Below are 113,549 nucleotides of genomic sequence, written 5' to 3'. Positions count from 1 at the left end.
GGCCCCCGGTGAACGCGCCGCCTGGGACCGCCCGTCATGGGTCGTATACCTGTGGGCCGTGTGCGAGCTGTTGTTCGTCACAAACCCCTGGCAGATCAGTTCGAGCCTCCGCGTTCGAGTTCTGCGCGCATTTGGTGCCGAGATCGGTTCTGGAGTCGTTTTCCGCCCTCGCACCCGCGTCAAGTTCCCGTGGAAGCTCCATATTGGAGATCGCTCCTGGATCGGCGAGGGCGTGTGGTTTCATAATCAGGACCATATTTATGTCGGTCACGACGTTGTCATCTCCCAAGAGACTTTCGTGACGACAGGCAGCCACGCTCATCGCCGGGATATGGCACTCGTCACCCGACCCGTACGCATCGGTGACGGGGCGTGGGTAACCTCGCGATGCATGATTCTTGGTGGGGTCAACATCGGCCAATCGGCACTCGTGACCCCACTCACTGTCGTCGCAGAGAACGTACCTAGTGGTGCGATCTTCTCTGCAGGCGTGCCGAAAGTCACCGGACAGAGATTTAAACAAACTAGTGAGGACGGTGGTGCGTCTTGATTCGGCGTCTACTTGCGGCGATATACCGGCGCGCTCGCCCTGTTGACTACGCGCGCTCCATCGGAGTCACGGTTGGTGACGACTGCAGATTGATTGACGTCTCTTTCAGCACCGAACCATACCTAGTGTCGCTCGGAGACCACGTGAGCGCGACGAAGACCAGGTTTGAGACACACGACGGAGGAGTCTGGGTACTCCGGGGAGACAACCCCGATCTCGACATAATCAAACCGATCAAAGTCGGTTCGAACGTCTACTTCGGATACGGATGCGTGGTATTACCCGGTGTGACCATCGGTGACAACGTGGTGGTTGGCGCTGGAGCCGTGGTGAGTCGAGACATTCCCTCAAACTGTGTTGCGGTTGGGGTTCCTGCACGCGTTATCCGGTCGATAGAAGAATATTCTGAAAGATCCGTCGCGTCCGGCATTAGTACTAAGAGGCTTGCGCCGCTCGACAAACGTAAGTATCTAGAGGCGCGGTACAAGGACATGAATGAGCAAGGGAACTAGTCCGCTGATGCGCGTTATGTTCTTCATACCTAGCCTTGGAGACGGTGGGGCGCAGAGGCAGTGCATCGCCCTCCTCAATGAACTCCAGCGAAGGCCGGGGATAGATCTGCATTTGATGGTTCTCGCGAGCGGTGCGCATGAATGGCGTCTTGACGCGAGCAATCTCACTATCCACCGTTTCCAAGTAGAGAACTTTGCCAGCGTCTCGGCATTAGTCCACGTTTTTCAGACTGTTCGCCAGGTGCGGCCAAATGTTGTAATGTCGTGGTTGCATCCGGCGGACATTTTGATGGGCATCGTCGCGCGTTTCTTCCCGAAACTGGTTTGGATTCAGGCCGAGCGAGACTCTAAATATCCACCCGGTCTGACATATCGAGTTCGTAAGGTCATTGGCCGAGGCGCAGATCGAATAATCGCCAACTCTGCCCCTGGCGCCACGTATTGGAACAACGCTCGGTACCGAGGCCCAATCGACGTTATACCGAACATCGTCCTCGCCGAATTTCGGAAATATCGAGAAAGGCCGGTACCTGCTCGTATACTAAGCGTCGGTCGACTAGAACCGCAGAAGAATCACGAAGCTACGATACTTGCATGTTCGAGGCTCCTGCCGGAAATGTCGGGTGTCGAGTTGCGCATAGTCGGCGAAGGGTCGAAGCGCGAGGACCTGGTGGCTCTCGCCGACGAAGTTGGGATGAGCGAAAACGTGGCATTCGTCGGCTTTATTGATGATGTCGCGTCAGAATTGGATTCAGCGTCAGTGGTGATTACAATGAGTCGACACGAGGGGCTGCCGAATGTCCTACTGGAGGCTCTTGCGCGGGGTGTCGTCGTTGTGGCTTCCCGAATTCGAGAACACACCGCGGTATTGGGCGAAGAATACCCGTACCTCATCGATCTGGACTCCTCGCCAGACGATGCGGCGGCTATGGTTCGGCGAGCATTGACTGAGCAGGACGCGGCTGCTCATCTTCAGCACGGGATCAACGTAGTTCGCGGGCTGACGCCCGAGAATGTAGGAAGTTCTTACATGAGCAAATTCGAGGAAAGTATCAGCGGGGGTTGAAATGTTGTCAGCAGCCTTAAAGTTGGTTTCGCCCCTCGACAGGTTTAGTCAGGGGCTTTATCGGCGGGCATCTCGTCGAGTTCTGCGGTTATTCGGAGTGACTGTTGTGGGCAATCCGCTCTGGGTGAGCCCGCGCGTCTACTGGGATCGATCGGGTGGAATCACGCTCGGTAACAGATGTGTAATAAGTCATGACGTTCGGCTCTTGACTCACGACTTCAGTCTCGACCGCGTAGCGGAACACTACAGGGGTGAATCGGATCTCGAGCTGGCTCGACGTGCGCCAATCAGGATCGGAGACTATGCATTCATTGGAATGGGCGTGACTCTACTCCCTGGGGTAACGGTAGGCGACGGGTCTATTGTCGGCGCGGGGTCAGTAGTGACCAAAGATGTACCGGCGGGAACGGTCTGTGCAGGCAATCCTGCGAAGATTATTGGCTCTTCGAGTGATTATCTCGCTAAGCGCGAAGCTGATTTCCAGTGGTCGCCGAGACGACGGTGAATTCGACGACAGAGCCCAGGTCTACCTTTCCTATCTGCTTGGCGCACAGAACTGAACCTCTACCGTTCCGGCCTGAGGGCGCCATTCGGCCCGCGGGAACAGATCACTCATGGGTGGCATTGACGTGACTAGTGCCTCGCGCAAGAACCTACTCTCCTACTACGCGAATTTTGCGGTGGTGGCACTCGCCGGCTTGGTGGTAAATCCACTTCTGCTCTCGGCCCTTGGGTCTCAAAACTTCGGGGTTTGGAAGGCAATCCAGCGGTATCTTGATTTGGCATCGGTTGCCGATGGCCGGTCTACACAGGCTCTCAAATGGGTCGTAGCCAACAGAAACCACTTGTCTTCGGACGAGAAGCGGCGTGACATCGGGGCTGCACTCGTTGTGTGGCTTCTCTGGCTTCCGGTTCTTCTCGTCATCGCGGCGGCGGTGACGTTTTTCCTGCCGGCTTTAATTAATGGATTGTCTTCAGAGCAGGTGCCCATCGCGACCGCTGCGGGCGGAGTTCTGATGGCGAGTCTCGTCCTTGGTGGGCTTCTATCCATTCCCGACTCTGTACTCGTAGGAGTGAATCTCGGCTATCGTTCGATGCTGCTGACAACCGTAATCTACGTTATCAGCAACGTCGCAATGATCCTCGCTGCGCTCAATGGTGGCGGTATCGTCGAGCTCGCGATTATTGTTTCAGCTGGGGCAATCCTGAATGGTGCCGGCACCTGGTTCATTGCTCGACAGTCTGTCGCGTGGTGGGGTGTGAAGCGCCCGACACGGCGGGACATCGGCCGTGTAACTGGATTCAGCGCTTGGACGCTGGGCGGCGCAGCCGTGGAGAAGGCGCTGCTCTCAACCGAGCTGGTGCTGATCAGTTTTATGATCGGCGCCTCCGCGGTGACGCAGTACACGTTCACGTCCTACGTTCTGCAATTCGTTCTTGTGATCGCTTTGATCACAGCCAGCGGTTTCATGCCTCAGTTGGGGGCTTTCATCGGCGCCGGCGATGGGGAGCGGGCCAGCGCGCTCGCCAAACAGGTGCGGACTTGGGTGCTCGTAGTTTCCGCCGTTATGTTGGCCGGGGTGCTGGCGTTGAATGGGACCTTCGTGAGTATCTGGGTGGGCGAGGCGCAGTATCAGGGAGATGCAGTGAACCTCGTGCTCGTTGTCCTAGGACTTCAGCTTGCCCTTATACGTCTCGACACCCAGGTGCTCGATGCCGCGCTGCGGATGCGAGCTCGAGTGCTTATCGGCGTCTTGGTCGTCGTCGTTGGCTTCACTGTCGCGGTGGTGGTTTTTCAGATGACAGGCAGCCTGATCTGGAGCTTGTTGAGCGTCTTCGTTGTTCGATTGGTCGCGAGTGTCGCATATCCCAGGTTGGTGGCTGGTGTGATCCCGAAGGCATCCATCCCTAAGCGCACATGGATCTTCGCGGTGCTGCTCCTGTGTGCCTCATGGGGGTTCGGCGTGGCTATCGGAAGAGCAGAAGGCTGGTCGACAGTCGCGTTGGGGTTGACATGGTTTCTGGTAGCGTCCGCCACCACTTGGTTTGGCATGTTTGAAGCGTCGTCGAGGCATCAGCTCGTTGCATGGGCCTCGTCGCGATTCGGAAGGAAGCGCTGACATGCTAAATCCGTCAATGCTAGCCAGTTGGACCGCGCGGGCGCTCGAATTGATCACGTTGGCGATATTTGTTCTAATCTATGTCACGGTGGATCGTGGGATTAGTCCAGTCGTAATAGGAATAAATCTTGCAGTCTTTGTTCTCCTTGCCGTGCGGTGCGTTGTCATTCCCCAGAGGGTGGTCCCGTGGGTGCCGACATACTTCACCGTGGAGACACTGTTCTTCATATTCTACTATTTGATCTTCTATCTTCCCTACCAAGAGTATCTTTTACGGGGGACAGAGCCAGCTGTCAGCAGGTTTGTTCTCAACACGTTTGTTCTGGGATCGAATGAGGCTATTACACTCTCCACGATTGGTGCGATCTGTTTCTCTTTCGGCTACAGGATCGTCGTCCAGCACAGTGCGGTGATGGGCAACCCAGCCGCAGCCAAGACGCGATCCTGGTTTGTGCGCACGGATGACTATTCCGAGGTCTTCAGCGTCCGACTCGGCGGCATCTCGGCTCTGATCTTGGCCGCGCTTGTCGCAATCTATTTGGGCGCTGGGTGGCGGACCGAGGGCGAAGGGCGATACACCGGTTCAACGGATGGTGGGGTGATCGCTGAGGGCATATCTCTTCTGATACTTGTCTTCAGTATTGTGAGCATCGCCGTGTGGGTTTTCACGAAATCGATGAAGTGGCGCGTTCCCTGGACTATGTGGTTTGGGCTCAGTATTGCCATCATCTGGGCGCTCCGGTGGCTCACCCTAGGAGACCGAAACTCCTTTCTCCTGCTTGCAATCGCTCTGGGAGGTGGAGTCTTCACTCTGTGGAAGAGGGCGTCGTTGATCGTATTGTTCGCTAGCCTCGCCGGAGGCCTGCTTCTATACAACTTTGTTGAGATTGCGCGTATGGGCGGGGATCCAGGCGCGGTTGCGGCAAGTAGCCAAAGTGACGAATCTAGCTTTAACATCACAACGATTACTCTACGGGCATCCGTGGTTGCTGTCCCTGAGTCTTATGACTTTGCGTTCGGGACATACAAGATGGTCGGTCTGCTCGGGGTTATTCCCTTGTTGCGGGGACTCTTCGTGACATACTTCGATCCGCCCTACTACACGTCAGCTGAACTTCTGGGTGACGTAATTTTGGGTCCGAACGCGGTTTGGAACACCGGGAGTAACGTCATCTCTGACGCCTACATGGATTTCGGTGTCCCAGGAGTTATAGGGATACTTCTAATCCTGGGTATCTTTGCGGGAAGCATGGCGCGGGGGTTGAATAGGGACCCTCTGAATCCCGTTCGCGCTGTCCTCTATATCTCGACTCTTGCGCTGTTCGCGGAACTGCCTCGCTACTCGGCCGATTTCCCGGTTCGGGCACTCGCTTGGACTGCGCTGCTTCTCCTGGTCGTGCATTTCGTGACCTTGCGACAACTAAGCCACGGGCGGAGACATTCTGAGCGTAGGAACCTCGCGTCAGTCCGAACTGACCGTCACTGATAGATTGCCTCGAGCTGGTCAACTACGTGGCCGATACCCAGCCAAGTGTCAAGTGCGTGGTTCGCAGATTCGACAACGCGGCTACGGTGGAGCGGATCGGCTACCAGCTCGTGAATGGCGGTCGCAATTGTCTCAGGCGTCCCGTCTGTGATGACGGCGGAGTTTTCAGACGCTAGGCGGTCCGCTATAGCGCTGTCATGCGTGGTGACGACTGCGGTGCCTGCCGCCATCGCTTCAAGAACAGTCATCGGGAAGACCTCGCCGTAGCTGGGCAACACATAGACCGCGGCTCTACTCAGGACATCACGGGCGAGGCCTGGTTGGACGGGTCCTCGATAGACGATACTTCGACTCGCTTCGGGGGAGGACAGAGCGTTCTCAAGTTCCGGTAGATCGCCCTCGTCCGGGCCCCATATTTCGAATCTGATTGCATCACCTCGCGCAAGTAGCTCTTTCGCGGCAGAAACGAAGGCCATCACTCTCTTCCGAGGGTGCAGTCGCGCGAGAAAGATCACTAAGTCTTGTTCCCGATTTTTGGTGGACTCGCTGAGCTCCCGGGTGATTCCATTTGTTATTTGCATGAGATTTATGGGACTGCGCGCAACGCTCCTCAGGCCGTTCGACTCCGCATCGCTTAATGATAAGACCGACGCGGCCTGTGACAGGGCTGCGCGTATCACGAGGCGGTCCACTAGTTGAGCCTTCAGTCTCTCGTCCGGCATTATCATGCCGTGCGTTTGCAGTATGAGTCGCCCATGATAGCTGCGAATTGCCCGCATTGCGGAGGTTGAGACAAGGTCCCTGCCCGAATGAATGTGAATCGCGTCGAAGCTGCCAGCATTCGAGCGGACCCACCGCACGAGTCCGGGTGAAACTAGGCCGCTCAAACCAGGTCCAACTTTTGTCGCTCGAAACAGATGCTGTTGGACGCCGGGGATCTCCTGACTTGGTTTACCGTCCCAACCGGCGACTAGGTGTACATCGTGCCCGCGCGCCACCAGCTCACGGCACTGCTGAGTGGCGACGGTTAGCGGACCCCCGAAAGCGCCGTCTGCTGAGACGTACGTGACTACATGCGCGATACGCATTTCATTCCTCCGAGGTTTAGAGCAGAACATCACCGAAAACCGTCGGTGCGAATTTCGTCCGCAAGCCAGATAGGCCTGGTTTTGACGCCTAAGTGATTGACAGGGGAGCCTTCGTGATCAGCTGTGTCGAACCCATTCGAGCTGGCGCTGTAGTCCGTCTTCAATAGAGTGAGTCGGAGTCCACCCTGTCGCGGTTGCGAAGGCATCCGTGCTCCCTCCCGTGCGCTTCACGTCTCCGAGAGCCCTAGCGCTGCGGTTTACTTTGACTGTTGTGCCGGTGAGCGAGGAGATGATGTCGATCACTTCATTGACTGAGACGCTTGAGCCGCCCGCGACGTTGAACACCGAGCCCGGTGGGATGTCGCCTTGTGCGGCGAGGATATTGGCTCTGACGATGTCGCTGATGAAAGTAAAGTCGCGAATTTGGGAACCATCGCCGTACAGCTCTATTGCTTCACCGGCTTCGGCGGCGCGCAAGAACCGCGTAAATGCCATGTCAGGTCTCTGCCGGGGGCCGTAGACCGTGAAGTACCGAAGAGAAACCGTCGATAGGCCGAAATTTTTCGCATAGAGGACACAGAGGTGTTCTGCAGCGAGTTTAGTCACGCCGTAAGGGCTGAGCGGCCTAGGCAGCTCTGATTCCCCAGTTGGGAAATCGGGGGCGTCACCGTAGATCGATGAGGATGATGCGTAGACGAATCGCTTTACGGTCTGAGAGCGTGATGCTGCTTCCAGGAGCACTTGCGTGGTGTTGACGTTCAGTTCGGTATAGATACCAAAGTCTGAACCCCACGACATTCTCACTCCAGGTTGGCCCGCCTGGTGATAGATGACGTCTATGGTGCTGAGCAGTTCGGGAAGATCGAGGTCCCGGACATCGGACTCAATGAAGGTGAATCGGTTCGAATCTAGTCGAGCGAGATTGTCTCGCTTCAAATCCTTGGAGTAGTAGTCGGTGAGCGAGTCGATACCGACGACCTGGTCGCCGCGATCGAGCAGTTCGCGTGCGAGTGAGCTGCCGATAAAGCCGGCTACTCCAGTTATGAGAGCGCGCAATTCTTTCCCTTCGTAGAGCTCGTGGGTCGAGCTGTGAGCTTTGAAGCCCTGTAGCTAGTGTGCGGTTTCGCCGGGCGCCACCGCGGCGCGCGCGGTCTTGGCCATGATCACGAGGTCGCCGAGGAGCGTCCAGTTCTCGACGTATGAAAGGTCAAGTCGAACTGAGTCTTCCCATGAGAGGGACGATCGTCCGCTGACCTGCCATAGGCCTGTAATACCTGGTTTCGCGAGAAAGCGCCGGTGAACGTGGTCAGCATACTGGGCGACTTCGCTAGGCAACGGTGGTCGCGGGCCGACGAGCGACATTGAGCCACCAATTACGTTGAAGAGCTGGGGGAGCTCGTCGAGGCTGAACTTGCGCATGATGCGTCCTACCGGGGTGATGCGCGGGTCGTTCTTCATCTTGAAGAGCACCTCGTTGCCGGCGTCACGTTGCTGGCGTTGCAGCTGCTCGAGTAGGTCTTCCGCGTTGGTCACCATTGATCTGAACTTGATCATGGTGAACTCCTTACCGCGCAGCCCGATGCGGGTCTGGCGGAAGAGCACGGGGCCTTGGCTCGTGAGTCGCACAGTAATGGCGAGGAAAGCGAGTATCGGGCTAATTAGGATAACGCCTATGATCGATGCGCTCAGGTCGAGCATCCGCTTGACGAAGAGCTGACCCTTGGTGAAGCGGGGCGTCTCGACGTGGATGAGGGGAAGCCCCGACACCGGGCGCATGTGGATGCGAGGTCCCGCGATGTCGACGATGCTGGGCGCGAGCACGAGATGCTGCTTGCCGGCCTCGAGGTTCCAGGAGATCTCTTTGACCTTGTCGGGGGGAAGCTCGTCAGTGCTCGTCACTGCGACCGTGTCAGCGCCGGTGGCCTGAATCGCTCGACCGACTGCCGAGACCGAGCCCATGATCGGGATCGTCGTGCCGGCGATTGTCCCCGCCACTTGGCCCGACGGCACGCATGCGCCGACCACCTGGTATCCCGAACCGGGGGAGCGGTGCAGTTCGCGCGCGATCTGTGCCACTGATGATTCCGACCCTACGAGAAGCACTCTCGCGGCGTACTCGCCATTTCGGCGCTTGGCGCCAAGCCATTGCCGCCACAACCAGCGTTCCGCGAGCAAGACGAGAATGCCAACGGGCAGGGCTATGAGGAGAAATCCGCGCGCTACATCGATGCGGAAGAGAAACGCGATGATGGCGATGAACCCGAAGAGCCGGAAACTTGACGTGGCGATGCGCACGTACTCGGTCGACCCACTGCCGATGACTCGATAGCCACGAGAGTCGACGAAGGTCAGCGTGTACATCCAGGCGGCAATGAGGATGACCGAGAATGCCCAATATGAGAACTCATTGATCCGGGAGTCTTGGCGGACGGCTACAGCTACGTTGCCCATGCCGATCCAGGCAATCTGGGCACCGAACACGACCCATGCCAGGACGAGCAGGTCGCTGATCCAGAGCATCCGCGCATAGCGCTTGCGCCAGTTCAGAGTTGGAGCGGCCTGAGTCGGCAGCGGAGGTGCGGAAGGAGAGTGAGCGGTGGGCTCAGCGACGACGTCGCTCAGCTCGTCGGAACGGTTGGAACTCATTTGAATGGCTCGCTGCGACGCCGGTGTCGCGTCGACCCGAAGGTGCGACGTCACAGTTGTGCGATCCCTTTCCCCTGAAGAATCTCCCCGTGGGGGGAACGCTATCACCCGTTTGTGTCGGCCGTATAACACCTGTCGTAACGACGGGTAGCGGAGTGGAGCGGGATGCTCAGGGCACTTGTATGAAGAGCCCGTCGATCAGGTCTTGGAAGTAGGTCGGCTCGACGGCAACCGGTCCTGCGTAGGCATGATCGAACCCCGCTACCGCGTAGAGCAGCAGGGAGACGAAGAGCGCAATCAGCCCGGCCATCAGCAGGTGTATCCGGAGGTTCGTGACTTGGATCAGGCCGATGAGGACGGCGTTCAACACCGCGCCGACCGCGAGCACGATCCACAGCACTCCCGGTAGGGCCAGGCTCGTCAGTGCGACACGCTGCCGCCGCTCGGTGACGAAGTCGTTGAAGACGAAGAGCGTCTGCGCCTGCACGGTCGTCTCGGTCGTCGTCGTCGGCTCGAACGACAGGATCGCGTCTTGGATGATTCCCACCTCCGCATCCGTCGTCTCGGGCACGATCAGTCGCTGCTGCAGGGGCCAGTCGAGTTCGACGACCTTCTTCGTGTAGTCGATCAGCGCGGCCTGTAACTCCGACGACGCCGGCTCGGGAAACTGGTCGGCGCTACGGTACATGGCCGCGATCGACGATGACTCTGACAAGACGGCGTCGTCGACCTCGACGAGGTTGCCGTAGGCGCCGGCAGCGATGAGGCCGAGCGTGACGCCATAGAACACGCCGTAGGCGCCGACGGCGTAGCCGAGCACGCGATCCCACTCGACGTCTTCGCGGGCCATCCGGCGTACCCAGCGTCGAAGCAGCAGCAGGATGCCGAGCGATCCGCCGACGACGACGAGGACGAAGAGCGGCAGTCCGACGGCTATCGGCAGGTCATACAGCCACATGAGTGTTCTCCACGTGAGCAGTTTGGCGGACGGGCGGGATCAGTGACTCACAACACAAGATTGCGGTGTCACTGGTAGACGGGCGCGGCGTCGTCGAAATGCAGCCTTCGTGTCACCCCTAGCCGCCCATATCTCGACAATCACGGTCTCGACTAGCCCGACGATTTGCCCCGGCGAGACCGTGCTGCAGACTGCGCGCCCTTCGTCGGACAGTTACTCCCTCCGGCGACGTATGCACCCGAGCGGTGTCGACGGGCACGTCTGTAGTTACGCTTGTTGAGCCCACAGCCGCGCAGCGACCGAAGTCTTGCAGGTCCACGGGGCAACCATGTTGTTCGGTGGGGGTCACGGGTCCCCGCGACGTACGGCGACATTGCGCTCGCTGCCTAAGCGGGCGGGGGTGCCGTCGGGGCCGGGGTCCGCATGACCTCAGCGCCGCTGGGGTAGGTGTTCTGCCAGCGCGGCAGATAGCAGAATCCCGTTTCCGATCGCGGCCGCTGCCCCAGGCTAATGCCGCTGCCATCCATTGATTCGACGAACTTCGCAGCCAGATATTGGTGCCCCTCGTCGGTCGGGTGAAAGTTGTCGACCCCGATGTAGGAGTACTTCTCATCCGCGAACCAATCCGACGCGGCACCGTCGATGAAATACGCACCGTGCGACTCGGCGATCTCTCGCAGGTCGGCGTCGAGGTCATCAATGCGGGGGGATTGCTGATCGTTGATTTTGATTGTTCCGAGTACGACCACGGGGACACTCGGATCGCGTTCTCGGAGGTATCTCAGAGCCTCGTCCGCGGCCGAAACGATGACGCCGTTGTCGGCTTCCTTCATGTCATTGATGCCGTTCGCGAAAACGATCATTGATGGCCGGACGCTGAGAGCCCAGTCGACCCGGGCTCCGAACGTCCAATCATTCGATCCGCGAGTCCACCCGCTACCGCCCACACCGAAGGTGCACGCCGACCAACCCATCTGACTGGCGGCGACGGAGCTCCAGTTCGCGTCTCCGTTTCCCCCCATGTCGGAACCACCTGTGAAGGAATCGCCGATGAACACCACCGTCGGGTCGACGAGAGGGTCGGATGAGGCGAAGGTCGGGGCCACGTCCGTAGCTTCGGAGGGCGTCACACGCTCTGGGATGTTCACAAAAACGAACACCGCGCACACCGCGAAAATGCCAGCCAACGAGAGAAGCGCCCAGTGCACCAAGCCCCCCGTACTGGCGGTGAGCCAGTTGTCGTTGTGGCGGTGGCTACGTCTTCTCCCCATGCGCCGATGGTATCCAACCCATGCGGGGGTATCTCCGTCTCGGGGGGTGGCAAAGGCCAGCCCGCGGTTACAGCATCAGTGAACTGGTCACCCAATCCACGACATGCTTGCCATTTCCAGCATTTCACGGTGGATTGGGTACGAGCGCCCGCGCACAACACCCGGGCTGATCGTCACCTCTACATCGAGGGAGTGCGCATCAGCTGAGATGCGGCGATCGTTGCACCTGATCGGCTTACAGGGCGTCGCCGGGGCCGATAGTTCGTGCCAAAACGACCCTGCGTTAAGTCGGGTCGGGGCGCCGCCAGGATCCCTGATTCAGTAGTGAGCCCCACCGAGTGTTCCTCTGTCGGATGGCGCGTTGGCTGAGCTGCGTACTGCACCGCATGATTCGGAAGCTGGTCTCGGCGACGCTCACGCCGCTCGGCAAGCAGATTGTCGACTCGCGCCGCGGCACCTTCGACACGGCGATCAAGCGGTAGAGCGGCGCACGCCGGGCGTTTCGACAGGCTCAGCAAACCGAGTAACGGCCGCGGATACGTTTGGGGAACAAGGCCGAGGGCCGGGCGCCGCATCGCGACTCCCGGCCCTCGGCCTTCAGCTCAGAACGCGCCGGTGGTTATCCCCGCTGAACCGTACGGGGGAGTGACGAGAACGTTATTGCCGCCTGGCTCCCACGCGTCGGCAGTGTTGGGGAACCCGGCTTCCTGCCGCTTGATGCACTTCCACTCGATGGTGGTCGACGGCGGCAGTCCCTCGACGACGCCGGTCCACGTCGGGTAGCCGCTGGGGTTGAGCTTCACCGCGCTAGCCGGCGACCAGTTGCCCAGCTGCGGAATGCTGCCGACAACATAGACCGACTGGCCGAAGGTGGTCGTCGCGTTCTCGCACGCGAACGTGGCCCACGAAGCATCCTGACCCAGCGTGAACGAGAACGTCTTCGCGCTGGTCACCGCGCTGCTCGCCGCTTTCGCCACCGCGCGTCCGCCCCCGGCGTTGTACCAACCGCTGGTCGCCGCATCGAAGGCCGCCTTGTTCGCGTGCTGGGTCAGCGCTCCGCCGCCCAGCGTCACCGCCGACGCCTGTGTGCCGTCGGTGACGAGCTCGACGACGGTGGGCCGCGAAAACGGCGCCCCCGTGTAGGTGCCCGAAGAGGCTCCGACCGTCACCGATGCGGTGCTTCCCGAGGTCGCCTGACTGATCTGCGTCGTGCGCACGGCGCCGCTCTCGTAGGCCGTCGTGGCACCGTCGTCTTCGTAGAGGGTGAAGTCGCTGGCGGTGTCATCGGCGTACACGGTTGTGATGAGCTCGTTGTGCACGGTCGTGTCCGCCCGCTTGCCCGTGATGTCTTTCGTCTCGGCGTCGACGAACGCCTTCGGAATGATGGCCCCCGACCGCGCATAGGCAGGGAGGGTGAACACCCCGTTGCGCCACAGCGGAACGTCTTCGATCCACTGACCGGTGCTCGCCATGCGCTCGTTCGTGTGGACGTCGACCCAGTCGCCGGCCGGAAGATAGACGTCGCGCTGCCGCTCGCCTTCTCCGGCGACGATCGCGACGATCAGATCGCGGCCGAGCATCTTCTGATGCCCCATCTCCCGCACGTTGTCGTCGTTCTGGTAGTAGTACACGAGCGGCGGAGCCAGCGGTTCGCCGTACTGGCTGGCCCGGTGAGCGAGCGAGTAGTAGTACGGCGCCAACTCGTACCGGCGCTGCAGGTTCTCGAGGTTGCTGGCCTCGTCGCCGATGGCGTCGGGGCTCGTTTCGAGGCAGTTGCAGAGGTTCTCGGTGTGCGGGCGCAGCGGAGTGTCGAACCACGCGCTGTTCGCGAACCACTGCGTGTATAGCTCGTCTTGATCGCTGTCGAGCATCTCGCGGCGGAAGCCCCCGACATCAGAGCCGTAGTAGTCGATGCCCGACATCGACATGTGCATCTGCGCGTTCTGCTGGGATGCCAGGGCTTTCATGGTCGAACCGATGTCGGCCGACCACATCGCCGTGCCGTGCCGCTGGATGCCGCCGGCCGCGGCGCGCGACAGCAGGAACGGTCGCGCGTCTTCATCGTTGCGCTCGTAGCCGTCGGCGATGCTCTCGGCCCAGAGCAGGTTGTAGGCGTTGTGGTAATCGGCGTGCGCGTTCTTGCCGGGAAGCACGCCCGCGGTCCAGTCGTTCGCGTCGTACATCTCGGGCTCGCCGAGGTCGAGCCAGTGGCCCGTCACGCCCTCGTCGACCAGGTGCTGGCGATGCTCGTCGTGCCACGCGGCTCCCGCCGCCGGCTGGGTCCAGTCGATCATTCCGCCCTTGCCCCACCACGGGTTGCCGGTGAGATACACCGGCGCACATGTGGCGCAGCCCGACCGAACGAGATAGCCGTCGGCGGCCATGTCGGCGTGCTCGGGCAGGTTCTTGCCGATGTACGACTCCTCGATGGGGATGACGCCCACGCCTTCGGCCGACAGCGACGCGATCTTCGAGGCGGGGGAGGGGAACTTGCTGGTGTCCCAGTCGAGGGTTCCCATCCGGGTGTTGTCGGAGTTCGCCGTGACGCCGCCGAACCACTGCACGTCGAGCATCACGCCGTCGACGGGGAAATCGGCCGACCGCAGGCCCGAGATCGTGTTGTCGACCTCGGTCCAGTCGTCATAGCCGAACTCCGACACCCACAGCCCGAACGCCTTCTTGGGCGGCACGGGCGGTGTGCCCGTGAGCTCCATGTAGTCCTGGCGCAGGTCGGGGAGGTCAGGGCCCGACATCACGTACCAGCGCACCTGGTCGCCCCACGTGCGCATCGTCCACGGGTCTCCGGTGAGGTTCCACTCCTGCTTGTAGAGCTGGTCGACGAACAGGCCGTAGTTGGCATTGGCGTCACCGACCGCGAACAGTACGGGGATCTGCGTGTTGCCCACCGGGCCGTTCTCGGCGTCGTAGACCATCGCGTTGCCGTACGTGCCGCCGGGTGTGCGCGTGCGGCCCACCCAGTCGCCGTCGGAGCTCGCACCCGTGAAGAACTGCTGGCCGAGGCCATAGGCGTTCTCCATCGACGACTTCGTGATGTTCAGCCCTTTCCACGCCTGACTGAGGTCGGCGGGGCACGACGTCTGAAGCACCAGCTCGGGCGTGCGGGTGATGTCGGTCGTCGTGACGCAGAGCGTCGTGGGAGCGACCGATACGCGCAGATCGGAGGTCTGGATGACCGAACCGGTGAGCGAGTACACATCGGGTCCGGCGTAGTCGGTCTTGTCGACCTGCGGGGTCGTAAAGAGCGGGTTCGACGTAACCGGAGGGGTTCCGCCGCCGGCGAGCTCGAAGTGCACGAGATCGTCGTCGAGCACTTCGACCACGAGGTAGCTCGACCCGAGGGTGAACTGCGCCCGCTGCACGCCGAGGGGCGCCGCGGTGGCCGGGTCGACGTCGTAGACACCCCCGACGGCGGTGAGGGTCGCGGCCGCGAGTGCGGCTGTGACGATGACAGCGACGCGTCGTCGCAGAGGAACGGTGTGCATGTGTGTGAGTCCTTCGTGAGGTCAGCGTGCGAGCACGAGATTGTCGAGGTTGATGCCGCCGGAGCTGCCACTGCCGTACTCGATGCGCACGGTATGGCGGCCAGGAGACAGGGATGCGGCGATGGACGCTGTCGCCCACTGATCCCACGAGCCGCCGGTCGAGGGCAGCGAGAGCGTGCCGACCACCGTTCCATCGACGCGGACGGTGCGCACCGCCGCCGTGGCCGCGCCGTTGCTGTAGCGGAAGCGCAGCTGGTGCGTGGCGCTCGCGTCGGCCCACACGTCGAACTGCACCGCATCACCGCTGGTGGCGAACCCGTCGACGAACCCGATCCCCGTGTAGCCGGGGTGGTCGGTGTTCGTGCTGACCGCCGTCTGCGTGGCGAACTCCGCCTCGTAGGCCGCCTTGTCGACGCCGTTCAGAACGATCGACCGGGAGGACGTGCTCGCGTCGACCTTCACGTAGGTGAGCTGCTGCGCAGCATCCCAGTACCAGCCGGTGCCGGCCGTCGCCAGGGCGCTCACCGAGCCCACCTCGGTGAGCGCAGACCCGGCCACCGTCACGGTGGAGGGCTTGGTGCCCGACACCTGGTAGGTCGCGGCGGTGGTCAGCGGCGGCGCCGAGACCGACACCGTGCGTGCGACGCGGTCGGACGCGACCGAGATCGTGCGGTGCGCATCGGCCGAATCCTCGAAGTAGTCGTAGCTGCTCAAGGCCGTCGGGTACACGCGGAACGCAAGGTTGTCGTAGACGTCGACATCGTTGCCGATGGTGCCGCCCAGCTCGTACGCGTCGTTCAGGTTGAGCGGGATGACCGCACCGGCCTTGGCGTAGACGGGGATGCCGTCGGTGCCGGCGTAGTACTGCTTCACGCCCGCGCCGGTCGCCCGCCCGCCGTTCCAGAAGTCGTACCACTCGCCCTCGGGTAGGTAGACGTCTTTCACCGTCTGTCCCTGCGTGGTGATCGGTGCCACCAGCAGCTGCGAACCGAACATGTACTGCTGGTCGTAGCCAGCAGCGGCCGCGTCGCCCGGGAACGTGAGGCTCATCGCCCGCATCATCGGCACGCCCGTCGTCGCGCTGTCATCGGCCTCGGTGTAGAGGTAGGGGATGAGGTTCATGCGCACGTTGGCGAACTTCGCGAACGTCGGCACGACCGAGGTGTTGCCGGTGCGGGACTGCACATTCCAGGGCGTTCTCGCCTCGGACGGGCTGGGGTCGGACTTCTCGGAGTGGTACTGCATGATCGGCGAGAACGCGGCCTGCGAGGCCGAGCGCAGGTAGAGCTCTGCCGTGGGGAACGAACCGGTGAACCCGGCGAGATCCCACGCCCAGAACGGCACACCCGACTGCCCGGCGCTCAGCCCGGCACGCACGGCCTCCTGGAAGGCTCCGAACGTGGACGCCTGGTCGCCCGCCCAGAAGATCGACTGGCTCTGTCCGCCCGAGGTGCCCGCGCGGCTGAAGATCGTGCCGTCGCCACCCGTCTGCTGCTGCACGTAGTCGTTGTAGGCGCGGGTGTACTCGTTCGGGTAGGCGTTGTGCATCTCGTCGCCCCGGCGACCGTCGGCCACCTGCAGGTCGCGTCCGAAGAGCGCCTCGCTGCCGTCGGTCTTGAAGCCGTCGACCCCGAGGTCGAGCAGGTACTGGCGCTTGCTCATCCACCAGTCGGTCGCAGCCGCGCTCGTGAAGTCGGGAACGGTGCTGTCACCGAACCACTGCCCGGTGGGGATGCGGTAGGGCTGTCCGGCGCCGTCCTTCACGAGGTAGCCCTGCGACTGCGCGTAGGCCTTGTCGTTGAGGTGCTGCTGCGGCGCAGTCGACGGGTTGGAGGTGAAGTTCTCCTTGAGCACCGGGATCTGCCAGAGAATCACCCGAATGTTCTGGTCGTGCGCGTCGGCGATCATCTGCTCGGGATCGCTCCACGCGCCGCCCGTCGGGAAGGTGAGGTTGTTGTAGTCGAGCGCGCCGGAGCCGGCGGTCGGGGTGTACTGCGCGTCTTTCCAGAGGTAGAAGGTGGCCTCGTCGCTCCACTGCTCGAGCACCAGGGCGCTGTGCGGAATGTCGGAGCTCTCGACCTGTGCGAGCCAAGAGTCGACCTCGGCCTGCGTGTTCCACTCGTTCGCCGAGCCCCAGAGTCCGAAGGCCCACTTGGGTGGCAGCAACGGCCGGCCGGTCTGGGAGGTGTAGTCGTCGAGCATCTCGGTCTGGTTGCCCGTGAAGAACTGGTACGTCAGCGTTGAGTCGAGCGCGCCGCCGGTGTCGACCGTGAAGCCGGCCATGTCGTTGCGGTGCGTTGCGAGGTTGAACATCGCGTATCGGGTGCTGGGCACGTGCACGCCGTAGCCGGCGGAGTTCGCGAAGTAGGGCACAGAGTAGTACGTGCGACGCGTGGCGCCCTGGTCCTGATACTGGTTGTAGACGTAGTTGTGCACGTCGGTGCCGCGGTGGTCGAGCCGGTCGTAGCGCTCGCCGAAGCCCTCGAACCGCTCGCCGGTCGGCGTCAGGTAGTGGTCTTCGATCTTGGTCACGGTCGTGGCGCCGTCACTGGCCCATCCGATGTTGCGGAAGGTGGCGGGGTCGTACTGCCGGGTGATGAGCGTCGTTCCGTCGCCCTTATAGACCGAGAGCCGGTAGGGATTCTTGTCGATGCGCAGAACGAGCTCGGAGGTCGAGATCGTGAGCTGCGATGCGCCGTCGGTCACCGAGTAACCGGACACGCCGCTGAGGTCGAGCCCCGCGCCGTTCGGCGCGATCTGCACGTCGAAACCGTCGAGACGGGGAAAGGCGAAGCGCACCTTCGGGGTGAAGTCACCCGCGCTGTCGCCCGTGACGACGTCGACCGAGGTGCCGTTATCGACGTATGACACCACGTTGGTCACCGTGCTCCACGAGGTCGTGGCGAACGAGAACGGACCGGTGCTGCGCTGGCCGCCGCCGTTCACGTCGGCGTTCACGGTGTACTCGACGACGTCGCCGCGGGCGAAGGTGCCGAGGTCGAGCTTCCAGTAGGTGTTGTTGCCCGAGTTGTAGTCCCACGCGGCACCCTTCGGCGTCTGTGCGACGCCGTTGAGCGACCACGTGACCCAGACCGACTGGCCCGAGGCAATGGGCCACGTCGTGGCGCGCACCGTCACGTTCTCGCCCGCCATCGGATCGCGGGGCGCGCGCTCCGTGGGTTCCGTGGCGTACAGCTCGTCGGCGCCATACGGGTCGTGCCACACCCCGTCGAGTCCGGCGGCCTGGGCGGGTGTCGCGGAGAACAGCGCGATCACCAGCGCCGATGCGACTGCCACCGCCAGGCCGGCGATACGGCGGCGACCGACCGGCCGCGCCTGTCGAGGCGGCAGGTCGCTGCGTCTGCGGGGAGCGCGGACGAGATCAGACATGGAAACCCCTTTGTTCAGGTCTGTATTTAGTGATGAATATGGCCTGAACTTCGGGACGCGTCAAGCTTCGTCTTCGCAACGGATGCGCACGGATGCTGCGGGACCGCATGTCTGCTTGACGTTCGGGCACAATCGCCATACTCTTCATTCAGTCCTGAACAAAGGGGTTCCCTTGGCCCAGTCCACTGCACGCGCTGACGTCATGCGTTCGGCCGTTCTCGCTCACATCGGGGCGAGCGGTCCGACGTCTCGCGCCGACCTCGCCCGCGAGCTCGGCGTCTCGCCCGCGCTCATCACGCAGCACACCCGGCAGCTCATCGCCGACGGCCTGCTCGTCGAGCTCGAGCACAGCCCCTCACAGGGCGGACGCCCCGCACGGCTGCTCGGGCTCGTCGCCGACGCCGGGCGCGCTATCGGGGTGAAGATCGTTGCCGACCACATCACGGCGGTCGAGGTCGGCATCGACGGGGCCGTCGTGCGCTCGGCGACCGAGCCCTTCGACGCCGCCGCGGGCACCGCCGTCACTCGTCTCGGCGAGATGCTGCGGGGCTTCATCGCCGGTGGCGGCGAGGCGCCCCTGCTCGGCATCGGGGTGGGCGTTCCCGGCAACGTCGACGAGCAGGCCGTCGGCACCGTCGACTCCACCCAGCTGGGCTGGCTGCGGGTTCCCCTCGGCGAGGCGCTGCGGCGAGAACTCGACCTGCCCGTGCTCGTGGAGAACAACGTCAATGCGCTGGCGATCGCCGAGGCCCTGCACGGCCAGGCTCGCGGGCACGAGAACGTGCTGGTCATCACGATCGGAACCGGTGTCGGCGCGGGCCTGCTCAGCGACAGCCGCGTGCTGCGCGGTCGTAGCGGCGGCGCGGGCGAGATCGGGCACACCCCCGTCGAGGAAGACGGGCCCCTCTGCCAGTGCGGTGGCCACGGCTGCCTCGAAGCCCTCATCGGGCAGAGCGCGCTCGTCGCTCAGGCGCGTGAGCGCGGCCTCATCTCGGCAGACGCCGGCATCGCCGTGCTGCGCGGTCTCGCCGACGCCGGTGACGAAGCATCTCAGAAGCTCTTCTCTCGCGCGGGTCACCTGCTCGGGCGCGTGCTCGCCGGGGTGGTCAACCTGGTCGACCCCGAGATCGTGATCGTGCTGGGTGAGGGCGTGGAGGCCTGGAGCCACTGGTCGTTCGGGTTCGAACCCGCCTTCCGTGCGGGCCTCATTCCCCGCAACCGGGCCGTGCCTGTCGCGGTCGAGACCTGGCAAGACGACCGGTGGGCGCAGGGCGCGGCATCGCTCGTGCTTTCCACTCCGTTCGACGCGCAGGGGCAGTCGGGGGAGCAGGGGCGCCTCGTGCGCGAGCGCCTGGCTGTCTCACGCACGGCCGCGCCCGACACCGCGGCGAATGACTCCGAGGCGGCGAAGGAATGACGCTGACCTACCGGCCGGTCCCTGCCACCGAGGGCCGCGAGGCGATCGAGAGCCCTCCCGTGCGCCGCCGCCGCAAGAAGGGGCGCTACGCGCTCACAGTGCTCGTGTTCCTGCTGCCGAGCGCGCTGCCGCTCGCGTTCTTCACGATCTACCCGATGTTCGGTGCCCTGTGGACGAGCTTTCACAAGTGGAACCTGCTCGCGCCGATGCAATGGGTCGGCTTCGACAACTACGTCTCGCTCGCGCAAGACCCCACGACCCAGCGGGCGTTCTTCAACACCTTCTACTACCTCGCCGGGTACCTGCCGCTGGTCTACGTCGGCGGGCTCGCCCTCGCCCTCGCACTCAACGCGCGCATCAAGGGCCGCAACATCCTGCGTGGCGTCTACTTCCTGCCCGTCGTCACGAGCTGGATCGTCGTCGCCCTCGTCTGGCGGTGGCTGCTCAACCCCTCGGTCGGCATCGTCAACGCCACGCTCGCCGTCTTCGGCATCGAAGGACCGGGGTGGTGGACCGACCCCGCGTGGGCCATGCCGTCGATCATCATCGCCTCGGCGTGGAAAGACCTCGGCTTCGTCATGATCATCCTGCTCGCGGGTCTGCAGGCGATCCCGCAGGAGATGTACGAGGCGGCGAAGGTCGACGGGGCCGGCGCGTGGCGGCGGTTGTTCAACGTCACCCTCCCACTCCTCTCGCCGTCGACGTTCTTCGTCGTCGTCATCTCGCTCATCAACGGGTTCCAGGTCTTCGACCAGGTGTACGCGATGACCGGAGGCGGACCCGCGGGGGCGAGCACCGTCGTCGTGCAGCAGATCTTCGACCTGACCTTCCGCTACGGCGCCGCGGGCGAAGCATCCGCCCTGTCGTGGATGCTCTTCGTGCTCGTGCTCGGAGTGACCGTGGTGCAGATCATCGGCCAGAAGAGGTGGGTCATCTATGCGTGAGAAGACGCAGCGCATCGCGCTCACCGGCGTGCTCATCATCGGGGCGCTCATCATGTTCTTCCCGTTCCTGTGGACGTTGACGACATCGCTCTCGCCCGGCGCGGGCCTCGACGCGACGCCGCAGCTCATTCCCGAGAACCCCTCGTTCTCGGCCTACCAGACGCTGTTCGCCGAGCTGCCGTTCGCCCGCATCATCGCCAACTCGCTCGGGCTCGCGGTGGTCACCGCGCTGCTGCAGATCGTCACGAGCGCGCTCGCGGCCTACGCGTTCAGCCGTCTGCCCTTCCGCGGGCGCGGCGTCGTCTTCGCGCTGTACCTGGCGACGATGATGATCCCGATTCAGGTGCTGATCGTGCCGCTGTTCGTGCAGATGCGCGACCTCGGCCTCGTCGACACCTACCTGGGCGTGCTGCTGCCGAGCGTCGCCAGCGCGTTCGGGGTGTTCCTGCTGCGCCAGGCGATGAACGCCGTGCCGCGCGAACTCGACGAAGCTGCCACCCTCGACGGCGCCGGGCACTTCCGCATCTTCGGCACCGTGGTGCTGCCCCTCGTCGGCCCGTCGATCGCGACGCTCGCGGTGTTCGCGTTCATGAACAGCTGGAACAGCTTTCTCTGGCCGCTCATCATCCTCCGATCGAGCGAACTGCAGACCCTGCCGCTCGCGCTCGCCGGCCTGCAAGGCCAATACACCACCCAGTGGGACGTGATGATGGCGGGCTCGGTCGTCAGCATCCTGCCCATGCTCGCCATCTATCTGTTCGCTCAGCGCTTCGTCATTCAGGGCGTCGCCTCGAGCGGCATCAAATGACCCGCACCTCACCCGCACCTCACCATCGAAGGAGATAACCCATGGCTCACACAGCTCGCCTGGTCGGAGTCGGCATCGTCGCCGTCGCCGGTCTCGCCCTCGCCGGATGCGCCGGCGGCGGCACGCCGGCCGGTGACGGACCCGTCACCATCACTTATACGAACTTCACCTCGAACGGAGGCAACGAAGAGAACCTGCAGAAGATCGTCGACGCCTTCGAGGCCGAGAACGACAACGTCACCGTCGAGGTCACGACGCTGCCCTACGCCGACTACTTCACGGCGCTGCAGACCGACCTCGCCGGCGGCACGGTGTCAGACGTCTTCGACATCGAGTTCGCCAACTACGCCGCGTACCAGCAGAGCGGTGTGCTCGCGCCGATCGAAGGCGTCGACACCAGCGTCTACCAGTCGACCCTCGCCGACGCGTACGCGACCGACGGCACGCAGTACGCGCTGCCGAGCTCGTTCTCGAACGTCGTGCTGTTCTACAACGCCGACCTCTTCGACGCCGCCGGCATCGAATACCCGACGTCGGAGTGGACGTGGGAAGACGAGCAGGCCGCCGCCGAGAAGCTGACGGATGCTGCGGCCGGCGTCTGGGGCGACTACCAGCCGATCAGCTACAACGAGTTCTACAAGACCGTGGCTCAGGCCGGCGGCGAGTTTCTGAGCGCAGACGGTTCTTCGGTCGAGTTCAACTCGCCCGAGGGCGTTGCTGCCGCGCAGTGGCTCATCGGCAAGAGCGGCACGACGATGCCGACGGCCGAGCAGGGAGCGGGCACCCCCGACTTCGACAGCACGCTGTTCACCGACGGCAAGCTCGGCATGTGGCACACCGGCATCTGGATGTTCGGTACCCTCGCCGACACCGCCTTCACCTGGGACGTCGCCGTCGAGCCCGGAGACACCCAGCACGCGAGCGCCCTGTTCTCCAACGGCGTCGCGATCTCGGCGGGCTCGAAGAACGTCGAGGCGGCCACTGCCTTCGCCGAGTTCCTCACGAGCTCGCAGACGACCGTCGACGTGCGGCTCGACGCCGGCTGGGAGCTTCCGCCGATCGCTGACCAGGCGGCCCTCGCGCCCTACCTCGAGAAGGCGCCGCCGACCAACCGCCAGGCCGTGTTCGACTCGCTCGACGAGGTCGCTCTCGCTCCGTCGATCGGGGAAGGCCAGGCCGAGATGCAGGACATCGTCACCGAGGAGCTGACCGAAGCGGCAGCCGGTCGCAAGACCGTCGAGCAGGCGCTGGCCGACGCCGAAGAGCGCGTCACGCCGCTGCTCGGCTGACGCGTCGCGTGGGTCTCGGTCCCTGAGCTTGTCGAAGGGTCCGAGGCCCACGCGGGGCGCTTCGACAGGCTCAGCGACCGGCTTCTCGGGTCAGCGACTGGCGCTTCGACAGGCTCAGCGACCGGCTTCTCGGCTCAGCGACCGGCTTCTCGGGTCGGCGACTGGCGCTTCGACAGGCTCAGCGACCGGCTTCTCGGCTCAGCGACGGGCGCTTCGACAGGCTCAGCGACCGGCTTCTCGGGTCGGCGACCGGCTTCTCTTTCCGCATCCGCTTCACACAGGAACGACACATGACCACCACCCCTCGCGTCGACCTCGACGCGCTTCTCGACCGTTCTCGCGCCGTCATCACGACGCTGCAGCAGCCGAACGGCGCCTACCCGGCGTCGCCGACGTTCTCGGCCTACCGGGGGTACTGCTGGCTGCGCGACGGCGCGTTCATCGCCGACGGCGCATCGGCCGCCGGTGAGGTCGCGTCGGCGTCGGCCTTCTTCGACTGGTGCGCGATGGTCGTCGAGCGTCACGGCTCGCGCATCGGCGAGATCGTAGCGGCTGCCGCCGCGGGTGCTCCGCTGCCCGACGATCGGATGCTGCCGGCCCGCTTCACCTTCGACGGGGCGCTCGGCGACGACGACTGGTGGGACTTCCAGCTCGACGGATACGGCACGTGGCTGTGGGCTGCTGCAGAGCACGCATCGCGGCACGGCGTCGACGTGTGCCGGTGGTCGGCCGCGGCCGCACTGACCGTCGACTACCTGCTGAGCTCGTGGCAGCGCCCCTGCTTCGACTGGTGGGAAGAGCACAGTGAAGAGGTGCACGTCTCGACACTCGGATGCATCGCCGCGGGCCTTGCCGCGGCGGCCGACTCGGGGCTCGTCTCGGGCGACCGGGCGCTGCGCGCTCGCGAGGGCGCCGAGCGGGTGCGTGCCCGTATCGAGCAGTCGGGCGTGGTCGATGGCCACCTGGTCAAGTGGTTCGGATCGGCGGCCGTCGACGCCAGCCTCAGCGCCCTCATCGCGCCGCTCGGCGTGATCGACGCGCACTCCGAGCTGGGTGTCGCGACGCTGCGGGCGGTCTCGGCAGATCTCGAGGTCGACGGGGGAGTGCACCGCTTCCTCGCCGACACCTTCTACGGCGGCGGTCGGTGGCCGCTGCTGTCGTGCTTCCTCGGGCTCGCCTACGCCGCATCGGGTGACCGCGAGTCGGCGCAGCGGCTGCTCGACTGGGCGGCCTCGACCGCGACCGACGAGGGGACCCTCCCCGAACAGGTCGCGGGGCACCTCCTGTCTTCCGCACACCAGCAGGAGTGGATCGACCGGTGGGGGCCGGTCGCGAATCCGCTGCTGTGGAGCCACGCGATGGTGCTGCGCCTCGCCGCCGAGCTCGGCGCGAACCGCGAGGAGGTGGCCGCGTGATCCGGCACCGCCCGTCGGGTTCGGGGCACCCCTACTCAGACGACACCGAGCAGCGCTCGCCGGTGCAGCCGGTCGCCGGTGAACCGCTGCGGATCGGCGCCCGCACCTCTGCCGACGTGGAGGCCGTCACCCTCGAGCTGCGCATCGACGGGGGCGCCGTGCAGGAGGTGCCGCTCGACCGCGTCGCGCGATCGTCGCGCGGGCAGGCCGTCGACGGGGGGCACCTCGCCTCGGCGCAGGCGCGCACGGCCCGATCAGCCGGCGGCTGGGAGGTCGTGCTCGACACGCCCGCCGCGGGCAGCGCGATCGAGTACCGACTCGTCGCGCTCACGGCCGACCGTCCGCAGGCGACCCGGTGGTTCCGCACCCGCGCGGCGGGGTGGCGCCCCGCGTCGAACGACGAGCTGGAGGTCGACGGCTCGGTGGTCGAGGTCGACCCGGCGAGTGTCGCCGTGCTCGACGACGGCGAGCGGATCCACCGCATCCGCTTCTCTCTGCCCCTGCAGCCCGGCGAGCACGTCACCGGTTTCGGCGAACGCTACGACGCGCTCGACCACCGCGGCGAGACGCTCGACTCGGTCGTGTTCGAGCAGTACAAGAGCCAGGGCGAGCACCGGCGCACCTACCTTCCCATGCCGTTCGCGCACGTCATCGGCGGCGAGGGATGGGGATTCCACGTGCGCACATCGCGACGCGTGTGGTTCGACGTCGGGCGCTCGCGCGATGACCGGCTGGCCGTGGAGGCCGAGGTCGACGGTGCGCCAGGGGAGCGCGGCATCCTGAGCCTCGGGCTCTACGCCGGCCCGCCGGCCGCGGTGCTCGAGGCGTTCGTCGCCGAGACCGGGCGCCCCGAGGCCCTCCCCGACTGGATCTTCGGGCTGTGGGCGAGCGGCAACGAGTGGAACACGCAGGCCGAGGTCGAGCGGCAGATGGCGCTGCACCGGGAGCACCGCATTCCCGTGCGCAACGTCGTGATCGAGGCCTGGAGCGACGAGAAGACGTTCACCATCTTCCGCGACGCGGAGTACACCGTGCGTGAAGACGGCGCCCCGATGCGGTTGGGCGACTTCACCTTCCCCGCTGAGGGCGCCTGGCCCGACCCGAAGGGGATGGTCGACGACCTGCACGCGCACGACGTTCGCGTGCACCTCTGGCAGATTCCGCTGATGAAACTGCGCCCGCATCCGACCGGACAGGCCGCCGCCGACGCGCGCGCGGCGATCGAAGCCGGGGTGCTCATCCGCGAGACCGCCCCGGGCGGCGAGCTGCGACCGTACCGCAACCGCGGGTGGTGGTTTCCGCTGTCGCTCATGCCCGATCTGACCGACGAGCGCGCGGCCGAGTGGTGGACCGAGAAGCGGCGCTACCTCGTCGAAGAGGTGGGCATCGACGGGTTCAAGACCGACGGCGGCGAGCACGCGTGGGGAGAAGACCTCGTCTACCTCGACGGGTCGACCGGCGCCGAGTCGAACAACCGCTTCCCCGTGGCGTACGCGGCCGCCTACGGCAAGCTGCTCGCCTCGGCGGGGAAGGCGCCGGTGACGTTCAGCCGCGCCGGCTTCACCGGCTCGGGCGCGCACGGTGCGTTCTGGGCCGGCGACGAGAACTCGACGTGGGACGCCTTCCGGTGGTCGATGCTCGCCGGGCTCTCGGCGAGCTCGTGCGGGATCGTGTACTGGGGGTGGGACATCGCGGGTTTCTCGGGACCGATCCCCGATCCCGAGCTGTACGTGCGCGCGATGGCGGCGAGCGTGTTCGTGCCGATCATGCAGTACCACTCCGAGTTCAACCACCACCGGCTGCCCTCGAACGACCGCACGCCGTGGAACATCGCCGAGCGCTTCGACGACCCCGCCGTGATCGACGAGGTGCGGGCGCTCGTCGAGCTGCGAGAGCGGCTCGTTCCCTACCTCGCGGCCTCCGCCGAGCGGGCGGTCGCCGCATCCGTTCCTCTCATGCGTCCGCTGTACTTCGACCACCCGCTCGACGAGCGCGTGTGGGACAAGCCGGTGCAGTGGATGCTGGGTGACGCGCTGCTCGTCGCGCCCGTGCTCGAGCCGGGTGCCGTCTCGTGGCCGGTGTACCTGCCGGCGGGCGAATGGATCGAGGCCCGCAGCGGGGAGCGCTTTGACGGCGGCCGGGTGGTCGACGTCAAGGTCGCGGAGCGCGCGAGCGTGCCGGTGTTCGTGGCGTCGGAGCACTGGGAGGCGATGCGCGAGCTGTTCTCGTAGGTGCGGGCGTGGCGTCGGTGGGCGGCGTCGCGTTGCGACCGTCGGAGAATCGCACGCAGGTCGGAGGAATGTCGGCGAAAGCTCCGACGGCGGTGTGATTCTCCGACGGCGGGGAGTGGGACGAGGGCGAAGTGTGATGCAAGCCCTCTCGCGCGGGGGCGCGAGGGGGCATGATCGAAGAATGCGCACCATACTCAACGTCCTCTGGCTCGTGCTGTCGGGGTTCTGGCTGTTCCTCGGATACGTCGTCGCCGGCGTCATCCTGTGCGTGCTGATCGTGACGATCCCCTGGGGGATCGCGTCGTTCCGCATCGCGGGCTACGTGCTGTGGCCCTTCGGGCGCGACGTGATCGACAAGCCGAGGTCGGGAGTCTTCTCGGCGATCGGCAACGTGATCTGGGTGATCCTCGCCGGATGGTGGCTCGCGCTCGGGCACATCCTCTCGGGTCTGGCGCTGTGCATCACGATCATCGGCATCCCGCTGGGCATCGCGAACTTCAAGCTGGTCTCGGTCTCGCTCATGCCGTTGGGCAAGCAGATCGTCGATTCGCGCCGCGGCGAGTTCGACCAGGCGATCAAGCGGTAGAGCGGGAAGCGCCGGGCGCTTCGACAGGCTCAGCGACCGGCTGGGCGGCTCGCGCCGGCTGGGCGGGCTCGGCGGTCGGCTGGGCGGGCTCGGCGGTCGGCTGGGTGGGCTCGGCGGTCGGCTGGGTGGGCTCGGCGACCGGCTGGGCGGCTGGCGCCGGCTGGGCGGGGTCGGCGGCAGGCTGGGCTGCTGGGCGGGCTCAGCGCCGGGCGCTTCGACAAGCTCAGCGACCGGCTGGGCGGGGTCGGCGGCAGGCGCTTCGACAGGCTCAGCGACCGGCTGGGTGGGCTCAGCGACCGGCTGGGCGGCTGGCGCCGGCTGGGCGGCAGGATTGGTGGGCTCGGCGAACGGGCGGAGCGGCTAGCGTCACAGCTGAGGGGTGGTGGGAGATGGTCCATACGCTGACGAAGCGGCGGCTCGCGTTCGCCGCCGGACTCGCCGTGCTCGCGGGCTACGTCGACGGTTTCGGCTTCGTCTTCCTCGGCGGGTACTTCGTGTCGTTCATGAGCGGCAACACCACCCGCGCCGGCGTCTCGCTCGCCGAGATCGATCTGTCGGGCGCGGCGGTGGCGGGGCTCTTCATCGCCGCGTTCGTCGTCGGCGCCGCCGCCGGAACCGCGATCGCCGCGCGTCGTGCGGGGGGTACCGTGCTGTGGCTCATCGCCGTCGCTCTGGCCGCAGCATCCGTCATCGCGACGTGGCAGCTGACCGTGGCGACCGGCAGTGTGCTCGCGCTCGCGATGGGAGCGTCGAACACGGTGCTGTCGGAGCGCGGCAGGGTCTCGTTCGGCGTCACCTATATGACCGGCGCGCTCGTGAAGGTCGGCGAGCACCTGGCGTTCGCCCTGGGCGGGGGAGTCCGGTGGGGATGGGTGCCCTACCTCGTGCTGTGGAGCGCGATGCTCGCGGGAGCAGTCGGGGGAGCCGTGGGCTACGCGCTGGTCGGCTCCGCCTCGCTGTGGGCGGCGTCGTTCGGCGCGGCCGCGCTCGCCGTGGCGATGAGGGTGTTCTCGCGGCGCTGACGTTTCACGGCACGGCCCGGAAGACGGCGACGAGATTCCCGCCGCGCCCAGCGGTGAGTTCAACGACGTGCCGGGTGTCAAGCCCCGGGGGTGAAGTGGCTCGGCTGAGGTGCGTCGGTAGGGTCGAAACGTCCGCATTTGAGGAGAAATTCATGCGTTTGCGTCCTGTCAGCCTTATCGTCACCGCGGGTGCCGCCCTGTCTCTGCTGGTCGGCTGCTCAGCCGCCGAGGTCGAAGTCTCGCCGGTCACCCCCGCCGCCGAAGAGTCGCAAACATCCGCTTCGAACACCTTCTGCGCCGACTACTCCGACGTCGGCGGCACGCTGGCGACACCCAGCAACTTCCAGCTCGGGCTGCCCGCCGAGCAGACGATCGCCGACCTGAGCGAGCGCATCGCGGTGTTCGACGCGGTCACCGCGCCCGACGAGATCGCGACCGAGTGGCAGACCACGCGCGACCTCTACGTCGAGAGCGTCGAGATCGCCGAGCAGACCACCCCGAGCGAGCCCGTCATGGACTCGCGGGTGGTCGAGATCGTCGGCGAGCTCGACGAGCCCACAGGCGTCATCCGCGACTACCTCGACGCGGAATGCTGAGGCGCGCGGTGACGACTCGCCGTCGTTCCGCTCGATCCACCGTCGTCGGCCTGGCGCTCACCGGTGTGCTGGGCCTCGCGCTCGCCGGCTGTGCCGGGGGAGAGACGCTCGCGACACCGGATGCTGGCGCATCCGCCACCTCCGACGCCTCGGCCACGAGCGAGACCGCCGCTACGGCCGAGCACCTCTCGTCGGACGAGCTGACCGCTCTGTTCGACACGCTGCAGTTTCCGCCCGGAGAGTATGCGACCAGCGCCGAGCTGCTGAGCTCGATCTACCCGGGTCTGACGGTTTCCGACCCCTCGTGCCTCGCGCCGTTCGGCGCCGGATGGGAGTCGGCGGCGACCGCAGACGACGCCGCGGCAGAGATGGCGACCAGCAACGACCGTTCGATGACCGCGGTGGTCGTCAGCTCGGCCGACCCCGAGCAGGCCCAGACCCTGTTCGCCGACGCCGAAGAAGCGCTCGCGACGTGCGCCGACGGCAGCCAGTCGTTCGAGCTGTCGGGACTCCCCATCGACCTGCAGCTCGAGACCATCCCCGCGACCGTGACCGACACCGATGAGTCGGTCTCGTGGCGGGCGACCGGCGAGGTCGCCGGCGCTCCCTTCACGCTCGTCGGCATCACCGCCGTGCACGAAGGCACGGCGATCGCGCTCGTCGGATGGGATCCCGAGACCAGCGCGGACTACGTGCCCACCGCGACCCAGATGTTCATCGACGGGTTCTGAGCGGACGCTTCGACAGGCTCAGCGACCTGCGCCGCCGGGAGAATCGGCGGGCCCAGCGATCGGATGCTTCGACAGGCTCAGCGACCTGAGGCGACCGGTCAGGCGCGGGCAGTGCGCAGGGCCTGCAGGAAGTGGCGAGCGTTCGCCCGGATCGTCTCGGCGTCGCCGTCGCGCACCGCGGCGGCGGGCAGCAGCTCGCTTCCTGCGCCGACGGCCACGGCGCCGGCGGCGAGCCAGTCACCCAGGTTCTCAGCGTTCACGCCCCCGGTGGGAATGTAGGTGACATCGGGGAACGGGCCGCGCAGCGCCTTGAGCGCCGCCGGTCCGCCGATGCTGCCCGGGAAGAACTTCACCACGTCGACGCCGATCCGGCGAAGGCGCTGCACCTCGGTGGGGGTGTAGCCGCCGATCATCGACAGGGCCCCCGACGCCATGATGGCGGGGGTCACCTCGTCGTCGAACCCGGGCGATACGAGGAAGACCGCCCCGGCGGAGCGTGCTTCCTCGACCTGCGCGACCGTGGTCAGCGTTCCGGCACCGAGCAGTACGCGATCGCCGAACCGTTCGGCGACGCCGGCGATGACCGCCCCCGCATCCGGCGTCGTGTACGTGACTTCGATGGCGACGAGGCCCTCCTCGACCAGGGCATCGACGGCGCGGTAGGCCGCGTCGGCACTGGGGGCGCGCAGGGTCGCGATGACACCGGCGTCGGAGATGGCGGGCAGGGAGGCGTGAGGCATGACGGTTCCGTTCGAGGTGGTGCGGGTGCGGGCGGGAGCGCGGCTCAGTAGGGCTCGCCGAAGGTGAAGTAGCGCTTCGGGTTCTCGACGAAGAACAGGCGCACCAGTTCGTCGATGTCGGCCTGCGAGTAGTGGCGCTGGGCGAGCTCGTCGCGGAAGCGGGGCAGCCACGCGCCGGCGATGTAGTGCAGGCCCGGGCCCCCGGTGTAGGCGGTGAGGTCGGTGCGACGTGCGAGATCGCCACCGATGAGGATGCGGTCGGCGTACCCGGCTTCGACCACGTCGAGGATCACGTGGATGCGCGTGCTCTCGGGGAAGTACTTGATCTTCGCGAACCCGTCGTAGCAGAGGTAGGTGCCGCGCTTCGCGATCTGCTTGTGCACGTACGGGTCGGGGTTGCGCATCAGGTGCACGATGCCGACCCGGTTGAGGTCGACGCCCTCCTCCTCGAGCATGTCGAGCTGGGTGATCGCCATCGTTCCCGTCTCGGTGTGACCGTGCAGCACGGCACCGGTCTGGCGGTGGGCGCGCGCGGCCGCGCGCAGCACGCGGTCTTCGGCGGGGGTGACCCGGTTGTAGCTCGTGCCGTACTTGATGGCGCCGGCGCGCACGGTCGTGCCGTTCATTCCGGTGGTGACGTCGGCGACGATCTGCGCCTGGAGCTGCTCGATCGAGTGGTCGGCGAGCAGGTCGTCGAACCACTCGCCCTTGTTGAACCCGCCGCACGCGATGATCTGCAGTCCGGTCTCCTCCGAGATGCGACGCAAGTCTTCGGGCTGACGCGAGTAGTCCCACGCCGATGCCTCGTACAGGCTCCTCACTCCGACGTCGAGGGCCGCCTGGGCCTCGACCTTCGCCATCGCGGGGTCGAGGATGACGAGATCTTCGTCGACCCGCTTGTGCACGGGAGGTGCGCCGAGCAGGTGCTCGTGCGAATAGGTGAAGCCGAGGTCGTCGGAGTGGATGTCTCCGGTGACGGTGCGGATCATGATGCTGCTTTCTGTGACGGGGGATCGGGGGTGTGGGGCTGCCGCTCGAGCTCGAGGAGCGAGCGGCGCACGATGCGGAATCGGTCGCGGCGTCGACGCCACGCGTCGGCGAAGGCGGGCCGGGGGAGCACCGCGTGCTCGGCGCGGGGCGAGTGCACCCGGTGGCCGACGGCGGCCCACCCGAGCTGGGCGGCGCCCACCGCGGCCAGGTCGGCCTGGGCGACGACGCGCACCGGAAGACCGGTGACGTCGGCGATGATCTGCGGCCACGCGGCGACGTTCGTCCCCCCGCCGCACGCGGTGATGTGCCGGTACGGGGTGGCGCGGTCGCGCTCGAGCCTGTCGATCAGATCGGCCAGGTCGAAGGCGATCGCCTCGAGCGCCGCCGACACCATGCGCGGTGCGCTCGTCGTCGGTGTGAGGCCGATGAGCGCCCCGGTGGCGCGCTCATCGAAATCGGGGCTGCCCGTGCCGGCGAGGTAGGGCAGGAAACACAGAGGATCGTCGGGGTCGGGATCAGACGGTGCCTGCGCGATCGCTGTGGCGCCGACGGTGGCTCGCAGCCAGTTCAGCGCGAGCCCGCCGGTCAGGAGCGAAGCCAGCGCGAAGCGCGTGCCGTCGACGGCTGGATGCTGCGTGAAGGCGCCGTCGGCGAAACCCGAACCCGAGGCCGGATCGATGGCGGCCATCATCACGGCGGACGTGCCGAGTGCCACGGCCACCTCGTCGCCGTCGATGCCGCCCAGCCCCTCGAGCGTCGCGGCGACATCACCCGCGCCGATCGCGACGGGCACCCCGAGCGGCACGCCGAACGCGGCCGCCGCGCCCTCGTGCACGGTGCCGGCCGTCGACGAGCTCGACAGCACGGCGGGGAAGAGGTGGCGGGGAAGCCCCACGGCGGCGATCAGGTCGTCGTCCCACTGGCCGTCCGGGCGCAGGAGCAAGGCGTTCCACGCATCGGTCAAGTCGGTGGCGATGTCGCCGGTGAGTGTGGCGCGCAGGTAGTCCTTCGCCGAAAGATAGGCGCGGGCATGTGCGAGCGTCTCGGGGTAGCGCGACTGCCACCACAGCAGGCTCGAGAGCGAGAACACGGCACTCGGCAGATTGCCCGACTGGCGCAGCATCCGCGCCGTGATGTCGTCGTCGAGGGCGCGCAGCTCGTCGGCACCGCGGCGGTCGGCGAGCAGCAGCGCGGGCACCACCGGATCGAGGGCGCCGTCGACCAGGACGACGGCGCTCATGTTGCCGCTCAACCCGATCGCCGAGACCCGACCGAGGTCGATCGATGCGCCGAGCTCGGCCACCGCCCGCCGGGCCGAGGCGATCCACACGGCCGGATCGACCTGCACGCCGTCCGAGACGGGGTCGATGCCGTGGTGGGCGCTCGCCACCGCGACGACGGTTCCCTCGGCGTCGAGAAGCAGCGCTTTCGTGCTGGTCGTGCCGAGGTCGATGCCCAGACTGAGCGCGGTCGTCGCGCTCACGGAGCCTCGGCGATCTGCGCGAGACTGCGGTGGCTGTGGGCGTCGATATGCAGCGACACCGCGAAGATCTCGCCCCGCACGTACGAGATGGAGTACTCCACCGCGCGCTGGTCGTGCAGGTACGCGGTGCGGGACACCCGCATGACGGGAGTGTGGCGCGGGACGGCGAGGAGCGTCGCGGTCTCGGTGAGGGCGGATGCGGCGGTCCACTGCTCGTCGGCCGAGCACGGGCGACCGGGCGAGCCCTCGATCTTCTCGAGCTGCTCGTAGAGCGACCCCTGCTCGATCGCCGAGCGGGTGAGCGTCGGCACGAGCGCGCAGGGGAGCCAGGAGGTGAGGTGCACGACGGGATCGCCGTCGCTGACGATGAGGCGCTCGACGCGCCACACGTCGTCGCCGGCGATGAGTCCGAGGGTCGCGGCGACCTCGCTCGGCGCACCGACGACCTCGAGCGTGATGACCTGCTCGCGGGTCTGGCGGCCCGCGGCGCGCAGGTCTTCGCTGAAGGACGGGAGGATTCCTGCCCGGTTCGACCGGATGGCTCGGCTCGAATCGGCCACGAACGTGCCCCGGCCCTGACGGCGGATGACGAGCCCGCGCTGCTCGAGGTCGCGGAGGGCCTGGGTGGCGGTCGCCCGACTCACCGACAGCCGCTGCACGATCTCGAACTCCGACGGCAACCGCACGCCCGGACGCTGATCGAGGATGACGGCCGCCAGCTGGTCGGCGATCTGACGGTAGCGACTCACGTGGGAGTCGGTGTCGAGGTCGCGCAGCACATCGGCGCCCAGCGCCTCTTCGTCGTCTCTCACTTCTGCGCCTCTTTCCATGCCGTGATCAGGCGCACGGCTGTCGCCACCACGTGGTCGACGATGCGCCGACCCTTCTCTGCGGTCGCGGCCGTCGCGTCGCCGAACACGCCGCTCTCGCTGATGGTGTCCCACCGCACCGGCGCGACGTCGAAATGCGCCGGGTAGTCGGGGTATTCGCTGACCGCGTCATCCATGCGCACCACATCGTCGCGCAGCGCCAGCATGATCGAGGTCTCGAGTTCGTCGGCGTGCATGATGGCGGGGTGGCTTCGCGGGCTCTCGGCCACCGCGGCGGCTACCTCGGCCAACCCCGGGTAGGTCAGCGCGATCGCGGGCAGGCCACCGCGCTCCTCGAGGGCGCGCGTCGCGGCCTTCATCGCGGCCGCGTTGCCCAGGTGCGCCGAGAACAGCACGAGCCCGCGCACGCCGTTGCGGGCAAGCCCCTCGGCCAGGTCGACGATGAGCGAGACGAGCGTGCCGTCGCTGATCGAGAGGCTGCCGTCGAAATGCTCGAGCGACCACACCTGGCCGTAGGGCAGCACGGGCAATTCGATCAGGCCGGCCTCATCGGCGAGCCGCGCGGAGAACGCCTCGGCAGCGAACGCGTCGGTGCCCAGCGGCAGGTGCGGACCGTGCTCTTCGACCGCCCCGAGGCACAGCAGCGCCCACGGCTGCTTCTCGACAGCGCCTGCCACCTCGGGCCAGGTGAGGTCGGCCCAGCGGGTCATCGCGCACCTCGCCGAGCCGACAGGCGCCCGTTGATCAGCAGCATCCCGATCAGCACACCCCCGTTGACGATGAACTGCACGGGGGAGGGGATGTTGAACGAGTTGAGAACCGTGGTGAGGAAGGCCAGCGCCGCGACGCCGGCGAAGGTGCCGACCATGCCACCGGTGCCACCGGCGAGGGCCGCCCCGCCGATGACCGCGGCGACGACGGAGTTCAGCGCGTAGCTGTCACCGGCGGTGAGAGACGGCGACCCCGAGTAGGCGATCAGCAGGATGCCGGCCATCGCCGCAAGGGTTCCCGAGGCGGTATACGCGACGAGGGTGTGGCGCCGCACCGGCACGCCCGACAACCACGACGCGCGGGGGTTCGCCCCGACGGCCTTGAAGCGCCGGCCGGCCACGGTGCCCGTGAGGATGAGTCCGACGATCACGAGCAGCACGATCCAGATGACGAGCGAGGCCGAGAAGGGGGTGCCGAAGAGGCGCCCGTCGGCCAGCACGCGCAGCTCGTCGGGAACGATGCCGCGCGGCTGACCGCGGGTGACCAGGGCATTCACGCCGCCGATGATCGTCGCCGTCGCCAGCGTGCCGAGGAGCGGGGGGATGCGGGTGAAGGCGAGCAGCACGCCGTTGACGAGACCGATCGCGGCACCCATGAGCATGACCAGCGGCACGGTCGTCGCGAGGCTCGCGCCGGGAGCGGCGGAGAGCACGGCGGTCAGGATCGCGGCGGAGTTCATGACCGGGCCGACCGAGAGATCGAGACCCCGGTTGATGATGACGATGGTCTGCGCGATGGCGACGACGCCCAGCGGCGCGGCGTTGGAGAGGATGCGCAGCAGGCGGTCGGGGTTGAACCCGTCGGACGTGCTGACGCCCAGCAGGATCAGGCACGCGAACGTGAGCCCGTAAGCGACCCACAGCGAGGTGGGAATGCGCCCGAGCGCCGAGCCGAACCCCGAACGGGGCCGGTCGGTGCGAAGCGGTGGCGAATCGAGGGCGGTCATCGCGCGGGCTCCGATCGGGTCTGGGCGGGTGCAGCATCCTTGTCTTTCGGCCTCAACCGCCACGGGATCTTCAGCCCCCGATCGGCGAGGCCGTACACGCCCATCGCGGCGATGAGCAGAACGCCCTTGAAGATGGTCTGGTAGTACGTGTCGGTGCCGGTCAACGTGATCACCTGACCCACCACGGCGATGATGACCGCGGCGGGGAGGATGCTGAGGAGCGAGCCGATGCCGCCGGTGATGACGATACCCGCGACGAGTACCGTGGCGATCGAATCGATCACCGAACTGGCACCGACGAGCGCATCGGCCGTGTACGTGCGCGAGGCGATTGCCATGCCGCCGAGGGAGGCGAAGACCCCCGACAGGCCGTACACGAGCAACGCCGATCGGCGCACCGGGAAGCCCAGGCGCGTCGCGATGCGCTGGTCGTATCCCACGGCCTGCACGTAGCGGCCGGCGCGGCTCTGACCCATCCACGCCCAAGCGACGATGAGCACGACGAGCGCGATGAGCGCGAACAGGGGGACCGCACCGAGGCTCGTTCCGAGCACGGTCAGGAGGGGAAGAGGGATGCCGGCGCCCGGGGTCGACTGCAGAAGCAGGGCGAAACCCTGCACCACGCCGGATGCGGCGAACGTCATCAGCAGCGGATTGATGCCCGCGATGACTCCGGAACCGTTCGCGAGACCGACGACGAGGCCGGCGATCAGCACGAGCGGGACGGCGAGGGCGGCCCCACCGGGAAGCACCGGGCTCAGCGAGAGCACCACGGTGGCGAGTCCGGCGATGGCTCCGACGCTGAGGTCGATGCCACCCCACATGACGACGATGCCCTGACCCACCGCGATCAGCACGATCGGGGCCAGCGACGCCAGCAGCGAGTTGACGCTGACGGTGCTGCGGAAGGCGGGGAGGGCGATCGAGGCGATGACGATCACGGCGAGGGCGAGGATCCACAGGAACTTCGCGCGCGACAGCGCACGCAGCGACGTGGTCGAGAGGGCCTGCGGGCGGAAGGCTCTGGTGGTGCTAGACAACGGCGGTTCCTCCGGTGGCGAGGTGCATGACGGCGGTCTCGGTGGCGGTGCGGGAATCGAGGCGACCGGTGATGCGGCCGGAGTACATGACGTACACCTCGTCGCTGAGCCCGAGGATCTCTTGCAGGTCGGTCGAGACGAGCAGCACGGCCACGCCCCGCTCGGTGAGTTCGCGGATGCTCTGGTAGATCTGGGCGCGCGAGCCGACGTCGACGCCGCGCGTGGGGTCGTTGAGCACGAGGACCTCGAGGCCGTCGTCGACGAGCCAGCGGCCGATGAGCACCTTCTGCTGGTTGCCGCCCGACAGCTCGACGATCGGCTGGGTGAGCGCGGCGTGCTTGACCGCGAGGTGAGAGACAACGCGCTGCACGACCTGGCGAGCGCGGCGCGGGCTGACGATGCCGGAGGGGAAGAGTCGGGGCATGGCCGCGAGGAGGGCGTTGGCCGAGATGGACTGGTCGAGCAGCAGTCCGTCGAGGCGGCGGTCGGGGGCGACGTAGCCGATGCCGGAGCGCACCGCCTGACGCGGGGAGCGCAGACGCACCGGGCGTCCGGCGCGGCGGAGCGTTCCGCTCGTGGGCGTGCGGACGCCCGCGACCACCTCGGCGACCTCCGACTGGCCGTGACCTTCGAGTCCGGCGATCGCGGTGATCGACCCCGCGGTGACGCGGAGGTCGACGGAGGAGAGGCTTCCGTCGAGCGAGACGTCGACCAGTTCGACGGCCGCCGGCCCCGCAGCATCCTTCTCGTCACCGCGTGCGTCGCGCGGCGGGTACAGGTCGCTCGCCTCGCGGCCGACCATCGACGCGACCAGCTGATCACGGGTGCGCTCGGCCAGGGGGCCTTCGTCGACCTGTCGGCCGTCGCGCATGACGAGCACGCGATCGCAGAGCTCGAACAGTTCGTCCATGCGGTGCGAGACGAACACGACGGCAGACCCCGCGGCACTCAGCCGCCGTACGGCGGCGAAGAGCAGCTCGACCTGCGGATTCTCGAGCGACGAGGTCGGTTCGTCGAGGATGAGGAGCGTCGGCGTCACCGCGATGGCCTTGGCGACCTCGAGCAGCTGGCGCTGCCCCACGGTGAGATCGCCGACCGTCGCGTCCACGTCGATGTCGACGCCGAGGCCCGCGAGGGTGGAGCGGGCGAAGTCGCGCTTCGCCCGCTCCGACCGGTGGGTGGTGTCACCGTCGCCGAGGGACAGGTTCTCGGCGACGGTGAGGTTGGCGAACAGGCTCAGCTCCTGATGCACCATCGACACCGCGCGGCCCCCCTCGGGAGGGTCGGCGATGGTGATCGATCCGGTGTCGGGGGAGAGCAGGCCCGAGAGCATGTTCATGAGGGTGGACTTGCCGGCGCCGTTCTCGCCGACGAGGGCGAGGATCTCCCCGCGGTTCAGCGTCACGTCGACATCGACCACGGCGCGGGTCGCGCCGAACGACTTCGACACGTGTTGGCACGTCAGGGCGGGCTGAGACACGGGGGAGTTCCTCGTTTCGTGGGGGTGGGCGGCGCTCAGCCGAACAGGGCGGTGATCTCGTCGTCGGTCATGCGGGTGTTGACCCACAGGCTGTCGGGCAGGTCGTCGCGCACGAACTCGGTGAGGTTCTCGGACGTGATGACCTCGGGGTCGAGGATGTCGTCCTTGGTGACCTCGGTGCCCGAGAGCGCGGCAAGGGCGTTCTCGAGCGACTGCGCCGAGATCCACGTGGGCTTGGCGACCGCGATGCAGTCGAAACCGGTCTCGCCGGCGGCGACGAGCGACTGCCACTTCTTCAGCAGACCGTTGCTGTCTTCGCCGGTCATCGGCACCAGCGGAACGCCCGCGGCCTCGAACGCCTCGATCGCGCCGAGGGTCATCGACCCGCCCTGCGACCACACGCCGTCGATGTCGGGGTTCGCCGCGAGTACGGCTTCGACCGCCGTCTTCGTCGTGGCCTGGTCCCAGCCGCCGTCGATCGTGGAGACGACCTCGATGCCGGGGTTCTCGTCGAAGACGGCCTGCGCGCCCGCGTAGCGCAGATCGCTCGTGGGGATGCCGGCGATGCCGTTGATCGCGATGATGCGGCCCGAGCCGCCGAGTTTGTCGACCAGCCACTCGGCGCCGGTCGCGCCGAACGATTCGTCGTCGACGTTCACGTAGGAGGTGTAGTCGTCGGTCTCGGCGCCCGAGGCGTTGAGGATGACGTCGATGCCCGCAGCGGACGCCTGCTGCAGCACGGGGACGATGCCCTCGGGCGAGATCGGGGTGACGATGATGGCGTCGACGTTGCGGGCGATCATCGACTGCACGTTGGAGATCTGCTTCTGCGCGTCGTTGTCGGACTGCGTCATGATCACGTCGGAGATCTGATCGGCGTCGCGCTTCGTGGCCGCGGTGAATTCCGCCTCGAGCTGGGCCGACCAGGTGTTGCCGACGAAGTACGAGTCGTAGCCGATGACGTAGGTGCCGTCGGCGGCGGGCGTCTCGCTCGCGCCGTCGGTGCAGGCGGAGAGGGTGAGTGCGGTCACGGCGGCGACCGCGGCGAGCGTCGTCGCGCGCTTCCAGGTAAAGGTGTTCATGCTGCCCTTCGGGTTGGTGATGTCGGGTGGGTGCGAGGGTGGAGCGTGGCCATACACTCGCACTTGACCGGTCAACCCGTCAAGTACGGAAACATTACGTTTACACGCCGAGGAGACAGCACGATGCCGCCGCAGACCCGCTCCGCCAGCCTCTACACCTTTCCCAGCGACCTCGTCGACGACGGTGTCGCCCGCGTGATCGACGACGCCCGGGCCGGCGGATTCGACACGCTCGCCGTGGCTCTCGCCTACCATCAGGCCCGTGACGTGCTGCCCCATCCGAGGGGGCCGCGACTGAGGTATCGGCGCGACGGAGTGTTCTTCGAACCCGACAGCGAGAAGTGGGCGAACTCGCCGATGCGACCGTCCGTGCAGTCCGCGCAAGAGAGGGCGGCGGTGGCCGAGCTGCTCGCCGCGCCCGACCGGCCCGCCGTCGAGTCGTGGACGGTGTTCCTGCACAACACCGGTCTCGGCGAGCAGCATCCGTCTGCGGCGACGGAGAACTGCTTCGGCGACCGGATCCTGTCGAACCTCTGCCCCGCGGCACCCCTCGCCCGCGCCTACGCGCGGGCGCTCGCCGACGACGTCTCGTCGCGCGGGCTCGACGTCGTCGCGGAGGCCCTGAGCCAGCAGACCTTCGGCCACGGCCACCACCACGAACGCAGCTTCGCTCCGGTGAGCGCGGGCGACGAGACCCTGATGAGCCTCTGTTTCTGCGAGGCGTGCATCGACCGTGCGGGCGACGTCGATACCGCGTCGCTCGCGGCGCGCTGCAGGGAGCGAGTGGATGCGGCGTGGGCGGGTGCCGCGGCGCTCCCGGCCACGCGAGACGCCCTCGTCGACGCGATCGGAGACGACCTTCTCGGGTTCCTCGCCGCCCGCGAGCGGGCGGTGACAGAACTCGCCGGCGAGGTCGCGGCCATCGTGCGCTCCCGCGGGCAGCGGCTCGTGTTCATGGACCTGACGGGGGCCGTGCTCGGCTACGACGACGGACGCCCGCAGGGCGCGCCCGCCGCCGACCAGGCCTGGCGGCTCGCGATCGATCCGGCAGCCGTCGCCTCTGCGGTGGACGCCTACGCCGTGCTCGGATACGCGCAAGACCCTGCGCGACTGCACGTCGACGTCGCGTCGGTGCGGGCGGCGATCGGCAGGTGCGAACTGCGCGTGATCCTGCGCCCCGGCCACCCCGACACGACCTCGGCCTCGCACTGGCGCGAGAAGGAGGCCGCCGCAATCGCCGCCGGGGCCGACCGCGTCGACGCCTACAACTACGGCATGGCCCCGGAGCACGCGCTGGCGCGGCTCGAGCGGGGCTGAGGCGGAGTCGCCGCTGGGCTCGAACTCGATCAGCGCTGCCGACGCAGCATCCGTTCGCGACCCCCGTAGCACACACTCCCGTTCGATCGGTATGCCCCGTTCGGTGTCGGATGTCGCGATTATGTTCGGAAACGACTCCTCAGCGGAGGGTCTCGAGCATCGGAGAAGCGAGTGAACACGGTGGAGGTCGATCGTCCCGAAGCGGGGGCCGTCTGGGCGCGCGTGGAGGACGGCTTTCACGTGGGCAGCAGGGGCGGAGAATTCCTCGGCTACATCGATCGGCAGCGCGACGGCCGCTGGCTGGCGTGCGACCTCTACTCCCGAGAGGTGGGGCTCTTCGCCGATTTGACAGCGGCGATGGAGGCCCTGACCGAGGTGGAGGCCTCCGAGCGGTCGCGCCGGCGATGACCGCAGGGTTGCTGTCGATCCTCTACTCGAGCAGCGCCGTCGAACCTTTCGACGACGAAAGGCTGCTCGCCCTGCTTCGGCAAAGCCGAGCGAACAACGAGCGCCACGATCTCACCGGGATGCTGCTGTACCGCGGCGGCCGGTTCGTGCAGGTGCTCGAAGGCCCCGAGTCGGCGGTGCGTGAGGTGGTCGAGAGAATCGGCCGCGACCCGCGGCACACGAAGATGCGGATGCTGTTCGAAGAGCCCATCACTGAGCGCCAGTTCGCCGCGTGGACGATGGGGTACGAGCCGATCTCGGAGCCACGGGAACAGAAGCCGCCGGCGTTTCGCGACACCTTCGACGACCTCGAGGTGGGCGACGATGCCACCGCCACGCTGCGGGCCGTGCGCGAGCTGAGCCTCTGGTTTCGCGTGCGCGCTGCATCGCGAGCGTAGGCGATGGCGCCGACGTAGGACGATTCGCGGAGGATCGTCCTGCCTGCGTGTCTTCGCCTACGCCGGTGACGCGCAGAGTGCCGGACGAGAGGGTTGCGCCGGGTTCGCGTTGCGTGGACCGCATGTAAACAGGTACGGTGGCCGAAGTAGATGCGCACACCGCTGAGGCGTGCGCTGAGTCACTCCGGCTGAGGCCACGTCGCGCGGCGATTCTCGATTTCGCGCGCCCGCGTGCTCCTCGTCGACGATCTGGGGAGTAGCCACGTGTCATTTCGTCGCGCCCAAAAGCGCCATCGCGTCCTCGCGAATCCGCACCGCTCGACCGGTGATCGGCGACCGAGCGCCTGGAGGAAGGCCGTCGGCCTGCTGGCCAGCGCCGCCGTCGTCGCCTCGTCGCTCGTCGTCGCAGGAGCGGTCACGGCGGCGCCCGCCGTCGCCGCCGATCCGTTCTCCTGCACCCCCGGATCGGTGTTCGTGCAGAGCTCGACGGAGGTGCGCGAGTTCGATGTCACCACGAACGGCGGCACCCTCGGCGGCACGAGCTTCGGCTCCGGTCACTCCGACAACGGCCTCGGGGTGTCGGCGGGAGGCCGGTACGCCTACACCGTGACGAACTCCTCGGCGAACAAGACCCTGGCGAAGCACGACCGCGCCACCGACACGACGACGCGCACGAACTTCACCCTGAACTCCTCCGTGCTGCGCGGCGCCGTGCACCCGGCCACCGGCGTCTACTACTTCGCCAGCGGCACCATCGACAACGCCATCAACATCTACGCGTGGAACGAGAGCGTCTCGCCGCAGACCTTCGTGCAGGTCGGTACGTTGCGCCCCTCGGCCGGCAGCGGCGCCTTCGGTCTGAACGGCGACATGGCGTTCAGCGCCTCGGGCCAGCTCGTCATCGTCGCAGACAGCTACATCTACTCCGCAGATCTGCCGCTCGCCCTCACCCCGAGCACGGCCACGATCAGTGCCAAGCAGGTGCACGACATGGGCGCGGGGATCCAGGGCAACGGCATCGCGTTCGGCAACCTGGGCCACATCTTCGTCTCGGTCAGTGGGGGCGGCAATCGCATCATCGAGGTCGATCTCGGGCGAGGCGTGACGGTCAACACCACCAGCCTCGGCAGCTTCGCGCCGACCGACATGGCGAGCTGCACGTTCCCGAACACGCTCACGCTGAAGAAGGACGTACCGGGAGGACGGCACGCGTCCACCGACCAGTTCGCCCTCACCGTCGACGCGCCGAGCGGGTATCTCGTGCCGCGCACGAGCACCACCACCACCGGCACCGCGACGGGCGTGCAGGCCGAATACGCCGGACCGGTCTTCACCAACCAGGGCGATACCTTCACCCTGTCCGAATCCGCCGCCGGCACCACGGATCTCGACCGATACGCATCGTCGTTGAGCTGTGTGCAGCAGAACTCCGACGGCACGACAACACCGGTGACGGTGCTCTCGGGCGACCGGGTCGTGCAGCCCGCGGGCGACCTCGGCACCGAGGTGGTGTGCACGTTCGTCAACGACCGCCTGACGCCCGACCTGGAGTTGCGCAAGACCTCGGACCCGGCCGGCGGCACGCCTGTCGCCGCGGGTCAGAAGATCACCTACACGGTAGAGGCGGAGAACACCGGCAACACGGTGCTCGACCCCGTCACCGTCGCGGACGACCTCTCGGATGTGCGAGCGCACGCCGAGTACCAGGACGACGTGGCGACCGCGATCGACGGCACCCCCGTCTCGACCGACGCCGCGACGATCACCGGCGACGACCTCGCCTGGACCGGGGCGCTCGAACCCGGCCAGATCGTGACGATCACCTACTCGGTCATCGTCAACGAGGGCGTCGCGGGCGAGAAGATCGCCAACAGCGTGACCGCCTCGGGTACCCCTCCCGGTCCGTTCCCGCCGGTCATCCCTCCCGTCGTGACGACAGAGAACCCCGTCGCCGGCTTCGAGATCGCCAAGACCGCCGACCCCGCATCCGGCACCGTCGTCGAGCCCGGGCAGACCATCGAATACACGGTGACCGGCACGAACACGGGCGCCACCGCGCTCGACCCCGCGACGATCACCGACGACCTGTCGGGCGTCTTCGCACACGCCAAGTACAACGACGACATCGTCACCGCCATCAACGGTGTCGAGGTGACCTCGGGCGCCGCCGCCATCGCACAGGACGACCTGACGTGGACCGGCGCGCTGCAGCCCGGTGACATCATCACCATCACCTACTCCGCGACCGTCGCCGACGACGCCTCGGGCCAGGTGCTCGACAACTCGGCCACGGGGTCGGGCACCCCCACCACCCCGAACCCGGAAGACCCGAGTGGTCCGCCGATCCCCGGCGAGCCGATCGTGCCGCCGACGGTCACGACGCAGCATCCGGTCATCGGATCGGGCTTCACGATCAGCAAGACGGCCGACCCGGCCTCGGGAACGGCCGTGGAGGCCGGCGACACGATCGCCTACACGATCGTCGCGACCAACACCGGTGACACCCTGCTCGACCCCGTCGAGATCGCCGACGACCTCTCGGCGGTGCTCGACAACACCCGCTACAACGACGACGTCGCGGCCGATCGCGGGAACGCGAGCATCGCGGGCGACGAGCTCACCTGGAACGGATCTCTCCCGCCGGGTGCGTCGGTGACCATCACCTACTCGGTGACGGTCGACGAGGGGGTGCGCACCGCGCTGCTGCGCAACTCCGTGACCGGTGACGCCACGCCGCGGATCCCCGTCGACCCGACCGACCCCGGAAGCCCGACGACCCCGGGCACGCCGCTTACTCCGCCGCCGGCCGAGACGCAGCATCCCGTCGTCGACAACGGCTTCGAGATCGTCAAGTCGGCCGACCCCGCCTCGGGCACCGCCGTGCGGGCCGGCGACACGATCACGTACACCGTGACGGGTACGAACACGGGCAACACCGTGCTCGACCCGGCATCGATCAGCGACGACCTGTCGGCCGTTCTGGAGAGCGCTCGGTACAACGACGACGTCTCGGCGACGGTCGGCGAGGTTCTCGCAGACGGGAACACGCTCACCTGGCGTGGCACCCTCGCCCCCGGCGGCGAGGTCGTCATCACCTACACGGTGACCGTGAACGACGATGCGACCGGCGTGCTGCTGCGCAACACCGTCGAGGGAGTGGGTACGCCGCTCATTCCCGAAGACCCGACCGATCCCGACGGCCCGACCACCCCGGGTGAGCCCGTGACGCCGCCTCCGGCGACCACCGAGCACCCGGTCGTGAACCCCGGTTTCGAGATCGCCAAGTCGGCCGACCCCGCCAGCGGCACGCGCGTCGACCCCGGCAGCGTGATCCGCTACACGGTGACCGGCACGAACACGGGCGACACGACGCTCGAGCCCGTCGACCTCACCGACGACCTGTCGGGCGTGCTCGCGAACGCGGCCTACAACGGCGACGTCTCGGCCGACCGTGGCGACGCAGCGGTGACGGGCAACACTCTCACCTGGAACGGAACGCTCGCACCGGGCGCCGCTGTGGTGATCACCTATTCGGTGACCGTGGCGTCCGACGCGGGCGGCGAACTCATCGACAACTCGGTGTCGGGCGAAGCGACCCCGCTCATGCCCGAAGACCCGAGCGACCCCGACAGCCCGACGACGCCCGGCGTTCCCGTCGTGCCGCCGACCGTGACCACCGAGCACCCGGTCAACCAGCCCGGCTTCACGTTCGCGAAGACGGTCGACCCGGCATCCGGTACCGCGGTCGACCCCGGCCAGGTGCTCACCTACACCCTCACGGGCACCAACACCGGTGAGACGGCGCTCGATCCCGTCGACATCGTCGACGACCTCTCGGGCGTACTCGCGCACTCGTCGTACAACGACGATGCCGTCGCGACGATCAACGGAGAGCCCGCCGTGGCGCCCGCGGTCGCCGGCGACGAGCTCACGTGGACCGGTTCTCTCGAGGTCGGCCAGGCCGTCACCGTCCGCTACACGGTGACGGTGGGGCCGGATGCTGCGGGCACCGTTCTGGCGAACTCGGCCCGCGCGACGGCCACGCCCCCCGGAGGCGAGGAGATCACCCCGCCACCCAGCACGACGAAGACCCCCGTGAACCTGCCCGGGTTCTCGGTGTCGAAGAGCGCCGACCCCGCGACCGGCACCGCCGTCGACCCCGGCAGCGTCATCACCTACACGGTGACCGGCGTCAACACGGGTGAGACCGCGCTCGACCCGGTGACGATCGTCGACGACCTGTCGGGCGTGCTCGACCACGCGGAGTACAACGACGATGCGACCGCGACCATCGACGGCTCGGCGAGCACGGCTCCCTCCGTCGCCGAAGGACGGCTGTCGTGGACGGGTGCGCTCGCCGTGGGGCAGACCGTGACGGTCACCTACTCGGTGACGGTCGATGCCGACGCCGGGGGAGCGGTGCTCAAGAACATCGCGACCGGCTCGGCCACGCCTCCGGGCGGCGTGCCGCCGATCGAGACGCCGCCGGCGACCACGCAGCATCCGGTCAAGGAACCCGGTTTCGCGCTCGTCAAGACCGCCGACCCCGCGTCGGGCACCCGCGTCGACCCGGGCAGCGTCATCACCTACACGGTGACCGGCATCAACACCGGCGAGACCGCGCTCGACCCGGTGGTGATCAGCGATGACCTCTCGGCCGTGCGTGCGAACGCCGCCTACAACGACGACGCGGTCGCATCGGTGGGAGGATCGGCGGTCGAGGCCCCCGCGGTCGACGGCGACACGCTCTCATGGCGCGGGCCGCTGGCCGTCGGCGAGCGGGTCACGATCAGCTACTCGGTGACGGTGAACGGCGACGCGGGCGGCACGACGATCACGAACGTGGTCGACGGCGTCGCGGTGCCCCCGGGAGGAGCCGTCATCACGCCGCCTCCGACGAGCACCGAGCACCCCGTCGGCACGCCCGGTTTCGCGTTCGAGAAGTCGTCGAACCCGGGATCCGGTGCGGTCGTCGCCGCCGGTAGCGTCGTGACCTACACCCTCACCGGCACGAACACCGGTGAGACCGCGCTCGACGAGGTCGTCATCACCGACGACCTCGGGCAGGTGCTGTCGCACGCCGCATTCACCGACGACGTCGTGGCCACGGTCGGAGACCGCACGGTCGCCGCCCCGGTGCGCACGGGCACGCAGCTGGCATGGACCGGATCGCTCGCGGAGGGCGAGACCGTCACCGTGACCTACTCGGTCACCGTGAAGGCCGACGCCGCCGGACAGACGCTGAAGAACGTCGCCGTGGCGACGGCCACACCCCCGGGCGGCGTCACGATCACCCCTCCGGCGAGCGAGACAGCGCACCCCGTGCTCACGCCCCTCGCCGTCACCGGCGGGCAGATCGCCCCGTGGGTCTTCGCCCTCGGCGTGGTGCTGCTTCTCGGCGGCGGGGCACTGCTGGTCGTTCGTCGTCGCCGACGCTCCGCCGACTGACGACGACGCGGCGTCACCGCGAGACGGGGCTCATCACCGCGATGGGCCCCGTTTCGCGTCGGGTGCGTCACTGCGAGAGGTCTCGACTCAGACGGTCGAGCAGGTTCTCGAGCGAGACCTCGAACTCCTCGTCGCTGCGGTCTTCGCTGAGCAGCACCCGCAGCCGGCTCACCTCCGGGGCCTCGGACAGGTTCATCTCGCCGTCGCCCTCGGGAATCGTCGCGTCTCCCTCGTCGAGCGGCTCTTCGACGGGTCCCGTCTCGGCTCCGCGTACGGCCGATTCGAGAAGCAGCTGCCCGAGAAGGAAACTGCTGAACGATCGGTAGGCGTCGACGGCCTGCTGGTCGGTGAAACCGTGCCCGATCAGCGTGCTGAGGAACGAGTTCACGATCTCGACGCTGCGCAGCGGCGGGCGCAGCCAGGGGGCGGCGGGGTGGCGGGTGGCGACGAGGGGAAACGCCATCGGGTGCTCGATCGCGATACGGCGCACCTGGTGCGCGACCGTCTGCAAGAACCCCTGCCAGTGGTCGGTCACCTCGCCGACGAGGTTCGCGCTGAGGTCGGCCATCAGCAACGCGACGACGCCCTCGAGCAGATCCTCCCGCCCGTGCACGTAGCGATAGAGAGACATCGCCTCGACGCCGAGCTCTTGCGCGAGCGATCTCATGGACAGCCCCTGGGCACCGGTGCGATCGATCTGGCCCAGCGCGGTCGCGAGGATCAGGTCGCGACGCAGCTTCGGCTCCGAGGGGCGCCCCGGCTTCTTCGTCTGACGTGCCACCGAGTCGCCTCCTTCGCGGTCGTCCCATTATCGCGTTTGCGCACCGCTGTCTACCGAGAGTGGGCTATCCGCCGACGGGAGAGACTTACGCTGTAAGTTTTCGCATCTTCGTCCTGAAGGGACAATCATGAACTTTCCCCAAGCGCTGGAAGGGGGGCTTGCGGCCGTCATCGCGTTCGTGCCGCTGGCTCTGCTGTTCCTGCTCATCCTCGTCGTCGGCCTCGTCGTCGCGAAGCTGATCTCCAAGGGCCTCGAGAAACTGCTGGAGAAGGTCGGATTCGACCGGCTCGTCGAACGCGGCGGCATCAAGAAGGCCCTCGCGAAGTCGAAGCTCGACGCCTCCGACATCGTCGCCAAGATCGTCTACTACGCGCTCGTGCTGTTCGTGCTGCAGTTCGCCTTCGGAGTCTTCGGGCCCAACCCGGTCAGCGACCTCCTCGAGGGCATCATCGCGTTCCTGCCGAAGATCATCGTCGCGATCATCATCGTCGTGATCGCCGCGGCCATCGCGGCCGGTGCCAAGGCGCTCATCCAGAACACCCTCGGCGGGCTGTCGTACGGAAAGATCCTCGGCAACATCGTCGCGATCTTCATCCTGTTCCTCGGCATCACTGCCGCGCTGAACCAGGTCGAGGTGGCCACGACCGTGACGACGCCGATTCTCATCGCGGTTCTCGCGATCATCGCCGGAGTCATCATCGTCGGCGCGGGCGGAGGCCTCATCAAGCCCATGCAGCAGCGATGGGAAGCTCTGCTGACCAAGGCGGAAGAAGAAGCGCCGAAGATCCAGCAGGAAGCGCAGAAGGCTCCCTCGGTCGCCGACCAGGCCTCGCAGGCCGCACACCAGGCGCAGGCTGCCACCCGCAGCCAGCCCCAGCGTCCGCCGCAGCCCCCGCAGCTGCCGCGCGTCTGAGGCAGAAACCGCAGAGGGGCCGACCTCGCCGTCCTGGCGGGGCGGCCCCTCCGTGCGCGGCTGACACGTCACCACGTTCGGGCCGATCCTGCCGCCGTGCGGGGTCGGCCCTTCGGCGTCTCGGGGCGGGCGGGCGTAGGAGGAGGCGCCGGCGTAGGACGATGCGCGGCGCAGCATCCTGCGTGCGCGCCTTCTCCTGTGCCGGGAACGCCGGGGGCGGATGCGGCGTGGCGGCCGCGGCTGCGCAGCATCCGGTCTCGCGGGATACGCCGGGGGCGGGTCGAGCGCAAGCCCGGGGTCACCCGGATCGTCGCGACCTACGGTGAGGGCTTCCCCCGAGAGATGAGTCACGCATGTTCCGCTTCCTGCTCCGCTTCGCCCCCGTGCTGTACCCGATCGCGCGCAAGCTCTGGCGCTCGCGCCAGGCGAAGAACGCCGGCCAGACCCCGCCCACTGGCACCACGCGCCGCTGAGCGCAAGGGTGGGCCCGAGCCCGGGGTGAGCGCCTAACGTTCCGGGCATGGCTGATCAGTACACCTTCGACAACCCCGTCACCCGCTACGCCCGCGTCGAGCCGCCCGTGCAGCACCAGAGCGAGCCGGGCGTGCAGGGCGAGATGACCCCCGTGCCCGACCTCGGCGAGACGTCGTACCGCGGAAGCGGTCGCCTCACCGGCCGGAAGGCCCTCATCACGGGCGGCGACTCCGGCATCGGCGGTGCCGTGGCGATCGCGTTCGCGCGCGAGGGCGCCGACGTCGCGATCGTGCACCTGCCCGACGAGCAGGCCGACGCCGATCACGTGCTCGAGCTCGTTCGCGAGGCCGGACGCACCGGCGTGTCGATCGCAACCGACATCTCGGATGCGGCGGCCTGCCGTGCGCTCGTCGCCGAGGCGGTCGAAGCGCTCGGCGGACTCGACATCCTCGTGAACAATGCCGGCAAGCAGGTGGCCGTCGACCGCGTGGAAGACCTCAGCGACGAGCAGTTCGAAGAGACCTTCCGCACGAACGTGTTCGCCAACTTCTGGATCACCAAGGCCGCGCTCGCGCACCTGCCGGCCGGTGCGAGCATCATCAACACCGCGTCGCTGGAGGCGTACAAGCCCGCGCCCGACCGGCTCGACTACGCGGCGACCAAGGCCGCCGTGAACAACCTGTCGAAGGGTCTCGCGCAGCAGTTGGCACCCCGCGGCATCCGGGTGAACGTGGTCGCGCCCGGCCCGACCTGGTCGGCGCTGCAGGTCAGCGGCGGCGTCTCGGACGAGCAGATGAAGGCCTTCGACGACGAGAGCACCTACCAGCGCGCCGGGCAGCCCGCCGAGATCGCACCCGCGTTCGTGTTCCTCGCGTCGGCCGAGTCGAGCTACGTCTCGGGCGAGACGCTCAACGTCAACGGCGGGATGGTCACGCCGTAGCACCCGCGTATCGCCCGTCGAGATGCCACGACACCCGGATGGGTGGGGGGCGCGCTCCGGGTGTCTTGGCATCTCAGGGGATAGCGACGGATGCTGCGCGGGAGACGCGTAGAGGGATGCCGGGGCCGAACGCAAGCCGCCCCGAAAACTCGCGCGGTGCCCGAGTGTTGAGGCCATGGTGGTTTCGAACACGCGTACGCCCGTCGTCGTCTGCGCCCTGCCGGGCTTCGCGGAGTGGGCGGGGTCGACCGACGGCGAACTCGACGTGCGCCCGGTCGAACGCGCAGATCTCGATCACGTCATCGCGCAGCTGGCCTCCTATGACGGCCGACGCTTCGTGGTCGCCGGTGCGGGAGCGGAGGCCGCGGTCGTCGCCGCGGTCGTGGAGCGGCTGCTCAGCGGCGAGGCGCCCGTGTTCGGGCTTGTCGGGGTGGTGCTGGCGGAGCCCGAGGGCGACCTCGGAGCCGAGGCGTTCGACCTCCCGACGTGCGTTCTCGCGGGCGCACAACCTCGGACGAACCGGGCGGATGAGGTCGAAACGGGCACCGGGAGCCCGCGCGAGCGAGGAGTGTCCGAAGATGTACGGGCGGTCTCGCGCACCTTCCCCCGAGCCCGGGCCGGGCAGCTCGCCGACTTCGTCGCGCGCGAGATCGCGCCGGCCCCGGCGGTGCCCGAGGAATGGGCCCGCCTGATCGCCTCGGATCGCGTCGACGTCGAGGTGCGCAGCATCCTGTCTCGGCGCTCTCTGCCCGACGACGCCGAGTATGCCCCGCGGGTGATGGATGCGGCGCAGCTGACGCTGCTGCGCGAGATCGCCGACCTCGTGGTGCCGCAGGACGGCCCGGCGATCGACCTGGCCGCTCGCGTCGATGCCCAGCTCTCGCGCGGCGAGGGCGACGGGTGGCGGAACGCAGCGCTGCCGCCCGACCCCGAGGCCTACCGCACCGGGCTCACGGCGCTCGCCGACCGCTGGGCGGGGGAGGAGACCCTCCGCGCCGCGATCGAGGGTGAGCTCGAGGCGGGCGGACCGTTCTCCGCCACGCAGCTGGCAGCCTGGCTGGAAGACGTGCGGGTCGATCTCGTGCGGCAGTGGCTCGCCCACCCCGCCACCGCGGCGAAGGCGGGATTCGACGGGTTCGCCACGGGCGGCACCGTGCTGCCGCTGCGCGGGTTCGGCGAACTCGGGAGCGGAACGCGAGACGCGTGGGAGCCGGCGGGGGTGAACGCGTGAACCTCGAGAACATGCGCGCCTACGCCGATGACGAGATCGTCGACGTCGTCGTCGTCGGAACGGGAGCCGGCGGCGCCCCGCTTCTCGCCGAAATGGCCCGTCGCGGCCTGAGCGCGGTCGCCTTCGAGGCGGGCCGCAACTTCGACCTCGATGACTTCACGACCGACGAGACCGAGGCGGTGCGCATCAACTGGATGTCGGAGCGGCTGAGCGGGGGAGCAGGCCCCACCGCGTTCGGTGCGAACAACAGCGGCATCGGGGTGGGCGGCTCGACCCTGCACTGGGGCGCCTTCGCGCCCCGCCCCGACCGGCGCGACCTGCGCCTGCGCAGCGAAACGGGCGAGGGGCGCGACTGGCCGCTCGACCCGGAAGAGCTGTTGCGCTACGTCGTCCGCGTCGAGGGCGACATCGGCGTCTCGGGGCCCGTGCCCTACCCGTGGGACTCCGACCGCGCCTACGCGTACAAGGCCCCGGCCCGCAACGGCTCGGCCGACATCGTCGCGCGCGGAGCCGACGCCCTCGGCATCCGCACCGCCGACGCCCCGGCCGCGGTGCTCACGCGCGCCCGGCTGCAGCCGTACCTGGGTGAGCGCGGCTCCTGCCAGTCGTGCGGCGCGTGTCATCAGGGCTGTCGATTCAGTGCGAAGGCCACCATGGCGACGACGTACCTGCCCGCCGCGATCGCGCTCGGCGCCGAGATCCGCGCGGAGTCGATGGTGTACGGCATCGAGCTCGACGCTCGCGGTCACGTGGAAGCCGTCGTCTACCGCCGAGACGGCGTCGAACGGCGCCAGCGCTGCCGCGCCCTCGTGCTCGCCGCGGGAGGCATCGAGACCCCGCGCCTGCTGCTGCACACCGGGCTCGCGAATTCGAGCGGCCAGGTCGGGCGAAACTTCCTCGCTCACGGGGCGACTCAGGTCTGGGGGCGTTTCGACGAGGCCGTGCGCGCGTACCGCGGTTACCCGTCGTCGCTCATCAGCGAAGACATGCTGAGACCCGCGGATGCCGATTTCGCCGGCGGCTACCTTCTGCAGAGCCTCGGAGTCATGCCGCTCACGTACGCGACCACCCTCGCGCGCGGGGGTGGGGTGTGGGGCCGTGAGCTCGTCGAGCGTGCCCTCGACGCGCGCTTCTACGCCGGCATCGGCATGAACGGGGAGTGCCTGCCGGCGGAGGCCAACCGGCTCGAACTCGTCGACGAACTCGACGAGTGGGGCATCCCGCGCGCACGAATCGACTTCACCGCCGGTGCGAACGAGAAAGCGCTCGACGCTCACGCCACCCGCACGATGGAGAGCATCATGCGCGCCGCCGGGGCGAGCGACACCATCGTGCTGACCCGTACCGCGCACACCGTGGGAACGTGCCGCATGTCGAGCGACCCGGGCGACGGCGTGGTCGATGCCGACGGTCGGTCGCACGACATCCCGAACCTCTGGATCAGCGACAACTCGGTCTTCCCGAGCTCCCTGGCCGCGAACCCGGCGCCGACCATCATGGCGATGTCGCTGCGCACCGCAGACCGGATGCTGGCGTCCGCCGACTAGGCCCGCGGACCCTTCGACGAGCTCAGGGACCGCCTCCAGGCCGGCCGCTGAGCCTGTCGAAGCGTCCGGCGCGCCCCGGGACGCAGCATCCGTCGCATGTACCCGGTCGTCCGCAATTCGTCAACGCTCGGCTCGAGGCCAGGTTCGCGGCGCACCATGTCGGGCATGACAGAGATCACCGCACACCACGGACTGCTGACCGACATCAACCTGCACGTCGACGACACCGGCGGATCGGGTCGCCCGGTCGTGCTGATCCACGGCTGGCCCCTCTCGGGTGAGTCGTGGTCGGAGCAGATTCCGGCCCTCGAGAAGGCCGGCTACCGCGTCATCACCTACGACCGCCGCGGGTTCGGGCGCAGCGACAAGCCCCGCACCGGCTACGACTACGACACGTTCGCCGACGACCTCGCGGCCGTCCTGGCAGCCCTCGACCTGCGCGACGTCACGCTCGTGGGCTTCTCGATGGGCGGGGGCGAAGTCGCCCGCTACGTCACGAAGCACGGCACCGATCGCGTGAAGAGCGTGGTGTTCGCCGCCGCCGTGCCGCCGTACCTGAAGAAGAGCGCCGACAACCCCGAGGGCCCTCTCGACGACGAGACCGCCGCCGGCATGGAGAAGGGGCTGCGCGACGATGAGAAGAGCTTCTACCACCAGTTCACGACCGCCTTCTTCTCGGTCGACGGCACGCTGAGGGTGAGCGACGCGCAGCAGGCGGACGCCGAGCGGCTCGCCAACCAGGCCGACCACCACGCGGCGCTGAAGTCGATGGAAGCGTTCGCCACCACCGACTTCCGCGACGATCTGCCCCACGTCACCGTGCCGGCGCTCATCATCCACGGCGACAGCGACGGCACCGTACCCTTCGAGGGCTCGGGGAAGCGCACCCACGAGGCGATCGTCGGCAGCGAGCTCGTGGTCGTCGAGGGCGCGCCCCACGGCCTCAACGTCAGCCACGCCGAGCAGTTCAACACCGCGCTCTTGAGCTTCCTCAACCGCTGAGTCGCTCCTTCGCCGCCGTGTGTGCCTCACCGGCGGAGGAGATCTCGCGAGCGGAGGACGGAGAGCCGGCGATCCCACCTCCGCCCGTGAGATCTCCTCCGCTCGCGACGGTGCGCGCGGCGGGAGCGTGCATCGACGACACGCCCACGCCGGCGTTGCAGCGACCTCATAGCCGAGGAGAGCATGCTAGAAGATCCGTCTGAACCGAGGTACGCGTGAACGCACTGCTCGACATCGGCATCCTTTCCGGACCGGCTGTCATCGCCGTCATCGTCGTCGCAGGCATCGTCGCCGCTCTCTTCGTGCTCGTGCGTCCGAGCAGGAGATGGAGACGCGGCACCTGGGTCGTGACCGCCGTCGGGTCGGCCCTCGCCGGAGGCCTCATCGGCGCCGCGCTGACCTGGCTGATCGCGGATCAGATGAACGCTTTCGGCGTCGATCTCACCTTCGCGTCGCGCTCATGGATCGCGCTGGCCTTCGCCGGGACCGCCGTCGCCCTCGCCTCGCTCTGGCGCGCGAGCTGGAAACGGGTCGTGGCCGTGCCGCTGGCTGTCGTGCTGTTCGTCGCCACCGCGGGAATGGGGGTCAACATCGCGTTCGGAAAATACCCGACGATCCGCAGCGCTCTCGGACTGAGCGCCTACGCCGGGGACGTGCTGCCCGATCTTCACATCGGATCGGCCAATCGCCCGACCATCGCCGAATGGACCGCCCCGGCCGGCATGCCCGCCCAGGGGAGCATGGCGTCGGTGGTCATCCCCGCGACCGCGTCGGGCTTCGCCGCGCGCGACGCGACCGTCTACCTGCCGCCCGCCGCGTTGACCGAGAACGCGCCCCTGCTGCCGGTGCTCATCATGATGTCGGGGCAGCCGGGCTCGACCGACGAGGTGTTCACCGTCGGGCGCCTGCGCGAGACGCTCGACGCCTACGCCGCGGCGCACCAGGGGCTCGCCCCGATCGTCGTCTCACCCGATCAGCTGGGCAACCCCGACGCGAATCCGATGTGCGTCGACTCGCCGCTCGGCAACTCGGCGACGTACATCACCGTCGACGTGCCGAACTGGATCACCGCGCACCTGCCCGTACTCCCCTCGCCCGACGGGTGGGGCGTGGGGGGACTGTCACAGGGCGGCACCTGTTCGATTCAGCTCGGCGCGCAGCATCCGGAGCTCTTCAGCGCGATCCTCGACGCCTCGGGCGAGGAGTTTCCCACGTTGGGCGACCCCGCCACGACCATCGAGAAGGGCTTCGGGGGCGACGCGGCGAGGTACGCCGCCGCCTACCCCGCCGCGATCATGGCGTCGAAGGCGCCGTACACCGACATGTTCGCCGTGTTCGGCGTGGGCAGCGCCGACTCGACGTTCCTCCCCGGGGTGAAGGCCCTGTACGCCGACGCGCAGGCCGCGGGGATGACGGCGACGTACGTCGAGTCGGAGGGCAACGCCCACGACGCGGCGGCGTGGAGCTACGTGTTCTCGGTCGGGCTCCCGCTCATCGCCGACCACTGGGGCCTGAACCGGTAGGTGGTCGGCCCTTCGACAGGCTCAGGGACCTTCGACGGGCTCAGGGACCGGCGGCTATTTCGCGGAGACGGGCTCGCGAGGCTCGCGCAGCGTGCCGGCCATGCGTGCTGCCTGCGCGAGCGTGAGGTGCGGCAGATAGGAGCGGGCGAGGGCCACCGCGAGCGCGGGAAGAACGGTGGCCTCGGGGTACACCGCCCAGAGCGTGACGAACTCGGGCTGGAACTTTCGCTTGAAGTTCAGCAGTGAGCGGAAGCCGTAGGCGGGCTCGAGCAGCTCGCCGAACCGGTCGAGCACCCGCGTGATGGCCGCGCGCTCGCCGTCGTCTCCCGGTCGCGATGCCAGCGGCGACCCCGAGAGGCTGAGCCGTTCGAGGCCCTCCGCCTTCATGTGGTCGGCGGCCGCGCCGATGACGAACTCCATGATGCCGTTCATCGAGTCGGCGCGCCGGCGCATGAAGTCCAAGGTGTAGCCGCGGACCGCACCCCCGTCGAACAGGGGCAGCCAGCTCGTGACCGCCTGGATGCGGCCCTCTTCGTTCCGGGCGAGCATCAGCCGCACCGCGGGATCGTTGAGCTGGTCGACCCCGCCGAGGGTGAACTCCATCTCGGGGAGGCTCTTGTCGGCGACCCAGGCCTCCGAGATCTCGCGGATCTGGGCGTGCTCGGCGATCGTCAGGTCGTGCCAGCTCGTCCAGGTCGCGGTGACGCCCTCACGGGCGGCGCGGTTCGTGGCGGTGCGGATGTCTTGCCGCTTCTTGCCCGCGGTGTTCCAGGTCGCCGGGTCGAGCAGCGCCTCTTCGGCGACCGGCATGCGCTGCCATCCGAGGTGGGCGTAGGGCGAGTCGTCGCCCTCCTCGACGCTGTAGAAGACGGGCGTCCACCCGTTGTCGCCGCAGAACTCCACGAACCCGGTCACCACCTCGGGCCGGCGCGCATCGGGGCCGAACGCCCCGCCGAGGGTCAGCGCCACCGAGCCGTGCACCCGGTAGGCGATCGCCGCATCGACGTCGGGCGAGAACCAGTAGGCGTTCCCCTCCCACGTGGTCATGAACGACAGGGTGTCGCCGCCTCCTCGTTCCAGCGTCAGGCGGGCGCGCGAGCGATCGGACGCGCCGCTGACCGTACCCGGATCGAGCACGAGCCGCGCTGTCGCGATGGCCGCCGCCAGCCAGAACAGCAACGGCGGGAGGTACCAGAAAGCTTGCGCCCACCCGCTCGAGGGCACGAACGTGAGGATGTCGGAGGGCAGCAGCGTCGGCGGCAGCAGCCGCAGCGGCAGCCCCACGAGCACCTTGCCGACGTCGAGGTTCGGCGTGTACCCGTCGGCAGCGGCCAGGCCGCCCACGAACGCCAGCAGCAGGTTGGCGGCGGCCGCGACACCGACGGTGACACCGAAAGTGCGCAGTGCTGCGGGAGTCGACGACGCGCGCACGTCGCGGCGGAACACGACGAGCACGATCGCCACGATCAACGGCACGAGCGCACCGATGAGGCTGCTCGAGAGCGTCTGCGCCACGTACTGCTGCGATTCGGTGTCGCGCAGTTGCGCGATCGCCGCCACCGTCTCGGGCTGGATGACCGAGAAGACGTAGAGCATGCCCGCGAACACGATGCCGTTGAACACCACCGCGATCCAGAGCGCGGCACGGCGCCCCTTCAGGATGCCCCAGGCAGCCAGCACGGCGACGAGGATCGGCAGGAGCGCGATGAACCCCGACGCGGGTTGCAGCTCGCGGAACACGTCGTACGTGTCAGGGCACGGCGCGGCCGTCGACCCGTAGGCGCACGTCTGACCGTCGATGAGGGTCACCGGGTCGTCGGAGAGGAAGCCGTAGATCGACAGCAGGCCGGCGCCGGTCTCAGAGAACGTGGCGATCACCGGGCCGACGGAGGTCACGAACGTCAGCGCCGCCAACAGCACCCGCGTCTCGTGGTGCGAACTCCGCACGATCCGGAAGCCGGACCGGCGCCCGCCGAGGGCGAAGCCGAGCCCGAGTCCGATGGGCAGGGCGAGGATCGAGAACAGGTCGTTCGCGGCACCCTCGTAGAGGAACAGCGTGACCGCCGTGAGCGAGGCCAGCAGGCGCGTGCGCCGCCGCCACAGGGCACCGGCGAACGAACTCGCCGCCATCGCCGTGCAGATCACCGCGGCCAGGGGCGAGAGGGTGTCGACGGCGGGGGTGTTCAACGGGAGGAAGCCGAGGTACCGGTCTTCGACGACGCCGACCCCCAACCCCAGGAACGACGCGGCCACCCCGCCCACGACGTAGGCGACGAGAGTGCGGATGCTTCCCATCGTCTTCTCTGCGGCACCCAGCACGATCAGGAGCACCGGGACGATCGCGATCAGCGCGGCGATGTCGGCGACGGCGAACAGCGATGTCACGGTTCCCCACCAGTGGCGCTGGAAGACGACCCCGGGTTCCTCCGCGTTGAGGACCTGCCACCCCCACCCCGACGGGGTCAGGATGAAACCGGTGAGACTGAGCACCACGATCGCCGCCGTGATCAGCAACGTCACGGGTCGCGCTCGGCACCATCGGAGCACGAGCACTCCGGCCTGATTCGCATTCATCGTCGGCGTGCGCAGCATCCGACATTCCTTTCGTCACCGTTCCTGCCGCCGTGACTCTATCGGCGGTCCCTATGGACGGGCCGGTTCCATCCTGACGAGAGTGACAGCGGTGTCGCGGGCGGTGCGCCGCGCGGAGCGGGGGATCTACTCGGCGGTGACGACCGCGTCGCCCGACCAGACGAGGGCGCGTCCGCCGGACACGGCGAGAGCGAGCGGGCCGGCGGGGTCGGCCGCGGGGGCGCAGCCGAGCGGGGTGGCGGTGTCGAACCCGGCGCCCGACCACCGCGTCACGGCGACGCCGGCGCAGTCGTCGGCGGGGGAGGCCGTCACCACGGTGCCGCCGTCGATCGACAGCGCGACAGCGTCCGTCGCCCCGAGCGCCTGCCACGCGCGGTCGGAGCCGAGAACCGACACGGTGCCGGCGCACTCCACCGCGACCACGTCGCCGGCGGCGCGGAACGACCGCGGCTCGGCGCACGGGGCAGCGACATCGTCGCCGGGAAGCACGACGACGGCCCGATCGGCGAGGTCGAGGTAGCGCGATGCGGCGAGCACCTCGGGGTAGGGCTGCCAGAACTCGCCCTGCGTGAAGGTGCGGAGGGCCTGCACCTCGCAGGTGGCGCCCATGGCGGCGACCATCTCGGCCTCCGAACCCGCGAAGACGTCGAGCGAGGCGACCTGACCGATCCCGCGGTAGGCGGGGGTGACGTCCTGCCACGTGCGGCCCCCGTCGGCGGAGTGCTCGACGAGCGGGGCGGTGGTGCCGCAGTCACCGGCGGTGGCGCGCCACCACCCCTCCGAGCCGACGGCGAAGAACCGCGCCTCGGCTGCGGGGTAGGCGGCGCTCGCAGACGACGACGGCGACGGCGACGGGGCCGCCGCGGTCGGGCTCGCCGAAGTGGTCGGGTCGACCTCGAAGGAGTAGTCCTGATCGGTCGGGGGCGCGTCGGTGGCCGTTGTCGGTTGCACGCTCCGCAGGGCGAGAACCACCAGCACGATCGTCGCCACGATCAGCAGGGCGACCAACGTCCCCGCGATCCATTTTGCGGGGACGGGGTCGAGCCGTCGTCTGCGGGCCATCGTGCTCCGCGTCAGGGCAGCAGCTGGTCGTCGGACGACTCTGCCGCCGCGGTCTTGCGACCGCGCCGGGTGGGCTTCTCGGCGGGGGCGCCGTAGGTGCCGTAGGAGCCGTATCCGCCGTAGCCGTACCCGTAGCCATAGCCGTAGGAATCGGGGCCGCGCGTGGGGAGCATCGTCAGCACGACGCCGCCGACCTTCGATCCGACCGTTTCGAGCGCGTCGAGCGCACCGCTGAGCTGGTGGGTCGTGGTCTTGCCCGCCGCGACGATGAGGAGGGCCCCGGCGGTGAACTTCGACAGGACCGCAGCATCCGTCACCGGAAGCAGCGGCGGCGCGTCGCAGAGGACGACGTCGAACTCGTTGCCGAGGGCCTCGAGCAGCTGACCCATCTGCTTCGAGCCCAGCAGCTCGCTCGGGTTCGGCGGCACCTTGCCGGCCGGCAGCACGTAGAGCGGACGCTTGCCCCAGGGGAGCATCACGTCGGCGACGCGTGCGCGGCCGATCAGCACGTCGGTGAGGCCCGCGCCACCCTCGATGTTGAGGTACTCGGCGATCTTCGGCTTGCGCAGGTCGGTGTCGAGCAGCGCCACGCGCTTGCCGGCGTCGGCGAGGGCGACGGCGAGGTTGATGGTGGTGGTCGACTTGCCCTCGCTGGGGAGGCTGGAGGTGACGACGAAGATGTTGCCGCCGTCCATCTCGAGGAATTGCAGGTTGGTGCGCAGCGCACGGAAGGCTTCCGACCGCTGGTTGTGCGGGTCGGCCTCGAGGATGAGGGGCCGTTCCTTCGCCTTGGGGTCGAAGGGGATCGCGCCGATGAGCGGCCGATCGGTGAGGTTCTCGATGTCGCGGGGGTTGCGCACCTTGTTGTCGAGCACGGCGCGGAGCACCGCGATGCCGACGCCGAGCGCGAGGCCGACGAGACCGCCGAGCGCGAGGTTCAGCGGCACGTTCGGGCTGACCGGGGTGCGCGGGGCCTGCGCGTCGCGCACGCGGGTGAGCTTGACCGGGCTCACCTCCTGCCCGTCGCGGGTCTCGAGCGTCTCGACGGCGTTCGCCAGGCTCGCTCCGAGGGCGTTCGCGATGAGGGCCGCCCTGGCCGGGTCGGCGTCGGTCACCGTGATCTGCACGATCGTCGAATCGAGCCCGGAAGACGCGGTGACGCGGCCGGCGAGCCCGTCGGCGTTCATGTTGAGGCCCAGCTCGGTGATGACGGGGTTGAGCACGAACGGCTCTTCCACCAGCTCGACGTAGGTCGCGATGCGCGCCTGGGTGAAGTTGGAGCCCTGCTGCAGCTCGGTGATCGTCGATCCGCCCTCGGTCGAGACGAACACGCCGCTCGTCGCCTCGAACTGGGGCGTGCGCGTAAGAGAGAATCCGGCAGCAACCGCGACGCCCACCAGGGTGGTGACCACGATCACGAGCCAGTTCTTACGCAGGATGCGAATGTAGTCGCTGAGCTCCATGGCACCTTTCCGGGGTTCAGTACGGGATCATCCTGCCACACCGGGTGTTTCCATTCGGTGACGGGGCGCTTTGTCCGTCACGGAGCGGGGGCTCAGCGGATGCGCGCGATCTGGATGCGGATCTCCCCGTCGGGCGCCGGGTGCGCGGCGAGCAGCGCGTCGGCCACCGCGCGCGCACTGTCGGCGCTGCGGGCGTCGAGCTTCGTCGCGATGCGCGCGTCGACGCGGAGTCCGTCGTTCGTCGCAACGATGGCCCGTTCCACATCGCCCGTCGCCGCGGCGATCAAGCGGGGAATCGAGGGCGGCGGGAACGCGTCGACCACTCCTTCGACGCCGAGGATGACCTCGGTGATCCGGTTGCTCTCGAGCGCGCTCATGACTCGTCCTCCGTGTTCGCGAAGCCGTGCACGTCTTCGATCGTCACGTTCACCGCGACGACGTTCAGGTCGGTGTGCTGCGCGAGCGCGTCGTACACGGCGGCGCGCAGCAGCGAGGTCGCGTCGAGCACCGACCGATCCCACCCGATCGTTCCCGTGATGTTCACCTCGACGGGGGCACCGGGCACCTCGGCGTCGCCGTCGAGGTCGACGCGTCCGATGTACAGGCCCTCGATCTCGTCTCCGACCGATCGCACCAGCGCGCGCACGGCGCCCTCGGTGATCGTGATCTGCACCCGGGGGTCGGGATGCTGCACGGGAAGGCTTCGACCGACGCGCATCTCCGAGCGCACGACGTCCATGATCCGGTCGAACCAGTTCGCCGGGGGAGGGGGGAGTTCGCTCGCCTCGCGCTCGAGAAGGCTGCGCGAGAGCATGCCGACCCGCTCCAGGGCGTCGAGCGCGTTCAAGCACTCCGGGCAGTTCTCGATGTCGGGGTCGTAGGGCAGTCGGTCCGCGGCGAGATAGTCGCTCAACTCATCGACGGTCTTGCCGCATTCCAGCGCGACGGGGTGGGCTTCGTTCATCGCCATCCCTCCATCTGGATCATGATGCTCGCCCGCGCACGGGACAGGCTTCCGCGAACGGTGCTGACAGGAAGAGACGTCTGTTCAGCGATCTCGTCGTAGCTGAAACCCCCGACCTCTCTCAGCAGCCAGGAGGTGCGTTGGGCCTCCGGAAGAGTCGCGAGCGCTTTCGAGAGTGCCGCGAGTCTAGCGTTGTGCACCGCGATGGCCTCGGGGTTCGTCGACTCCCGGGTGGGCACGTCGATCCCGTCGTCGAGCGCAGCATCCGTTCCCCTGCGGCGGATCAGCGCGAACGCCTCCCGGCTGGCGATCTTCATCAGCCACGCCTTGACGGCCGAGCCGTCGCGCAGCGTCGGCAGCTGCTTCCAGGCGGTCGAGAACGCCTCTTGCACGACGTCGTCGGCCTCCGACAGCGAGCCCACGATGCGGGAGGTGTAGGCACGCATGATCCCGCTGTGCCGACGCACGATCTCACCGAACGCCAGCTCGTCGCCGTCGCTGGCACGTTCGACCAGGATGCGGTCGGACAACCCGCTCAGCGAGGAGGCCGAACCCCCCGAACGTGGTGCCATGAAAACTCCGCCGAACTTTTTTGTGACGAATGAGGACCGCCGTGCCTCCTATTCACGAGCGACGCTAACGCGCAGCGAAGTCGGCTGGCAGTGGTTGCGTCCATTACTCGAAACAGCTAGGAGAAAATCGCATGGCTACTGAAGAGAAGAACACCACCCCCGTCACCCCCGCCACGGTGAGCCGCGTCGACCGCGTCGGCACCACCCCGGGCGAGGCCACGAGCGAATCGGGCGGCACCACCCGCATCGCCGAGAGCGTCGTGGCGAAGATCGCCGGCATCGCTGCGCGCGAGGTTCCCGGAGTGTTCGCCCTCGGCGGCGGCGGAGCCCGCGCCTTCGGCGCCATCCGCGACGCCATCAACCAGACCGACCTCACGCAGGGCGTCAAGGTCGAGGTCGGCGAGACCCAGGCCGCCGCAGACCTCACCATCGTCGTGGAGTACCCGCAGCCGATCCACCAGGTCGCCGCGAACGTGCGCACCGCCGTCGCCTCCGCCATCACGCGCCTCGCCGGTCTCGAGGTCGTCGAAGTGAACGTCGACGTCAACGACGTGCACCTCCCCGGTGACGACAACGACGACGACGACCAGAACGAGTCGCGCGTCGCATGAGCGCCACGATCTCCGGCGCCCTGATCGGCGCCGTGCTCGCCTTCGCCGCCCTCGTGTTCGGGTTCTGGGGATTCCTGCTCGTCGCCCTGTTCATGGGCATCGGCGCACTCCTCGGACGCGTCGCCTCGGGCAAGCTCGACGTACGCGGATTGGCGAACGCCTTCTCCGGACGACGGACGTCATGAGCATCGCAACGGTGTCCCGCGGCGGCATCGGATCCGCCGCCGCGGGACAGGGCGAGACGGATGCTTCGGCCGCCGCCTCGACGGCGCTGCCCGGCCGCATCACCGTTGCCGACCGGGCGCTGCGCGCCGTCACCGAGCAGGCCAGTGCGCTGGCGTTCGGGGTCGGCCGCGACCAGGTATCCGTCGAGATCGGATCGGCTGCGGGTGGCCTTGCCCTGCGGGTGTCCGCTCCGCTTCCGATCCCCGACCTCGATGACACCGAATCCGTGCACGCGGGTGCGACCGTGATGGAGCGCATCCGCAGCATCCAGCAGAACCTCCGCCGCACCGTCGCCGACCTCACCGGTCGCGCCGTGACCCGCGTCGACGTCACCGTCACCGGGGCGGTCATCCCCACCAGAAGGAGAGTCCGATGAGCGATCGCGTCCTCGCTCGCGTCGCCCGACGCGAGACGCACTCGCCGCGCACGGTCGCCATGGCCGTCGCCGTGGTGCTCGTGATCCTCGCGCTGATCTACGTCGGCCTCGAGATCGTGCTCGACCTCCTGTCGCAGCCCGCGCTGCTGATCGCGCCGGCCGATGCGCTCGCGCAGCTGACCGAGGTGCCCGGCCTCCAGCCGTCGGGCACCGTGATCGGCATCGGACTGATCGTCTCCGTCGTCGGACTCGTGTTCCTCGTGCTGTCCCTGACCCCGGGGCGGCTCTCGAAGCACCGCATGGACATCGGAGACCGCGCCGTCATCGTCGACAACGGCGTGCTCGCGGCCTCTCTCGCCCAGCGCATCAGCGACGAAGCGGGCATCCCGCGCGACCGCATCACGGTCGGCGTTGCCCACCGCGTCGTCGACGTCGTCGTCACCCCCGACGCCGGCCTGCCGATCGACGCCGCCCGCGTTCGACTCATCGCCGACGAGGAGATGGCGGGGTACCGCTTGACGCCCCCGGTGAAGACCGTCGTGAAGATCGCCGCACCCAAGGAGCAGGAGTTCAGCCGATGAACCAGACGAATCGTGCGCTCAACCGCATTCTGCTCTTCCTGATCGGACTCGTCTTCCTCGCCGTCGGCGCCGCGATGGTCGCCGCTGCCGCGACACCGGTGGTGGGCGACGTGTGGCGCAGCACCGCCGAGCAGGTCGAGTCGGGGCTCGTGGCCGCCGCACAGGCGAGTCCCCTCGGCACCGGCGATGTCTCGTGGGTCACGGTCGGAGCCCTCGCGGCCGTCGTCATCGTCATCGTGTTGCTGATCGTCGTGCTCTCCCGCCTCGGCGGCGGACGCAGCCGGTCAGTGCTGCAGTCGTCGATGGACGAGAACACCCTCGGCCGCGTCCTGGTGAAGGACTCGTTCGCCTCCGACGCGCTGACCCACTCGCTCGCCTCGCGCAGCGATGTGGTCAGCGCGAAGGTCACCGCCGCCGAGGTGAAGAAGGAGACGGTGCTGCACATCTCGGTCACTCCGCAGCGCAACACGTCGCCGCGAGCGATCGCCGTGGAGGTCGACCGACTCGCCTCCAACCTCGCCGTGCTCACCGGCGAGGACATACCCACCTACGTGTCGATTCGAACGGGACTCCGAGCGCGCCTCGCGACGGAGCACCGAGAGTTGGCCTGACCCACCACCCCGGACCACCGGGACCACCACCCGGGGGAACCGGGCCACAACCGGGAAACCGGGATCACCAGAAGAGAGGAGCCCGACATGGGACTCGACGACAAGATCAAGAACGCCGCGGAAGACATCGCCGGCAAGGCGAAGGAAACCATCGGTAAGGCGACCAACAACGAGCGCCTCGAGGCCGAGGGCAAGGCCGACCAGGTGAAGGCCGACGCGAAGAAGGCCGGCGAAGACGTCAAGGACACCTTCAAGTAAGCCAGCGTTCCCTCGAATGCCCCGACCCCGCGGTCGGGGCATTCGAGCGTGCGGCGAGACGCGGGCTGTCGGCCCAGGCGCGGGCATAGGGCGCGGTCATGCCCGCGCGCGGGCCGAAAGCCCGCGCCTCGGGGCAGGGGCGCGCACTACCTCAAAACCGCGCGCTTCGCCAGCATCCCTCGCGCTGAGGCCGCTCCACGTACGGTGGAATCACCTTTCGGGAGACACCCGGATCGAAGACGGAGGGAGCCCACATGGGACTCGACGACAAGATCAAGAACGCCGCCCAGGACATCGCCGGCAAGGCGAAGGAAGCGACCGGCAAGGCGTCCGACAACGAGCGCCTCGAGGCCGAGGGCAAGGGCGACCAGACGTCCGCCAACGTCAAGCAGGCCGGCGAGAACGTCAAGGATGCTTTCAAGTAAAGCTCGTCTCTCACCGAAACGCCCCGCGCCGATGGCCGGGGCGTTTCGCTGTTTCCGGGGGAGTCGGTCGGTCCGATAGTGTGCGGGAGTGCCCGTGCCGGGGCGATCGTGGATTCGCGCGGCTCCGGGGGGAAGCACCATGGCGGACGAGATAGGCGACGCGGCAACGAAAGAGCACTGGACACGGTTCCTGCGAATGCAATTTCCGGTGGCCGCGTCGACGATGCTGCTCCTCGCGCTCTTGCTGGTCCTGGGCGTCGACGTCGCTCGCCCCGGGTTGCTGGCGACCGGCACCGCGATCATCCTGACCGTCGTGGTCGCCTCGCTGTTGATCCCTTGGCGTCGGCTGCCGACCATCGCGCAGGCGACGATGCCCCTCCTCGACATCGTCGGCGTTGCTGTCCTGGCCGCCGCGCTGTCGGGCGCGATCGACTCCGTCGGTGTGCTCGTGGCGTTCCCCGCCGTCTGGCTGGGTGTGTCGTTCGGGGCAGGCGGCGCCGTCGTCGGTATCGCCGGGGCCCTGGTGGCCTCCGCCGTCACGGTGCTGGCGACGCCCGTCGAGCAGCACGCGGCGCAATGGGCCTCGGCCTCCATCGTCTTCATCGTCGTCGCGGTGATCGTCTGGGCGGCGACCGTGACCGTCACCGCCGGACGGGCCGCCCACGCCGCGAACGAAGCCGCCGTCGTCGACGCCGAGCGTGCGAGCGCCGCCCTGCGGTCGTTCTTCGAGCGCGTCGACGCCGGGCTTCTGTATCTCGATGAGCGGGGCAAGGTGGTGCTGTACAACAACGCGATCATCGGCTTCGGCGAGCTCGCGCGGCACGGCGCGGGCGACGTCGCCGGATCACGCGTCTACGCCGCCGATCAAGTCACGCCGCTGCCACCCGACGACCAACCGCTGGCGAGAATGACGCGCGGCGAGAGCTTCGCCGACTTCCTCTACTGGGTCGGCCCCCGCGGCGGGCAGCGCGCGCTCGTCGCCAACGGCCGGTCCATCGAACGCGCCGACGGGAGAGCGGCCGGGGCGATCCTGGTCGTGCAGGACGTCACCGAGATCCTGCGCTCGAACCGTGCCCGTGAAGACGCCCTCGCGACGCTCGCCCATGAGCTGCGCACCCCGCTGACGTCGATCGTCGGCTACAGCGAGCTGCTGCTCGCCGACGACCTGGGCGTCGCAGCATCCGCCCGTGTCGAGATCATCTCGCGCAACGCCGAGCACCTGCTGTCGCTCTCCGCCTCGTTCCTGGACGACCTGCACGGCGAGGTTCCTCTGGTGCGCGAGCGCCTCCTGCTCGGCCGCGTCGTCGATGACGCGCTCGAGGTGATGGACGCCGCCCCGGGTTTCACGGATCGGGAGGTGATCCTCGACGTCGCGCCCGAGCTCTGGGTGCTGGCCGATCCCCGCAGCATCGCGGAGGTGCTGCTCAACCTGCTCGGCAACGCCGTGAAGTTCTCCCGCCCGGGCGGCCGCATCTCGATCACGAGCGGCGAGGACGACGCGTTCGTGTGGCTGGACGTGAGCAATTCCGGCTCGCGCATCGACCGCGAAGACCTCGAGCGCATCTTCGACCGCTTCTACCGCGGCGGCAACGCGCAGCGGGGTGCCGTCGCGGGCACGGGTCTCGGGCTCGCCGTGAGCCGCCCGATCGTCGCGGCGCACGGCGGCACGCTGACCGCCGAAGACGTCGACGAGGGCGCGTCGTTCCGGCTGTGCCTCCCGCGCTACTGAGCCGCGCTCGCGGCGGGCCTCAGGCGAGGGCGATGCGCAGCACGCGGGCGACCTCGGCCAGGCCGGGGGCGAGTTCGGTCGCGGACTGCTGGTAGACGTCCCACGAGCGGCGGTACGGGTCGACCACGTCGTCGTCGGCGGGGTCGACCGGAGCGTCGACGTCGTCGCGGTGCGCGCGCAGCAGAGCGAGCGCGGCGCGCACCCGGGCGTGGGGATCGGCTCCGGCGGCCTCGACCTCGTCGCGGATCTCGGCGTCGCCCACCTTCTTCGCGAGACGCTCGAACTCGCGCACCGTGAAGGCCGATCGCACGCGAGCCGGCGCCAGTGCGACGACGTGCGAGCGGTGCTCGCGGCTCATGGCCAGGACGAGATCCGGCCCGGTGAGGTGCAGCTCGGTCAGCCAGCGGGCGCGATGCGCCTTCGAATCGGCGGTGGGCACCCCGAAGGCTGCGGCGAGCTTCGCCGACTCGCGGGTCATGGGCTTGTCGACGAGTGCGTGGGTGCCGGCGCTGGAGACCTCCACGTCGAGCGGGGTGAGCGCCGCGCGCAGGATCTGCTCCGCGAGCGGCGAACGGCAGATGTTGCCGGTGCAGACGGTGAGTATCTCGATGGTCGGGCTCACCTCGGCGTTTCCCCCACCTCGGAACAACGAACTCAGATCCAGATCCAGCATGACGACCCCCCGGCGCGCGCGAATGTACGTGGGCCCAGGACCGGTGCTCGGGGTGGCAGAGCGGTAACGTGGGCGCTGATGAGCGAGTCTAGTGATGCGCCGAGCAGCACCCCGGCATCGGGGATCGTCATCGACGAGCCGCTCGACGATGTCGACGCCGAGTCGGAGCGATCCGACGAGCGATCGCGCGGACGCCGACGCCGTGGCGACGACGCGACCAGGCCGCGGCGCACCTGGCGCGAGGGCGGCACGTCCGTCCATCGCTGGGGGTGGGAATTCGTCGGTTGGGCAGTGCTCGCCCTCGGCATCGGCGTGCTCGGGGCGACCGGGGTGACAGCGACGATGGGCGGGGCCTCGGCCGCGCTCATCGCCCAGATCGTGCTCTGGGTCGCGTTCGCAGCGGTGGTCGTGGCGGCCTTCGCTCGATCGGTGCCCCGCGGGCTGCTGCGGTTCCGCCCGGTCGACCTGCTGTTCGGCCTCGTGCTGGGAGGGATGCTGCGCCTGGCCCAGGGCTGGGTGCAGATGCGCGCCGGCGGCGACGGCGGCTGGCCGAGCTACCCGAGCCTGGGCGGCTCGCTCCCGTCGTCGTGGTTCTTCGACGACCTGCTCGCGGACGTCGTGATCTCTCCCGTCGTCGAGGAGTTCTTCTTCCGCGGGCTCGTTCTCGTCGCGGTCTACACGGCGGTGCGACGGCTGGCCGGGCGCGAGGTCGCGATGTTCGCCTCGGCGATCGTGTCGACAGGGTTGTTCGTCGTCGCGCACGCCCTGCTCGCCCCCCTTTCCTGGGACGCGGTCGTCTCGCTCGCACTCGTCGGTCTCGTCGCGAGCCTGCTCGTCCTGCTGACGGGGCGGCTCTGGCCGGCGGTGCTCGTTCACGTCGTCTACAACGGTCTGTGGGTCGCGATGGCGACCGTCGGAACGCTGCTCGCGGCCTGAGCGCGCAGCATCCTTCGATGGATCACGCATCTCTCAGCATGTAAACCTGTGCATGCACGCATGTAATGTGCGTCAGTCTCGAAGCATGCATGACGACCCGAACCAGGCCTGGGAGCAGTACACGGCGGCGCTGGGCGTCGCGCTCGCGCGTGCGCGGGCCACGCGGGGACTGTCTCAGGAGCAGGTCGCCTACGCCGCCGGGATCGCCGCGTTCTCGTACCGCAAGCTCGAGAAGGGCGAGTCGAACCCCGGCACGCCCGCGAACCCGCGCCTTCGCACCCTCGTCGCGCTGGCCGGCGTGCTCGGGGTTCCCGTCGCCGCGCTGCTGCCGCCCGATCCCGACGGCGTCACCGCCTGGAAGTAGGGCCTCACCGCGCGTCCGCGCCGAGGGTGCACGGGGCCGGACGACACGCATGCAGCCGGTCACATCGGTGAGGTACAGTACCGCCGTCCGGCTCGACCGCGGGGTGCGCACAGCGCCGAACCGGACGCAAGCGCGGCGCGGGGGAGGCCTGGGTGGAGCACCGGTATGCCGTGGGGCGTTGGGCTTCCACGGCGGTGGCGATAGGAACCATCGCCGCGCTCGTGGGGGGTGTCGTCGCGCTGTCGTATGACCGCCCGTCGCGAGTGACCGATCATCAGCCCGCAGCCGGCATCTGGGTCGTCGACGAGAGCGCGGGTCTGCTCGGTCGAGCCGACCCGCGTACCGGAACGGTCGACGCCACGATGGAGCTGGCGGCCGGGGACGTCGAGATCGTGCAGTCGTCGAACACCGCTGTCGTCATCGACCGGACGCGTTCGGTCGCCTCCGTCGTCGACGCCGCTGCCCTGACGCGCAGCGACGAGGTGCGCCTGCCCGCGCGCGATGCGCAGGTGACGTTGGCGATGGTCGATCAGAGAGAGCCGGTCGACCCCCTCCTGGACGCGGTCGTGCTCACGCCCCGTGCCGGCGACGTCTGGATCATGCCCGTCGGAGACGTCGGGCGCTTCGACGCCGACGCGCCGCCGGCGTTCTCTTTCGGTACGGGCGCGAGCGCGGCGGTGGGCGAAGAAGGCCGGCTCTACGTGGCATCGCCGCGCGACGGAGCTCTCTACGAGATCGACCACGACGGTGCCCACCGCCGAGCGGGTTTCACCCCGTTCCGAGGGTCGGCGTCCGACCCGGTGCAGGTCTCGGTCGGCGCCGGCGGCTGGAGCGTGCTCGACCGCGCGGCGAGACGCGTGATCACCGACGACGGTGTCGTCGACCTCCCCGGCGATTCGGGCGAGCTCGCCCTCGAGACGACGCTCTCGCCGACCATCGAATCGGCACCCGCGACGGCATCGTCCGCCGACGGCACGAGCGTGACGTTGGTCGCCGCCGACGACGGGCTGGTCGAAGCATCCATCGATCGGGTGAGGTCTCTCGTGCGCGTCGACGGGGAGTCGCCGGTGCGCCCCCTCCGGCTGGGCGACTGCGTCTACGGCGCGTGGGAGTCGCACACGCTCGCGGTCGGGTGCGCGCAGACGGCTCGGCCGGCAACCGTGGGTCATGCCGAGCCGTGGTCACCCGCTCCCGAAGCGCGCCCGCGACTTCGCACCGACGGGCACACGGTCATCGCGAACGACGCGGCGACCGGTCACACCTGGGCGATCACGCCCGACGGCTCGCGACCGTTCGTCTGGACGGGCGGTCACGACTCCGACGAGGTAGACCTCTCGGGACCGAGCCCGAAGACGGGGGTACTCGACGAGGCGTCGCCGCCCCGTGCGGGCGACGTCCTCGCGCCCGATCCGCAGCGCCCCGCGCCCGACGCGGGGAGCACGGTGACGGATGCTGCGGTCCGGTCCGAGCCGCGGCCGCTTGCCGCCGAGGGCCCCACCGTGCTGAGCGCCGGCGATGTCGAGGCGACGGTCGACGAGAGCGCGGGCACGATCGCCGTATCGTGGCAGCCGTTCACCTCGGCCGGATCGGGTGTGCTCGGATACCTCGTGCAGCGATTGGCTCCCGGCGACGAGGCGGGGACGTGCGCGATCGACCAGGGGCGAGCGACGGTGGCCGGCGGCGAGGTGCGCGCGACCACCGGCACGTCGACGCTCTACGGAGGGGAGAGGCCGCCGGACGGCGGCTACCGCTTCGTCGTGACCGGCTACACCGACGGCGCGTGCGTCTCATCGGCGCCGATCGAGGTGCGACCGACGCCGGTGCCCGGTGCCGTGGGAGACCTCCGCGGCGAGATGGCGTGGATCGGTACGCGATGGGACTATCGCGTCTCGCCCGGACAAGCCCCCCGCTACGAGGTGGAGAGGCTGGATGCTGCCGGGGCGGCGACAGGATCGACCGGGGTCTTCTCCGAAACGGCCGTGCCGCGCGAACTCACCGGCGGGGCCTTCGGGGAGACGGTGACGTTCCGCATCCGCGCGTGCGCCCCGTGGGGCGCGGATGCCGCGTGCGGTCCGTGGACCGAACACGCGGCACCCGAGCCCTCGCTCGACTTCACGCTCGCAGACCTCGCCTACTCGGAGGACACGGGCGAGTGGACGTGGAGTGCGCTCCCCGACAACGGCACCGCGAAGGTGCGGGTGCTCGGACTCGGAGGAAGCGGCGCACAGTGGGAAGCGGGTGCGCTCTACTGTCGAGCGAACGCCCCGGTTGCACCGGCGGACGCCGTCCTCACGATACGAATCGACGGCCAGGTGCGCGAGGTTCGAGCGAACGAGCTCTGACGCGTCATCCCTCGATGCTCATCGACTCGGCGCGGTTGCTGAACGTTCCGAGATTGTTGGACACCGTGAGGGGGCCGAACTCGGTGCCGCCGTAGTTGACACCGTCGAAGAGGTATCCCTCGCAGCCGTTGTACGCCTCGAACGATTCGAACCGGTTGCTCCACGTGCCGAGGTTGGGGAAGCTGTGGATCAGGCCGGTGCAGATCGCCGGATTCGTCGTGAAATAGCTGACGCTCGCCCCCGTCCGTCCGGTGGCGTCCCACCCGGTCGCGAGCAGATACGTCGCGGCGCTCGCGGCAGCGGTCGCCGCGGAACGGCTCTGCGCCCCGGTGGGTACGGCGACGAGCTGTGTGCCGGTGGCACGTTCGATCTGCTCGTGCGGGTCGAGGGAGGCGTCGAAGCATCCCATCGTGTCGTTGTCGACGTTGTACCAGCACGACGGGGTCGGTTCGGCCGCCTGGGCGGTCGAGATCGGGAAGAGGCTGAGCGCTCCCACGGCGATGGCGGTGAGGGCGGTGATGCGGCGAGTGATAGTCACGGCCGCAGTCAACCGCGACGAACCTCCCGCTCGAAAGTCATGGCGGTCGACCGTCTGCTGAAGGTTTTCTCCCGCGGATGACGTCTCGATGGACGTTCACTGCGGAGGGTAAGGAACCGGGCTGCGCGCACATATAGAGAAGTGCGAAATCACCGGATCTTCGAGCCGCTGCGCCCGCCGAGCGTCACCCCGGTCATGGGCGCGGCGCCGCGTCCGAGATGCGTTCCGCGCCGGTCTACACTCACCTCGTGGTGGGGGAAACCGAGCGGCGCAGCGACCGCGAGTTGCTCGATGCCTCGTCGCGTCGCAATGAGCACGCGTTCTGGGAGTTCTACCATCGGCACGCCGAGGTGGTCTTCGCTGCCGCGCTCGATGAGCTCGCAGACGAGGACGAAGCGCAGGAAGTCGCGCAGCACGTTTTCGAGACGGCGTGGCGCAAGGCATCGAAGGTGCGTATGGTCGCAGGCTCGGCGGAGGCGTGGTTGATGCTCACGTGCCGCAACCTCGTGGCGAACAAGAAACGGAGCCTGCAGCGCAGGCCATCGGTAGAGGGACTTGATGATGCAGCGGCTAGCATGCTCGAAACGCGCACGGCGCAGCGGGCTCGCGATCAGCAGCTGCTCGCTCAGGTGGAGGACGAGATCGCAGGCATGCCGGTTCTCGATCAGCACGTGTACCGGGCCGTTCTCGTCGAAGGCCGAAGCTACGAGGAGACCGCCGCGTCGCTCGAGATCTCCGTTCCCTCCGTCGGCAAGCGCCTGCATCGCGTGCGGGCGCGCATCCGCGATCGGTTCGGTGATGAGCGATGAGCGATGACCCCCGCCTCAGCCCGGAGCGTCGCGCCGCGATGCAGACCTGGCTTTCCCGCCGGATCGACGCCCGACGCCGCCGCCGTCGCGGGTTCGTGATCGCCGGCGCCGTCGGCGGAGGCGTCGCGGTGCTCGGGCTCGCCGCGTGGATCGTGGTCGCCCCGCAAGAGGTGCAGGAACGGTGGGTGGACTGCTACGCCGCCGTCGACACGGACGCCGCGTTCGCGACGGCCGTGCGCTCGAATGCCGATGCGGTCGACGACCGCACCGCCGCCGCGCTCTCCGCGTGCGGCGAGCTGTGGAAGCACGGGCTCGTCGACGGCGTCGAGCACGTGACCGCGCCCGAGTTCGTGCTGTGCCAGCGCACCGACCGTTCGCTCGCCGCGTTCCCGCTTCTCGGCGGGGTCGCGGCCGGTGAGGTGTGCACGAGCGTCGGTCTGACGCCGCCCACCCGCACCGACTGACGCTCACGCGAGGGCCGGCCCGGAGTCGGAACGCACGCTTCGCCGCGCCCGGAAACCGGGGTCATCGCGCGGGTAAGGGTTCGCAGATCGGCACATATGTGTGCTGATCGCCGATCCTTACCCCCGACGCAAACGTTCACCGAACCGCCTCGAATTCGGCCTTGACCGTTTCCTCGGCGCGTCTTGGGCGAGCTCTCGACGGTGAGCATGCTTGTGCTGTCGCGACGGAATCTCCGGATCGCACCCCTTCCTTCTCGAATGTGATTGGTGACTCGCCCGTGCCAGAAACTCCCCGCGATCCCGCCACGCCCCTCACGGGTGGGGTGATCGCCGAGGCCGACGCGCTGCGCGATCTGGGGATCGATGCGCCGGTCGACGGTGACGACCCGCAGCCGACGCGCTCGGAGCGTCCCGGCGACACGGATCGCCCTCGGAGCCTGCCCCAGGTTCGCGGGCTGACCGACAACATCTTCCGGGTCGGCGCGCACGGCGGGGGAGTCGTGGTGCTGGCGATCATGACCCTCGTCGGGGTCTTCCTCGCCGTCCGCGGCGCGGAGGCCATCGCCGCGGCCGGGCCGGCGTTCCTCACCGAGCAGGACTGGGAGCCCAACTCCGGGCGCTTCGGCATCGCGGCCGTGCTCTTCGGCACGGTCACGATCGCGCTCATCGCGATCTCGGTCGCCGTGCCTCTCGCGCTGGCGACGGCGACCTACATCTCCGAGTACGCCCCCGAGGGCATCCGCCGCTTCCTCATCGGCATCGTCGATCTGATGGCGGCGATCCCCTCGGTCGTGTACGGGCTGTGGGGCATGTTCTGGCTGGAGGGCAGCATCCTCCCCGTCTCGCAATGGATCTCCACCCATCTCGGCTGGATCCCGATCTTCTCGGTACCGCAGTTCGACCCCGACAACCCGCTGGCTACGCCGACGGTCTTCACCGCGTCGGCCTTCCTCGCCGGCCTCGTCGTGTCGATGATGGTCGCCCCCATCGCCGCGTCGATCATGCGGGAGGTGTTCAGCCAGGCGCCCATCAGCGAACGCGAGGGGGCGCTGGCGCTCGGGTCGAGCAAGTGGGGCATGATCCGCACGGTCGTCTACCCCTTCGGGCTCGGCGGCATCATCGGAGGCACCATGCTCGGGCTCGGCCGCGCGCTCGGTGAGACCATCGCCGTCTACCTCGTGATCAGCCCGATCTTCGTCATCAACTGGCACGTCCTGTCGACGGGTACGAACTCCATCTCGTCGCTTATCGCCCTGCGCTACGGCGAAGCATCCCAGTTCGAACTCTCGGGGCTCATGGCCGCCGGCCTCGTGCTGTTCCTCATCACCATGCTCGTGAACTTCGTCGCGGGCTTCATCATTCAGCGCTCCCGTTCGGGGGCCTCGAGTTGAGCACCGATATGACAGACCAGATCACCGTCACCGGCGACCCGCGCGGGCGTACGCACCGACGCGCCTCGCTCGCGGGCCACATCACCCGCACGCAGGTGCCGGGCCGCGGCCGCATCCCGCACTCGGCGCGCCCCGAGGAGCGTCGCAACCTCTCGAAGGTGCGCCGCGACGACATCCTCCGGGTGGTCGGCGCCGCCGTCGCGGCGATCGGGGCAGCCACCTGGCTGTCGACGCAGATCCTGCCCTTCGAGGGTGCGCTGCCCTTCGTCCTGATCGCCTACGCGCTGTTCGTCGGCTTCTTCGTCGTGCTCATCAGCTTCGACGACGACAAGATCACGATCCGCGACCGCGTGGTGGCGGTGCTCATCCACTCCGGTGCCGTCGTGCTCATGCTCGCCCTGGCGGTCGTGGTGGTCTTCACCCTCTTCCGGGGTTCCGACGCTTTCCTGCAGCCGAACTTCTGGGTGCAGGACCTCTCGCTCGCCGGCCCCCTCGACCCGCTGAACGTCGGCGGGATGCTGCACGCCGCCGTCGGCACGCTCATCATGATCTCGATCGCGCTCGCCATAGCGATCCCGCTCGGGCTTCTCACGGCGGTGTGCCTGGCGGAGTTCCCCTCGCCCTTCACCCGGATCGTGCGGACGGTCTGCGAGGCGATGACGGCGCTGCCCTCGATCGTCTGCGGCCTGTTCATCTACGCGACGTACATCCTGATGTTCGGCTTCGACAAGTCGGGCTTCGCCGCGTCGCTCGCGATCACGATCATGATCCTGCCGATCATCATCCGCTCCGCCGACGTCGTGCTGCGCCTCGTGCCGCAGACGTTGAAGGAGGCGTCGCTGGCGACGGGCGCCTCGCAGTGGGCGACGATCTGGCACGTCGTGCTGCCGACGTCGAAGTCGGGCCTCATGACCGCGATCGTGCTCGGCACGGCCCGCGGCATCGGCGAGACCTCGCCCGTGCTGCTCACCGCCGGGTACACGACGTTCTACAACTTCAACCCGTTCTCGGGCCCGATGGTGTCGTTGCCGTTCGCGACGTTCACCCTCGTCAAGAGCCCCGAGGCGACGCAGATCGCGCGGGGGTTCGGTGCGGCAGCCGTTCTGATGGTGCTGGTCTTCGTGCTCTTCCTGCTCGCCCGCATCATCGGCGGGCGAGGGGCGGGCGTCCTCTCGCCCCGCGGACGTGCCCGCGCGCTCGCGGCTTCGGCCCGCGACGCCCAGCGCTTCCTCTCGAAAGACGCGGCTCGTCGGTCGGTTGCCGCGGTCGACCCGCCGGGTGCCGATCCCGTCCGGTCGATCCCCGGGCGTGTCGAAGGGTCCGGCGACTCCACCCGGCCGACGAACGGGGAGGAGCGATGATCCGCCGCCTGAGCCGCGCCCGCGCGGTCGCCGCATCCCTCGGTCTCGTTCTGATCGTGCTCGGCGTCTTCGGCACCCTCACACCGGCACAGGCGGTCGGTTCGATTCATGCGAACATCGTCGGCTCGGGCTCCACGTGGTCGGCGAATGCGCTCCAGCAGTGGATCCGCAACGTCTTCAACAACTACCAGTGGAAGATCACGTACTCCGAGTCGGGATCTACGCAGGGTCGCAACGACTTCGCCAACGGCACGGCAGACTTCGGCGTCAGCGAGATCCCCTACGGGATCGCCAACAGCAACGAGGCCGATTCCCCGCCGACCCGTGGGTTCCGGTACATGCCGATCGTCGCCGGAGGCACGGCCTTCATGTACAACCTGCAGATCGCGGGCAAACGGGTCACCAACCTCCGGCTGTCCGGGGAGAACATCGCGAAGATCTTCACGGGCGTCATCACCACCTGGAACGACCCCGCCATCGTCGTCGACAACCCTTCGCTCTCGCTGCCCGCGACGCCGATCGTGCCCGTCGTACGATCGGACGGCTCGGGCACCAGTGCGCAGTTCAGCACGTGGATGCGCCAGGAGCAGACCGGTCTCTGGGACGCGTACTGCGGCAAGGTGGGGCGCCCGTTCGTCAACGGTCACTGCGGCATCACGAGCAACTACCCCACGGTCCCGGGCAGCGGATTCGTCTCCAAAGCGGGTGCCAACGGGGTAGCCGGATACGTCGCGCAGGCTGCCGCCGTGGGCTCGATCACCTTCGTCGAGTACTCGTACGCGCTCAACTCCAAGTTCCCCGTCGTGAAGATGTTGAACGACGCGGGGTTCTACACCGAGCCGACGGCATCGAATGTCGCGGTCGCGCTGCTGCAGGCGCGCATCAACGAGGACAGCACCTCGCAGAACTTCCTCACGCAAGACCTCACGAACGTCTACACGAACGTCGACGCGCGGAGCTATCCGCTATCGAGCTACAGCTACATCATCCTTCCCACGAAGGAGGAGTCGAACTTCACCCAGGACAAGGGACTCACTCTCGCCGACTTCGGCTCGTACTTCCTCTGCGAGGGACAGCAGCAGGCCGAAGCGCTGGGCTACAGTCCGCTTCCTGTGAACCTCGTGCTCGGTGCGCAACAGCAGATCACACAGGTGCCCGGAGGAGACCCCGCCAAGACCAACTTCGCGATCGCGAGCTGCAACAACCCCACCCTCGACCCGAACGACCCGCGCGGCAACGCCCTGGCAACGCGCGCACCGATGCCCCAGGACTGCGATCGATTCGGGGTTCCGCAGTGCCTCACGGGCACGGGAGGCGCTCGCGAGATCTCCACCGCGGCGTCGAAGACGGGCGAGTCGGGGGCAGGCGGTGCGTCGAGCGGATCGGCGGGCGCCGGTGCGTCGGACTCGGCAGGTGCGGTGGATGCTGCGGCCATCGCCGATCCCGGGGCGACCGGCGAGGCCGTGGTCGATTCGGTCGCCGCGAGCACGGTGCTCGCGGGTACCCCCCAAGACCTCGCCGTTTCGCACCCCGGGGTGCTCCCCGCCATCGCGGTCACCGGTGCGGGTATGGGGCTGCTGCTCGCGGCCGTGCTGCCGCCCCTGCTGGGGCGGCGCTCTCGAACGGCCCTCCTCGTCCACCCGACCCGCGGTTCGCCCGCACGCTGAAGGACTGACCCGTGAACCTGCCCTTCCTTACTTGTCGCGGTCGCCGCGCCATCGGTGTGCGCCTCTTGGCCATCAGCGCCGTGGTGGCGTCGGTGTCGGCCATCGGTTTTGTCACGCTTCCGGCATCCTCCGCCGAGGCCGCCGACGATGCGAGCTCCGCGGTGACCGTCGCCTGGCGCGGGGGCAACGATCCCGAGCTGCAGAAGTTCCAGGTCGATCACGAGAAGCTCCTCACCGACGCGAGCGGCAACGACGCCGGCTCGGGGCACTGGGACGACTTCAAGGATCTGAAGATCTCGGTGTCGAAGACGCAGGGTCTCGTTGACGAGGTCATCGAGGTCACCGCGACAGGGATGGCGCCGACCTCGTCACAGACCTGGGAGGGGAGCGCGAGCAACTACCTCCAGATGTTCCAGTGCTGGGGTCCTGATCCTCTCGCCGCCGACTTCGCCGAGACGTGCCAGTTCGGGTCGTGGTCTCAGACCTCCGGCGATGCGCGGGCGGATCAGACCATCAGGAAGGCGCTCGGAACAGGGGCGAACACGCGCGGGCAGTACAGCAATCTCACGGGGTTCGGGTACTCGGAGATCGAGATTCCGTTTCGCACCGCGACCGGTGCCGCCTCTGCGGCGGAGATGGTGGATGGGTCGTGGACGTCGGGGACGGCGAAGTTCTATGCCGCGAGCAACGCGAACGAGAAGCCCTTCGTGCGCATCGCGTCGAATTCGGCGACGACGACCGGGTTCGAGGTGCAGACAGCCGTTTCGCAACCGTATCTCGGGTGCGGCAGGCCCATCGCAGAGAAGGGGGCGGGGGAACGCTGCTGGTTGGTCGTGGTTCCCCGCGGTACCCACTCGGGTGAACTCAGCCCCAGCTCGCAGGGGGATTGCGCGACCGCGGCCCGTGGGGGAAAGCCCTATGGTCAGCAGACCCTCTTCCAGATCGGGAGCCCGGTGATTCCCTCGTGCTCGTTCTGGTCGGACAGGGTCGTCGTTCCGCTCGACTTCGGCGACCTGCGTGGGGGGTGCGCGGCGGGCGGGGCGGAGCAGACCGTCGTCGGCAGCGAGTTCCTCTCCGGCGCGATGTCGTCATGGCAGCAGCGGCTGTGCCCCGCCACCGGCACGGTGTACGGCATGGTGACCAACTCGAGCGACCTCGCTCGCGCACAGCTGCTCAACGGGCAGGCCGACCTCACCGTGGTCGCCGAGGCCTTCCGGCCGAGCTCCGTCGGTGTCGAGCAGGCGGGCTTGCTCGACGATGCGCGTCTGGTCTACGCGCCGATGGCGAATACGGCACTGTCTATCTCGTACGTCGCGTCGACGGCGAGCGGGCGACAGATCCGCGACCTCAAGCTGACGCCTCGGCTGATCGCGAAGATGCTCACGCAGTCGTATAAGACCGATGTCGCGAATATCGCCGGTAGCGAGGAGGCCGCACAGCCGGCGTGGTCGACCATGCCCCACGCGCTGATCGACGACCCGGAGTTTCTCGCGCTCAACCCTGAGGCGCGCTTCCAGTTGTTGTCCGGTGTCTTCCTGGCTGTGGGCCCATTCGGCGACGACGCGCTCACGCAGCTGTGGCGGTACATCCAGGCCGACGCCGATGCGGTCGCCTTCCTGCGCGGCGAACCCGACCCGTGGGGCAACACGATAAATCCCTACTACCTCCCGGCCGGGCATCCTCGTGCGATCGAGTCGGGGTTCAGCACCGACCTCGCATCGAACCCGATCGATGGGATCGTCCGAGCGGACCAGACAGTGTCGCCGCAGGATCCGTCGAAGGCGACCGCGTGGGGAGGGCGGCGGCTGGACTCGCTGACGATGTTGCCCTATTCCGGCAGTTTCGCCGCGAACGCGGGCCGGATCTTCCGCGGAGATACCCGCTACACGAACGAATGGGATCCCAACAAGGTGCTGACGCCGCAGGACAAGGGAGCGTTCATTCCGGCGGTTCCCCAAACCGACATCAACGGCCGGTTCGCCCTTGGGCCCGCAGATGCCGCCACCGCGGCCGACTACAAGCTCGACAGCGCCCAGCTGGCCATCCCTCTCGGGACGACGACCGGAAAGGGCGATCTCGCGACGGCGCGTCAGTTCGTTCCCCTCAACGATGCGTCGCTCGGCGCGGCCGCCGAGGCGATCAGCTCGCAAGACGGGGAGGGCGCGGAACAGCTCGATCTCGGAGCGTTGCCCGAGGGGGCTTACCCGCTCACCTTCACCCTCTACGGGGTCACCGATCTCGGAGATCGCGCACCCGAACCCGACGTTCGCGAGAGGCTGGCACAGCTGCTCGACTTCGTGACGACGGAGGGCAACGCGCGGGGCGAACAACCCGGGCTCCTTCCCGCGGGTTTCGTTCCGCTGACCGACACGCAGGTCGCGCGAACCCGCACCGTGAGTGAACTCTTGCGTCTGGACCGAGGGGGGCCGCCCCCCGCCGATCCCGCCGGGGGTGTCGCTGCGGCTCCGGCTGCCGGTGCGCCCGCAGGTGCGGTGGCCGTGCCGAACCCCGGGCAGCCGGTCGGTGCGGACGCGCAGACGACCGTCTCGTCGCTCGCGGTCGAGGCGACAGCTGCGACCGCCGATGCGCCCGGCTCGCCCGCGGCGCTCGGCGGCGCCCTCGTGGCCGGGCTCGTCGGGGTGGTCGCGTCGCCCTTCCTTCTTCGCCGAAGGGTTGCGGACCGATGACGTCGTGGCTCAAGACCATCCGGAATGTGTGCCCGATCGTGCGCTGAACCGGACCACAGAATTCGCTCGAGCACCCTCCTCGAACGGAAATGGCCCCTCACCAAGAACGTGGAAGTCAGTGGTGAGGAGCCAGAGCCCGCATGGGCATAACAGAGGGAAACCATATCCCAAGGAGAATCTGAGATGCAAATCAACAACAAGCGTCGCTTCGGTGTCGTCGCGGCCGTTTCGGCTGCCGCGATCGCGCTGGGCAGCTTCGGTGCGGCGGGTGCCGCCGTCGCCGATCCGAGCGGTGCGCCGACCTACCGTGCGCTCGCCGGAGTGGGCTCCGACACGACCCAGGACCTCAACAACGGTCTGTCGTCGGTGATCCTCGACAACGCCGGTACCGCGCTCGCTCTCGGGTCGTACAACGCGACCGGCTCGGCGACGATCAAGACCAAGGCGACGGGCCCGACGTTCAACCGTCCGAACGGTTCCGGGAACGGTGTCGCTGCTCTCAAGGCGGCGAAGACGAGCACGGCCTTCGGCGGCGTCACGCTCAGCCCGACCGACGTGCAGTTCGCTCGTTCCTCCAGTGCCGCGAGCTTCGTCCCGAACGGGCGCTACTCGTACATCCCGCTGGCGCTCGACGCGGTGACCTACGCGAAGAACCCCGCGGGTGCTGCCCCGAGCAACATCCCGCTGGGAACGTCGACCGGTCAGGACACCGACGGTGACGGCATCCTCGACCTGACGCTGCGCAACATCTACACGCGCAACGCCACGACGACGCTCGAGACCTCGACCAATGCCGTCTACACCGTCGGCAACCAGGCCTCGGGTGCGCAGATCGTCCCGTTCATCCCGCAGTCCGGATCGGGCACCCGCTCGTTCTGGCAGACCACGGTCGGCGGCTCGTTCGGATCGATCGTGAGCGACAACGCGAACACGGTTCAGGAGCACGACGGAACCATCACCACCACCGTGACCAACGCGATCGTGCCGTTCTCGATCGCGCAGTACGTCGCTCAGGGCAACAGCTCGGTGCTCCAGAGCGAGTACGGGGTCTCGGTTTCCGATCGTCGTGAGGGTGCGGTGCTCGGGCAGGTCAACGGGATCGCTCCGGTGGTCTCGGACGCGCTGAACACGGCGTTCCCGATCGCTCGCCCGGTGTTCACCGTCGTCGAGTACGCGGAACTGGCCACGAACGCCGAGCTCGCTTCGGCTTTCCAGGGCGACACCGCGAAGGCGTACACCGCGACGCGCCCCGGCAGCTCCTCGGCCCTGGTCATCACCGACTTCGGGTTCGGTGACCTCGCCGGTGGCGTCACCGTGAACGGCGTCACGTACGAGCCCGGAGACACCACCTCCTACCGCGTGAACTGAGCGCAACCACGAGCGCCACACGACGCGATCGCGTGACGCTCACCGGTGGTACCCGCCCGCTCGCGGCGGGTACCACCGGGCCCCGGCTGAAGACACGCATCTCGCCACGACGGCGTGGCGAGCGAGACACCCGCAGACCATTCCTCGCAACGCGGACAACTCCTCCGCGTCCAGTAGCACCACTACCCGAAAGGTAAGACCCCTCACCATGAAAAAGCACTCCGTCCGGTCCGCACTCGCGGCGGGCCTCGTCGCTTCCCTGGCGGCCGCGCTGGCGATCACGATCGCCTCGCCCGCCTCGGCCGCCGAACTGATCACAGATAACGAGATCGCCGGCGGCACCTACACCCTCACCCTCAGCCCCGAGGCGCGGTCCGGCGAATCCGGCGGGACCGCCGCAGTGAAGTACGCGCCCGCGCAGATCGACATCAGCACCGGGTGCCCGGAGGGCTTCCGGCGCTCGTCGCGCACCTTCATGGTGTCGCCGACCGGGGTCGAGACCGAGATCGCCATCGCCCGCACCAACATGAACGCCGCCGCCTGGGGTCTGCAGGGCAACGCCATCAAGCTGACCGGCAACCGCGCCGCCGACTTCACCAACCTCGACGAGACCACCTTCCCGACCGGGATCAATGCCTTGGTCATCACGTGCGACGCGCCCAACGCCGACGGCGGCTTCATTCCGAACGGGCAACCGATCGGCACGTCGAAGTACTTCGTGACCTACCTCGAGGTCGACAGGACCGCTGACTCGTGGAAGGTCGTCCCGGCGCCCACCACGCCCGTCGAGAAGACGGCCACCACGACGACGCTGGCAGCGTCGGGCACGACGGAGACGTCTACGACGATCACCGCGACCGTGGCGCCGGCAGCGGCTTCCGGCACGGTCACCTTCCGACAGGGCGGCACGCAGATCGGTCAGCCGGTGACGGTGACGAACGGCGCGGCGACCTACTCGGTGTCGGGTCTGACCGGCGCGACGGACTACAGCTTCACGGCCACCTATTCGGGCGACGCGACGCACGAGGCCTCCACCTCGACGGCCGTCGCCGTGACGACGCTCCCGGCCGTGCCGCCCGTCGACACCGCGACTCCCGACGTGACGGTCAACGTTCCCACTCTCGAGGACTCCGGCCCCACCGGCCTCGCCATCTCGACCAAGCCGGGTGCGGTCACGCTCGCCGGCGGCGTGCGGGCCGACAACCAGGTCTGGTCGGCGAAGGGCCCGCTCGGCGACGTGACGGTGAAAGATGACCGTCGTGACGCGACGAAGAGCGCATGGACGCTCGGCGGCTCGTCGTCGGAGTTCGTCAGCGGCAGCGACAAGATCGCCCCCTCGGCCCTTTCGTGGACCCCCATGAAGGTATCGGGCGCGGGCGAAGCGGGCGGTGCGGCACAGAGTCTGGCGACCAGCCAGACCCTCGCGTCGGGCGCGGCGTCGGCCGACAAGAACGTGACGACCACCGTCAACGCCGAGCTCGAGCTCAAGGTGCCCGCAACGGCACCGGCGGGCAGCTACAAGGCGACGCTCACGCTGACGCTGATCTGACCCCGCGCGGGCGACTCCCTCGGGCCCTTCGGCAGGCTCGGGCACCAGGGGGAGTCGCCCGCATCCTCACTCTTCTTCCGACCCGACACTCGACATGAAAGCTCGCATGACCTCTCGATCACGCTCCGCGCTCGCCCTGCTCGCCGCCGCCGCCATCGCCGCGGCGCTGTTCGGCGCCGCGACCCCCACCGCCGTGGCCGCCGAGGGCGACATGTCATGGGGCGTGCAGCCCTCGACGCCGTCCGGGCCCGATGGACGCTCCGAGCTCTCGTACCAGGTGGCACCCGGCACCGTCGTCAGCGACTGGGTCGCCGTGACCAACTACTCGCCGGTGGCCGCGACCCTCCGCGTCTACGCCGCCGATGCCGTCACCGACTACGACACCGCCGCGTTCACCCTCGTCAACGCCGACGAGACCTCCACGCGTGCGGGCTCCTGGACCTCGGTCGACGGTGCTTCCGCCGCATGCCCCGATACCGACGACGACGCCGAGCGCGCCTGTGCGGCCACGGTCGGCATCACGGTGACCCTCGATCCCGGCGCCCGCGCCGACATCCCGTTCACCCTCACCGTCCCGGTCGACGCCACGCCGGGCGACCACGCCGCCGGCATCGTGGCGTCGTACGTCGCCGACGCAGCAGTGGGGGAAGGCGCCGCCGTCGCCGTCGAGCAGCGCGTCGGCACGCGCATCTACCTGCGTGTCGACGGCCCGCTCTCGCCCGGCATGGGCGTGCAGGGCGCCGTCGCGGGCTACGAACCCTCGCTGAACCCCGTCGGGGGCGGCACGGCGCGTACCGGTTTCGACATCAGCAACCTCGGCAACACGCGCATCTCGGTACAGCCCGAGGTCGCTCTCGTGGGTCCCTTCGGTATCGCCCTGGGGTCGTTCACCCTGCCTGCGGTGCAGAACATCGTGCCGGGCGGCACGGCTCACGTCGAGGCCGAGATGCCGGGCGTCGCGCCCCTGTTCCTCCTCTCGAGCGAGATCACGCTCACCCCGATCCCGGCCGGAGGCGTAGCCGCGACCGACCCGCTCCCCGCGGCTGTGACCGCGTCGACCGTGGCGTGGGCGGTGCCCTGGATGCTGCTGGCGATCCTTCTCGCGCTGGGGGTCGTCCTCTCCGTCGTCATCACGGTTCGTCGCCGGTCGCGGCGGTTGCTCGCCGAGGATCTCGCCGACTACGAAGAGCAGATCCGCGCCGAGGAACGCGCGAGATCCGTCGTGTCCCGCCACCCCGACGGCCACGACTCGTCGCCCGCACTCGAGAGCGAGGCCGTGCGATGAGCCTCCGGCGTCTCCTCGCGGCGGCAGCTGTCGCCGTGATCGCCGTGGTGAGCTGGGCCGGCGGTCTCGGCGTCGCCGTCGCCGCCCCGACGGCGACGAACGCCCCCGCCACGAGCGATGTGGCCGTGTCGGTTCCGGCTCCCACCCCCGCCCCGCCCATGTCTTACCCGCCGATCCCGCCGCAGGCACCTCCGGCCGCAAGCGCCGGCACGGGTGCCACCGGAGGGGCGGCCGGTGGCACCGGCGCCCAGGCGGGAGGCGCCGGCGCTCCCGCGACCGAGCCCGCGGCCCCGGCTCCCGCCGCGTGCGTGCCGAAGGAGCCGGTCGTACCGACCGCTCCGGTGACGGGTGGGGGCGACGCATCCGTCGACAAGGAGGTGTACTCCGCCGGAGACACGGTCACCGCGATCGCATCGGGCTTCGGTGCCGAGGAGCAGGTGCAGCTGGTGTTCTTCGGCGAGCCGGTGCTGATCGGCACGTTCGCGGCGGACGCGACCGGGGCGGTGGTGGCCCAGTTCGCGGTATCGGCCGAAACCCTCGCGGGCTCGCACACCGTGCAGTTCACCGGGTGGTGCGGGTCGACGTCGACCGCCCAGCTGCTGGTCGGTGTCGCGAACGCCGCGGGAGCCACCGGCGTGCAGGGCGTGCCGGTGTGGCTGTGGTGGGTGGGCGGCGGCCTCGGTCTGATCGTCCTTGCGATCGGCACCTGGTGGGCGGTGCGCGTGATGCGCGCGCCCGCGTCGACCGAGGCGGTGCTCGCGTGAGCGTCGACACGGCGGAGCAGACGGTGTCGGCCGTCACAGAGATCCACGCGACCACGGCACCGCCGTCGCGGCACGACGGTTCGCCGCGCCCGACGCTCGAGCGGGGGAGCGGCGCGGTGACGGAGGTGATCCGCCGGGCGCGGACTCCTCGCGCTCCGCGCGGCCCCTCGACGCCGACCCGCCCACCGCGCGCGGCCCGGCCGGCTCGGTCGCGCCTGCCCCTCCCCGGACCGCGGCCGAAGGCTCCCCGCGACGGGCGGTGGTGGGCGGGGGCGGTGGTCCTCACGGTCTCGCTGCTGCTGCTCTCGTTCGTCGTCCACGTCGCCGCGCTCTCGGCCGCGCAGCACCACCGCGCACAGACCCTCGCCTACGACGAACTGCGCACCGGGCTCGCGAAAGCCGAGACCCCCGTGGGCCAGCTCGTCGGCGAGGACGAGATGACAGCCGTCGGTGTGCCGGTCGCCCTTCTGGAAGCTCCCGCGATCGGACTCTCCGAGGTCGTGCTCGAGGGCTCCGACTCGGACGTGCTGCGCTCGGGCATCGGCCATCGCCGTGACAGCGTCATGCCGGGGCAGGCCGGCACCGCCGTCGTGCTCGGCCGCCAGCTCGCCTACGGCGGTCCGTTCGCCCAGATCAACCGTCTCGTCCCCGGCGACGAGATCACCGTCACCACGGGGCAGGGCGCGAACACCTTCCGCGTGATCAGTCTGCGACGCGCGGGCGACCCGATGCCGCAGCCGCTCGGCCGTGGCGAAGGGCGGCTCGAACTGCAGACCGCGGACGGGCTCGCGCTCTTCCCCTCGGGGGTGCTGCACGTCGACGCCGAGCTCGTCTCGACCGCGCAGCAGACACCCTCGCGGGTGATGAGCTACCCCGCGCTCCCGCCCGACGAGCGTGCGATGGGCCAGAACGACGAGGGCTGGTTCGCCGCGTTCTTCTCGTTCGTCTTCTTCGCCGCCGCCGCCATCGGCGTGTGGTGGCTCTGGCGTTCGTGGGGGCGCTGGCACGCCTGGGTCGTCGGTGTGCCGGTGCTCGTGGCACTCGGCGTGATCACGAGCGACCTCGTGATGACCGCCCTTCCCAATCTCCTCTGACCGCTCGAACGATTGCCGACAAGAATGACTGAACCCGACGACATCACCACCGTCCACCCCGCCCCCGAGGCGCGCACCCGCCGGGAGAACGGCTCGATCGTCGCGGCCGAGGCGCAGCTCATCGCCGCGCGCGTGCCCATGGACGACGTCACCACGGCGCTCCCGGTCGTGACCGACGACCGCGACCAGGCGACGGTGCTCCCGGCTGCCGCACCCGAGACGGTGCGCGAGGCCGACGCCGAGATCGCGCAGGCGTGGGAGCATGCTCTGGCCCCGCAGCATCCGCTCTCGTCTCTCGAGGCGCGCGACATCTCGGCGTGGTTCGGTTCGCACAAGGTGCTCGAGCGGGTCTCGCTCGACATGCCCGCCGGTCACGTGACGGCGCTGATCGGACCGTCGGGATGCGGCAAATCGACCTTCCTGCGCATCCTCAACCGCATGCACGAGCTCGTGCCCTCGGCCTCGCTCGCCGGCGAGGTGCGCCTGGACGGCGACGACATCTACGACCGCAAGAAGAAGTTGCAGGACGCCCGGAAACACATCGGCATGGTGTTCCAGAAGCCGAACCCTTTCCCGGCGATGTCGATCTACGACAACGTCATCGCGGGTCTCAAGCTCACGGGGCTGCGCGTATCGCGTGATGAGAAGGACGAGCTCGTCGAGCGCTCCCTCACCAGCGCAGGACTCTGGAAGGAGGTCAAGGACCGCTTGCGCGCGCCGGGCGGCGGCCTCTCGGGCGGTCAGCAGCAGCGTCTGTGCATCGCGCGGTCGCTCGCCATCAAACCGAAGGTGCTGTTGATGGACGAGCCGTGCTCGGCGCTCGACCCCACCTCGACGCGCGTCATCGAAGAGACGATGGGCGAGCTGCAGAAAGAGGTGACGATCGTGATCGTCACGCACAACATGCAGCAGGCGCAGCGCGTGTCGCAGCAGTGCGCGTTCTTCCTCGCGTCGCAGGGCACGCCCGGGGCGATCGTGGAACACGGCGACACCGAGGCGATGTTCACCGAACCGCAGGACGAGCGCACCTACGACTACGTCAACGGGCGGTTCGGATAAGCGTGGGCGCGCACACCTCCGGCGAAGCGATCGGCGGACGCTACGCGCTCGGCGAGCTGCTCGGGGTGGGCGGTACCGGGTCGGTCTTCGCCGCGGTCGACCTCACGGCCGACGCCAGCGCAGGTGCTGCGGTGGGGGAGCGCGTCGCGGTGAAGCTGCTGCATCCGCATCTGTGCGACGACGAGTCGTCGCGTGACGCGTTCCTGCGCGAAGCCGCGCACGTCATGGCGCTCCGGCACCCCAACGTGGTGCGGGTGCACGGCGCCGGCCTCCACGACGCGGCCGGAGTCACGATGCCCTGGATCGCGCTCGACCTGCTCCGGGGGCCCACTCTTCGCGAGTGGGTCGACGCCACGGGGCCGCTCACGCCCGACGACGCCGCCGTGCTGGCGATCGGCCTTCTCGACGGCCTCGCCGCGGCCCATGCCGGGGGCATCGTGCATCGTGATGTCTCGCCCCAGAACGTGATCCTCCACGGCGCGTCAGAGGTTCCCACGGATTCTCCGTTCACGCCGGACATGGTGCGACTGGTCGATTTCGGGCTGGCCGATCTCAGCGGTCGGACGACTCTCGGCGACGACGTGCTCTTGACCGAGCCGCAGGCCGCGTCGTCGGGGCGGGCGCCTCTTTCGGGGGTCGTCGGCAACGCCGCCTACATGTCGCCCGAGCAGGCGCAGGGTCTGCCCATGCGGGCCTCGAGCGACCTCTACCAGGCGGGGGCGGTGCTGTACTTCGCCCTCACCGGCCGGGTGCCGTTCCTCCGGCACAGCACCGAGGCGACCCTGCACGCCCACCTGTCGGCGCCGCCGCCCGTGCCCTCGGTCATCGCACCGGCGGCGCGCGCGTTCGACCGCGTCGTCACGCGCGCGATGGCGAAGAACCCGGGCCAGCGATTCCGCGACGCGGCGGAGTTCCGCGATGCGGTGCGCCGCGCCGTCCCACCCGCTCTGCCCGTGACCGAGGCCGACGTGTCCGCCGCCGATCCCGCCACCCGGGTGCTGCCGAGCGCGGCGCCGGATCGGTCGTTGGCCTACCTCGGCAGTACCGACGACGCTCCCGCTCCCGCGCCCAGTCCCCGCGGGGGCAGCGGCGCCGCGGCGGTCGTGGCCGGGATGGTCATCCTCGGGCTCGCCGGTTGGGCTGTCGCTGCGGCGGCCGCGCCGTCGGGGTCGTCGGCGGAGCCTCCGGCGAGTGCGTCCGCGAGCCCGACGGCATCGACGGCCGCGCCCGTGCCGACCGAGACGGCGGTGCTTCCCCCGGAGGCTCCGCGGGTCGAACCGACCGAGATCGCCCGCGTCGAAACACCCGCCGAGGTCGCGGTGCCGATTCTTCACGGGTCGCTGGCGGAAGTGGAGGGCGCTCTGCAGGCCGCCGGCCTCGCTCTCGGGGCGGTCACCCGGGTCGAATCGGCCGAGAGTGTCGACCGGATGCTGTCGCAGTCGCCCGCGCCGGGCGAACGCCTACCCGTCGGCGGGGCCGTGAATGTGACGGTGGCCTCGGGAAGCAACGTGGTGCCCCAGGTCGCGGGGATGACCCTGGCCACGGCGACCGCGACACTGCAGTCCGCGGGGTTCGTCGCCGCATCCGACCGCAGCGGCGCGCCCGCCTCGTCGCTGGTCACCGGGTCGATGCCCGGCGCGGGGACCGTTCTTCGCGTGGGCGTCACCGTCACGGTGGCCGTCGAGACGCCGTCGACCCCCACCCCGACCTCGACTCAGACCGCTACGCCGGGTGCCCCGTGACCGGCGGGTGGCCGGTCACCGTTGCCGCGTCGAAGGTCGATCACTCCCTCGCGCACGGCGGACGCCGGCGACTGACAACCGGAGGACGATGATGAGCTCCTTGTGGACCCCCGATTCCGAGCCGCTCGAGGACAGGCCGGAGCCGGCACGAAGCCTCGCCCCGCTCCCGGTCGAGGTCTTCGACGTTCAGCAGGACGCCGCTCGCTACGCCGGGCGGACGGCGGTTCGAGCGGCCGCCCTCGCGATGGTCCCCATGGATGGCGATGAGCCCCTCTTGCCCGGGCCGCTGCGCCGGCCCGACGGAGCATTCTGGGGAGTGCACTCACCGAACGGTCTGACCCTGGCACTGCGCACGGCCAACTTCGCCACGGCGCTGTCGGCCCGTCGCGACGCGGTCGAGCTGCTCGGCGACGCGCCGAAGTTCGAGGTGGTGCCCGTGGCGACCGGTTGCGCCGATCGCCTGTCGTTCTGGGTTCTGCTGCGCGGCCGGGTCGTCATGGTGGGCGGGCAGTCGTGGCGCAAGCCGTCGAACTCGACGGCGCGGATGTTGCTGCACACGCTGGCGCGTCTGCCGCGCGGCTGACGCGGTGGTGTCACCGCCGGAACGGGCACCTCGGGCCGGCGGTGACCCCTTCAGACTGTCGTTTCCGCGCACTGGGCGACACCGGCTTGACGACGGACGAAACACGGGTCGTTCGACATCGGTCGGCTTGGCGCCGCATCCGGTCTCCACCGGGCATTCCGTGGGTGCGTCGGCGACACCCCCGGGTCGTTCCGCGGATCGAACAGAGAAACCCGACCCGCAGACGTACGCGTTCAGTGTCGGAAGGACTGCAATAATTGTGGGGCCGTTGTCTGGCTTTTTGGGCGGCGATCAACAATCTCGAGTGCCCCCAGGAGAACCGATCACGTACCACACGCTTCCCACCCTTCAAGGGTGGATCGACGAGTTCAGCGACCTGCACGCGCCGTTCGTCAGCGACGTCGTCGTGCTCATCCAGGACGGTGAGGACGGCGCTGACACCGGTCTCGTCGAGATCCGCATGGTGAACGCCACCACCGTCACCACGATCGAGCCGGAGTTCGTCGGCTCGAACCGGTGGGTGACCGTGTTCGACGCGCGCGAAGATCCGCTGCGTCTCGACGCGAAGACGGTGATGTGGCTCTCCCGCGAGCTCGCCACGGTCTCGGAGCTCTGCTCGTTCCTCGAGCGCAAGGCCTCCGCCTACGAATGCGACGACCCGGAGACGGCGTGACGCGACAGGGGTCGTGACGGCTCACTTGTCTTGTGCACGTGTGAGCCGCATGAGCCTCTTGCTCACCTGCCCGGTCGAGGGCGTCGAACGCCTTCTGCACCGCCCTCGGGTGGACCCTCAACGCCGAGGTGTCGGGCGACAACGTGTCGTGCTCGCGATCGCGCCCGAGCAGTACGTCGTGCTCGGCAGCCGCGAGATGTACGCGAGCGTCGGCGGCACCAAGGATGTGATCGGCGGACCCGGCGCACCGTCGAAGGCCACGGTCTCGTTCGATCTCGCCAGCCGCGAGGCGGTCGACGAGCTCGTCGAGCGCGCCGGGGCCGCCGGCGGACGGATCGGCGACACCGACGACTACCCCTTCATGTACCAGCGGCAGTTCGACGACCCCGACGGCTACCACTACTCGCCGTTCTGGATCAAACCCGACGCCGATTCGACCGCGTGAGCTGGAGGGGGCCGGCGTGCTGACGCGCCTGCCCCTCCGCCACAACACGCGGGCTTCCGCGCTGACCGATCACGGCCTCGCCCTGCGCGAGACGATCGAGGCGCTCGGACGCTGGGGCGCCGGGAAGGCGTAGGCGCCGAGCGCCGGCTCAGCGGGCTGTCTCAGCGGTAGTTGATGAACTGCCAGCACCTGAGTGTACTTGAACGCATTCGGTTGGATTCCGCGTGATTCCGCGCATGGGGAGGCGAGCCTAGTTGGGTTCGATCGAGCTCGGGTGGACTTTCTGCGGACTCCTTGCGGACTCAGGCGGGCTCCCACCCGTCCATCCAGGTATCAAGATCCTCTCGGAGAACGACGATGTCCTTGCCGTGCCTCTTGGCGGGGATCTGGTTGCGGCGTATCGCGTTGGCGACCTTGTAGAAGCTGATGCCGCAGTACTCGGCAGCTTGCTCGCGGGTGAAGGCTCTTTTGTTCGCATGGCCCCGGAGGTGCTGTGCGATCTGCGCCGCGAGTCGCGAAACGTCGTCGCTAGATAGTTCCATCAGCGTCTTGCGCTTCTACACGTAGCGGGACGGACGACACGACCGAGACGGCAGCCGTGCTGTTCATCGTGTGTTGACGGAGGGCGCTAAGCACCGCGGCTTGGATGATGAAGTACTGCGCGACGAGTCCGATGACGCCGGCGGCGAGAATCAGGAGCAGGGTGACGTTCATGCCGCTGAGGCTACCGCTTGCCCGAAATCCCCAGACTCGGGGGCGGGCAGAATCACAGCTCCTCCCCGCGCGCCTACCCTCTCGGGGGAGGGGTGGCGGGGGTGATAGTCAGACCGCCTTAGCTCTGGTGCGGTGTCAGCGGCCAGTCATAAGCTCATCGCCTCGGGCCGGGGAAAGGGGCACCTGGCTGGTGGGAACGAACAGACGGTACGCGGGCAAGATCGACGCGAGGATTGAGGAGCGGACAGGTGAGGACGGGGCCGCGCCGATGGGTCTACCTATGCAGGCATACGGGCCGCAACCTCTCCAGTGGACGACAGCACGCCCTCCCGTGTGGGTGTGGGTGCAGTTCCCGCATGAGATGGCGGAACGTCGACGCGGGTACGTGAAGGGCCATAACGACCGCGTCTGCGTTGTGTGGGTCGACGGGCCGGGTGGTGGGTGGGAGATCACCGTGTGGCGGCAAGCGGTCTCTCACCGGGCGGCAGGGATCCCGCCCAGCTCCTGAGGGGCGCGTCGCGCCCGGGCTGGGAAACAAAGACGCCCCGCACGGTGGCGGGGCGTCGGGCCTGGCTGAGGTTGGGCAACCAGGGGTGGTATGAGACATATTAGGCGTCGTAGCTGGACGTCTGTCAATAGGTTGCATCCCGGGCGTGTCGCTCCCGCTTCGGCTATCCCGGCCCGGGCTGGTCTATGGTTTCTGCATGCGCCCGCCGATACCGTCGAAGCCCGCTGAGCGCCTCATGGTCTACATCGACGGGTACAACCTCTACCACGGTATGCATCAAGAGTTTGGGCGGTCAACTCTATGGCTCGACGTCGTTGAACTCGCCCAAACGTTCCGTCCCGCCCAGCGTCTCATCGGCGTCAAGTACTTCTCAGCACCGGTTCTGGACAATCCGGCGGCCCAAGGCCGTCAAGCTCATTACATCGATGCATTGAGCGCGAAGTACCCCCAGCAGTTCACCCCAATCATGGGTCGCTACCAGAAGAAGACGATCACCTGCTTTGGGTGCGGCCGACAGCATCAGCACTATGAGGAGAAGGAAACCGACGTCAACATTGCGGTCACTCTGGTGGCCGATGCTGCTCGTCACGAGATGGACTCCGCGATTATCGTTAGCGGAGACAGCGACCTCGCCCCCGCCGTGCGTGCGGTCGGCAGTATTGGCGCCCACCTCTTCGTCGCCGCTGCGTTTCCGCCCAACCGGGTATCGAAGCATCTCAAGCAACTCATGCCAGCTTCGTTCAATGTCGACCGTAAACGCATCAAGCGCCTGCAGCTTCCGCAAAGCTTCACGGCGGACGGGCAGACCTTCACAAAACCGCCGTACTGGGCCTAGCCGTCCGTAAGCGGACCGGCCCAGGCGCCAGCCAGCGTCCTAATCGCGTACGTACAGTCCGGCGGCGCCCGCGTACGTGAATCCTGGGAGCGCATCGTGAGGGCTGTCGTGCGTTGAAAAGTCGGACCCGCCCGTGGCGACGATGCCGCCCGCGGGGATCGCTGAACGGAGTTCTGCGAGTAGATGTGCGCGACCGCGCGCGCCGATGTACGTCCACACGTTTCGCGCGAGAGCCATGTCGCAGGTCTCAAGCGGATCCGAGCCCGCGTCGGCGACACCGAATGTGACACGGCTACGGACAGGAGGTGTCACGGTCCAGACGTTGGAGGCGAGGTTCGCGAAGAAGTTCAAGACCTCGACGGGCCCGAGTACCCCGGCCGTCATGGCCTCGCGCACGTGCTCGTCGGTGTAGACAGCGGCGCTTGCGTAGTCGATCAGCTCGGGGTTGATGTCCGTGGCGAGGATGTGCCCGGGGATCTCAAGGTGTTCGAGAATCATTGCGAGCGAGTACGCCTCTTGCCCGGTGGCGACCCCGATGATTCGGATGGCCTGAGGCCGACCGTTTGCCGCTCGTGTCTTGAGTGCGGCAGCGATGAGATGCCAGCTCTGTGCCATCCGAAACCACCGCGTCGGGGGAATACTCATCGCCGGCCCCCAGCGTCCGCCAAGCGTGGCGACCGGCAGGTGACGGCCCCGTCTGGGCGCACGGTGCAACGCATGTGGCGAGCGTGGCCGCGGTACTCCGAACCGAGGTGCTTGTAGAGGGTGTAGCCGAGGACCGTTACCGGCTGACCGAGGTCGAGCGCGTCCGCGAGGTCGGTGAACCGGCGGCCCCCTACATCTCGGAAGGCGGCCGCGACACCAGTCGAAGGCCGCGTGGCATGGCTGGGCTTGAATCTAGGCACTGGTCTGTTCTCCGTTCTGGCCCCAGCGCCGGCGTGCGGCTCGCTGGTGGCGGATGCTCTTCGGGTTTCCCGCCTCTTCCGGGAGACGGATGGCTTCGGCCACGCGAGCCATAGCCGCGTATTGCAGTCGCAGCTCAGACACGAGCGGATTGACGCGCACCTGCCCACGCGAGCCGGTGTCGAGGTACCCAGTTGTCGCGAGAGCCGCTTCGAGCTCGGCGATGTGCTTCGCCTGGCGATCGAGGATCCCCAGGAGCACGAGCTCGCGTTCGTCCCACTCCATGTTTTCCGGCAGAGCCGCCTCGAGCACCTGTCGAGGGTCGCTGACGACTTGGGTCGTGTTGGTCACTTCTCAGCTCCTTCGAGCATGTAACGGTTCTCGCGGCCAGCGCCGCTCTGACGCGCATTTGAAATCTCAGACCTCGCGGACCCACTGCAGCACTGGTTGAGGCTGCCTGGGCGGTGCCGAGGCCCGCGGAAACCAGACTTCATCGCATTGCACGCGCTGCTTTGGTCAGCTCCTCCCCGCGCAAGCCTCCTCCGGGGGGAGGGGTGGTGGGGTGGGGTGTGCGCCGGCACCGGGGCGCTGTGACGCTCGGTGCCGGCGCTGTCGCGCAGGTCTCCCTCATGGCGAGGTGTGACCTTCGTTCCCGGTTCAGCGTCAGGAGCCCGCGGGTGTTGGACGCTGGGGTGACGTTGACGCGACGCATGGTGTCGGCTGTCTCTATCGGGAGACGAGGCCGAGGTCTTCGCGTGCCGCCTTGTCGGCTGCGTTGGCGTCCGCTGCTGCCCACATGGTCTTGGTGTCTTCAGCGGATCCGAGGGGCGCGGCCGGGATGACTTCTCCCTCGGTGGGGATGTGCAGGTTCGGTATGCCGGCGGCGATTCCTGCCGCTCGCCGCATCGGATGGTCGATCGAGCCGCTTGCCTCGCGCTGCGCGTCCAGGTTGTCGATCATGAACTCGGCGGGCCAGCGTTCGGGGCGGACGGCGACGAGGACGCCAGCGTCGTGCAGGGCACCGATGAGGTCGGCGGTGTCTTTCCACTGTGCGATGTCGCGCTCGAGCTGGAGGTAGGCGTCGGAGTGACCGAGCCGGGCGGCGTCTCCGACATTCATGACGCCCTGAGGGATGGTCGCTGCTGCGGTGACGATGCGGTGGGCGAGGGTGTCGAATGCCGGTCGCATGATGTCGAGGATTGGTGCGCGTCGGAATCGGCGGAGCGCGTCACCGCGTGCGAAGTCTGCTGCGCGGGTGAGCAGAACGGAGACGCGGGCGCGGTGGTCGGGGTTGTCGGCGTAGGCGTAGTGATCGGCGTAGGTGAGTACAGCGTCCGTGTCGTCGAGATCGTCGGCGATGCCGATCTTGCGTGCCGCGATGTTGATGTCGGTTGCGGCGTTGGCGTGCTGTGCCCTGATGCTGAGTAGACGGTCGACGCGTTCGTTCGCGCTGTGGACGGCGGGGAACTCTTTGGCGATGTTCACGCCAAGGTCTTCGAGAGTGTTGAGCCAACCGATCATGTCCATGTGGTTGGACTCGTTGGGCTCGTATCCGATGAGGTCTGGGGTCTTCATGTTGATCTCCTGGGTGGATGGTTAGTGGCTGAGGGCTTGGGTGACGATGTCTTCGGCGTCGCGGTCGCCGTTGACGATGTGGTCGACGATCTCCGCGGCGGTGAGTTCGCGAGGCTCGGCGAGCACACCTTTGAGCTCTGCGGCGTGGGCCTCGAGCTGCTCGCGGGTGTCTCCGCGGAGGACAGCCGCGGGAATCCCGTATCGGTCTGCGATCTCGGATCGGGTCTGTTCGGTGTCGGTCATGGGGGTGCCTTTCGCTAGGGATGGCGTGCGGACTGGGGGGCTTCGGACATCTCGCGGATGTCGACGCGAAACCGGCCTGCGTCGAGTGGGTTGATGCGGACGTCCCAACCGGCTTCGATCAGGCGGGCGAGGTCCGCGATCGCGTCGTTTCGGAGGTAGATGGGGCGGCATGTCCATTCCCACGCGCCCGATTCGCGTTGCACGATGCGAGCGCCGGCGACCCATCGGACACGGCGCATGTCGAGGACATCGACGGGACCGCCGTACTCGGGTGGCCATCCCTGCACCACGGTCTTCGTCAGTCCTCCGATTCGGCGTGCGGTGGGCGCGGAGCTAGTCGCGGCCACGGCGAGGCTCCGTCCGGTCGACCGGAACCTCTAAGGCGTCTTCGGACCGCAGCTGCTCGTAGTAGCGCGCGAGTTCTCTCGCGTGAGCCTCGGGGTCGTTCCATGTGCGTGCGAGCGCGTCGAAGTTCTGGGGCTTCGGGGCGTTGATTGTCTTCATTTGGAATCTCCTCTCGGGTCGGTCTCAGTTGACTGATTCGAAGTTGTCCACAGGGTCTAGTGAGGTGCTCGCGTTGGTGCCCATTTCTCCTGCGCCTTGTTCCTTGTGGTTCCTTCCTTCTCCTAGGGGGTAGGGATCTCCTACCCCTAGAAGCAGGGATTTCCTACCTTCTAGGGGTAGGGATTCCCTACCGGCTAGGGGTAGGGATTTCCTGCCCCTAGAAGCCTCGTTCCGCTTCCGAAACTCATCGGTGGCACGGGTCTGATCGACATCGAGGGTGAGTGCGAATTCGGTGCGGCCGGCGTATCGGCTGCCCATCCGCAGCCGCCGGATAGCCTGCAGCTTGACGAGCCCAGAGACCGCCTGTTTCACCGCGCTGAAAGCCGCGTTACGCTCCAACTCGATCTCGGCATGTTCGGGGTCATCCGGGTGAACTTCGTCACGCACACGACGTCCGAGAGTGATCGAGGACGCCTCACGTGAGTCGAAGTACCGGGGTGGGCTGTCTTGATCGAGCGCGGTCAGAGACATGCCGACGAGAAGCCGGAACTCGTTGGGTTTCAGTGGCACGTCAACGGCGTACGCGATGGCCTTCGCTACAAGTCGTGCTCCCATGGACACCGCCTCTGCTGGGGTCGTGGCGGAAAGGGGTGTGCCCCGCAGCGGCCGGGCTGCGGGGCACACGATTAGGGGAGTTCAAGCGTCCAGTTCTCGGAGATGCTCGTCGACCTCGGGCCGGCGGCGGATCATCTTGTCGGGTTCAACGAGATGATCCGCAGGTGAGTGGTCTGACTCAGATCGGAAGTCGCGCTCGAACTCGATCCACGCGGTCTTCATGTCGATGAGGTCGACAATGAGCTGATCGAAGTAGACCTCGTTCCCCCGGTCTACCGAGACGGCGAAGTCCTCCTGCCAGTACACGTACGGGCGTCCCTCGGAGATGACGAGGTCGTACTCAATGATCTGACCGTGGCGGGACCGCTTGTGGTACTGCGCGTCGATCGCGTCGTCGTCCTTCGAGTGATCGACCTGGCACCAGGTGTGGACGGTGCACGGGGCGAACGATTCCGCGGCGTCGCGCAGAACTTCCTGGCCGGTCATGCTGCTGCCTGCCGTCCGGTCGAGACGGACACGAAGGTCATGACCTTCTTCGGGCTTTTCCCGGAGATCATCTCCTCCACGACGTCCTCGACACCGACGCATACGACGTCGGTGTGGCGGGTGTAGAACGTCCGCGACCCCACATGGCAGTACTTCGGAAACTTCACGGTCGCGCCGGGCTTCTGGCACCAGTCGTCACCGTCACACTTGCTGGCGGCGTGGACCCGGAAGCGATCCATGGTCTCCGACCATTCGTGCTCGACCCACACAAGGTGACAGGGCGTCCCGGGGGTCACCTCGCGGTCGTCGTCGACGTCGAAGTAGTAGAGGCGGTAGATCGGGACGTCCATGAACTCGGCGTCCTGGACGATGGTCTCGAGGATGCTCTTCTGCTCGCCCCGGAGGTCGGCGATCTTGTGCTCGAGGTTCATGAGCGTCTCGACGCGAGGCGTCGCTTTCTGTACAGTAGTCATGAGAGTTTGTTGCCTTTCCTGGTGACTTCGCCTCCGTCTCCGGCTGCTACCGGAGCGGGGGCTTTCTTTTTGTGTGCGCGGATGTTCGACCGTCCGCGGCGGGTGATCGAGAACTGCAAGTGCGGCACGACTGCGTCGATAAGCACGTCCTTCCTGATTAGAAAAAGCGGGTTGCCCTGGGCATCAACGACTCGAAGGTCGTCGGCTCGGGATAGAGCGAGGATGTTCTGGACTGCGGCTTGGCCAGTCGGGTCGGAGTACCAGAGCCTCCCGAGTAGAGATCCGTTCGGGCCCGAAGCAACCGAACGCGCGTCGTCTGGTGGCATCTACCCGGCCTTCGCGAATGCGGCTTCGATGAAGTCGTCCACGTCCGATTCCCGGAACATGCGTCGCCCGGCGATCTTCGCCGATCTCGGCGCGGTTCCCTGGTGGAGCATCCACCGCAAGCCGTTCTCGGTGGTGCTCAGCCGCGTCGCGGCTTGAGCTACCGTCAGGAGCTTTGTTGGCATCTCTGTCCTCTCATTTCTGCGAGCATCTGCTCCCAGTATCGGGACGGTGGGGGTCGTTGTCAACCGTGGGACCTGATTGCTTTCAGAATTGAGAACTGGCATCCTGGGAGCATGGCCGATCTTCCCTTCTCCGTCGATGCCGCTTTCGGCTCGCGACTTCGTTTCCTGCGTGAGGAACGCGAGTGGACTCAAGCGCAGCTGGTCGACAAGATGCGCGCGGGGGGCATTGATTACATGAACACTTCGACCCTCTCTCGCATAGAGATGGGTGGGCGTCCTGTTCGTCTCAGCGAGGCGCGGGCGGTTGCTCGGATCTTTCAGGTGACGATCGAGGCCATGACTTCGGAATCAGAGTCCTTGGCGATCGTTCAGGCGCGGCATCGTGCGGCGCGCGAGGAATTCGTGAGATTCAGGCAGGCGGCCGAGAACGTCGCGAGATGGCAAGTGAAGATGCCGGAACTCGTCGATACTCTCGACGAGATCATCGACGAGGCCGACTCTGACGAGACGCTGTTGAAGGAGCTCGAGATGCTCACCCTCAACGTGAACAACTTCGAGGCGATCAACCTGGCAGAAGAAGCCCAGGCCATCGTCGATCAGGTTAGGGCTGGATTTGAACTGAACGAGACGACGAAAGCCGGCCGGTTCCTGAACTCATCTGCCACCCGGCGCAGTCGTGGCTAGCTTGCGGCAGCGCCCCAATGGGTCCTGGCGCGCCCGCTACCGCGACGATTCGGGGCGGGAACACGCGCGTCACTTCGAGCTCAAACGGGACGCCCAGCGGTGGCTAGACGAGGTCACGGCCGCAATGGTGACCGGTCAGTACGTCGACCCTCGCGCCGGCCGTGAGACATGGTCGGTGTGGGTGAAAGCGTGGATGGGTCGTCAGTCGTGGGCGGATGGCACGGTGGAGGCCGCTACGACCGCCGTCGAGTCGGTGTCGTGGGTCGACCAGTCAATCCGGTCAGTGAAGCCCTCACACGTGCAGGGATGGGTTTCCGGGGAGATCAAGCGAGGGCTCGCCGCCAATACCGTAAAGACCCGCCTGAACTACGTGCAGATGGCTTTCCGCGCCGCGGTGAGCGATCGAGTCATCCCCGACAATCCGGCGTCGGGCGTGAAAGCACCGAGATCTCGGCGTCAGGACGCGGCGATGAAGCTGCTGTCCGTCGCTCAGTCTCGCGCCGCTCTCGACGTCGCGGGCGACTTCGGACCGTTCATCGCGGTGTGCCTATTTGCCGGTCTGCGGCTCGGTGAGGCTGCGGGCCTCGAGCTAGGTGACGTCAACTTCCTCGCTCGGTCGATCCGCGTAGCGCGTCAGGTCCAGGGTTCGACGATTAAAACGACACGTGTCGTCCCCCCGAAGTATGGGTCGGAGCGGACGATCTACGTCCCGGATGCGTTGATCGAGACTCTCGCGGCACACGTTTCTGACGGCCGGATTACCGAGCCGGGGGAGACCCTGTTCGCGAACCCTCTCGGGCAGATGTGGAACCGGAACAGCGCGGGCGAACAATGGCGGCGCATTCGGACGGCGGCGAAGCTCGGGGACGATGTGACGCTACACGCGCTGCGTCACACGTTCGCATCGAACCTGATCGCATCGGGCTGCGACGTCGTCACCGTGCAGCGGGCTCTCGGGCACTCGCAACCGTCCATAACCCTGAACGTGTACTCCCACCTGTGGCCAACTGCCGAGGACCGCACTCGAGCTGCAACCGCGGACTTCATGTCTCAGGTTGCTGCCGATGCGGACTCTCAGCGGACTGGTATCGGAAAACCCCAGGTCAGAGGACTCGCTCAGCGGTAGTTGATGAACTGCAGGTCGAGGTCGAGGTCGGCGGCCTTCAGCACGCGGATGACCTCCTGCAGGTCGTCGCGGCTCTTGGACTGCACGCGCAGCTCGTCGCCCTGGATCTGCGACTTGACGCCCTTCGGGCCCTCGTCGCGAATGATCTTGCCGATCTTCTTCGCGTTCTCCGACGAGATGCCGTCCTTCAGCGTCGACGTGATGCGGTACTCCTTGCCGCTCGGCGTCGGCTCGCCGCTCTCGAGGCTCTTCAGCGAGATACCGCGCTTGATGAGCTTCGACTGGAAGACGTCGAGCACCGCGTTCGCGCGCTCCTCGGTGCCGGCCTTGATGAGCACCGCTTCGCCGCTCCACTCGATGGAGGCGCCGGTGCCCTTGAAGTCGTAGCGCTGCTCGACCTCTTTGCGGGCCTGGTTGAGGGCGTTCTCCGCCTCCTGGTGGTCGACCTTACTGACGATGTCGAAAGAGGAATCAGCCATGGAGCGAGTTTAGCCGCGGCTCTTCGAGAGCGGCGGATGCGGCGGCCTGCCGTCGCTCGCAGTCAGACCTTGCCCACCGCCCAGCGGAAGGCGTTGCGCAGCAGGTAGCCGTCCGCGGTGCGGAAGGGAGCAGCCGCCTCGACGATCGTCGCGCGGAAGAAGTCGAGGGTCGCGGCGTCTTCGCCGAGCAGGATGCCGCGGACGAGGGTCTCATCGTCGCGCGCGGTCCACGGCGCCTCGACCACGCCGGAGGAGACGACGCGGAGGCCGGCCTCAGTGAACGCGGCCTCGAGTCCTCCCGCGGGGCGGAGGGGTCCGTCGGGGAGGGGGTCGGATTCGTCGGCCTCCGCCACCGCGCGCTCGATCACGTCGACGTCGTTCCGCGCCCCTTCCGCCCAGTTCGCGACGGCGATGCGTCCTCCTGGCGCCAGCACGCGCGCGAACTCGCGGAGCGCCGCGGTCGTGTCGTCGGCGAAGTGGAGGGCATTCACCGCCGTGACCACGTCGAAGGTTCCGTCGGCGAACGGGAGGTGCGCAGCATCCGCGTCGCGCACGTCGAGACCCCGGCTGCGCGCCAGTTCGCGCATGCCGCGCGCGGGGTCGACACCCGTGGCCTGCGCACCCGCGTCGCGCGCGGTGAGCAGCAACTCGCCGCCGCCGCACCCCACGTCGAGCACGCGCGCGCCCGGGCCGATTCCGGCCGCGGCGATGATGGCGGCGTGCGCCGGTCGGGCGGCGTCGGCCCACAACTCCGACCAGCCGGCGGCCACGTCAGACCAGCCCCCGGCATCCGCGTCGTCGACCACCCGCCCACCCTACGGTCTGCCCACGACCGCCCGCGCAGCGCCAGCCCGAGGCCCGGCGCTCGCTGCCCGGCGGTTCGCTGCCGCGTGCGCCCGTGCGCCTGTGCGCCCCTGCGCCTGTGCCCCTGTGCGCCCGTGCAGCGCCCGTACTCAGGATGGTTGCGCCCCGGACCGCTGCGGATCCCCGCGAAATCGAGGTCTGGGGCGGGCGCCGGCGGTAACGAGCCTGAGTTCGTGCAGCCGGGGAGCGGAAGCGCGGCGGCGAGGCGGGCGGGCCGGCCCACGGCGTGGAGCCGAGTGCCGGGAGCGGTTCGTCGACCGGAGGCGGCCCGGGGCCCGGCCGCCGGCGCCTGTCGCCCGCCGCTGCGCCTGTCGCCCGCCGGCGCCTGTCGGCCGCCGCTGCGCCCGTACTCAGGATGGTTGCGCCCCGGACCGCTGCGGATCCCCGCAAAACCGGCGTCTGGGGCGGGCGCCGGCGGGAACGAGCCTGAGTTCGTGCAGGCGGAGGAAGGGAACCGGGCGGGCGCGGCGGCCCACGGCGTGGGGCCGAGCGCCGGGGGTGGCCCGGGCTGTGAGTCGTGCTCCGCGCCACAACTCAGGAAGAAGCGGGGGCGGTGCGTCGCGTTCCGCGTCTTTCCGGGGTGGGAGGGCGGTGGCGATGGCAACGATCCTGAGTTCGGGCGGAAGGAGGGGGAAGAGGGGGACGGAGGGCGGAAGGAGGGGGGAAGAGGGGGGAGGGAGGGGGCGCGGGGCGCGCGCCGGCCCGGGTGGCGGAGGGGATTCGTAGACTGGTGGCCGTGCGAGCCCTGACCGAAGAAGAAGTACGCGATTCGTTCGTGAACGCGACGACCGACGAGCGCCGGGTCGCCGCGGTGCCCATCGACTTCCTGCTGCTGGATTGGGACCACCTCGATTTCCTCGCGTGGCGCGACCCGCACACCCGGGGTCGCGGCTACATAGTGATGGAACACGAGGGCGAGCCGGTCGGCGTCGTCCTGCGGGGTGCGGAGGGCTCGTCTCGCGCGAGATCGGCGATGTGCAACCTGTGCCACACGATGCAGCCCGCCGATCAGGTGTCGCTGTTCAGCGCGCGCAAGGCCGGACGCGCCGGCGTCGCCGGCGACAGCATCGGCACCTACATCTGCGCCGATCTCTCGTGCCATGAGAACGTGCGGCTGGCGATGCCGCTCGCCCCGAGCGAGGTGCGCGCGAGCGTCGACCGCCGCATCGACGGCACCCGGCGCCGCACCGAGGCGTTCGTCGAGCGCGTGCTGGAGCCCGCCGGCGCCGACGCCTCCTGACCCGCACCCCGGTTGCCGACGTGGTTCTGAGCAGGTCGCGCGGCAGAGTAATATGGTTTCTCGCGCCTCCGGTCGACTGAGAAAGCCGGGCGGGTGCGCACCTGGCGAGTTACCCAAGCGGCCAAAGGGATCTGACTGTAAATCAGACTGCATTGCATTCGGGGGTTCGAATCCCTCACTCGCCACCGAACGAACAAGGGCACCCCTCGTGGGTGCCCTTCTTCGTTCACCGGACGCAGCGGCGGGGGCGGTGCGGCAGGCCGGATGCTGCGCATCACCCGGCGGCCGGTACCCTCGGTGAGCAGCCGCACAGTCCGTGCGACGCAGCATGAGGAGAAGCGCACATGTCGGTCGGATTGCTCGCCGTTGTCGATGACATCCTGACCGCGGCGCTGAAGGCGAGTGCGAAGACCGCGGGCGTGGTCATCGACGACGCCGCCGTGACGCCGCAGTACGTGCAGGGCATCACGCCGGCGCGCGAGTTGCCCGTGGTCTGGAAGATCGCCCTCGGCAGCCTCATCAACAAGTTCGTCATCATCATCCCGATCGCGCTGCTGCTGTCGGCCTTCGCGCCGTGGGTGCTTCCCTTCCTGCTCATCATCGGCGGCGGGTTCCTCTGCTTCGAGGGGGCGGAGAAGGTGCTCGAGTGGTTCGGGGTCTCACACGGCCACGCCGACGACGGCCCCCGTGACGAGAAGAAGCTCGTGCTCGGCGCGGTGCGCACCGACCTCATCCTCAGCACCGAGATCATGCTCATCGCGCTCTCGAGCCTCGACCCCGGCTTCGGCACGTGGATGACGCTCGGAGCGCTCGTCGTCATCGGCCTCGGAATGACGCTCCTCGTCTACGGCGCCGTCGCCCTCCTCGTGAAGATCGACGACATCGGGCTCCGGCTCATGAAGAGTCCGGCTCGGCGAGTCCGTCGTGCCGGAGCACGCGTCGTGGCCGCGATGCCCGCGGTGTTCCGCGTCATCAGCGTCATCGGCACGGTGGCGATGCTCTGGGTCGGTGGCCACCTTCTCATCGCGAATCTCGCCGAGACCTTCTGGCACGGGCCCTACGACGTGATCCACGCGATCACGCACACGATCGAGGCCGCGGGTGCGGTGGTGCTGTGGATCGTCGACACCGCCCTGTCGGCGGTCTTCGGTCTCGCCGTCGGTCTCGTCATCGTCGCGATCATCACGGGTATCTCCCGCCTCGGCCGTCGACGCGCTCCCGCCGACGCGGCGCACTGACGATCTAGTAGTCCTCGATCGGCTGGTCGGGGAAGTAGGTCTGATCGAGCAGCCACGTCGACTTCTCTGTGCCGTCGACGGCGACGAAGGGGATGAGCACCCACCGGCCGACGTACTCGCTGCCGTCGTCTGTGGTGAACGTGATGTCCTGGTAGTCGATGATCGTGCCGTTGGATTCGACCGTCTTCGCGGCGTAAGCCGTCGCCGTGAAACGCGTGTCGGTCGTGTACGGGGGTCCGGTGGCGTTGCTGCGGTGCGCCTCGAGTTCGGCGTCGAAGATGGTCGACAGGCCCTCGCCTTCCACCCGCAGGAACGCCGCGCTGAGGTACTTGATGCCCTCGGTCGCGTCGTGCAGCTGGGCGCCCGTCTTCGGATCGATGCGGAACTGGTAGTCCGCCTCGTCGAGCACATAGACGAAATGGTCGACGATCTGCTGCGGGTTGCTGCTCGCTGACGGTGCGACGAAGCCCGGTCGCCCCGCTCCGAGCACTTGCGCGTGCTCGTCCCGGCGGCTGTCGATGCGGTAGTCGACGTACTGCAGTCGGTCCTGAGACGGCAGCGCGTTGAACGCCTGCCACGGCAGGGCCGCGTAGCTCGTGATGACGGCGGGAGCCGCATCCTGCGTCACCTCGGGCTCGGGCGCCGTGGCGACCGGAGACGCACTCGCCGTCGGCCTCACCTGGGCCGGAACCGTGCACCCGGCGAGCGAGACCGCGAGAGCGACGACGCAGGTCGCGGCGAGGAGGGGAGTGCGCATGGTCTCCCCAACCTGCCCCGGCCCGGGCTCGGCGTCAAGCGGGCCGGGTGCTGCTCCCGTGCGCCCGGCGGAGTGCCGCCGAGGCCACGGCGACCACCGTTCCGATCGCGACGCCGATGATCGTGTCGACCACACGGTCGCGAAGGAGCACGTCGGCGGGCGTCGGCGACGCGAGCGACACCATGAGCAGGGCCAGCGGGGTCACGAACACCATCGCGATTCCGTAGTTGCGACCGATGAACAGCTCGGCCGCGGTCTGCAGCAGCACGACGATCGCGATCACCGCGAGTGGGGGCAGCGCGAGACCGAGGACGGCGGCGGCGACGAGAACTCCGAGCAGTGTTCCGAGCAGGCGCTGGATGCCGCGGATCACACGCGCCGACGTGCGGGCCCCGCTCACGGCGGCGACGGCGCCGACCATCGCCCAGTACCAGTGCGACCCCACGATGAGGAGCGCGGCGATCCCGGCCGCGAGCGTGGCGATGCCGACGGTGAGCGTCATCTCCCACGCGACCGCGCCCACGGTCTGGCGTTCCCTCCCGCCCGTGACGGGTGCGCGGCGAAGGGCGAGCGCAACGGTCGAGGTGACCGCGAGGGAGAACAGCACGCTGAGTGAGGCGACCCCCAGCACCGAGAGGAACGACGACGCGGTGGCGGGAATGGTGGCGCAGGCGCCGGTGGCGAACACCGGGAACAGGGCGCCCGGTGGGTGCCATCTCAGCGCGTAGCTGAGCAGCGTCACCCCCGAGGCGATCGCCGCGACGACGACGACGCTGACGACGGCGGGGGCGCCGATCACCGACAGGGTCGTTCCGCAGAGCATCGCCGCGATCATCATGGCGCCGGCGCCCGCCTGCATGCGAATGCGATCGCGGAACGGATCGTGGCGGCCGTAGAGCGAGGCGAAGGCTCCGAAGCTCGCGTAGATGCTGAGATCGAGTCGCCCGATACCCCACAGCACGAGGAGGGGCACGGCGATGCTGACCGCCGCGCGGAAAGCGGCTCGGTGGTCGCCCTGATGGGGTGCGACACGGAGGACGCCGGTCCACACGCGTCCTCGGGAGTCTTTCACCGACCCAGCCTAGGCGCGGGCCTCGCGCGGTCGGGCGGTGCGCTCCCACTCGCCAGGAAATGACGAAGACCCCCGGCTCATGGTCGAGGGTCTTCGTGAGGGGGCGAACTCAGCGCGGTTGCTCGGAGGCGATGAGTTCGGCGATATCGATCGGTTCGGTGGGCAGGTCCGCGAAGTGCATGCTGCGATTGTGCGGGGTGCGCGAGGGCGTACGGCGGCCGTTGCGGTGGTGCCCGGAAACCGCTAGGTGCGGTCACACGATGCGACCGGCGTCGAGGCGCACCACCCGGTCGGCCGCGGCGAGCACCGCCGGGTCGTGCGAGACGCACACCACTGCCGCGCCGCGGTCGGCCTCCGAGCGCATGGCGGCCCGGATGAGCGTGCCGCTTTCGGCGTCGAGCCCGGTGGTCGGCTCGTCGAGCAGCACCAGGTCGGCGCCGCGGGCGAGGCCCTGCGCGAGCAGCGCCCGCTGGCGCTGCCCTCCCGAGAGCGAGGCGAACGGATGCTGCGACAGGCCCTCGATCGCGAGCCGCCGAAGGGCTTCGTCGATGGCCGCGCGGGCCGCCGCATCCGGTCTGCGCCAGGGGCCGAGCGCACCCCAGGTGCCCACCACGACGACGTCGCGCACCGATACCGGCAGGCGGTCGGACGCCGTCGTGCGCTGCGGGACGAAAGTCATGGTGCCCCGAACGGCGCGCTCGCCGGACGACGGCGGGCGGGTGCCCGCGAGAACCTCGATCAGCGTGGATTTGCCGGCGCCGTTCGGCCCCGCGATCGCCGTGATCGCGCCGGGGGCGATGTCGAGGTCGACGTGGCAGAGGGCTTCGCGGCCGCCGAAGACGACGTGCACGGCGCGCAGTCGGGCGACGTGCTCGGTGAGCGTGGGGAGGAGAGGCATTCGCCCATCATATGAGTTTGAGAATCGTTCTCAATAAAGCTACGGTCGTGACTCGTGACTGTTCCGACCGACGCGCTCCTCGCGCCCTTAGCCCTCGACTTCGTGCAGCGCGCCTTCGCCGGCGGAGCCCTCGTCGCGATCCTCTGCGGCATCGTCGGCACGTGGGTGATCGTGCGCGGCATGGCCTTCCTCGGTGAGGCGCTCGCCCACGGCATGCTGCCCGGCGTGGCCCTCGCGACCGTGCTCGGGGCCCCGGTGCTCGTGGGCGGGGCTCTCAGCGCTGTCGCGATGAGTCTCGGCATCGCCGCCGTCCAGCGCCGCGGCAAACTGTCGTACGACACGAGCATCGGCCTGCTCTTCGTCGCCATGCTCGCCCTCGGAGTGATCGTCATCTCGCACTCGGGCAGCTTCGCCACCGATGCGACGTCGATCCTCTTCGGCGACATCCTCGCGATCGCACCGGTCGACCTGGCGCTGCTGGCCGGCGCGACCGTCGTCGGCCTGATCGTCGCCGCGGCGTTCCATCGTTCTCTCGTCGCCCTCGCGCTCGACCCCCGGGTCGCCGCGGTGCTGGGGCTGCGCCCCCGCCTCGCTCAGGCGGTGCTCGTCGGGCTCGTCACCCTCGCCGTCGTCGCCTCGTACCAGGCTGTCGGGTCGCTGCTCGTCGTCGGGTTGCTGCTGGCCCCCGCCGTCGCCGCGAGTCCGTGGACCACGCGCATCCCCACGCGGATGCTGCTCGCCGCCGCCCTCGGGGTCGTCGCCGTGTTCGCGGGGTTGCTCGTGTCGTGGCACGCAGCCACGGCGGCGGGCGCCTCGATCGCCGCCGCCGCCATCGCGTTCGCGGCGCTGTCGGGCGTCGCTCGTGCCGCCGTCGACGCGATGCGCTCGCGGGGTGCCCGCCCGCGTCGAGCCGGAGTCGACGCCCACCGGACGGGTGCGCTCGCGTGATCGGCGCAGCATCCGTCATCCCCTCCCGAAAGGACCCCGTGCGCTCCCGCATCGTTCCCCTCGCCCTCGCCCTCGTCGGCTCTCTCGCCCTCGCCTCCTGCGCGGGCGCCGCGCCCGGGAAGCCGGCCTCGACCGAGACCGGCGACGGCCACGGCGAGATCGCCGGCGCCGTCGAGCTCGCGGAGCCCGCCCTCGGGCTCACCTCCGTCGCCGCCGACGGTGCCGTGCGCCACCTCGACCTGCTCGACGAGAGCGTCACCGACCTCGGCTCCACCGCGCCGCCGGTCGGCATGACGACCGACGGGCGATACCTGTTCGTCGAGACGGCCGACGGGGTGCAGATCGTCGACAGCGGCGTGTGGACCTGGGACCACGTCGACCACTTCCACTATTACCGCGCCGAACCTCGCCTGCTCGGTACCGTCGAGGGGGAGGGGCCGGTCACCGTCGCCACGACGAACTCGTCAACGACCGGCGGCACGGGCCTGTTCTTCGCGGGCTCGGGCGAGTCGGTGCTGCTCGACACCGAGGCGTTGTCGAAGGGCGAGATCGTCGAGCGGTTCCGCGACGACGACGGCGGTCTCGTGGTGCCGGTCGGCTCGTTCGCCCTCGTGGCGCGGGGTGACGAGGTCGCCGTGCGGTCGGCCGACGGTGCGCCCACCGGCGAGAGTGCGGCGTGCGTCGACCCCCGGGGCACCATCACGACCCGCGTCGGCGCGGTGGTCGGATGCGGCGACGGCGCGCTTCTCGCCACCGCCGCCACAGGCGGGGTGGCGATCGAACGCATCCCCTACCCGCAGGGAACGACCGCGCCCCGCGCCGAGGCGTTCGCGAACCGCGAGGGGCGGCCGACCGTCGCCGCGCTCGCCGGCGACAGCGCCGTCTGGCTGCTCGACACCCGCGCGCGCGAGTGGACGCTGCTGACCGCACCCGCGCCGCTCGCCGCGGTGACCGCGGTCGACGACGCCGACGGGCACGTGCTCGCGCTCGCCAAGGACGGACGGATGCTGGTGCTCGAGGCCGCGACGGGCGCGCAGCTCGCCGCGACCGAACCCCTCGTCGCCGACTCGCTCTCGACGGGGGCCGCGCCCGTGCTGATCGCCGACCAGCAGCGCGCCTACCTCAGCGCGCCGTCCGAGCACCGGATGTTCGAGATCGACTTCGCCGACGGCGCGCGCCTCGCCCGCACGTTCGAGACGGCCTCGGCCCCGGCGTTCGTCGCGGAGACGGGGCGATGACCGTGCGTCGGATGGGCGCGCTCGCCGCCGTCGCCCTGCTGGCCGTCCTCTCCGCGTGCGCGCCGGGTGGCGGCGCAGACCGGCCGCTCGTCGTGGTGTCGACGAACATCCTCGGCGACGTCGTCGGCGAACTCGTCGGGGACCAGGGCGAGGTGCTCACCCTGATGAAGCCGAACGCCGACCCGCACTCGTTCGAGATCTCGGCGCAGGAGGCGGCCCGCGTGCGCTCGGCCGACCTCGTCGTCTCGAACGGCCTCGGGCTCGAGGAGGGGCTGCAGCAGCACCTCGATGCGGCCGCCGCCGACGGTGTGCCGACCTTCGTCGCCGGCGACGCGATCGACGTGCTCGCCTACGCCGGAGCCGACGCGCACGGCACGCCCGACTCGCACTTCTGGACCGACCCCGCCCGCATGATCGACGTCGTCGACGCCCTCGAACCCGCGCTCGCCCAGATCGACGGGATGGATGCGGCGGCCCTCGCCGTGCGCGCCGAGGCCTACCGGGCACAGCTCGAACAGCTGGACGCCGAGATGGCGGAGGCGTTCGCGGCGATCCCCGACGAGCGGCGGGCGCTGGTGACCAATCACCACGTGTTCGGCTACCTCGCCGATCGGTTCGACTTCGCCGTGATCGGGGCCGTGATCCCCGGCGGCACGACGCTGGCCGCGCCCAGTGCGTCCGACCTCGCCGACCTGGTCGAGGCCGTCGAGCAGACCGGCGTGCCCGCCATCTTCGCGGAATCGTCGTCGCCCGACCGGCTGGTGCAGGCCCTCGCGAGCGAGGCCGACGTGCACGTCGACGTCGTCGAGCTCTTCACCGAGTCGCTCACCGAGCCGGAGGGCGCCGCCCCCGACTACCTGACCATGATGCGCGTCAACACGCAGCGCATCGCCGGCGGACTCTCGCCCTGAGAATCCGCACACCGAGAGAAAGAGAAGCATCCATGCACCTCCCCACCGCACGAAGAATCGGCCTGACGGCCGTCGCGCTCGGCGCCGCCGTGACGCTGGCGGCCTGCTCGACGCCGACCGCGAGCGGCCCCGGCGCGGCCTCCAGCGCTACCCCCGAGGCGGGCGCGCGCGTCGCCGTCGCGTACGAGGGCGGCATCCTCGTTCTCGACGGTGACACCCTCGAGACCGTCGCCGATCTCACCAGCGAGGAGTTCACCCGCCTGAACCCGGCCGGCGACGGCCGGCACGTGATGGTCACGATGAGCGAGGGCTTCCAGGTGCTCGACACCGGTGCGGGTTCGACCGATCAGGCCGAGCTGACCGACCGGGTGTTCGCGGCAGACAAGCCCGGTCACGTCGTGCGCCACGGCGGCAAGACGATCCTGTACGCCGACGGGACGAGCGACACGACCGTGTTCGACACCGCCGAGCTCGCAGCATCCGACGCCCTTCCCGAGGTCGAGACGATCGCGGGCGTCGACGCGCACCACGGTGTGTCGCTCGTGCTGGAGGACGGCACGTTGCTCACCACGGTCGGGGACGCCGACGGGCGCACCGGCATCATCGCGAAGGACGCGTCGGGCGCCACCGTGGCCGAGAGCGCCGACTGCCCGGGCGTGCACGGCGAGGGCACCGCGGTGAACGAGGCCGTGGTCTTCGGCTGCGAGGACGGCGCGCTGCTGTACCGCGACGGCGAGATCACGAAGCTCACCGCGCCCGACCAGCCGTACGGCCGGATGGGCAATGCGTACGTCAGCGAGACGAGCCCGCTCGTCGTCGGCGACTACAAGAACGACCCCGACGCGGAGGGATACCTGCTGCACGCGGTGACGCTGATCGACACCGACGCCGGCACCTACGAGGTCGTCGACCTGCCCGAGGGCGTCGAGTACACCTTCCGCGACGTCGCGCGCGGCCCCGGCGACCTCGCCTACATCCTGTCGGCCGACGGATCGATCCACGTGCTCGACCCCGCCACCGGCGAGATCACCGACGCGTTCCCTGTCGTCGAGCCCTGGGACGGCCCCGCCGAGTGGCAGGACGCGCACCCGGCGATCGTGGTCGCGGGCGACATCGCCTACGTGACGGAGCCCGCCGCGAACGCCGTGCACGCGGTCGATCTCACCACCGGCGAGATCGTCGCGACGGGCGAGCTCGCGGTGACGCCGAACGAGATCGCGGTGGCCGCGGGCTGACGCCCCTTCGGCCGGGGGCATCCCCGTCGCGAGCGGCGCGTCGCTCCCGGCCGTTCGGGGCCCGTGGTGCCCAGAATCCAGGAAGGAACGCGGTCGGCGGTCGGCGTGCGCGTCGTCGCAGCCGTTTCTTCCTGGGTTCTGAGCGCGAAGCGACGGCGCGTCGTCTCCTCCCCAGGCGACGTTCGCGCGCCGGACTTCACGGATGCCGTGCGGCACCGGTCGCGGAACGAGGCGCGTGACAGGATGGGAGCGATTCCCTCGCGGAGGAGGACACTATGACCGCTCCCCACTCACCGTCCCCGTACTCGGGGCAGCCCGCTCCAGCGGCCGACCAGGGCGCACCGCGCCCACAGCTTCTGCGCTGGGCGATATGGGTGGCGATCTTCGCGCTCATCGCCGCGGCCGTCGTCTGCGTCATCTGGGTGCTCGTCGGCCCCGAGAACGGGTTGATCGGCCGGGCGTTCCTCACGATCCTGCTGCTCGCCGCGTTCGCCGGCGTGGCGATCCTCGAGACGCATCTCGCCCCGCGCCGCCCCGACTGGTTTGCCCTGACGAGCATGGTCGTCTGGGTCGTGACGCTGCTGCTCGGAGCATTCCTCATCTGGATGCCCGTCGACCCCTTCGACTACACGGGCGGCTTCGGGCGCTTCGTATCGTTCCTCGCGATCATCCTCGTGCTGCAGCTCGCCGTGCTCCACGTCCGGCTGTTCGCCAAGGCGATGGCGCGCAACCGCACCGCCTTCACCCGCGCCACCGGTTTGGTCACCATCGGCCTCGTCGCCGTCCTCGCGGTGCTGCTCGTGCTGCCGCTCACCTTCCACGAGTTCATCGACTTCCGCGACCTCTACTGGCGCATCGTCGTCGCCGTGACGATCCTCGCTGCCGTCGGCACCGCGCTGGTGCCGCTCGTGAACGCGCTGTTCGCCCCCAAGCGCGAGCGGCCGGTGCCCGACGCGTCGGGGTACGCGCCGGTCGCGCAGGCGCCCGGGTACGCCCCCGGCTACCCGCAGCAGCAGACCCCGGGGTACGCGCACCCCGCGCAGCCTGCGGCGCAGCCGTGGCCGACCTACGCCGACGGGGTCACCCCGCTCCCGGTGTTGCCCGACGGCTCGCCCGACTGGAACGCGTACTACACCGGCCAGCCGAGCCAGCCCGCGCCGCAGCATCCGCCGGTCGAGCAGAAGCAGGCTCCTCAGCCGCCCGCCCCGCCGGCCGGCTACCAGGGCTTCCCGCCGCCGCCCCCGATGCCCCCGAGCTGAACGCCGTCGACCGTTGCCCCGTTCCGGGCCCACCGCTGAGCGGGAGGTCCGGAACGGGGCACCTCGCGTGTGGGCGTCAGGCGCCCAGCAGCTCTAGGGCGGCCATCGCCGCGTTGTGACCGCCGACGCCGCTCACCGCGCCGCCGCGACGGGCCGATGACCCGCACAGCAGTACACGTTCGTGTCCGCTCTCGACGCCCCAGCGGGCTGCCGGGCGGTCGAGATCGGCGCCGTCGTCGGCCCACGGCCACGAGAGCGGGCCGTGGAAGATGTCGCCCCCGACCATTCCGAGCGACCGTTCGAGGTCAGCGGTCGTGCGCGCCTCGATGCACGGGCTGCCGTCGGGCGCCTCGTAGACGACGTCGGCGATCGGCTCGGCCAGCACCGAGTCGAGCGAGCGCTGCGCTGCGGCCAGCAGCGCGGCGCGGCTCGCCGCGGCATCCGTTCCCTCGACCAGTCGGTGCGGAACCTGCAGTCCGAACAGGGTCAGGGTCTGAGCGCCCTCGGCGCGCAGCTCGGGGCCGAGGATCGAAGGGTCGGTGATGGAGTGGCAGTAGATCTCGGCCGGAAGCGGTGACGGTACGCGACCGGCCACGGCCTGGGCGTAGGCCGTGTCGAGCTGGGTCATCGTCTCGTTCACGTGGAACGTGCCGGCGAACGCCGCCTCGGGGGCGACCGTCGCGTCGTGCAGCCGAGGAAGTCGCCGCAGCAGCATGTTCACCTTGACCTGCGCCCCCTCGGCGACCGGGGGTGCGGGAGTCGGCGGGGGAGTGACGTGGGCGGCGGCGCCCGCGGCCAGCAGGCGTTCGAGCACGTCGCGCCCGACGCCGCTGAGCACGAGGCGTCCGCGCAGAACCTCGGGATCGCGGCCGTCGACGTGCACCTCGCCGTCGGGGGTCACCGACGTCACGTCGGCGTTCACCCGCACCTCGGCACCGGCCTCGCGCGCGGCGCGTTCGAGCTCGGCCGAGACGCGTCCCATGCCGCCGACGGGTACGTCCCAGTCGCCCGTGCCGCCCCCGATCACGTGGTACAGGAAGCATCGGTTCTGGTCGAGGGAGGGGTCGTCGGCCGACGCGAAGGTGCCGATGAGCCCGTCGGTGAGGGCAATGCCGCGGGCGAGGTCCGACTCGAGCGAGCGCCGCAGCACGGTGCCCAACGGGCGTTCGACGACGTCGGTCCACAGGGCGTCGTCACCCAGCCGCTCGCGCATGGCCGTCGCCGTGGTGAGGGGTTCGGTCATCGACGGGAACACCGCGCGCGCCAGCGGCCCCATCCGCGACGTGAACGCCGCGTAGCGGGCGGCCTCGTCGGGGTCGCTCACGGTGCGGGCGAACGAGGCCTCGGTGGCCGCCGCATCCGCCGTGTCGACGAGGATGCCGCGGCCCGGGTCGGCCGGGTCGGGCGTGTACGACGAGAACCGTCGGCGCCGCAGGTCGATGCGCAGGCCGAGGTCGTCGATGATGCGGCGGGGGAGCAGGCTCACGAGGTACGAGTAGCGCGACAGCGACGCATCCACGCCCGCCCACGGGCGCTCCGACACCGCCGCTCCGCCGACTGCACTGAGGCGCTCGAGCACGACGACGCTGCGCCCCGCCCGTGCCAGGTACGCGGCGGCGACGAGCGCATTGTGGCCCCCTCCGACGATGACCACGTCGTGCGTGCGGGCGAAGGGTGCGCGGCTCATGCCTCCACGGTACCCACCGTGCCGCGTCGGTCCACGGCTTGCGAGGCGCCCGTCGGTCGTGCAGGCGGCGCGGGGCGGCTCCGACCCGCGCTGCTCGCGCGCTTCTCGACCGTACTCAGGATGGATGCGCGCTCCGCCCCCGCGATGCCCGCCATTCCGCGGTCGGAACTCCGGGACGATCGGCTGATCCTGAGTTCGTGCAGCGCGCCCGCGACCGCGCAGGCCTCAGGTCGCCAGGCCCGGGCTGACGTGGTCCGGGGGCGTTGCTACGTC

The 113,549-nt window shown here is 68.5% G+C and carries 105 protein-coding genes, 1 tRNA gene and 3 pseudogenes (1 of these 109 cut by a window edge); 66 read left to right on the top strand and 43 right to left on the bottom strand.

The features are described from left to right. The 6 genes from ABTU82_RS05255 to ABTU82_RS05230 form a co-directional block, all read left to right on the top strand. Positions 1 to 550, top strand: the 3' portion of a protein-coding gene (locus tag ABTU82_RS05255) for an LbetaH domain-containing protein (RefSeq protein ID WP_407172186.1). The gene continues 32 nt to the left of window position 1, outside the view; 550 of the gene's 582 nt are visible here — the last part of the coding sequence; its start codon lies beyond the left edge, outside the window; its stop codon occupies positions 548 to 550. A gap of 143 nt (positions 551 to 693) precedes the next feature. After that, positions 694 to 1,062 (top strand): DapH/DapD/GlmU-related protein, encoded by a 369-nt coding sequence (locus ABTU82_RS05250; protein WP_407172184.1) that lies wholly within the window; start codon positions 694 to 696, stop codon positions 1,060 to 1,062. Beyond that, positions 1,046 to 2,128: a glycosyltransferase gene (locus tag ABTU82_RS05245; protein ID WP_407172183.1), complete on the top strand. Its 1,083-nt coding sequence runs from the start codon at positions 1,046 to 1,048 to the stop codon at positions 2,126 to 2,128. The genes ABTU82_RS05250 and ABTU82_RS05245 overlap by 17 nt, the downstream gene beginning before the upstream one ends. A gap of 1 nt (position 2,129) precedes the next feature. Further along, the gene (locus tag ABTU82_RS05240; RefSeq protein WP_407172181.1) at positions 2,130 to 2,633 is read left to right on the top strand and encodes an acyltransferase; all 504 of its coding nucleotides are present in this window, start codon (positions 2,130 to 2,132) and stop codon (positions 2,631 to 2,633) included. A 109-nt stretch (positions 2,634 to 2,742) separates the two neighbouring features. Further along, positions 2,743 to 4,248, top strand: coding sequence for a lipopolysaccharide biosynthesis protein (locus ABTU82_RS05235; protein WP_407172180.1), 1,506 nt, complete (start codon positions 2,743 to 2,745; stop codon positions 4,246 to 4,248). Positions 4,249 to 4,264: 16 nt separating this feature from the next. Continuing rightward, positions 4,265 to 5,734: an O-antigen polymerase gene (locus ABTU82_RS05230; RefSeq protein ID WP_407172179.1), complete on the top strand. Its 1,470-nt coding sequence runs from the start codon at positions 4,265 to 4,267 to the stop codon at positions 5,732 to 5,734. Here ABTU82_RS05230 and ABTU82_RS05225 read toward each other — a convergent pair. From ABTU82_RS05225 to ABTU82_RS05195, 7 genes are all read right to left on the bottom strand, one after another. Then, positions 5,728 to 6,822, bottom strand: coding sequence for a glycosyltransferase (locus tag ABTU82_RS05225; RefSeq protein ID WP_407172178.1), 1,095 nt, complete (start codon positions 6,820 to 6,822; stop codon positions 5,728 to 5,730). The two genes, ABTU82_RS05230 and ABTU82_RS05225, sit on opposite strands and share 7 nt — an antisense overlap. Positions 6,823 to 6,939: 117 nt before the next feature. Next, the gene (locus ABTU82_RS05220) at positions 6,940 to 7,878 is read right to left on the bottom strand and encodes an NAD-dependent epimerase/dehydratase family protein (protein ID WP_407172176.1); all 939 of its coding nucleotides are present in this window, start codon (positions 7,876 to 7,878) and stop codon (positions 6,940 to 6,942) included. Positions 7,879 to 7,932: 54 nt separating this feature from the next. Next, positions 7,933 to 9,468: a sugar transferase gene (locus ABTU82_RS05215; RefSeq protein ID WP_407172175.1), complete on the bottom strand. Its 1,536-nt coding sequence runs from the start codon at positions 9,466 to 9,468 to the stop codon at positions 7,933 to 7,935. A gap of 169 nt (positions 9,469 to 9,637) precedes the next feature. Then, on the bottom strand, positions 9,638 to 10,426 hold the full coding sequence (locus ABTU82_RS05210; protein ID WP_407172173.1) for a bestrophin-like domain: 789 nt from the start codon (positions 10,424 to 10,426) through the stop codon (positions 9,638 to 9,640). Between the two features lie 386 nt (positions 10,427 to 10,812). Continuing rightward, positions 10,813 to 11,697, bottom strand: coding sequence for an SGNH/GDSL hydrolase family protein (locus ABTU82_RS05205; protein WP_407172171.1), 885 nt, complete (start codon positions 11,695 to 11,697; stop codon positions 10,813 to 10,815). A 602-nt stretch (positions 11,698 to 12,299) separates the two neighbouring features. After that, on the bottom strand, positions 12,300 to 15,200 hold the full coding sequence (locus ABTU82_RS05200; protein WP_407172169.1) for a TIM-barrel domain-containing protein: 2,901 nt from the start codon (positions 15,198 to 15,200) through the stop codon (positions 12,300 to 12,302). A gap of 21 nt (positions 15,201 to 15,221) precedes the next feature. After that, the gene (locus ABTU82_RS05195) at positions 15,222 to 18,590 is read right to left on the bottom strand and encodes a TIM-barrel domain-containing protein (protein WP_407172167.1); all 3,369 of its coding nucleotides are present in this window, start codon (positions 18,588 to 18,590) and stop codon (positions 15,222 to 15,224) included. 172 nt (positions 18,591 to 18,762) lie between these two features. Between ABTU82_RS05195 and ABTU82_RS05190 the strand changes: the two genes are divergently transcribed. From ABTU82_RS05190 to ABTU82_RS05145, 10 genes are all read left to right on the top strand, one after another. Continuing rightward, positions 18,763 to 20,007 carry an ROK family transcriptional regulator gene (locus ABTU82_RS05190; protein ID WP_205781312.1) on the top strand — a complete coding sequence of 415 codons (1,245 nt, stop codon included), beginning with the start codon at positions 18,763 to 18,765 and terminating at the stop codon, positions 20,005 to 20,007. After that, positions 20,004 to 20,951: a carbohydrate ABC transporter permease gene (locus ABTU82_RS05185; RefSeq protein ID WP_407172165.1), complete on the top strand. Its 948-nt coding sequence runs from the start codon at positions 20,004 to 20,006 to the stop codon at positions 20,949 to 20,951. The genes ABTU82_RS05190 and ABTU82_RS05185 overlap by 4 nt, the downstream gene beginning before the upstream one ends. Then, positions 20,944 to 21,759, top strand: a complete 816-nt coding sequence (locus ABTU82_RS05180) for a carbohydrate ABC transporter permease (RefSeq protein WP_116648997.1) — start codon at positions 20,944 to 20,946, stop codon at positions 21,757 to 21,759. The genes ABTU82_RS05185 and ABTU82_RS05180 overlap by 8 nt, the downstream gene beginning before the upstream one ends. Positions 21,760 to 21,800: 41 nt before the next feature. Then, on the top strand, positions 21,801 to 23,048 hold the full coding sequence (locus ABTU82_RS05175; RefSeq protein WP_407172164.1) for an ABC transporter substrate-binding protein: 1,248 nt from the start codon (positions 21,801 to 21,803) through the stop codon (positions 23,046 to 23,048). A 290-nt stretch (positions 23,049 to 23,338) separates the two neighbouring features. Further along, entirely contained in the window at positions 23,339 to 24,463 is a 1,125-nt protein-coding gene (locus ABTU82_RS05170) for a glycoside hydrolase family 15 protein (RefSeq protein ID WP_407172162.1), read from the top strand. After that, positions 24,460 to 26,694, top strand: a complete 2,235-nt coding sequence (locus tag ABTU82_RS05165) for a glycoside hydrolase family 31 protein (protein ID WP_407172160.1) — start codon at positions 24,460 to 24,462, stop codon at positions 26,692 to 26,694. The genes ABTU82_RS05170 and ABTU82_RS05165 overlap by 4 nt, the downstream gene beginning before the upstream one ends. 181 nt (positions 26,695 to 26,875) lie before the next feature. Continuing rightward, a complete protein-coding gene (locus tag ABTU82_RS05160; protein ID WP_116649011.1) occupies positions 26,876 to 27,280 on the top strand; it encodes a YccF domain-containing protein in 405 nt (134 codons plus the stop codon). A gap of 389 nt (positions 27,281 to 27,669) precedes the next feature. Beyond that, complete coding sequence (locus ABTU82_RS05155; RefSeq protein WP_407172158.1) at positions 27,670 to 28,302, top strand: YoaK family protein; 633 nt, start codon at positions 27,670 to 27,672, stop codon at positions 28,300 to 28,302. 152 nt (positions 28,303 to 28,454) lie between these two features. Beyond that, entirely contained in the window at positions 28,455 to 28,898 is a 444-nt protein-coding gene (locus tag ABTU82_RS05150; protein ID WP_407172156.1) for a hypothetical protein, read from the top strand. An 8-nt stretch (positions 28,899 to 28,906) separates the two neighbouring features. After that, a complete protein-coding gene (locus tag ABTU82_RS05145) occupies positions 28,907 to 29,629 on the top strand; it encodes a hypothetical protein (RefSeq protein WP_407172154.1) in 723 nt (240 codons plus the stop codon). 98 nt (positions 29,630 to 29,727) lie between these two features. Here ABTU82_RS05145 and ABTU82_RS05140 read toward each other — a convergent pair whose 3' ends face one another. Genes ABTU82_RS05140 through ABTU82_RS05100 form a run of 9 tightly spaced genes read right to left on the bottom strand, consistent with a single transcriptional unit; the run spans position 29,728 to position 38,991 of the window. Beyond that, entirely contained in the window at positions 29,728 to 30,369 is a 642-nt protein-coding gene (locus ABTU82_RS05140) for a bifunctional 4-hydroxy-2-oxoglutarate aldolase/2-dehydro-3-deoxy-phosphogluconate aldolase (protein ID WP_407172152.1), read from the bottom strand. A gap of 44 nt (positions 30,370 to 30,413) precedes the next feature. After that, positions 30,414 to 31,358, bottom strand: a complete 945-nt coding sequence (locus ABTU82_RS05135; RefSeq protein WP_407172150.1) for a phosphotriesterase family protein — start codon at positions 31,356 to 31,358, stop codon at positions 30,414 to 30,416. Next, positions 31,355 to 32,842: a xylulokinase gene (locus tag ABTU82_RS05130; RefSeq protein WP_407172149.1), complete on the bottom strand. Its 1,488-nt coding sequence runs from the start codon at positions 32,840 to 32,842 to the stop codon at positions 31,355 to 31,357. The genes ABTU82_RS05135 and ABTU82_RS05130 overlap by 4 nt, the downstream gene beginning before the upstream one ends. Next, positions 32,839 to 33,654: a GntR family transcriptional regulator gene (locus ABTU82_RS05125; RefSeq protein WP_165818065.1), complete on the bottom strand. Its 816-nt coding sequence runs from the start codon at positions 33,652 to 33,654 to the stop codon at positions 32,839 to 32,841. The genes ABTU82_RS05130 and ABTU82_RS05125 overlap by 4 nt, the downstream gene beginning before the upstream one ends. Further along, positions 33,651 to 34,382: a creatininase family protein gene (locus ABTU82_RS05120; RefSeq protein ID WP_116649019.1), complete on the bottom strand. Its 732-nt coding sequence runs from the start codon at positions 34,380 to 34,382 to the stop codon at positions 33,651 to 33,653. Before ABTU82_RS05120 ends, ABTU82_RS05125 begins: the two co-directional genes overlap by 4 nt. Next, on the bottom strand, positions 34,379 to 35,389 hold the full coding sequence (locus ABTU82_RS05115) for an ABC transporter permease (RefSeq protein WP_116649020.1): 1,011 nt from the start codon (positions 35,387 to 35,389) through the stop codon (positions 34,379 to 34,381). Before ABTU82_RS05115 ends, ABTU82_RS05120 begins: the two co-directional genes overlap by 4 nt. Next, positions 35,386 to 36,429 (bottom strand): ABC transporter permease, encoded by a 1,044-nt coding sequence (locus ABTU82_RS05110; protein WP_407172148.1) that lies wholly within the window; start codon positions 36,427 to 36,429, stop codon positions 35,386 to 35,388. The genes ABTU82_RS05115 and ABTU82_RS05110 overlap by 4 nt, the downstream gene beginning before the upstream one ends. Then, positions 36,422 to 37,909: a sugar ABC transporter ATP-binding protein gene (locus ABTU82_RS05105; RefSeq protein ID WP_407172147.1), complete on the bottom strand. Its 1,488-nt coding sequence runs from the start codon at positions 37,907 to 37,909 to the stop codon at positions 36,422 to 36,424. Before ABTU82_RS05105 ends, ABTU82_RS05110 begins: the two co-directional genes overlap by 8 nt. 35 nt (positions 37,910 to 37,944) lie before the next feature. Further along, the gene (locus ABTU82_RS05100; RefSeq protein ID WP_183042337.1) at positions 37,945 to 38,991 is read right to left on the bottom strand and encodes an ABC transporter substrate-binding protein; all 1,047 of its coding nucleotides are present in this window, start codon (positions 38,989 to 38,991) and stop codon (positions 37,945 to 37,947) included. Between the two features lie 123 nt (positions 38,992 to 39,114). On the opposite strand from ABTU82_RS05100, the gene ABTU82_RS05095 reads away from it, so the two are divergent. The 4 genes from ABTU82_RS05095 (at position 39,115) to ABTU82_RS05080 (ending at position 46,601) form a co-directional block, all read left to right on the top strand. After that, entirely contained in the window at positions 39,115 to 40,308 is a 1,194-nt protein-coding gene (locus ABTU82_RS05095) for a hypothetical protein (RefSeq protein WP_407172144.1), read from the top strand. A 171-nt stretch (positions 40,309 to 40,479) separates the two neighbouring features. Next, positions 40,480 to 40,716: a hypothetical protein gene (locus ABTU82_RS05090; protein ID WP_240606957.1), complete on the top strand. Its 237-nt coding sequence runs from the start codon at positions 40,480 to 40,482 to the stop codon at positions 40,714 to 40,716. After that, positions 40,713 to 41,153: a BLUF domain-containing protein gene (locus ABTU82_RS05085; RefSeq protein WP_407172143.1), complete on the top strand. Its 441-nt coding sequence runs from the start codon at positions 40,713 to 40,715 to the stop codon at positions 41,151 to 41,153. The genes ABTU82_RS05090 and ABTU82_RS05085 overlap by 4 nt, the downstream gene beginning before the upstream one ends. A gap of 264 nt (positions 41,154 to 41,417) precedes the next feature. Next, positions 41,418 to 46,601, top strand: coding sequence for a DUF7927 domain-containing protein (locus ABTU82_RS05080; protein ID WP_407172142.1), 5,184 nt, complete (start codon positions 41,418 to 41,420; stop codon positions 46,599 to 46,601). A gap of 67 nt (positions 46,602 to 46,668) precedes the next feature. Here ABTU82_RS05080 and ABTU82_RS05075 read toward each other — a convergent pair whose 3' ends face one another. Next, positions 46,669 to 47,382: a TetR/AcrR family transcriptional regulator gene (locus ABTU82_RS05075; protein ID WP_407172140.1), complete on the bottom strand. Its 714-nt coding sequence runs from the start codon at positions 47,380 to 47,382 to the stop codon at positions 46,669 to 46,671. A 127-nt stretch (positions 47,383 to 47,509) separates the two neighbouring features. Here ABTU82_RS05075 and ABTU82_RS05070 point away from each other — a divergent pair, with 127 nt between their 5' ends. The 6 genes from ABTU82_RS05070 (at position 47,510) to ABTU82_RS05045 (ending at position 55,012) form a co-directional block, all read left to right on the top strand. Continuing rightward, positions 47,510 to 48,295 carry a mechanosensitive ion channel family protein gene (locus ABTU82_RS05070; RefSeq protein ID WP_116648564.1) on the top strand — a complete coding sequence of 262 codons (786 nt, stop codon included), beginning with the start codon at positions 47,510 to 47,512 and terminating at the stop codon, positions 48,293 to 48,295. Positions 48,296 to 48,815: 520 nt separating this feature from the next. Then, on the top strand, positions 48,816 to 49,709 hold the full coding sequence (locus ABTU82_RS05065) for an SDR family oxidoreductase (protein WP_407172138.1): 894 nt from the start codon (positions 48,816 to 48,818) through the stop codon (positions 49,707 to 49,709). Between the two features lie 175 nt (positions 49,710 to 49,884). Further along, the gene (locus ABTU82_RS05060) at positions 49,885 to 50,940 is read left to right on the top strand and encodes a hypothetical protein (protein WP_407172137.1); all 1,056 of its coding nucleotides are present in this window, start codon (positions 49,885 to 49,887) and stop codon (positions 50,938 to 50,940) included. Continuing rightward, a complete protein-coding gene (locus ABTU82_RS05055; protein ID WP_407172136.1) occupies positions 50,937 to 52,487 on the top strand; it encodes a GMC oxidoreductase in 1,551 nt (516 codons plus the stop codon). The genes ABTU82_RS05060 and ABTU82_RS05055 overlap by 4 nt, the downstream gene beginning before the upstream one ends. A 165-nt stretch (positions 52,488 to 52,652) precedes the next feature. Further along, positions 52,653 to 53,489: an alpha/beta fold hydrolase gene (locus tag ABTU82_RS05050; protein WP_407172135.1), complete on the top strand. Its 837-nt coding sequence runs from the start codon at positions 52,653 to 52,655 to the stop codon at positions 53,487 to 53,489. A gap of 215 nt (positions 53,490 to 53,704) precedes the next feature. Then, on the top strand, positions 53,705 to 55,012 hold the full coding sequence (locus ABTU82_RS05045) for an alpha/beta hydrolase (RefSeq protein ID WP_407172132.1): 1,308 nt from the start codon (positions 53,705 to 53,707) through the stop codon (positions 55,010 to 55,012). Between the two features lie 54 nt (positions 55,013 to 55,066). On the opposite strand, the gene ABTU82_RS05040 is transcribed toward ABTU82_RS05045, so the two are convergent. From ABTU82_RS05040 to ABTU82_RS05015, 6 genes are all read right to left on the bottom strand, one after another. Continuing rightward, positions 55,067 to 57,604 (bottom strand): phosphatidylglycerol lysyltransferase domain-containing protein, encoded by a 2,538-nt coding sequence (locus ABTU82_RS05040; protein ID WP_407172131.1) that lies wholly within the window; start codon positions 57,602 to 57,604, stop codon positions 55,067 to 55,069. A gap of 126 nt (positions 57,605 to 57,730) precedes the next feature. Further along, entirely contained in the window at positions 57,731 to 58,666 is a 936-nt protein-coding gene (locus ABTU82_RS05035; protein WP_407172129.1) for a hypothetical protein, read from the bottom strand. A gap of 11 nt (positions 58,667 to 58,677) precedes the next feature. After that, complete coding sequence (locus ABTU82_RS05030; RefSeq protein WP_116648569.1) at positions 58,678 to 60,129, bottom strand: tyrosine-protein kinase domain-containing protein; 1,452 nt, start codon at positions 60,127 to 60,129, stop codon at positions 58,678 to 58,680. Positions 60,130 to 60,221: 92 nt separating this feature from the next. Next, positions 60,222 to 60,506, bottom strand: a complete 285-nt coding sequence (locus ABTU82_RS05025; RefSeq protein WP_116648570.1) for a hypothetical protein — start codon at positions 60,504 to 60,506, stop codon at positions 60,222 to 60,224. Then, positions 60,503 to 61,093, bottom strand: coding sequence for an Asp23/Gls24 family envelope stress response protein (locus ABTU82_RS05020; protein WP_240606960.1), 591 nt, complete (start codon positions 61,091 to 61,093; stop codon positions 60,503 to 60,505). The genes ABTU82_RS05025 and ABTU82_RS05020 overlap by 4 nt, the downstream gene beginning before the upstream one ends. Continuing rightward, entirely contained in the window at positions 61,090 to 61,665 is a 576-nt protein-coding gene (locus ABTU82_RS05015) for an RNA polymerase sigma factor (protein WP_407172127.1), read from the bottom strand. The genes ABTU82_RS05020 and ABTU82_RS05015 overlap by 4 nt, the downstream gene beginning before the upstream one ends. Positions 61,666 to 61,796: 131 nt before the next feature. Here ABTU82_RS05015 and ABTU82_RS05010 point away from each other — a divergent pair, with 131 nt between their 5' ends. From ABTU82_RS05010 to ABTU82_RS04975, 8 genes are all read left to right on the top strand, one after another. Then, positions 61,797 to 62,276 carry an Asp23/Gls24 family envelope stress response protein gene (locus ABTU82_RS05010; RefSeq protein ID WP_407172126.1) on the top strand — a complete coding sequence of 160 codons (480 nt, stop codon included), beginning with the start codon at positions 61,797 to 61,799 and terminating at the stop codon, positions 62,274 to 62,276. Then, positions 62,273 to 62,461 (top strand): DUF2273 domain-containing protein, encoded by a 189-nt coding sequence (locus ABTU82_RS05005; RefSeq protein ID WP_116648574.1) that lies wholly within the window; start codon positions 62,273 to 62,275, stop codon positions 62,459 to 62,461. Before ABTU82_RS05010 ends, ABTU82_RS05005 begins: the two co-directional genes overlap by 4 nt. Further along, positions 62,458 to 62,877: an NTP pyrophosphohydrolase gene (locus tag ABTU82_RS05000; RefSeq protein ID WP_407172124.1), complete on the top strand. Its 420-nt coding sequence runs from the start codon at positions 62,458 to 62,460 to the stop codon at positions 62,875 to 62,877. The genes ABTU82_RS05005 and ABTU82_RS05000 overlap by 4 nt, the downstream gene beginning before the upstream one ends. Continuing rightward, entirely contained in the window at positions 62,874 to 63,458 is a 585-nt protein-coding gene (locus tag ABTU82_RS04995) for an Asp23/Gls24 family envelope stress response protein (protein WP_407172122.1), read from the top strand. Before ABTU82_RS05000 ends, ABTU82_RS04995 begins: the two co-directional genes overlap by 4 nt. After that, positions 63,455 to 64,069, top strand: a complete 615-nt coding sequence (locus ABTU82_RS04990; RefSeq protein ID WP_407172121.1) for a hypothetical protein — start codon at positions 63,455 to 63,457, stop codon at positions 64,067 to 64,069. Before ABTU82_RS04995 ends, ABTU82_RS04990 begins: the two co-directional genes overlap by 4 nt. An 87-nt stretch (positions 64,070 to 64,156) precedes the next feature. Then, positions 64,157 to 64,327, top strand: coding sequence for a CsbD family protein (locus tag ABTU82_RS04985; protein WP_407172119.1), 171 nt, complete (start codon positions 64,157 to 64,159; stop codon positions 64,325 to 64,327). Between the two features lie 254 nt (positions 64,328 to 64,581). Next, entirely contained in the window at positions 64,582 to 64,752 is a 171-nt protein-coding gene (locus tag ABTU82_RS04980) for a CsbD family protein (protein WP_116648579.1), read from the top strand. Positions 64,753 to 64,891: 139 nt separating this feature from the next. After that, a complete protein-coding gene (locus ABTU82_RS04975; protein WP_407172117.1) occupies positions 64,892 to 66,481 on the top strand; it encodes a sensor histidine kinase in 1,590 nt (529 codons plus the stop codon). Positions 66,482 to 66,500: 19 nt separating this feature from the next. Here the strand turns inward: ABTU82_RS04975 and ABTU82_RS04970 are convergent, their stop codons facing one another. Further along, positions 66,501 to 67,154, bottom strand: coding sequence for an arsenate reductase/protein-tyrosine-phosphatase family protein (locus ABTU82_RS04970; RefSeq protein WP_407172115.1), 654 nt, complete (start codon positions 67,152 to 67,154; stop codon positions 66,501 to 66,503). Positions 67,155 to 67,232: 78 nt separating this feature from the next. Between ABTU82_RS04970 and ABTU82_RS04965 the strand changes: the two genes are divergently transcribed. The 3 genes from ABTU82_RS04965 to ABTU82_RS04955 all read left to right on the top strand — a co-directional run bounded on the left by ABTU82_RS04965 (position 67,233) and on the right by ABTU82_RS04955 (position 70,796). Next, entirely contained in the window at positions 67,233 to 68,090 is an 858-nt protein-coding gene (locus ABTU82_RS04965) for a CPBP family intramembrane glutamic endopeptidase (protein WP_407172114.1), read from the top strand. An 85-nt stretch (positions 68,091 to 68,175) separates the two neighbouring features. Continuing rightward, positions 68,176 to 68,454, top strand: a complete 279-nt coding sequence (locus ABTU82_RS04960) for a helix-turn-helix domain-containing protein (RefSeq protein ID WP_116648583.1) — start codon at positions 68,176 to 68,178, stop codon at positions 68,452 to 68,454. A 152-nt stretch (positions 68,455 to 68,606) separates the two neighbouring features. Further along, positions 68,607 to 70,796, top strand: a complete 2,190-nt coding sequence (locus tag ABTU82_RS04955; RefSeq protein ID WP_407172112.1) for a hypothetical protein — start codon at positions 68,607 to 68,609, stop codon at positions 70,794 to 70,796. A gap of 4 nt (positions 70,797 to 70,800) precedes the next feature. Here ABTU82_RS04955 and ABTU82_RS04950 read toward each other — a convergent pair whose 3' ends face one another. Next, positions 70,801 to 71,334, bottom strand: a complete 534-nt coding sequence (locus ABTU82_RS04950; protein WP_116648585.1) for a hypothetical protein — start codon at positions 71,332 to 71,334, stop codon at positions 70,801 to 70,803. A gap of 248 nt (positions 71,335 to 71,582) precedes the next feature. Between ABTU82_RS04950 and ABTU82_RS04945 the strand changes: the two genes are divergently transcribed. From ABTU82_RS04945 to ABTU82_RS04865, 17 genes and pseudogenes are all read left to right on the top strand, one after another. Beyond that, entirely contained in the window at positions 71,583 to 72,143 is a 561-nt protein-coding gene (locus ABTU82_RS04945; protein WP_407172110.1) for an RNA polymerase sigma factor, read from the top strand. Then, a complete protein-coding gene (locus ABTU82_RS04940) occupies positions 72,140 to 72,607 on the top strand; it encodes a hypothetical protein (protein WP_407172108.1) in 468 nt (155 codons plus the stop codon). Before ABTU82_RS04945 ends, ABTU82_RS04940 begins: the two co-directional genes overlap by 4 nt. Before the next feature lie 278 nt (positions 72,608 to 72,885). After that, a complete protein-coding gene (gene pstC / locus ABTU82_RS04935; RefSeq protein WP_240606961.1) occupies positions 72,886 to 73,998 on the top strand; it encodes a phosphate ABC transporter permease subunit PstC in 1,113 nt (370 codons plus the stop codon). An 8-nt stretch (positions 73,999 to 74,006) separates the two neighbouring features. Beyond that, complete coding sequence (gene pstA / locus ABTU82_RS04930) at positions 74,007 to 75,359, top strand: phosphate ABC transporter permease PstA (protein WP_407172106.1); 1,353 nt, start codon at positions 74,007 to 74,009, stop codon at positions 75,357 to 75,359. Next, positions 75,356 to 77,026, top strand: coding sequence for a phosphate ABC transporter substrate-binding protein PstS (locus ABTU82_RS04925; RefSeq protein ID WP_407172104.1), 1,671 nt, complete (start codon positions 75,356 to 75,358; stop codon positions 77,024 to 77,026). Before pstA ends, ABTU82_RS04925 begins: the two co-directional genes overlap by 4 nt. An 11-nt stretch (positions 77,027 to 77,037) precedes the next feature. Beyond that, the gene (locus tag ABTU82_RS04920; protein ID WP_407172103.1) at positions 77,038 to 79,713 is read left to right on the top strand and encodes a hypothetical protein; all 2,676 of its coding nucleotides are present in this window, start codon (positions 77,038 to 77,040) and stop codon (positions 79,711 to 79,713) included. Between the two features lie 183 nt (positions 79,714 to 79,896). Next, complete coding sequence (locus ABTU82_RS04915) at positions 79,897 to 81,081, top strand: type 2 periplasmic-binding domain-containing protein (RefSeq protein WP_116648590.1); 1,185 nt, start codon at positions 79,897 to 79,899, stop codon at positions 81,079 to 81,081. A gap of 208 nt (positions 81,082 to 81,289) precedes the next feature. Further along, the gene (locus tag ABTU82_RS04910) at positions 81,290 to 82,630 is read left to right on the top strand and encodes an Ig-like domain-containing protein (protein ID WP_407172100.1); all 1,341 of its coding nucleotides are present in this window, start codon (positions 81,290 to 81,292) and stop codon (positions 82,628 to 82,630) included. Positions 82,631 to 82,736: 106 nt separating this feature from the next. Next, positions 82,737 to 83,915, top strand: a complete 1,179-nt coding sequence (locus tag ABTU82_RS04905; RefSeq protein ID WP_407172098.1) for a hypothetical protein — start codon at positions 82,737 to 82,739, stop codon at positions 83,913 to 83,915. Beyond that, on the top strand, positions 83,912 to 84,679 hold the full coding sequence (locus tag ABTU82_RS04900) for a hypothetical protein (protein ID WP_407172096.1): 768 nt from the start codon (positions 83,912 to 83,914) through the stop codon (positions 84,677 to 84,679). The genes ABTU82_RS04905 and ABTU82_RS04900 overlap by 4 nt, the downstream gene beginning before the upstream one ends. Then, complete coding sequence (locus tag ABTU82_RS04895; protein ID WP_407172094.1) at positions 84,676 to 85,773, top strand: sortase; 1,098 nt, start codon at positions 84,676 to 84,678, stop codon at positions 85,771 to 85,773. The genes ABTU82_RS04900 and ABTU82_RS04895 overlap by 4 nt, the downstream gene beginning before the upstream one ends. 138 nt (positions 85,774 to 85,911) lie before the next feature. Beyond that, positions 85,912 to 86,832 (top strand): phosphate ABC transporter ATP-binding protein PstB, encoded by a 921-nt coding sequence (gene pstB, locus ABTU82_RS04890; RefSeq protein ID WP_407173293.1) that lies wholly within the window; start codon positions 85,912 to 85,914, stop codon positions 86,830 to 86,832. A gap of 2 nt (positions 86,833 to 86,834) precedes the next feature. Continuing rightward, on the top strand, positions 86,835 to 88,574 hold the full coding sequence (locus ABTU82_RS04885; protein WP_407172092.1) for a protein kinase domain-containing protein: 1,740 nt from the start codon (positions 86,835 to 86,837) through the stop codon (positions 88,572 to 88,574). A gap of 91 nt (positions 88,575 to 88,665) precedes the next feature. Then, positions 88,666 to 89,157, top strand: coding sequence for a hypothetical protein (locus ABTU82_RS04880; protein ID WP_407172090.1), 492 nt, complete (start codon positions 88,666 to 88,668; stop codon positions 89,155 to 89,157). A 304-nt stretch (positions 89,158 to 89,461) separates the two neighbouring features. After that, positions 89,462 to 89,830 (top strand): hypothetical protein, encoded by a 369-nt coding sequence (locus ABTU82_RS04875; protein ID WP_116648597.1) that lies wholly within the window; start codon positions 89,462 to 89,464, stop codon positions 89,828 to 89,830. 49 nt (positions 89,831 to 89,879) lie between these two features. Continuing rightward, positions 89,880 to 90,275 (top strand): annotated as a pseudogene (locus ABTU82_RS04870) (VOC family protein). Continuing rightward, positions 90,265 to 90,408, top strand: a pseudogene (locus ABTU82_RS04865) (winged helix-turn-helix transcriptional regulator); the annotation flags it as partial. The pseudogenes ABTU82_RS04870 and ABTU82_RS04865, both read left to right, overlap by 11 nt. Positions 90,409 to 90,577: 169 nt before the next feature. Here the strand turns inward: ABTU82_RS04865 and ABTU82_RS04860 are convergent. Next, a complete protein-coding gene (locus tag ABTU82_RS04860; protein WP_407172088.1) occupies positions 90,578 to 90,817 on the bottom strand; it encodes a helix-turn-helix domain-containing protein in 240 nt (79 codons plus the stop codon). Further along, on the bottom strand, positions 90,804 to 90,989 hold the full coding sequence (locus ABTU82_RS04855; protein ID WP_407172086.1) for a hypothetical protein: 186 nt from the start codon (positions 90,987 to 90,989) through the stop codon (positions 90,804 to 90,806). Before ABTU82_RS04855 ends, ABTU82_RS04860 begins: the two co-directional genes overlap by 14 nt. A 743-nt stretch (positions 90,990 to 91,732) precedes the next feature. Between ABTU82_RS04855 and ABTU82_RS04850 the strand changes: the two genes are divergently transcribed. Continuing rightward, positions 91,733 to 92,332, top strand: a complete 600-nt coding sequence (locus ABTU82_RS04850) for an NYN domain-containing protein (protein WP_407172084.1) — start codon at positions 91,733 to 91,735, stop codon at positions 92,330 to 92,332. Between the two features lie 39 nt (positions 92,333 to 92,371). On the opposite strand, the gene ABTU82_RS04845 is transcribed toward ABTU82_RS04850, so the two are convergent. From ABTU82_RS04845 to ABTU82_RS04800, 10 genes are all read right to left on the bottom strand, one after another. Further along, complete coding sequence (locus ABTU82_RS04845) at positions 92,372 to 92,977, bottom strand: CheR family methyltransferase (protein ID WP_407172082.1); 606 nt, start codon at positions 92,975 to 92,977, stop codon at positions 92,372 to 92,374. A gap of 252 nt (positions 92,978 to 93,229) precedes the next feature. Then, a complete protein-coding gene (locus tag ABTU82_RS04840) occupies positions 93,230 to 93,586 on the bottom strand; it encodes a hypothetical protein (RefSeq protein ID WP_407172080.1) in 357 nt (118 codons plus the stop codon). A gap of 375 nt (positions 93,587 to 93,961) precedes the next feature. Then, a complete protein-coding gene (locus ABTU82_RS04835) occupies positions 93,962 to 94,810 on the bottom strand; it encodes a hypothetical protein (protein ID WP_407172078.1) in 849 nt (282 codons plus the stop codon). Positions 94,811 to 94,831: 21 nt separating this feature from the next. After that, a complete protein-coding gene (locus ABTU82_RS04830; protein ID WP_407172076.1) occupies positions 94,832 to 95,053 on the bottom strand; it encodes a hypothetical protein in 222 nt (73 codons plus the stop codon). 14 nt (positions 95,054 to 95,067) lie between these two features. Continuing rightward, entirely contained in the window at positions 95,068 to 95,343 is a 276-nt protein-coding gene (locus ABTU82_RS04825) for a hypothetical protein (RefSeq protein ID WP_407172074.1), read from the bottom strand. A gap of 43 nt (positions 95,344 to 95,386) precedes the next feature. Further along, on the bottom strand, positions 95,387 to 95,557 hold the full coding sequence (locus tag ABTU82_RS04820) for a hypothetical protein (RefSeq protein WP_407172072.1): 171 nt from the start codon (positions 95,555 to 95,557) through the stop codon (positions 95,387 to 95,389). Between the two features lie 24 nt (positions 95,558 to 95,581). Then, complete coding sequence (locus ABTU82_RS04815; RefSeq protein ID WP_407172070.1) at positions 95,582 to 96,172, bottom strand: hypothetical protein; 591 nt, start codon at positions 96,170 to 96,172, stop codon at positions 95,582 to 95,584. Between the two features lie 81 nt (positions 96,173 to 96,253). After that, positions 96,254 to 96,658, bottom strand: a complete 405-nt coding sequence (locus ABTU82_RS04810) for a hypothetical protein (RefSeq protein WP_407172068.1) — start codon at positions 96,656 to 96,658, stop codon at positions 96,254 to 96,256. Then, positions 96,655 to 97,131 (bottom strand): hypothetical protein, encoded by a 477-nt coding sequence (locus ABTU82_RS04805; protein WP_407172066.1) that lies wholly within the window; start codon positions 97,129 to 97,131, stop codon positions 96,655 to 96,657. The genes ABTU82_RS04810 and ABTU82_RS04805 overlap by 4 nt, the downstream gene beginning before the upstream one ends. Positions 97,132 to 97,457: 326 nt before the next feature. Beyond that, on the bottom strand, positions 97,458 to 97,568 hold the full coding sequence (locus ABTU82_RS04800; protein ID WP_407173291.1) for a hypothetical protein: 111 nt from the start codon (positions 97,566 to 97,568) through the stop codon (positions 97,458 to 97,460). A gap of 183 nt (positions 97,569 to 97,751) precedes the next feature. Between ABTU82_RS04800 and ABTU82_RS04795 the strand changes: the two genes are divergently transcribed. From ABTU82_RS04795 to ABTU82_RS04790, 3 genes and pseudogenes are all read left to right on the top strand, one after another. Next, positions 97,752 to 98,324 carry a helix-turn-helix domain-containing protein gene (locus tag ABTU82_RS04795; protein ID WP_407172064.1) on the top strand — a complete coding sequence of 191 codons (573 nt, stop codon included), beginning with the start codon at positions 97,752 to 97,754 and terminating at the stop codon, positions 98,322 to 98,324. Continuing rightward, positions 98,317 to 98,439, top strand: a pseudogene (locus tag ABTU82_RS16720) (site-specific integrase); the annotation flags it as partial. The gene ABTU82_RS04795 and the pseudogene ABTU82_RS16720, both read left to right, overlap by 8 nt. A 12-nt stretch (positions 98,440 to 98,451) precedes the next feature. Further along, positions 98,452 to 99,450, top strand: coding sequence for a tyrosine-type recombinase/integrase (locus ABTU82_RS04790; protein WP_407172062.1), 999 nt, complete (start codon positions 98,452 to 98,454; stop codon positions 99,448 to 99,450). On the opposite strand, the gene ABTU82_RS04785 is transcribed toward ABTU82_RS04790, so the two are convergent. Together ABTU82_RS04785 and ABTU82_RS04780 are read right to left on the bottom strand one after the other, a co-directional pair. After that, positions 99,441 to 99,929, bottom strand: a complete 489-nt coding sequence (locus ABTU82_RS04785; protein WP_116648598.1) for a YajQ family cyclic di-GMP-binding protein — start codon at positions 99,927 to 99,929, stop codon at positions 99,441 to 99,443. The genes ABTU82_RS04790 and ABTU82_RS04785 overlap by 10 nt on opposite strands. Before the next feature lie 62 nt (positions 99,930 to 99,991). Further along, on the bottom strand, positions 99,992 to 100,735 hold the full coding sequence (locus ABTU82_RS04780; RefSeq protein ID WP_407172060.1) for a class I SAM-dependent methyltransferase: 744 nt from the start codon (positions 100,733 to 100,735) through the stop codon (positions 99,992 to 99,994). Positions 100,736 to 101,529: 794 nt separating this feature from the next. On the opposite strand from ABTU82_RS04780, the gene ABTU82_RS04775 reads away from it, so the two are divergent. The 3 genes from ABTU82_RS04775 (at position 101,530) to ABTU82_RS04765 (ending at position 103,271) form a co-directional block, all read left to right on the top strand. Beyond that, entirely contained in the window at positions 101,530 to 102,033 is a 504-nt protein-coding gene (locus ABTU82_RS04775) for an FBP domain-containing protein (protein ID WP_116648678.1), read from the top strand. A 103-nt stretch (positions 102,034 to 102,136) separates the two neighbouring features. Continuing rightward, positions 102,137 to 102,218: transfer RNA gene (locus ABTU82_RS04770), tRNA-Tyr, on the top strand. A gap of 159 nt (positions 102,219 to 102,377) precedes the next feature. Continuing rightward, positions 102,378 to 103,271: a DUF808 domain-containing protein gene (locus ABTU82_RS04765; RefSeq protein ID WP_407172057.1), complete on the top strand. Its 894-nt coding sequence runs from the start codon at positions 102,378 to 102,380 to the stop codon at positions 103,269 to 103,271. A 4-nt stretch (positions 103,272 to 103,275) separates the two neighbouring features. On the opposite strand, the gene ABTU82_RS04760 is transcribed toward ABTU82_RS04765, so the two are convergent. The 3 genes from ABTU82_RS04760 to aztA form a co-directional block, all read right to left on the bottom strand. After that, positions 103,276 to 104,028: a hypothetical protein gene (locus ABTU82_RS04760; RefSeq protein WP_407172055.1), complete on the bottom strand. Its 753-nt coding sequence runs from the start codon at positions 104,026 to 104,028 to the stop codon at positions 103,276 to 103,278. 34 nt (positions 104,029 to 104,062) lie between these two features. Beyond that, on the bottom strand, positions 104,063 to 105,100 hold the full coding sequence (locus ABTU82_RS04755) for an FUSC family protein (RefSeq protein ID WP_407172053.1): 1,038 nt from the start codon (positions 105,098 to 105,100) through the stop codon (positions 104,063 to 104,065). A gap of 253 nt (positions 105,101 to 105,353) precedes the next feature. Then, entirely contained in the window at positions 105,354 to 105,998 is a 645-nt protein-coding gene (aztA, locus tag ABTU82_RS04750) for a zinc ABC transporter ATP-binding protein AztA (RefSeq protein ID WP_407172051.1), read from the bottom strand. Between the two features lie 54 nt (positions 105,999 to 106,052). Here aztA and aztB point away from each other — a divergent pair, with 54 nt between their 5' ends. From aztB to ABTU82_RS04725, 5 genes are all read left to right on the top strand, one after another. Continuing rightward, positions 106,053 to 106,946, top strand: coding sequence for a zinc ABC transporter permease AztB (gene aztB / locus ABTU82_RS04745; protein WP_407172049.1), 894 nt, complete (start codon positions 106,053 to 106,055; stop codon positions 106,944 to 106,946). A 38-nt stretch (positions 106,947 to 106,984) separates the two neighbouring features. Continuing rightward, a complete protein-coding gene (locus ABTU82_RS04740) occupies positions 106,985 to 108,184 on the top strand; it encodes an ABC transporter (protein WP_407172047.1) in 1,200 nt (399 codons plus the stop codon). Beyond that, positions 108,181 to 109,095, top strand: coding sequence for a zinc ABC transporter substrate-binding protein AztC (gene aztC, locus ABTU82_RS04735; RefSeq protein ID WP_407172045.1), 915 nt, complete (start codon positions 108,181 to 108,183; stop codon positions 109,093 to 109,095). The genes ABTU82_RS04740 and aztC overlap by 4 nt, the downstream gene beginning before the upstream one ends. Positions 109,096 to 109,127: 32 nt before the next feature. Next, entirely contained in the window at positions 109,128 to 110,330 is a 1,203-nt protein-coding gene (aztD, locus tag ABTU82_RS04730) for a zinc metallochaperone AztD (RefSeq protein WP_407172043.1), read from the top strand. 275 nt (positions 110,331 to 110,605) lie between these two features. Then, on the top strand, positions 110,606 to 111,589 hold the full coding sequence (locus ABTU82_RS04725) for a hypothetical protein (RefSeq protein ID WP_407172041.1): 984 nt from the start codon (positions 110,606 to 110,608) through the stop codon (positions 111,587 to 111,589). A gap of 76 nt (positions 111,590 to 111,665) precedes the next feature. Here the strand turns inward: ABTU82_RS04725 and ABTU82_RS04720 are convergent, their stop codons facing one another. Continuing rightward, the gene (locus ABTU82_RS04720) at positions 111,666 to 113,276 is read right to left on the bottom strand and encodes a phytoene desaturase family protein (RefSeq protein ID WP_407172039.1); all 1,611 of its coding nucleotides are present in this window, start codon (positions 113,274 to 113,276) and stop codon (positions 111,666 to 111,668) included. Between the last annotated feature and the right edge of the window lie 273 nt (positions 113,277 to 113,549).

Source organism: Microbacterium deferens (assembly GCF_045517775.1).
In the GTDB taxonomy this organism is placed as follows: Bacteria; Actinomycetota; Actinomycetes; order Actinomycetales; family Microbacteriaceae; genus Microbacterium.
The sequence above is the reverse complement of the archived record's forward strand: the minus strand, read 5'-3'. Positions and strand labels throughout refer to the sequence as shown.

What these genes read in the sequence shown, in the direction of transcription:
- ABTU82_RS05235 (WP_407172180.1), top strand. Translation starts at nt 2,743, where the DNA reads ATGGGTGGCATTGACGTGACTAGTGCCTCGCGCAAGAACCTACTCTCC.
- ABTU82_RS05020 (WP_240606960.1), bottom strand. Translation starts at nt 61,093, where the DNA reads ATGAACGAAGCCCACCCCGTCGCGCTGGAATGCGGCAAGACCGTCGAT.
- ABTU82_RS04795 (WP_407172064.1), top strand. Translation starts at nt 97,752, where the DNA reads ATGGCCGATCTTCCCTTCTCCGTCGATGCCGCTTTCGGCTCGCGACTT.
- ABTU82_RS05010 (WP_407172126.1), top strand. Translation starts at nt 61,797, where the DNA reads ATGGCTACTGAAGAGAAGAACACCACCCCCGTCACCCCCGCCACGGTG.
- ABTU82_RS04835 (WP_407172078.1), bottom strand. Translation starts at nt 94,810, where the DNA reads ATGAAGACCCCAGACCTCATCGGATACGAGCCCAACGAGTCCAACCAC.
- ABTU82_RS05240 (WP_407172181.1), top strand. Translation starts at nt 2,130, where the DNA reads ATGTTGTCAGCAGCCTTAAAGTTGGTTTCGCCCCTCGACAGGTTTAGT.
- ABTU82_RS05115 (WP_116649020.1), bottom strand. Translation starts at nt 35,389, where the DNA reads ATGACCGCCCTCGATTCGCCACCGCTTCGCACCGACCGGCCCCGTTCG.
- ABTU82_RS05225 (WP_407172178.1), bottom strand. Translation starts at nt 6,822, where the DNA reads ATGCGTATCGCGCATGTAGTCACGTACGTCTCAGCAGACGGCGCTTTC.
- ABTU82_RS05210 (WP_407172173.1), bottom strand. Translation starts at nt 10,426, where the DNA reads ATGTGGCTGTATGACCTGCCGATAGCCGTCGGACTGCCGCTCTTCGTC.
- ABTU82_RS05230 (WP_407172179.1), top strand. Translation starts at nt 4,265, where the DNA reads ATGCTAGCCAGTTGGACCGCGCGGGCGCTCGAATTGATCACGTTGGCG.
- ABTU82_RS05140 (WP_407172152.1), bottom strand. Translation starts at nt 30,369, where the DNA reads ATGCCTCACGCCTCCCTGCCCGCCATCTCCGACGCCGGTGTCATCGCG.
- ABTU82_RS05000 (WP_407172124.1), top strand. Translation starts at nt 62,458, where the DNA reads ATGAGCATCGCAACGGTGTCCCGCGGCGGCATCGGATCCGCCGCCGCG.
- ABTU82_RS05245 (WP_407172183.1), top strand. Translation starts at nt 1,046, where the DNA reads ATGAGCAAGGGAACTAGTCCGCTGATGCGCGTTATGTTCTTCATACCT.
- ABTU82_RS04820 (WP_407172072.1), bottom strand. Translation starts at nt 95,557, where the DNA reads ATGAAGACAATCAACGCCCCGAAGCCCCAGAACTTCGACGCGCTCGCA.
- ABTU82_RS05185 (WP_407172165.1), top strand. Translation starts at nt 20,004, where the DNA reads ATGACGCTGACCTACCGGCCGGTCCCTGCCACCGAGGGCCGCGAGGCG.
- ABTU82_RS04720 (WP_407172039.1), bottom strand. Translation starts at nt 113,276, where the DNA reads ATGAGCCGCGCACCCTTCGCCCGCACGCACGACGTGGTCATCGTCGGA.
- ABTU82_RS04845 (WP_407172082.1), bottom strand. Translation starts at nt 92,977, where the DNA reads ATGAGTATTCCCCCGACGCGGTGGTTTCGGATGGCACAGAGCTGGCAT.
- ABTU82_RS05195 (WP_407172167.1), bottom strand. Translation starts at nt 18,590, where the DNA reads ATGTCTGATCTCGTCCGCGCTCCCCGCAGACGCAGCGACCTGCCGCCT.
- ABTU82_RS05050 (WP_407172135.1), top strand. Translation starts at nt 52,653, where the DNA reads ATGACAGAGATCACCGCACACCACGGACTGCTGACCGACATCAACCTG.
- ABTU82_RS05100 (WP_183042337.1), bottom strand. Translation starts at nt 38,991, where the DNA reads ATGAACACCTTTACCTGGAAGCGCGCGACGACGCTCGCCGCGGTCGCC.
- ABTU82_RS04965 (WP_407172114.1), top strand. Translation starts at nt 67,233, where the DNA reads ATGAGCGAGTCTAGTGATGCGCCGAGCAGCACCCCGGCATCGGGGATC.
- ABTU82_RS04905 (WP_407172098.1), top strand. Translation starts at nt 82,737, where the DNA reads ATGACCTCTCGATCACGCTCCGCGCTCGCCCTGCTCGCCGCCGCCGCC.
- ABTU82_RS04830 (WP_407172076.1), bottom strand. Translation starts at nt 95,053, where the DNA reads ATGACCGACACCGAACAGACCCGATCCGAGATCGCAGACCGATACGGG.
- ABTU82_RS05205 (WP_407172171.1), bottom strand. Translation starts at nt 11,697, where the DNA reads ATGGGGAGAAGACGTAGCCACCGCCACAACGACAACTGGCTCACCGCC.
- ABTU82_RS04860 (WP_407172088.1), bottom strand. Translation starts at nt 90,817, where the DNA reads ATGGAACTATCTAGCGACGACGTTTCGCGACTCGCGGCGCAGATCGCA.
- ABTU82_RS05150 (WP_407172156.1), top strand. Translation starts at nt 28,455, where the DNA reads ATGCGTTTGCGTCCTGTCAGCCTTATCGTCACCGCGGGTGCCGCCCTG.
- ABTU82_RS05215 (WP_407172175.1), bottom strand. Translation starts at nt 9,468, where the DNA reads ATGAGTTCCAACCGTTCCGACGAGCTGAGCGACGTCGTCGCTGAGCCC.
- ABTU82_RS05180 (WP_116648997.1), top strand. Translation starts at nt 20,944, where the DNA reads ATGCGTGAGAAGACGCAGCGCATCGCGCTCACCGGCGTGCTCATCATC.
- ABTU82_RS05040 (WP_407172131.1), bottom strand. Translation starts at nt 57,604, where the DNA reads ATGCTGCGCACGCCGACGATGAATGCGAATCAGGCCGGAGTGCTCGTG.
- ABTU82_RS04855 (WP_407172086.1), bottom strand. Translation starts at nt 90,989, where the DNA reads ATGAACGTCACCCTGCTCCTGATTCTCGCCGCCGGCGTCATCGGACTC.
- ABTU82_RS05070 (WP_116648564.1), top strand. Translation starts at nt 47,510, where the DNA reads ATGAACTTTCCCCAAGCGCTGGAAGGGGGGCTTGCGGCCGTCATCGCG.
- ABTU82_RS04960 (WP_116648583.1), top strand. Translation starts at nt 68,176, where the DNA reads ATGCATGACGACCCGAACCAGGCCTGGGAGCAGTACACGGCGGCGCTG.
- ABTU82_RS04810 (WP_407172068.1), bottom strand. Translation starts at nt 96,658, where the DNA reads ATGACCGGCCAGGAAGTTCTGCGCGACGCCGCGGAATCGTTCGCCCCG.
- ABTU82_RS04805 (WP_407172066.1), bottom strand. Translation starts at nt 97,131, where the DNA reads ATGACTACTGTACAGAAAGCGACGCCTCGCGTCGAGACGCTCATGAAC.
- pstB (WP_407173293.1), top strand. Translation starts at nt 85,912, where the DNA reads ATGGACGACGTCACCACGGCGCTCCCGGTCGTGACCGACGACCGCGAC.
- ABTU82_RS04785 (WP_116648598.1), bottom strand. Translation starts at nt 99,929, where the DNA reads ATGGCTGATTCCTCTTTCGACATCGTCAGTAAGGTCGACCACCAGGAG.
- ABTU82_RS05085 (WP_407172143.1), top strand. Translation starts at nt 40,713, where the DNA reads ATGACCGCAGGGTTGCTGTCGATCCTCTACTCGAGCAGCGCCGTCGAA.
- ABTU82_RS05175 (WP_407172164.1), top strand. Translation starts at nt 21,801, where the DNA reads ATGGCTCACACAGCTCGCCTGGTCGGAGTCGGCATCGTCGCCGTCGCC.
- ABTU82_RS04800 (WP_407173291.1), bottom strand. Translation starts at nt 97,568, where the DNA reads ATGCTCCACCAGGGAACCGCGCCGAGATCGGCGAAGATCGCCGGGCGA.
- ABTU82_RS04900 (WP_407172096.1), top strand. Translation starts at nt 83,912, where the DNA reads ATGAGCCTCCGGCGTCTCCTCGCGGCGGCAGCTGTCGCCGTGATCGCC.
- ABTU82_RS05170 (WP_407172162.1), top strand. Translation starts at nt 23,339, where the DNA reads ATGACCACCACCCCTCGCGTCGACCTCGACGCGCTTCTCGACCGTTCT.
- ABTU82_RS04915 (WP_116648590.1), top strand. Translation starts at nt 79,897, where the DNA reads ATGCAAATCAACAACAAGCGTCGCTTCGGTGTCGTCGCGGCCGTTTCG.
- ABTU82_RS05200 (WP_407172169.1), bottom strand. Translation starts at nt 15,200, where the DNA reads ATGCACACCGTTCCTCTGCGACGACGCGTCGCTGTCATCGTCACAGCC.
- ABTU82_RS04910 (WP_407172100.1), top strand. Translation starts at nt 81,290, where the DNA reads ATGAAAAAGCACTCCGTCCGGTCCGCACTCGCGGCGGGCCTCGTCGCT.
- ABTU82_RS04990 (WP_407172121.1), top strand. Translation starts at nt 63,455, where the DNA reads ATGAACCAGACGAATCGTGCGCTCAACCGCATTCTGCTCTTCCTGATC.
- ABTU82_RS04765 (WP_407172057.1), top strand. Translation starts at nt 102,378, where the DNA reads ATGTCGGTCGGATTGCTCGCCGTTGTCGATGACATCCTGACCGCGGCG.
- ABTU82_RS05035 (WP_407172129.1), bottom strand. Translation starts at nt 58,666, where the DNA reads ATGGCCCGCAGACGACGGCTCGACCCCGTCCCCGCAAAATGGATCGCG.
- ABTU82_RS05155 (WP_407172158.1), top strand. Translation starts at nt 27,670, where the DNA reads ATGGTCCATACGCTGACGAAGCGGCGGCTCGCGTTCGCCGCCGGACTC.
- ABTU82_RS05095 (WP_407172144.1), top strand. Translation starts at nt 39,115, where the DNA reads ATGCCGCCGCAGACCCGCTCCGCCAGCCTCTACACCTTTCCCAGCGAC.
- ABTU82_RS05135 (WP_407172150.1), bottom strand. Translation starts at nt 31,358, where the DNA reads ATGATCCGCACCGTCACCGGAGACATCCACTCCGACGACCTCGGCTTC.
- aztD (WP_407172043.1), top strand. Translation starts at nt 109,128, where the DNA reads ATGCACCTCCCCACCGCACGAAGAATCGGCCTGACGGCCGTCGCGCTC.
- ABTU82_RS04725 (WP_407172041.1), top strand. Translation starts at nt 110,606, where the DNA reads ATGACCGCTCCCCACTCACCGTCCCCGTACTCGGGGCAGCCCGCTCCA.
- aztA (WP_407172051.1), bottom strand. Translation starts at nt 105,998, where the DNA reads ATGCCTCTCCTCCCCACGCTCACCGAGCACGTCGCCCGACTGCGCGCC.
- ABTU82_RS04815 (WP_407172070.1), bottom strand. Translation starts at nt 96,172, where the DNA reads ATGGGAGCACGACTTGTAGCGAAGGCCATCGCGTACGCCGTTGACGTG.
- ABTU82_RS05120 (WP_116649019.1), bottom strand. Translation starts at nt 34,382, where the DNA reads ATGACCCGCTGGGCCGACCTCACCTGGCCCGAGGTGGCAGGCGCTGTC.
- ABTU82_RS05015 (WP_407172127.1), bottom strand. Translation starts at nt 61,665, where the DNA reads ATGGCACCACGTTCGGGGGGTTCGGCCTCCTCGCTGAGCGGGTTGTCC.
- ABTU82_RS04975 (WP_407172117.1), top strand. Translation starts at nt 64,892, where the DNA reads ATGGCGGACGAGATAGGCGACGCGGCAACGAAAGAGCACTGGACACGG.
- ABTU82_RS04995 (WP_407172122.1), top strand. Translation starts at nt 62,874, where the DNA reads ATGAGCGATCGCGTCCTCGCTCGCGTCGCCCGACGCGAGACGCACTCG.
- aztC (WP_407172045.1), top strand. Translation starts at nt 108,181, where the DNA reads ATGACCGTGCGTCGGATGGGCGCGCTCGCCGCCGTCGCCCTGCTGGCC.
- ABTU82_RS05005 (WP_116648574.1), top strand. Translation starts at nt 62,273, where the DNA reads ATGAGCGCCACGATCTCCGGCGCCCTGATCGGCGCCGTGCTCGCCTTC.
- ABTU82_RS05025 (WP_116648570.1), bottom strand. Translation starts at nt 60,506, where the DNA reads ATGAGCGCGCTCGAGAGCAACCGGATCACCGAGGTCATCCTCGGCGTC.
- ABTU82_RS04850 (WP_407172084.1), top strand. Translation starts at nt 91,733, where the DNA reads ATGGTCTACATCGACGGGTACAACCTCTACCACGGTATGCATCAAGAG.
- ABTU82_RS04880 (WP_407172090.1), top strand. Translation starts at nt 88,666, where the DNA reads ATGAGCTCCTTGTGGACCCCCGATTCCGAGCCGCTCGAGGACAGGCCG.
- ABTU82_RS04940 (WP_407172108.1), top strand. Translation starts at nt 72,140, where the DNA reads ATGAGCGATGACCCCCGCCTCAGCCCGGAGCGTCGCGCCGCGATGCAG.
- ABTU82_RS04925 (WP_407172104.1), top strand. Translation starts at nt 75,356, where the DNA reads ATGATCCGCCGCCTGAGCCGCGCCCGCGCGGTCGCCGCATCCCTCGGT.
- ABTU82_RS05065 (WP_407172138.1), top strand. Translation starts at nt 48,816, where the DNA reads ATGGCTGATCAGTACACCTTCGACAACCCCGTCACCCGCTACGCCCGC.
- ABTU82_RS04985 (WP_407172119.1), top strand. Translation starts at nt 64,157, where the DNA reads ATGGGACTCGACGACAAGATCAAGAACGCCGCGGAAGACATCGCCGGC.
- ABTU82_RS05060 (WP_407172137.1), top strand. Translation starts at nt 49,885, where the DNA reads ATGGTGGTTTCGAACACGCGTACGCCCGTCGTCGTCTGCGCCCTGCCG.
- ABTU82_RS05160 (WP_116649011.1), top strand. Translation starts at nt 26,876, where the DNA reads ATGCGCACCATACTCAACGTCCTCTGGCTCGTGCTGTCGGGGTTCTGG.
- ABTU82_RS04980 (WP_116648579.1), top strand. Translation starts at nt 64,582, where the DNA reads ATGGGACTCGACGACAAGATCAAGAACGCCGCCCAGGACATCGCCGGC.
- ABTU82_RS04760 (WP_407172055.1), bottom strand. Translation starts at nt 104,028, where the DNA reads ATGCGCACTCCCCTCCTCGCCGCGACCTGCGTCGTCGCTCTCGCGGTC.
- ABTU82_RS04970 (WP_407172115.1), bottom strand. Translation starts at nt 67,154, where the DNA reads ATGCTGGATCTGGATCTGAGTTCGTTGTTCCGAGGTGGGGGAAACGCC.
- pstA (WP_407172106.1), top strand. Translation starts at nt 74,007, where the DNA reads ATGACAGACCAGATCACCGTCACCGGCGACCCGCGCGGGCGTACGCAC.
- ABTU82_RS05030 (WP_116648569.1), bottom strand. Translation starts at nt 60,129, where the DNA reads ATGGAGCTCAGCGACTACATTCGCATCCTGCGTAAGAACTGGCTCGTG.